This is a genomic window from Sinosporangium siamense (assembly GCF_016863435.1).
Taxonomy (GTDB): domain Bacteria; phylum Actinomycetota; class Actinomycetes; order Streptosporangiales; family Streptosporangiaceae; genus Sinosporangium; species Sinosporangium siamense.
The window spans coordinates 172,611-254,184 of sequence record NZ_BOOW01000027.1 but is presented as its reverse complement, the minus strand read 5'-3'; the positions used below and the strand labels follow the sequence as shown (position 1 = coordinate 254,184).

Annotated in this window: 71 protein-coding genes and 1 pseudogene (1 of these 72 running past the window's edge); 44 read left to right on the top strand and 28 right to left on the bottom strand. The window is 71.1% G+C overall.

Going from position 1 to position 81,574, the window contains the following annotated elements; all coding sequences use genetic code 11:
• The coding region (locus Ssi02_RS20830) for a hypothetical protein (protein WP_204027899.1) at positions 1–991 on the top strand (991 nt) is incomplete at its 5' end.
• Positions 992–1,291: 300 nt separating this feature from the next.
• Here Ssi02_RS20830 and Ssi02_RS20825 read toward each other — a convergent pair.
• Entirely contained in the window at positions 1,292–2,362 is a 1,071-nt protein-coding gene (locus Ssi02_RS20825; protein WP_373870183.1) for an FAD-dependent oxidoreductase, read from the bottom strand.
• 71 nt (positions 2,363–2,433) lie between these two features.
• Between Ssi02_RS20825 and Ssi02_RS20820 the strand changes: the two genes are divergently transcribed.
• The 5 genes from Ssi02_RS20820 (at position 2,434) to Ssi02_RS20800 (ending at position 6,553) form a co-directional block, all read left to right on the top strand.
• Positions 2,434–3,009 (top strand): TetR/AcrR family transcriptional regulator, encoded by a 576-nt coding sequence (locus tag Ssi02_RS20820; protein ID WP_204027895.1) that lies wholly within the window; start codon positions 2,434–2,436, stop codon positions 3,007–3,009.
• A gap of 292 nt (positions 3,010–3,301) precedes the next feature.
• Complete coding sequence (locus Ssi02_RS20815; protein ID WP_239129227.1) at positions 3,302–3,637, top strand: YciI family protein; 336 nt, start codon at positions 3,302–3,304, stop codon at positions 3,635–3,637.
• 473 nt (positions 3,638–4,110) lie between these two features.
• A complete protein-coding gene (locus tag Ssi02_RS20810; protein ID WP_204027892.1) occupies positions 4,111–5,364 on the top strand; it encodes an RNA polymerase sigma factor in 1,254 nt (417 codons plus the stop codon).
• A gap of 527 nt (positions 5,365–5,891) precedes the next feature.
• Positions 5,892–6,128, top strand: a complete 237-nt coding sequence (locus tag Ssi02_RS20805; RefSeq protein ID WP_204027890.1) for a hypothetical protein — start codon at positions 5,892–5,894, stop codon at positions 6,126–6,128.
• Positions 6,125–6,553: a hypothetical protein gene (locus tag Ssi02_RS20800; RefSeq protein ID WP_204027888.1), complete on the top strand. Its 429-nt coding sequence runs from the start codon at positions 6,125–6,127 to the stop codon at positions 6,551–6,553. Before Ssi02_RS20805 ends, Ssi02_RS20800 begins: the two co-directional genes overlap by 4 nt.
• Before the next feature lie 246 nt (positions 6,554–6,799).
• Here the strand turns inward: Ssi02_RS20800 and Ssi02_RS20795 are convergent, their stop codons facing one another.
• Positions 6,800–9,115 carry an ATP-binding cassette domain-containing protein gene (locus Ssi02_RS20795; protein ID WP_373870179.1) on the bottom strand — a complete coding sequence of 772 codons (2,316 nt, stop codon included), beginning with the start codon at positions 9,113–9,115 and terminating at the stop codon, positions 6,800–6,802.
• 398 nt (positions 9,116–9,513) lie between these two features.
• The gene (locus Ssi02_RS20790; protein WP_204027885.1) at positions 9,514–10,056 is read right to left on the bottom strand and encodes an AAA family ATPase; all 543 of its coding nucleotides are present in this window, start codon (positions 10,054–10,056) and stop codon (positions 9,514–9,516) included.
• 344 nt (positions 10,057–10,400) lie between these two features.
• On the opposite strand from Ssi02_RS20790, the gene Ssi02_RS20785 reads away from it, so the two are divergent.
• From Ssi02_RS20785 to Ssi02_RS20760, 6 genes are all read left to right on the top strand, one after another.
• Positions 10,401–11,237, top strand: coding sequence for an SAM-dependent methyltransferase (locus Ssi02_RS20785; RefSeq protein WP_204027884.1), 837 nt, complete (start codon positions 10,401–10,403; stop codon positions 11,235–11,237).
• A gap of 935 nt (positions 11,238–12,172) precedes the next feature.
• The gene (locus Ssi02_RS20780) at positions 12,173–13,207 is read left to right on the top strand and encodes a dipeptidase (RefSeq protein WP_204027867.1); all 1,035 of its coding nucleotides are present in this window, start codon (positions 12,173–12,175) and stop codon (positions 13,205–13,207) included.
• 31 nt (positions 13,208–13,238) lie between these two features.
• Entirely contained in the window at positions 13,239–14,861 is a 1,623-nt protein-coding gene (locus Ssi02_RS20775; RefSeq protein WP_204027857.1) for an ABC transporter substrate-binding protein, read from the top strand.
• A gap of 101 nt (positions 14,862–14,962) precedes the next feature.
• Positions 14,963–15,835: a tetratricopeptide repeat protein gene (locus Ssi02_RS20770; protein WP_204027847.1), complete on the top strand. Its 873-nt coding sequence runs from the start codon at positions 14,963–14,965 to the stop codon at positions 15,833–15,835.
• A 4-nt stretch (positions 15,836–15,839) separates the two neighbouring features.
• Entirely contained in the window at positions 15,840–16,043 is a 204-nt protein-coding gene (locus Ssi02_RS20765; protein ID WP_204027845.1) for a tautomerase family protein, read from the top strand.
• The gene (locus Ssi02_RS20760; RefSeq protein ID WP_204027843.1) at positions 16,040–17,020 is read left to right on the top strand and encodes a D-2-hydroxyacid dehydrogenase; all 981 of its coding nucleotides are present in this window, start codon (positions 16,040–16,042) and stop codon (positions 17,018–17,020) included. The genes Ssi02_RS20765 and Ssi02_RS20760 overlap by 4 nt, the downstream gene beginning before the upstream one ends.
• A 73-nt stretch (positions 17,021–17,093) precedes the next feature.
• On the opposite strand, the gene Ssi02_RS20755 is transcribed toward Ssi02_RS20760, so the two are convergent.
• The 4 genes from Ssi02_RS20755 to Ssi02_RS20740 are packed head-to-tail and all read right to left on the bottom strand — an operon-like array spanning position 17,094 to position 21,717.
• On the bottom strand, positions 17,094–19,295 hold the full coding sequence (locus tag Ssi02_RS20755; protein ID WP_204027841.1) for a thiamine pyrophosphate-dependent enzyme: 2,202 nt from the start codon (positions 19,293–19,295) through the stop codon (positions 17,094–17,096).
• Between the two features lie 47 nt (positions 19,296–19,342).
• The gene (locus tag Ssi02_RS20750) at positions 19,343–20,242 is read right to left on the bottom strand and encodes an ABC transporter permease (RefSeq protein WP_204027840.1); all 900 of its coding nucleotides are present in this window, start codon (positions 20,240–20,242) and stop codon (positions 19,343–19,345) included.
• On the bottom strand, positions 20,232–21,170 hold the full coding sequence (nikB, locus tag Ssi02_RS20745) for a nickel ABC transporter permease (protein ID WP_204027839.1): 939 nt from the start codon (positions 21,168–21,170) through the stop codon (positions 20,232–20,234). The genes Ssi02_RS20750 and nikB overlap by 11 nt, the downstream gene beginning before the upstream one ends.
• A 58-nt stretch (positions 21,171–21,228) precedes the next feature.
• Positions 21,229–21,717, bottom strand: coding sequence for an Lrp/AsnC family transcriptional regulator (locus Ssi02_RS20740; protein WP_204027838.1), 489 nt, complete (start codon positions 21,715–21,717; stop codon positions 21,229–21,231).
• 123 nt (positions 21,718–21,840) lie between these two features.
• On the opposite strand from Ssi02_RS20740, the gene Ssi02_RS20735 reads away from it, so the two are divergent.
• From Ssi02_RS20735 to Ssi02_RS20715, 5 genes are all read left to right on the top strand, one after another.
• Entirely contained in the window at positions 21,841–22,884 is a 1,044-nt protein-coding gene (locus tag Ssi02_RS20735) for an ABC transporter ATP-binding protein (protein ID WP_204027837.1), read from the top strand.
• On the top strand, positions 22,884–23,936 hold the full coding sequence (locus Ssi02_RS20730; protein WP_204027836.1) for an ABC transporter ATP-binding protein: 1,053 nt from the start codon (positions 22,884–22,886) through the stop codon (positions 23,934–23,936). Before Ssi02_RS20735 ends, Ssi02_RS20730 begins: the two co-directional genes overlap by 1 nt.
• An 8-nt stretch (positions 23,937–23,944) precedes the next feature.
• Positions 23,945–25,396, top strand: a complete 1,452-nt coding sequence (locus Ssi02_RS20725; RefSeq protein ID WP_204027830.1) for an aldehyde dehydrogenase family protein — start codon at positions 23,945–23,947, stop codon at positions 25,394–25,396.
• Positions 25,397–25,864: 468 nt separating this feature from the next.
• A complete protein-coding gene (locus tag Ssi02_RS20720) occupies positions 25,865–26,119 on the top strand; it encodes a hypothetical protein (protein WP_204027828.1) in 255 nt (84 codons plus the stop codon).
• Between the two features lie 105 nt (positions 26,120–26,224).
• Positions 26,225–26,749: a hypothetical protein gene (locus Ssi02_RS20715; protein WP_204027826.1), complete on the top strand. Its 525-nt coding sequence runs from the start codon at positions 26,225–26,227 to the stop codon at positions 26,747–26,749.
• Positions 26,750–27,466: 717 nt separating this feature from the next.
• Here the strand turns inward: Ssi02_RS20715 and Ssi02_RS20710 are convergent.
• From Ssi02_RS20710 to Ssi02_RS20675, 8 genes are all read right to left on the bottom strand, one after another.
• The gene (locus Ssi02_RS20710) at positions 27,467–27,748 is read right to left on the bottom strand and encodes an SDR family oxidoreductase (RefSeq protein ID WP_204027824.1); all 282 of its coding nucleotides are present in this window, start codon (positions 27,746–27,748) and stop codon (positions 27,467–27,469) included.
• A gap of 832 nt (positions 27,749–28,580) precedes the next feature.
• On the bottom strand, positions 28,581–29,471 hold the full coding sequence (locus Ssi02_RS20705) for a glycoside hydrolase family 19 protein (RefSeq protein WP_204027822.1): 891 nt from the start codon (positions 29,469–29,471) through the stop codon (positions 28,581–28,583).
• 354 nt (positions 29,472–29,825) lie between these two features.
• Positions 29,826–30,812, bottom strand: coding sequence for a BtrH N-terminal domain-containing protein (locus Ssi02_RS20700; RefSeq protein WP_239129214.1), 987 nt, complete (start codon positions 30,810–30,812; stop codon positions 29,826–29,828).
• A 567-nt stretch (positions 30,813–31,379) separates the two neighbouring features.
• Positions 31,380–32,270: a glycoside hydrolase family 19 protein gene (locus Ssi02_RS20695; RefSeq protein ID WP_204027820.1), complete on the bottom strand. Its 891-nt coding sequence runs from the start codon at positions 32,268–32,270 to the stop codon at positions 31,380–31,382.
• A gap of 427 nt (positions 32,271–32,697) precedes the next feature.
• Positions 32,698–33,453 (bottom strand): GNAT family N-acetyltransferase, encoded by a 756-nt coding sequence (locus tag Ssi02_RS20690; protein WP_204027817.1) that lies wholly within the window; start codon positions 33,451–33,453, stop codon positions 32,698–32,700.
• Positions 33,454–33,490: 37 nt separating this feature from the next.
• Entirely contained in the window at positions 33,491–34,540 is a 1,050-nt protein-coding gene (locus tag Ssi02_RS20685) for a hypothetical protein (RefSeq protein WP_204027815.1), read from the bottom strand.
• The gene (locus tag Ssi02_RS20680) at positions 34,537–34,869 is read right to left on the bottom strand and encodes a PadR family transcriptional regulator (RefSeq protein WP_239129213.1); all 333 of its coding nucleotides are present in this window, start codon (positions 34,867–34,869) and stop codon (positions 34,537–34,539) included. The genes Ssi02_RS20685 and Ssi02_RS20680 overlap by 4 nt, the downstream gene beginning before the upstream one ends.
• A gap of 366 nt (positions 34,870–35,235) precedes the next feature.
• On the bottom strand, positions 35,236–35,853 hold the full coding sequence (locus Ssi02_RS20675) for a TetR/AcrR family transcriptional regulator (protein WP_239129212.1): 618 nt from the start codon (positions 35,851–35,853) through the stop codon (positions 35,236–35,238).
• A 106-nt stretch (positions 35,854–35,959) separates the two neighbouring features.
• Between Ssi02_RS20675 and abc-f the strand changes: the two genes are divergently transcribed.
• Together abc-f and Ssi02_RS20665 are read left to right on the top strand one after the other, a co-directional pair.
• The gene (gene abc-f, locus Ssi02_RS20670; protein ID WP_204027813.1) at positions 35,960–37,588 is read left to right on the top strand and encodes a ribosomal protection-like ABC-F family protein; all 1,629 of its coding nucleotides are present in this window, start codon (positions 35,960–35,962) and stop codon (positions 37,586–37,588) included.
• Positions 37,589–37,663: 75 nt separating this feature from the next.
• The gene (locus tag Ssi02_RS20665) at positions 37,664–38,545 is read left to right on the top strand and encodes a Vgb family protein (protein WP_204027811.1); all 882 of its coding nucleotides are present in this window, start codon (positions 37,664–37,666) and stop codon (positions 38,543–38,545) included.
• A gap of 331 nt (positions 38,546–38,876) precedes the next feature.
• Here Ssi02_RS20665 and Ssi02_RS20660 read toward each other — a convergent pair whose 3' ends face one another.
• Positions 38,877–39,458, bottom strand: coding sequence for a TetR/AcrR family transcriptional regulator (locus Ssi02_RS20660; RefSeq protein WP_204027809.1), 582 nt, complete (start codon positions 39,456–39,458; stop codon positions 38,877–38,879).
• Positions 39,445–40,293, bottom strand: a complete 849-nt coding sequence (locus Ssi02_RS20655; protein ID WP_204027808.1) for an FAD-dependent monooxygenase — start codon at positions 40,291–40,293, stop codon at positions 39,445–39,447. The genes Ssi02_RS20660 and Ssi02_RS20655 overlap by 14 nt, the downstream gene beginning before the upstream one ends.
• A 418-nt stretch (positions 40,294–40,711) precedes the next feature.
• On the opposite strand from Ssi02_RS20655, the gene Ssi02_RS20650 reads away from it, so the two are divergent.
• The 5 genes from Ssi02_RS20650 to Ssi02_RS20630 all read left to right on the top strand — a co-directional run bounded on the left by Ssi02_RS20650 (position 40,712) and on the right by Ssi02_RS20630 (position 45,359).
• Positions 40,712–42,181 carry an MFS transporter gene (locus tag Ssi02_RS20650; RefSeq protein WP_204027806.1) on the top strand — a complete coding sequence of 490 codons (1,470 nt, stop codon included), beginning with the start codon at positions 40,712–40,714 and terminating at the stop codon, positions 42,179–42,181.
• 808 nt (positions 42,182–42,989) lie between these two features.
• Positions 42,990–43,448, top strand: coding sequence for a hypothetical protein (locus Ssi02_RS20645; RefSeq protein ID WP_204027804.1), 459 nt, complete (start codon positions 42,990–42,992; stop codon positions 43,446–43,448).
• Positions 43,442–43,831 (top strand): hypothetical protein, encoded by a 390-nt coding sequence (locus Ssi02_RS20640; protein WP_204027802.1) that lies wholly within the window; start codon positions 43,442–43,444, stop codon positions 43,829–43,831. The genes Ssi02_RS20645 and Ssi02_RS20640 overlap by 7 nt, the downstream gene beginning before the upstream one ends.
• 106 nt (positions 43,832–43,937) lie before the next feature.
• The gene (locus tag Ssi02_RS20635; protein WP_204027801.1) at positions 43,938–44,450 is read left to right on the top strand and encodes a hypothetical protein; all 513 of its coding nucleotides are present in this window, start codon (positions 43,938–43,940) and stop codon (positions 44,448–44,450) included.
• Between the two features lie 45 nt (positions 44,451–44,495).
• A complete protein-coding gene (locus tag Ssi02_RS20630; RefSeq protein ID WP_204027800.1) occupies positions 44,496–45,359 on the top strand; it encodes a DUF4097 family beta strand repeat-containing protein in 864 nt (287 codons plus the stop codon).
• 728 nt (positions 45,360–46,087) lie between these two features.
• On the opposite strand, the gene Ssi02_RS20625 is transcribed toward Ssi02_RS20630, so the two are convergent.
• Positions 46,088–46,813 carry a helix-turn-helix transcriptional regulator gene (locus Ssi02_RS20625; protein ID WP_239129211.1) on the bottom strand — a complete coding sequence of 242 codons (726 nt, stop codon included), beginning with the start codon at positions 46,811–46,813 and terminating at the stop codon, positions 46,088–46,090.
• A gap of 76 nt (positions 46,814–46,889) precedes the next feature.
• On the opposite strand from Ssi02_RS20625, the gene Ssi02_RS20620 reads away from it, so the two are divergent.
• The 3 genes and pseudogenes from Ssi02_RS20620 (at position 46,890) to Ssi02_RS20610 (ending at position 49,406) form a co-directional block, all read left to right on the top strand.
• Entirely contained in the window at positions 46,890–48,257 is a 1,368-nt protein-coding gene (locus tag Ssi02_RS20620; RefSeq protein ID WP_204027798.1) for an MFS transporter, read from the top strand.
• A 20-nt stretch (positions 48,258–48,277) separates the two neighbouring features.
• Positions 48,278–48,505: pseudogene (locus Ssi02_RS39840) on the top strand (DUF4158 domain-containing protein); the annotation flags it as partial.
• A 40-nt stretch (positions 48,506–48,545) separates the two neighbouring features.
• Positions 48,546–49,406: a LysE family translocator gene (locus Ssi02_RS20610; RefSeq protein WP_239129209.1), complete on the top strand. Its 861-nt coding sequence runs from the start codon at positions 48,546–48,548 to the stop codon at positions 49,404–49,406.
• A 243-nt stretch (positions 49,407–49,649) separates the two neighbouring features.
• Here Ssi02_RS20610 and Ssi02_RS20605 read toward each other — a convergent pair whose 3' ends face one another.
• Positions 49,650–51,068, bottom strand: coding sequence for a glycosyltransferase family 39 protein (locus Ssi02_RS20605; RefSeq protein ID WP_204027797.1), 1,419 nt, complete (start codon positions 51,066–51,068; stop codon positions 49,650–49,652).
• A 155-nt stretch (positions 51,069–51,223) separates the two neighbouring features.
• On the opposite strand from Ssi02_RS20605, the gene Ssi02_RS20600 reads away from it, so the two are divergent.
• The gene (locus tag Ssi02_RS20600; protein ID WP_204027796.1) at positions 51,224–51,721 is read left to right on the top strand and encodes a GbsR/MarR family transcriptional regulator; all 498 of its coding nucleotides are present in this window, start codon (positions 51,224–51,226) and stop codon (positions 51,719–51,721) included.
• 289 nt (positions 51,722–52,010) lie between these two features.
• Here Ssi02_RS20600 and Ssi02_RS20595 read toward each other — a convergent pair whose 3' ends face one another.
• The 3 genes from Ssi02_RS20595 to Ssi02_RS20585 all read right to left on the bottom strand — a co-directional run bounded on the left by Ssi02_RS20595 (position 52,011) and on the right by Ssi02_RS20585 (position 54,604).
• A complete protein-coding gene (locus tag Ssi02_RS20595) occupies positions 52,011–52,556 on the bottom strand; it encodes a GtrA family protein (RefSeq protein ID WP_239129207.1) in 546 nt (181 codons plus the stop codon).
• A gap of 179 nt (positions 52,557–52,735) precedes the next feature.
• Positions 52,736–53,344 (bottom strand): DJ-1/PfpI family protein, encoded by a 609-nt coding sequence (locus Ssi02_RS20590; protein ID WP_204027792.1) that lies wholly within the window; start codon positions 53,342–53,344, stop codon positions 52,736–52,738.
• 447 nt (positions 53,345–53,791) lie between these two features.
• Positions 53,792–54,604: a maleylpyruvate isomerase family mycothiol-dependent enzyme gene (locus Ssi02_RS20585; protein ID WP_204027790.1), complete on the bottom strand. Its 813-nt coding sequence runs from the start codon at positions 54,602–54,604 to the stop codon at positions 53,792–53,794.
• Positions 54,605–54,882: 278 nt separating this feature from the next.
• On the opposite strand from Ssi02_RS20585, the gene Ssi02_RS20580 reads away from it, so the two are divergent.
• Positions 54,883–56,232 (top strand): cytochrome P450, encoded by a 1,350-nt coding sequence (locus Ssi02_RS20580; RefSeq protein WP_204027788.1) that lies wholly within the window; start codon positions 54,883–54,885, stop codon positions 56,230–56,232.
• 22 nt (positions 56,233–56,254) lie between these two features.
• On the opposite strand, the gene Ssi02_RS20575 is transcribed toward Ssi02_RS20580, so the two are convergent.
• Entirely contained in the window at positions 56,255–57,718 is a 1,464-nt protein-coding gene (locus tag Ssi02_RS20575) for an MFS transporter (RefSeq protein WP_204027784.1), read from the bottom strand.
• A 189-nt stretch (positions 57,719–57,907) separates the two neighbouring features.
• A complete protein-coding gene (locus tag Ssi02_RS20570; RefSeq protein ID WP_239129205.1) occupies positions 57,908–58,936 on the bottom strand; it encodes a glycoside hydrolase family 113 protein in 1,029 nt (342 codons plus the stop codon).
• 97 nt (positions 58,937–59,033) lie between these two features.
• Between Ssi02_RS20570 and Ssi02_RS20565 the strand changes: the two genes are divergently transcribed.
• Positions 59,034–59,681, top strand: a complete 648-nt coding sequence (locus Ssi02_RS20565; protein ID WP_239129202.1) for a TetR/AcrR family transcriptional regulator — start codon at positions 59,034–59,036, stop codon at positions 59,679–59,681.
• 208 nt (positions 59,682–59,889) lie between these two features.
• Here the strand turns inward: Ssi02_RS20565 and Ssi02_RS20560 are convergent, their stop codons facing one another.
• The gene (locus tag Ssi02_RS20560) at positions 59,890–61,251 is read right to left on the bottom strand and encodes an FAD-binding oxidoreductase (RefSeq protein ID WP_204027783.1); all 1,362 of its coding nucleotides are present in this window, start codon (positions 61,249–61,251) and stop codon (positions 59,890–59,892) included.
• A gap of 57 nt (positions 61,252–61,308) precedes the next feature.
• Between Ssi02_RS20560 and Ssi02_RS20555 the strand changes: the two genes are divergently transcribed.
• The gene (locus tag Ssi02_RS20555; RefSeq protein ID WP_239129199.1) at positions 61,309–62,298 is read left to right on the top strand and encodes a helix-turn-helix transcriptional regulator; all 990 of its coding nucleotides are present in this window, start codon (positions 61,309–61,311) and stop codon (positions 62,296–62,298) included.
• A gap of 59 nt (positions 62,299–62,357) precedes the next feature.
• On the top strand, positions 62,358–62,510 hold the full coding sequence (locus tag Ssi02_RS20550; protein ID WP_204027782.1) for a hypothetical protein: 153 nt from the start codon (positions 62,358–62,360) through the stop codon (positions 62,508–62,510).
• On the opposite strand, the gene Ssi02_RS20545 is transcribed toward Ssi02_RS20550, so the two are convergent.
• Positions 62,507–63,262, bottom strand: coding sequence for a hypothetical protein (locus Ssi02_RS20545; RefSeq protein ID WP_204027781.1), 756 nt, complete (start codon positions 63,260–63,262; stop codon positions 62,507–62,509). The genes Ssi02_RS20550 and Ssi02_RS20545 overlap by 4 nt on opposite strands.
• A gap of 349 nt (positions 63,263–63,611) precedes the next feature.
• Between Ssi02_RS20545 and Ssi02_RS20540 the strand changes: the two genes are divergently transcribed.
• Genes Ssi02_RS20540 through Ssi02_RS20530 form a run of 3 tightly spaced genes read left to right on the top strand, consistent with a single transcriptional unit; the run spans position 63,612 to position 66,513 of the window.
• A complete protein-coding gene (locus tag Ssi02_RS20540) occupies positions 63,612–64,616 on the top strand; it encodes an AAA family ATPase (RefSeq protein ID WP_204027780.1) in 1,005 nt (334 codons plus the stop codon).
• Entirely contained in the window at positions 64,613–65,569 is a 957-nt protein-coding gene (locus tag Ssi02_RS20535; RefSeq protein WP_239129186.1) for a DUF58 domain-containing protein, read from the top strand. The genes Ssi02_RS20540 and Ssi02_RS20535 overlap by 4 nt, the downstream gene beginning before the upstream one ends.
• Positions 65,566–66,513: a VWA domain-containing protein gene (locus Ssi02_RS20530; protein WP_204027776.1), complete on the top strand. Its 948-nt coding sequence runs from the start codon at positions 65,566–65,568 to the stop codon at positions 66,511–66,513. Before Ssi02_RS20535 ends, Ssi02_RS20530 begins: the two co-directional genes overlap by 4 nt.
• A 186-nt stretch (positions 66,514–66,699) precedes the next feature.
• On the opposite strand, the gene Ssi02_RS20525 is transcribed toward Ssi02_RS20530, so the two are convergent.
• On the bottom strand, positions 66,700–67,302 hold the full coding sequence (locus Ssi02_RS20525) for a helix-turn-helix domain-containing protein (protein ID WP_204027774.1): 603 nt from the start codon (positions 67,300–67,302) through the stop codon (positions 66,700–66,702).
• Positions 67,303–67,526: 224 nt separating this feature from the next.
• On the opposite strand from Ssi02_RS20525, the gene Ssi02_RS20520 reads away from it, so the two are divergent.
• From Ssi02_RS20520 to Ssi02_RS20505, 4 genes are read left to right on the top strand one after another with little or no spacing between them, the layout of a single operon-like run.
• Positions 67,527–68,978: a hypothetical protein gene (locus Ssi02_RS20520; RefSeq protein ID WP_204027772.1), complete on the top strand. Its 1,452-nt coding sequence runs from the start codon at positions 67,527–67,529 to the stop codon at positions 68,976–68,978.
• Between the two features lie 9 nt (positions 68,979–68,987).
• Positions 68,988–72,347: a DEAD/DEAH box helicase gene (locus tag Ssi02_RS20515; RefSeq protein ID WP_204027769.1), complete on the top strand. Its 3,360-nt coding sequence runs from the start codon at positions 68,988–68,990 to the stop codon at positions 72,345–72,347.
• Complete coding sequence (locus Ssi02_RS20510) at positions 72,344–73,624, top strand: hypothetical protein (RefSeq protein WP_204027767.1); 1,281 nt, start codon at positions 72,344–72,346, stop codon at positions 73,622–73,624. The genes Ssi02_RS20515 and Ssi02_RS20510 overlap by 4 nt, the downstream gene beginning before the upstream one ends.
• Complete coding sequence (locus Ssi02_RS20505) at positions 73,617–75,134, top strand: phospholipase D-like domain-containing protein (RefSeq protein WP_204027765.1); 1,518 nt, start codon at positions 73,617–73,619, stop codon at positions 75,132–75,134. Before Ssi02_RS20510 ends, Ssi02_RS20505 begins: the two co-directional genes overlap by 8 nt.
• Positions 75,135–75,277: 143 nt before the next feature.
• Here the strand turns inward: Ssi02_RS20505 and Ssi02_RS20500 are convergent, their stop codons facing one another.
• Entirely contained in the window at positions 75,278–77,767 is a 2,490-nt protein-coding gene (locus tag Ssi02_RS20500; protein ID WP_204027763.1) for an ATP-binding protein, read from the bottom strand.
• 291 nt (positions 77,768–78,058) lie between these two features.
• Between Ssi02_RS20500 and Ssi02_RS20495 the strand changes: the two genes are divergently transcribed.
• The 5 genes in view from Ssi02_RS20495 to Ssi02_RS20475 are tightly spaced (at most 13 nt apart) and all read left to right on the top strand, a layout consistent with a single transcriptional unit that may run on beyond the window.
• Positions 78,059–78,511: an Hsp20/alpha crystallin family protein gene (locus Ssi02_RS20495; protein WP_204027761.1), complete on the top strand. Its 453-nt coding sequence runs from the start codon at positions 78,059–78,061 to the stop codon at positions 78,509–78,511.
• Positions 78,512–78,514: 3 nt separating this feature from the next.
• A complete protein-coding gene (locus Ssi02_RS20490; RefSeq protein WP_204027759.1) occupies positions 78,515–79,006 on the top strand; it encodes a YflT domain-containing protein in 492 nt (163 codons plus the stop codon).
• Between the two features lie 13 nt (positions 79,007–79,019).
• Positions 79,020–80,903, top strand: a complete 1,884-nt coding sequence (dnaK, locus tag Ssi02_RS20485) for a molecular chaperone DnaK (protein WP_204027757.1) — start codon at positions 79,020–79,022, stop codon at positions 80,901–80,903.
• A gap of 6 nt (positions 80,904–80,909) precedes the next feature.
• Positions 80,910–81,500 carry a nucleotide exchange factor GrpE gene (locus tag Ssi02_RS20480; protein WP_204027747.1) on the top strand — a complete coding sequence of 197 codons (591 nt, stop codon included), beginning with the start codon at positions 80,910–80,912 and terminating at the stop codon, positions 81,498–81,500.
• Positions 81,501–81,574, top strand: the 5' end (the start) of a protein-coding gene (locus Ssi02_RS20475) for a DnaJ C-terminal domain-containing protein (protein ID WP_204027745.1). Its footprint extends 850 nt past the window's final position; the window shows 74 of its 924 coding nt (coding positions 1–74); the start codon lies at positions 81,501–81,503; the stop codon falls past the right edge of the window.

Here is an 81,574-nt window from a genome sequence, read left to right as displayed (position 1 = left end):
GATCCGCCGCCGCGCGCGCGGCGCCCGCCGCCGGCGGCGCGCCGCCGTCTGGAGCGCCCTCACCGCCGCGGGGGCCGCCGCGGTTGCGGCGGCGCTGGTCCTGCCGGGCCTCGCCCTACCGGAGGAGCCGCCGCGGGACGTCCACGCCGCGGCGACCAGATCCCCCGCCCCCGGAAAGGAGCGCTTCACCGAACCCGACGGCACCGTCTACCACTGGCTGGGCCGCATCAGGGTCAACCCCCCGACCCAGCTGTCGGCGTCCATCGAGGTGCCGCTCAGCGGCAAGCCTCTGGCGGTCCGGATGCCGTGCGTCAACTACGGCAGCGCGTTGCAGCCGACAGTCACCGTGAGCGTGCCCGGCGTCGCGACCCCGTTCACGGTGGCCGGCGAGCGGGCGGGATACAGCGGCTGTGAGCACAGCACGCCTGTGGACGTCCAGCCGCTTCCGGCCACGGCCCGCACGGCGACGATCAACGTCGAGGCGTACACCGCCCACCGCCCGGTCTCGAAGAAGAAGCCCTCGCTGCTGGTGACCGTCGACGTCTACGAGTGGACACCGCCGGCGGTCGCCGCACCCGCGCCCCCACCCCCCAAGGTGCCGCGCAGCCTCCTCAGTGGGCCGGAGGGGAAGATCCTCGCCAAACAGAGCATCACCTGGCCGCAGGCACGCGAAATCACCCTCGACGTGCCCTACACCAAGAAGGTGGCCGGCCTGGTCATCGCCTGCTCCGGCGGCATCGCCCACCGCTCACGCACGGATGTCTGGGTGAACGGACGCAAGCTGCCCGACAGCTTCGACTGCAACCCTCCTCCAAAGGATGGGGGTTACCCCTTCGCCATCTTGCGTCCCGACGTGGTGGCCGGCGGCGGCAGGCTCAAGGTCCAGGTCCAGTTGCGGACCGACCGCCCCGAGTATCTGCGCCGGTCCGGCAGCATGACGGTCGCCGTCTACGGCAACCCGTTCCACCAGGCGCCCCCGCCTCCTCCCTGACGGGCTCGGCTGCGGTCCGCCCCACCTGACCTGGCCGGACCGCACCGAGCCTCACCCCGCCATCCGGCGGCGGGTGAGATCCCACCCAGGTGAAGACGCCGGGCCCGCCCCGCCCCGGCCAGGCGAGACCAGGACACCGGCCCCCTGGACCGGCCACCCGAGACACGGGCCACGCCCACAGGGCTCGCGCCGTACGGCAGACGGCCCGCGACCGCGAGGCCGGCCGCCCCCCTTATGACCGGACGCACGCTCCGCTTCGAGCCCCCCGTCCTCCGCCACCGACGTCCGGGGCCGGCACACCTAACCCCGCGCACCCGGCAACGCGCCCACCGCGCGGACCAGCCCGTCGCGCACCCGGGGATGCCGTGTGGTCACCAGCCGGTGCAGGGTGCGCGAGCCGAACGCGACCCGCTGGGCGCTGCGCCGCCGCTCGGCGTCGTAGGCGCGCAGCGCCGCCCGCAGCCCGCCCGCCCCCGCACCGGACACCGCCCTGGCCAGGGCCTCGGCGTCCAGGATCGCCGTGCACGCCCCCTGCCCCAGGTTCGGCGTCATGGCGTGCGCCGCATCCCCGACCAGCGCGACCCGCCCGCCGCTCACAAACGAGCCGAGCGCCGGGAACAGGTGCCGGATGTCGTAGCGGATCCACGTCGCCGGGTCGGTCTCGGCCAGCACCCGCGGCACGGGATCGTGCCACCCCTCGAAGCACCCGCGCAGCTCGCCGGCCTCCGTGCCGTACGGCACAGCCGCATACCAGTTGGTCCTGCCGGGCTCCATCGGCGTCATCCCGAAGAAGCGGCCGTCACCCCAGGTCTCGCCGTACACCCCGGTCTCGAACTCGGCGACGCCGATCCACGCCGCCGTCCCCACCCGCCGGGGCCGGCTGCGCCCGCCGAAGCACGCCTCCCGCACGGCGCTGCCGATGCCGTCGGCCCCCACCACCAGATCGTGGCCCTCCAGCAGCCCTCGCACATCGCCCGCGTTCTCCCCGAAGACGATCGGCACCCCGTCGAGCCTCTCCACCAGGGCGTCGATCAGATAGGGCCGGGCGATCAGCAGCTCGGGCCGCCCAGCCCTCCGCTCGATCCGCTCCAGCGGCAGCCCGGCCAGCACCCGCCCCCGCGGGGTGCGGACCTGAGCACGGCGGTAGGGCACCGCCCTGGCCGCGACCGACACCCCGAGCCGCTCCAGCGCGCTCTGGGCGGTGGGGTGCAGACCGAACGCCGTGCCGTATCTCTCCAGCTCGGCGCGGCGCTCCAGCACCGTCACGCTCCACCCGGCCCGCCGCAGCCCGGCCGCCGCGGCCAGCCCGCCCACACCCGCTCCGACGACGACCGCCTTCCCTTTCATGGTTTCCTCCCCGAAATCGACCACCACATCTGTGGTACCACGGTTGGGGTAGTGTAGGCAATCCGGCGGCGAACACAGGGGAGGAGCGGCACACGATGAACCCGGAGCGACGGGACCGGCTGCGCGACGCGGCCATCGAGATCCTCGCCGAGGCGGGCGGGCGCGGCCTCACCCACCGGGCCGTCGACGACGCCGCCGCCGTGCCGTACGGCACAGCCAAGAACTACTTCCCCACCCGCGACGCCCTCCTGCGCGCCGCCGCAGAGCGCTGCCAGGAGCTCTACCGCGCCACCGCCGCCCACGGCGCCACCCGCATCCCCGAAGACCGCGCGGCGCTCGCCGCCGCCCTGGCCGCACTGCTGCGCGACGTCACCGGCCCCGGGCGGCCCCGCCTGCTCGCCTACCAGGAGCTCCAGGCCGAGGCGGCACGCAGGCCCTGGTTGTCGGCCATCCTCGACCCGATCGCCGCGGGCGACTTCACCGCGTTCGAACAGGCCCAGCGCGCCGCCGGCCTCCCCGTCACGCCCGAGCGCGCCGCCGTCGTCACCCTGGCCCTGCACGCCGCGATCCCGCACCTGCTGGCCGCCACCCCCGCCACCCTGGCCGCCGCCGGCCTGGACGACCTCGACCGCTTCACCCTCGACCTCCTGCAGGCGGTCTATCCCGGCTAGGCCGTCCCCCTGGCCGGGGGCTGCGGCCTCGCCGGGCAGCGCTTCCGCGGGTAGGGGGAACTCGGCGCTCCTCGCGGGCGGCGCCGAGGTCGTGCTCGCCGGGCCCCCACGGGTAGGGGGAACTCCGGGTGCGGCGCGCACGGCGAATCCCCTGCCGCGAAAATTCCCGGAAAAATCTTGGAAGGCGTGTCGATGGGGCGGGAGGCCGTTCGTCGTCATCATGTAGGGCGCACCGCATATACAAGAATGAACGCTCTCTACCTGCATATATAGGAGAAAAACCGTGAAGTACATGCTTCTGATCAACGCCACCACCGACAACGGCTGCGACGAGCCCTCCATGGAGGAGTGGATCGCCTACGACAAGGAGGTCAACGACGCCGGAATCTACGTCACCGGCCACGCCCTGGCCGACCTGACCACCGCCACCAGCGTCCACCTCGCCGGCAACGGGGAACGCGTCGTCGCCACCGACGGCCCCTACGCCGAGACCCGCGAAGTCCTCGGCGGCTACTACATCCTCGACGTCCCAGACCTGGACGCGGCCATCGACTGGGCCGCCCGCTGCCCCGGCGCCCGCGGCGGCGGCCGCGTCGTGGTCCGCCCACTCGCCGACTTCGAGAACTGAGGCGAACCACGGCCGCACGGCCGACCGGCGGCGCCGCCCTTCCCCGGACGGGAAGGGCGCCGCCTCGGCCGGGGATGCGATCGAGGGGACGGGGGAGTCCCGGCCGCACCCGGCCCGCGGAAGGGGAGTCGGCCACCAGGCCGTACACCTCCTCACCCGGCCCGCGGAGGGGAGTCGGCCACTGGGCCGGTCTGTCTCCTCCCCGCAGGCGGGCGGCGGGCTTGGTTCCGAGTACGACGCGCGGGCGACCGGCCAGTCTCCTCCCCGCAGACGGCCCAGAGGTGTACGACGGCAGCCGGGGTCGCCTCCGGCACTGCGCCGACGTGGCCGGCCTCGCCCGGCGACGCCGTACAGCACCTCCGGTGCCGGGCGAGCACCCCGGAACGGCACGGCACACTGAGCCAGGCGGCCCCGCCCCCACAGGTACACCGGGCGACGCCCTACACGAACACCGACCCGCAAGGAGGACAGCGATGCACCCGCACACCGCCGCATCGGTGGAAGCCGTGTTCCGGGAGGAGCGCGGGCTGCTGCTCGCCTCGCTCGTGCGCCGGTTCGGCGACCTCGACCTCGCCGAGGAGGTCACCTCCGAAGCCCTGGAGGCCGCGCTCACCCGATGGCCCGTCGACGGGGTGCCGGCGCGGCCGGGGGCGTGGCTGCTCACGACCGCGCGGCGAAAAGCCGTGGATCGGCTGCGGCGCGACAGCGCCTACGCCGCCCGCCTTGCCATCCTCCAGGTGGACGCCGACCGCGCGGGACCCGCCGCGCCCGCCGACACCGGCGGGGGGCTGCCCGACGACCGGCTGCAGATGTTCTTCACCTGCGCCCACCCGGCCCTGCCCGCCGAGGACCGCATCGCGCTCACCCTGCGCTGCCTGGCCGGCCTCACCACCCCCGAGGTCGCCCGCGCCTTCCTCGTGCCGCCCGCGACCATGGCCCAGCGCATCGTCCGCGCCAAAAAGAAGATCCGCGAAGCCCGCATCCCCTTCCGCGTCCCCGGCCCCGACGAACTGCCCGCACGCCTGTCCGGCGTGCTCCAGGTCGTCTACTCCGTGTTCACCGAGGGCTACGCCGCCAGCTCCGGCCCCCAGCTGCAACGGCTCGACCTCGCCGAGGAGGCCCTGCGGCTGGCGCGGATCCTGCGCCGCCTGCTGCCCGCAGAACGCGAGGTCGCCGGGCTGCTCGCCCTCATGCTGCTGGTCCACGCCCGCCGCCACGCCCGCACCGGCCCAGGCGGCGACCTCGTCCTGCTGGAGGACCAGGACCGCGGCCTGTGGGACCGCGACATGATCGAGGAGGGCGCCGCCCTGGTCGTCACCGCCCTCACCGGCGGCCCGCCCGGCCCCTACGGAGTGCAGGCCGCCATCGCCGCCCTCCACGACGAGGCCGCCGACTTCGCGAGCACCGACTGGCCGCAGATCATCGCCCTCTACGACGTCCTGCTCTCCCTGGCCCCCTCACCGATCGCCGCACTCAACCGCGCCGCCGCCGTCGCCATGCGCGACGGCCCCGAAGCCGGCCTGGCCCTGCTGGACGCCCTCGCCGGCGAACCCCGCCTGCGCGGCCACCACCCCTACCAGGCCGCCCGCGCCGAATTGCTCCAGCGCCTCGGCCGCCTCCCCGAGGCCGCCGCGGCCTACCGCGAGGCCCTCGAAGTCGCCGGCACCGAACCCGAACGTGCCCACCTCCGCCGCCGCCTCCGCGAAACCGAAACCCCCGGCACCTGACGGAAGCCGACTGGGCGGCGGGGGAGCGGCCCGAAGAGATCCACGGCACCGACCTGCCGGCCACCGCGGGGCGCACCGCCGCCCTGCCGTTCTGCGCCCGCACGATCACCGCGTTGCTGTCCACCTGCCCCGGCTTGCCCCCCTTGCCGTCCGGCTGCACCAGCGAACACGACGACACCAGCTCCGAACACCGCAACGACCCGATCTGACTCCGCAACGCGTTGTACACCACCGGCCGCACCGCCTGAATAAAAAACGCGTTCCACCCCTCGTCACCGTCCCACGCATACCGCGACTCCCCGTCGTGCCCGAGGAACGTGCGCGTGCCGTAGTTCTCGTCGAAACGCTTCAGCGTCTCGTGGTCCACGGACATGCCCGCCGCACTCATGCCCGCCGCACTCGCGCCCGCGACACCCCGGCGTCGTCGCAGCGTGCGCCGCCCTCCGGACCCCGGCTCCGCCCGCAAAGCCCGTCCCGGCCCTCACAACCCCCTGACCACAACGGTATGCAATGAGTATGATGATCGTATGAACCGGATCAGCGTGGCGATGCCCGCCGACCTCGAAACCCAAGTCCGCGAACTCGCCGGCGGCAACATGTCCGCCTACATCCTGGAAGCCGTCCGCGCCCGCGTCGAACGCGACCTGAAAGTCCGCGCCTACCACGCCAGCCTCGGCGGCGCCCCCGAGATCGGCGGCACCGCGGAGGACGAAGCCGCCGTCGCCCGCATCCGCGCCTTCCTGCAGCTCCCCGAGTCCGCGTGAGCGTGCTCGGCCGCGGACTCGTCCTCGACGCCAGCACCGTGCGCCTCCACCTCGCCGGCGACGTCTACACCGCGGTCATGCTGGGCACCGCCCTCGAACACGAACGCCCCATCGTCATCCCCTCCCTCGTCGTCACCCAGGCCTACCGCGAAGCCCTCCCCGGCCGTGCCCGCAACCGCCTCATCGGCCTCACCGCCGTCGTCACCACACCCGAACCCGCCGACGAGGTCAGCCTCACCACCGCCCGCGACATCGGCACCCTGTGCCAGCTCTCCGGCATCGAAGACCTCTCGGTCGGCCACACCCTGTGGTCCGCCCTCCAGCGCCGCAGCCAGCCCGACCCCCTCTACGACTGGGCCATCGTCACCGAACACCCCGACGTGTACGGCAAAGCCGCCCCCGCCGTCCCCACAGGCTGGCGCTGACCCACCGGCCCCCGACTTTCCGTTCCGCACACGGGCAGCGGCAGCGACGAACCCGCCGCAGGCCCCCAGACCACACCGGGTGCGCCCGAGGGCCGCCGGACGACCGGCACACGGCCGTCCCAGGTGCCGCCTGCGGCACTCGGAAGGTGCCGCCCGCGACACCGGCCAACGGCGGAGGACACCCCCCCCGGGCCGTCAAACGGCGGGGAGGCCCCCGAACACCACCCGGGACGGCGCGGCAGCAGGCTAGTCCCGGCCGATGTATCTGCGCAGATGCTGAGCCGTCAGCGAGGACCCGTCCTCCACCAGCTCCGCCGGCGTGCCCGAGAACACCACCCGCCCGCCGTCGTGACCGGCACCCGGACCCATGTCCACGATCCAGTCCGCATGCGCCATCACCGCCTGATGGTGCTCGATCACGATCACCGTGTTGCCGCCGTCGACCAGGCGGTCCAGCAGCTCCAGCAACTTGTCCACATCCGCCAGGTGCAACCCCGTCGTCGGCTCGTCCAGCACATAGGTCGTGCCGGTCTTGGCCATGTTGATCGCCAGCTTCAACCGCTGGCGCTCACCGCCCGACAGCGTCGTCAGCGGCTGCCCCAGGCTCACATAACCCAGGCCCACCGCCGCCAGCCGGTCCAGGATCACCCGCGCCTGCCCCGAGGTGATGAAGCCGAGCGCCTCGGCCACCGGCATCGCCAGCACCTCGCTGATGTCCTTGCCGCGCAGCTTGTACGACAGCACCTCGGCCGTGAACCGCTTGCCCTCGCACTCCTCGCACACCGACGCCACCCCGGCCATCATCACCAGATCGGTGTAGATCAGCCCGATGCCCTTGCACTTGGGGCACGCACCCTCCGAGTTGGCGCTGAACAACCCCGGCTTCACCCCGTTGGCCTTGGCGAAGGCCGTGCGGATCGGGTCGAGCACCCCGGTGTAGGTCGCCGGGTTGCTGCGCCGCGACCCGCGGATCGGCGACTGGTCGGCCACCACCACCCCGTCGAGGCCCGCGACGTAACCGTGGATGAGCGAACTCTTCCCGGAACCCGCCACGCCCGTCACCACCGTCAGCACCCCCAGCGGGATGTCGACGTCGACACCGCGCAGGTTGTGCAGCGACGCCCCCCGCACCCGCAGATGACCCGCCGGGCGGCGCACCGACTCGCGCAGCCCCACCCGGTGGTCCAGATAGCGGCCCGTCAGCGTCTCCGACGCCCGCAGCCCCGCCAGATCGCCCTCGAAGCAGATCCGGCCGCCCGCCGCCCCCGCCCCGGGGCCGAGGTCGACCACGTGGTCGGCGATCTCGATCGTCTCCGGCTTGTGCTCCACCACCAGCACCGTGTTGCCCTTGTCGCGCAACTGCAGCAGCAACGAGTTCATCCGCTGGATGTCGTGCGGGTGCAGGCCCGCCGTCGGCTCGTCGAACACATAGGTGACGTCGGTCAGCCCCGACGTCAGATGCCGCACCATCTTGACCCGCTGCGACTCCCCGCCCGACAGCGTCGACGACTCGCGGTCCAGGCTCAGATAACCCAGCCCGATGTCCACCATCGCGTCCAGCGTCTCGCGCAGCGACTCCAGCATCGGCCCGACCGCTTCGCTCTGCACCCCGCGGACGAACTTCGCCAGATCACTGATCTGCATCGCCGAGCAGTCGGCGATGCTGCGCCCGTCGATCAGCGACGAGCGCGCCGCCTCGTTGAGCCGCGTGCCCCCGCACGCCGCGCACGGGGCGAGCTTGACCGCGCGGTCGGCGAACGCCCGCGCCCCCGGCTGCATCGACTCGCGATCCTTGCTGAGGTATTGCCGCCGGACCTTGACGACCAGCCCCTCATAGGTCATGTTGCCGGTCCCGACCTTGACCTTCACCGAGGGCTTGTGCAGGAAGTCCTCCCACTGCTCGGCGGTGAAGTCCTTCAGCTTCACATCCGGGTCGAAGAACCCCGACGCCACCATGATCTGCCAATACCACGTGCCGACGGCGAACCCCGGCACCGTCACCGCGCCCTCGTTGAGCGACAACTCCCGGTCGACGAGCTCGTCGACGTCGATCTGCGACGTCTTCCCCAGCCCCTCGCACTCGGGGCACATGCCCTCGGCCAGGTTGAAGCTGAACGCCCCCGCCGACCCCACATGCGGACTGCCCAGCCGGCTGAACAGCACCCGCAGCATCGTGTGCGCGTCGGTCGCCGTGCCCACCGTGGAGCGGGCGTTGGCCCCCATCCGCTCCTGGTCGACGATGATGGCCGTGCTGAGATTGCGCAGCGAGTCGACCTCCGGGCGCGACTGCGCCGGCATGAACCCCTGGACGAACGCCGTGTAGGTCTCGTTGATCAGCCGCCGCGACTCGGCCGCGATCGTGTCGAACACCAGCGACGACTTCCCCGACCCCGACACCCCCGTGAAGATGGTGAGCCGCCTCTTGCGGATGTCGAGGGACACACCCGTCAGGTTGTTCTCCCGCGCGCCCCGCACCTGGATGAGGTCATGGCCGTCGGCGGCGGCGTGATCCGAACCGCCCCGCTTGCCGCCCTCGTGAACAAGTCGACCGCCTGAGACCACAGGAACCACTGACCCCTTCGCCATTGCTTTCCCCGAGCCACCCATCGTGCCCGAGGCCACCGACAAAAAAAGGGGGCCGCCCACCAGCAGGGCGCCCGCCAACCCTCAGAGCCGGGGAGACACCCACCGGCCACGGCCTTCAAGTATCTCATTGAACCATCCATCTAAACTTTTCCCCGCATACCACCTCCCAACTGCGCGCACCACTATAAAACCCTCAACTCCAACGTAACCCCCGCCCACGTGGCAGGGGTGGCCGGCGGGTGCGGAGGATGTGTGTCGCGGGGTGTTCGCGTTCGGCGTCGCGGTTCACGAGGCCGGCCCCGCCGGCGCCACCCGCAAAACAAGCGGCCCGCCGGGCCGCGCCGTACGGCACAGCCCGGCGGGCCCGCCACCCCCTACCCGGCCCCCACCGCGGCCGCCACCAGCCGCGCCCGCTCACCCACCGCGGCCCGCGGCAGCTCCACCACCTCGTAGCCGTAGTCGCGATAAGCCCCAACGCACGCGTCGTACGTGCGCTCCGCCTCAGCGAAATCCTGCCGCCGCTCCCGGTCCCGCTCGTAGATCTCCCGCCACGGCGGCGCCGCGAACACCCGCCGGTTGTACCGGAACCCGCGCGCCGCGGCGTCCACATGCGCCGGCACCGCACACCCCTCAAGCCGCAGATAACCCACCACGTCCAGCACACCCCGGTCGAACAGCACCGGCCCGCCGCAGGCCGCCGCCTCCCGGTGATTGCGCAGATCGAACCCCAGCATCAACTCCGCGAACAGCTCACGGTCCCGCCACGGCACACCGCGCCCCCCGATCGCCACCTGATCGCGGATCACCGCCCGACCCGCCTCCGGCTGCACCGCGAACCCGGCACCGGCCAGCCGTTCGAGCAACGTGGACTTCCCGGCCCCCGGCCCTCCGGTGACCACATGAAAACGCTCCGACATCGGCGACAACCTCCTGCACACACCCGGAAAAAAAACACCGCCCGGCCGCACCCACAGGCACGGCCAGGAGGAGAAAGGGGAATAACGCCCGGGATCAGTCGCAGTTGCTGTCGAACCGGTTGCGCCAGACCTTCTCGGTGCGACCGCCCCAGGTCACACAGGCACCCTTGGCCGAGGCCACCACGCGATCCCGAGCGCAAAACACCCCACAACACATATCCTGCGCACCCGCCGACCACCCCTGCCACGCAAAAACGCCGGGCCACACACCCACCCCGGCATGAACCCCACAAAAAAGACTAGGTTGTCCAAGAACGCACTCCCACCACAGGAGAGATCCCCACGTGGCACGCACCTCGACCACCCGCCCCCACAGCGGACCCCCCATCGACACCACCGTGCCCCACTCGGCGCGCATCTGGAACTACTGGCTCGGCGGCAAGGACAACTACCGCGTCGACCGCCAGGCCGGCGACGCCTACGCCGCCGAATACCCCGGCATCGTCGGCATCGCCCGCCACTCCCGCGCATTCCTCACCCGCACCGTCCGCCACCTCGCCCGCGACGCCGGCATCCGGCAGTTCCTCGACGTCGGCACCGGCCTGCCCGCCGCCCGCAACACCCACGAGATCGCCCAGAGCATCGCCCCCGAGTCGCACATCGCCTACGTCGACAACGACCCCGTCGTGCTCCTGCACGCCCGCGTCCTGCTCACCAGCGACCCCCGCGGCGCCACCCACTACATCGGCGCCGACCTGCACGACCCCGGCACCATCCTGCGCCACGCCGCCGCGGCACTCGACCTCACCCGCCCGGTCGCCCTCATCCTCAGCGGCGTCACCGGCCACATCGCCGACCACGACCGGGCCCGCGCCGTCGTCGCCCACCTCATGGACGGCCTGCCCCCGGGAAGCCACCTGTCACTCAACGACGGCGTCCACGACCTCGCGACCACCGGCGGCCAGGCCCCGCCCGAGGCCTACCGGCGAGCCCAGAAGATCTACAACGCGTCCGGCGCCGTCCCCTACATCCTGCGCAGCCTCGCCCAGATCACCGCCTACTTCGACGGACTCGACCTCCTCGCCCCCGGGATCGTCTCCGTTCCCCACTGGCACCCCGACGACCCCACCGCCGACCTCCCCGTCATCGGCCAGGCCGGGGGAGTGGGCCGCAAACCCTGACGCCTTTCCTCCCGCGCATATATACGCATATATAAAGGTGCCGCCCCCGCTCCCGCACCGCCGGCGGCTGGACGCGCCGATGAAGTACGGCAAAGCATACGCCGCCGGACGCGGATCCACCCCCAAGCACACAGCCCACCCAAATGCCGGAGAACGGACAGCGGGGGAGAGGCGTCAGGACACACGCCCCAATCGGCGGCACCGGCGACGGCCGCCCGCCCGGCCACCACCGACCGGCGGCTCGGCGTACGGCGATGCCCTCACATGTGACATGACGGCGAGGTCGGCTCACACAGGCCGGGTACGGCACCGCCGGACCCGGCCGTACGCATGCTTGTCCGAACTCCGCCGGGCCCGGGAGCGAACCCGGACGCCTTCGTCAAGGCGCACACGTCCACCGGGAGCCCGTGCTGCCGCACGCATCCGCGGTGAAGGTTCAGAGGCAAGCCGATTCAACGCTACTTGACATAATGGTCATTATCGGGCGGTCTGCCGAGAGGGGGAGCGCCGGCCGGCGGGCGCGTTCCCCACCCGCCGCCGACACGGTCACCACGGCGATCCGCCCGGCGCCGCCGTACCGTCCGGATCCCGGGCGGCGTGCACACAATCGGCACCCCCGGAAACATGGCGAAGCGGAGCCGCCCCCAATCCCCCCGGCGGCAGGCCCGGCGCCGACACCCCGGGCACCCCCTCGGGCGCCCCGGGCTCCCTGAGCGCCGGCAGTGCGCGACCGCGGCGCCACGACACGGCGCGAGCCGCCGGATCGACCCGGGCAGCAGCAGGGAGCCGGACCCCCACAGGCAGCATTTCTTACGAAATTCGTCATTCCAGTCCGGTTAATCGACGAGTTCATGGGGATATATAGACACGATTGCACAGTTCTCGTAGAGTCGCCCCAACCTGCCTGACCCCAACGCACGCACCTGGAGGCGACGTTGACCGATACCCCGGCAGAAGGCGCCCCCCTCACGCCGAACGAACTGCACGCCGCCGCCACAGTGATCGACGGCAGCACCGTCATCGAACTCGGCGAAGACCACCTCGACCGGATCCGCCGCGGCGGCGTCACCGCCGTCAACCACACCGTGACCAGGCCCTACGCCGACACGGTCACCGCCCTGCGCGAGATCAACGAGTGCCGCCGCTTCCTCGACGAGCACGCCGGCGCCGCCACGCTCGCCCTGAGCGTCGCCGACATCCGCAAAGCCAAGGCCGAAGGCAAGGAGGCCGTCATCCTCGGCCCCCAGGACACCGAGATGATCGGCGTCGACCTCGACCTCCTTGGCACGTTCCACGACCTCGGCGTGCGCATCCTGCAACTCACCTACCAGCGGCAGAACCTGCTGGGCGCCGGCTGCGGCGAGAAGACCGACTCCGGGCTCACCCACCAGGGCCGCAGATTCGTCCGCGCCATGAACGACCTGGGCATCCTCGTCGACGTCTCCCACTGCGGCCAGCAAACCGGGCTCGACGCGATGGACGCCTCCGACAAACCCGTCGTGGTCACCCACTCCTTCTGCGACGCGCTCTCCCCGCACATCCGCGCCAAATCAGACGACTTCCTGCGCCGCCTCGGCGAACAGCGCGGCGTCATCGGCGTCACCACCCTGTCGGCGTTCCTCTACCACCCCGGCGAACCGCGGCGCCGCCCCGACCTCGCCCGCTTCGTCGAACACGTCTCCCGCATCGTGGACATCGCCGGAGTCGACCACGTCGCCATCGCGACCGACTACGACGAGACCCTCACCGAGGCGATGCGCGCCGAGCAGATGAAGACCAAGGAGCTCAAAAACCTCCTCGGCGACTGGCCCTGGGAGCAGCGCCGAGCGGTGGGAATGGACGACTCCTCGCAATTCCCCAACTTCACCACCGCCCTCCTCGACGGAGGTTTCACACAGAAGGAGGTCCTCAAGATCCTCGGGGGCAACTGGATGCGGGTCTTCGGGGAGACATGGAAACCCGCGCCGTGACGCCTTACCCCACCCCCCACGGAGGCATCCCATGAGAGCACGCGTTCTCTGCCACACGCTGGCGGCCGCAGCCGCCCTGACCCTCCTCGCCGCCTGCGGCACGGGCGGCGCACCGCCCTCGGCCGCCCCCGCCGCCGGCACCCCCGCCAACGACGGCCTCACCGGCAACGTCCGCCTCCAGGACGAGACCCAGCCGGCCGGCACCCCCAAATCCGGCGGCCGCCTCAGCCTCATGATCAGGCTCGACGCCGTCGAACTCGACCCGCACCGCATGTCGGAGACCTCGGCCTTCGTCATCAACGAGCAGCTCTACGACTCCCTGGTCCAGTCCTACCGGGGCGAGATCAAACCGGGGCTCGCCGAATCCTGGGAGCAGAGCGCCGACGGCACCACGCTGACCTTCAAGCTGCGCGACAACGCCTACTTCCACAGCGGCCGCAAGGTGACCGCCAAGGACGTGAAGTACTCCCTGGAACGCATCAAGGACCCCAAGACGCGGGCACCCAGGGCACGCAGCTACGAGTCCATCTCCTCGGTGGAGGCCAAAGACGACCGGACCGTCGTCATCACGCTCTCCCAGACCAACGCCGCCATCCTCACCCTGCTGTCCACCGCCGCCTCCTCCATCGTCGACCGCACGGTCGCCGAGGCCAAGGACGGGCTCAACGGCAAGGCCGACGGCGGCAGCGGACCGTTCAAACTGGCGTCACGCGTCACCGGCCAGGCCATCAAACTCGACAAGCACGACAAATACTGGGAGAAGGGCGTCCCCTACCTCGACGGGCTCGACTTCACCTTCAACCCCGACGACAACGCCCGCGCCGCCGCCATCCGCAGCGGAACCATCGACTTCCTGTGGCGGCCGGCCCCCGAGTTCATCGACGCGCTCAAGAAGGACCAGGCGCTCAAGTGGTACGGGGGCTCCGGCTCCCTGTCACTGCACCTGCGCCTCAACACCTCCAAGGCCCCCTACGACAACGTCAAGGTCCGCCAGGCCATCTACCTCGCGCTGGACCGCCAGGAGATCCTCAACGTCGCCAACTCCGGCTTCGGCACCCCGCTCAACGCCGGCTACCTGCCCCCGGACCGCTACGGCGCGGTCACCAAACCGATGTACGGCAAACCCGACATCGAAAAGGCCAAGGCACTCCTGGCCGAAGCCGGCCACCCGGATGGCTTCGACGCCAAACTGATGGTCATCGCGACCTCCGCCTTCCAAGTCCGCTCCGCCGAGGTCGAACAACAGCAACTCGCCAAAATCGGCATCAAGGTCACCATCGAATCGGTCGAGGCCACCATCGCCGACAGCAAGACCAAATCCGGCGACTTCGACATGTACCAGTCCGGCTTCGGCCTGACCTACGACCCCGACGAGCGGTTCTCCGCCAGCTTCCTCAAAGGCGGCGGCCTCAACTACGGCAACTGGAGCGACCCCGACTACGAGCAGCTGATCGTGAAGGCCCGCTCGGAGACCGACAAGGCCAAGCGCGCCGAACTGTACCAGCAGGCGGAGACCATCCTCGCCGAACGCGGACCGGTCGCGATGACGTTCCTCAACGCCGACTTCGACGTCGTCAAAAAGGACGTCATGGGCTACCAGGGCGACCCCACCCCGACCTACCGCTTCTACCGCCACCTCTGGCTCGACCGCTGAGCGAAGGAGAGGGTGCCGCCACCCGGCAAGAGCGCGCCACCGCCGCCCCGCCCTTCAGGCACCCTCCCTTCCCCACCGGCCCCGACCACCGAAAGGCAACCATGGCCTCACCGCCCCTCACCGATCGCTACATCATCGCCGCCCGCCTCAAGGGCTACCTCGGCAAGCACGGCCAAGCCGTCGAACTCCTCACCGAGGCACTGCGGCACGACCCGGGCAGCGCCCGCCTGCTCCGCTTCCGCGGCCACCGCCGCATATCGACCGGCGACTACACCGGCGCGATCGACGACCTGCGCACCGCCGCCGCACAACTCGACCAGGTCGAAGACGAATACGAGATGTACCAGCCCGAGGTCGAGAAAGACGTCGTCAGCCTCATCCTCGGCCGGCCCCAGGACGTCCGCCCGCAACACCTCACCGACACCGACGCCGCCCGCGACCCGCAGGCACTCGGCCGCTACATGACCACCCTGCACACCTCCGTCTGGTACCACCTCGGCGTCGCCTACTACCTCCTCGGCGACTTCGAGGCCTGCCTGCCCGCCTTCCGCGGCGCCGAACGCTCCGCCCGCCACCAGGAGGGCACCGTCGCCGCCCTGGACTGGCAGTACATGGCGCTGCGCCGCCTCGGCCGCACCGACGCCGCCAAAGAGGTGCTGGACCGCTTCCGCGCCATCGACGTCGTCACCGAGGACCACTACGTCGGCTACGAGAACCGCATGCGCCTCTACACCGGCGACATCACCCCCGGGCAGTTCCGCAAGACACTCGACGGCGACGACCTGCGCACCGCCACCGAAGGCTACGGCCTGGGCAACTGGCACTACTACAACGGCGACACCGCCACCGCCCGCGAGGTCTTCGACGCGGTCCTGCGGACCCGCGTCTCCCACTCCTTCGCCTACCTCGCCGTCAAAGCCGAATACTCCCGCAACCCCGACCTCGCCGCCCCGCCGGCACACCAGGAGGACTGAAACCATGGCCAACATCCGCGTCGAACTCTCCCCCCGCGACCAGGCCACCCGCGAGGCCATCATCGCCGAACTCACCGACGTCATGGTCAAGTACGGCTCACCCCGCGAAAGCACCCAGGTCATCCTGTTCGAGGTCTCACACGACCTGTGGGCCAAGGGCGGAGTCACCTACACCAAGCGCATGCAGCAGCGCGAAGGGACCGCATGACCGCCGCCCCCGCCGGGCCGCACGTACTGATCAGCGAGAACCTGGCCGGGATGCTTCCCCAGCTCACCCAGCGGTTCCCGGCCAGCCGCTTCACGCCGGTCCCCGACGAGGGGCCGCTGCGGGAGGAGTACACCGACGCCGAGGTGCTGTTCTGCAGCTCGATGGGACAGGAACTGCTCAACGGCATCCTGCGCAAAGCCGGCGGGCTGCGCTGGATGCAGGTCACCACCGCCGGCTTCGACTGGTTCGGCGGCGACGTACTCCCGCAGCGGCTCGCCGAAGGCCTCACACTCACCCGCTCCTCGCACTCCTACTGCGTGCCGATCGGCGAATACGTCGTCGGCGCCGCCCTCATGTACTCCCGCGCCTTCCCCGAACTGCGCGCGGCACAGGAACGCCGCGAATGGGTACGGCTGGTCGCCACCGACTTCATCGGCAGCACGATGCTCGTCTTCGGCACCGGATCGATCGGCCGGGAGATCGCCTGGCGCGCCAAGGCCCTCGGCGCCGCGACCGCCGGCGTCAGCCGCAGCGGCCGGCCCGCCGAGGGCTTCGACCGGGTCGTGCCCGCCGGACGCTGCCTGGACGTCCTCCCCGAGGCCGACTGGGTGGTGCTGGCGATGCCGCTCACCCCGGAGAACCACCACCTGATCCGCGCCGAGCACTTCACCGCGATGAAGGACACCGCGGTGCTGATCAACGTGGGCCGCGGCGCCCTCGTCGACGAGGACGACTTCGTCGACGCGGTCACCCGCGGCACGATCGGCGGCGCCGTACTCGACGTCTTCGAGGAGGAGCCGCTGCCCGCCGCCAGCCGGCTCTGGGCACTGCCGCGCACCCTCGTCACCCCCCACACCTCGTTCAGGGCCTCGGGCAACCTGCAGCGGCTCTGCGACGACTTCAGCGCCAACTTCGACCGCTACCTGGCCGGGCAGGCGCCGAACGGCACGATGCGCGAACCCGGCCTCGGCTACTGACACACCGGGCACGCAAACAACGGCGGGCGCCACCCCGCAAGGGCGGCGCCCGCCGGCGCGTCTCAAGCGCGCCTCACGCCGGCCCGAGAAGCCTGCGCGCACCCGCGAGCACGTCCCCCTCACCCAGCAGCACCTGATCGGCCGCCGGCCCCAGCGGCACAAAACTGTCGACACTGTTCACCCGGCCGACCGCACCCGGGAAACCACCGTCGACCAGCGCGGCCACCACCGCCTCCGACACCCCGCCACCCGCGCGGCTCTCGTCGACCACCAGCAGCCGCGGAACCCCCCAGACCGCCTTGAGCATCTCCTCGGCCGGCAGCGGCGACAACCACTGAAGATCGACCACCCGCACCCCCACGCCCTCCCCGGCCAGCACCCCGGCCACACGCAGGCTCATCGGCACACCGTTGCCGAACGTCACCATCACCAGATCCGCGCCCTCACCGACCGTGCGGACCCGCCCCAGCGGCACCTCCCCGCCGGCCCAGTCACCGGGCGCCGCATAAGGCGCCAGCCAGCCGCCGTCGCCCTCGGCATGCAGGTCACGCCGATGGTAGAGCGCGATCGGCTCCAGGAACACACACACCCGCCCCTCCTGCTCGGCCAGAGCCAGGCACTGCCGCAACAGACCCGGCGCGGACTCCGGATGAGAGGCCACCGCCACCGCCAGCCCCGGGATGTCACGCAGAACCGCCACCGAGTTGTCGTTGTGGAAGTGCCCGCCGAACCCCTTCTGATAGGCCAGCCCGGCGATCCGCACCACCATCCCGTTCTCGTACCGGCCACCCGAGAAGAACCGCAGCGACGCGGCCTCGCCCCGCAACTGGTCCTCGGCATTGTGCAGATAGGCCAGATACTGGATCTCCGGGATCGGCAGGGCACCGGTCAGCGCGGCGCCCAGAGCCGTCCCGAGGACCGTCTGCTCGTCGAGCAGCGTGTCGAACACCCGCGCCGAGCCGAAGGCCTTCCGAAGCCCCCGCGTGACACCGTAGACACCGCCCTTGCGCGCCACGTCCTCCCCGAACACCAGCGCCCGCGGCCAAGCCAGCATCGCGTCGTGCAGGGCCGCGTTGATCGACTGGGCGAGCGTCAGCGGCGGCCGCCCCTCAGGCAGGCGGCCCCCGAACGCCGCCTCCCGGCCGGCCCCCGCGCGACCGGCCGCGGCACTCACCTCCCGGCGGCGGCGCGCCGTCAGCGGAGCCACGACGGCCTGCGGGCTGTCCAGGCGCTCGACCCGGCCGCTCAGCGCCCGCGCCTCACCCATCACCCGCTCACGCATCTCCTCATAGCGGGCAAGCGTCCCGGCCGGGCTCAAAACGCCGCGGCGGGCCAGCAGCGCCGCCGCGGCCAGAATCGGATCGGCGGCGTAGTCGCCGACGATCTCACCGCGGGTGCGGTAGGCCAGCTCCGCATCCGACCCCGCGTGCCCCATGAAACGGACGGTGCGCAGATGCAGCACCGCCGGGCGCCGCCGCTCCCGCACCCGCCCCGCCGTCTCGGCCGCGGCGGCCAGCAGGTGCGCCGGCTCGGTGCCGTCCACCGGCACGTACTCCACACCGGGCAGCATCGACAGAGCCCGCCCGACCCAGCCGCGCGGCGAACGGGTGCTGATGCCGATCCCGTTGTCCTCACACACCAGCAGCAGCGGAAGCGGCAGCCCCTGATGCGCGCAGTAGCCGGCGGCGTTCAGCGCGCCGACGGCCGTGGAGTGGTTGGCCGAGGCGTCGCCGAAGCTGCACACCACCACCGAGTCGGCGGGAACCTCACCGCTCCCGAGCCCCCGCCCCAGCGCGAACGCCAGGCCGACGGCCCTCGGCAGATGCGAGGAGATCGTCGACGTCTGCGGCACGATGCTCAGCCCACGGTGGCCGAACACCTTGTGCCGCCCGCCGGAGATGGGATCCCGCGTGGACGCCGCCCCCGAATGCAGCACGTCCGCGATCGGGGTCGAGCCCGGCACCTGCCCCGCACGCGCGGCGTAGAAGGCACCGGACCGGTAGTGCAGCAGCGCCGGATCGGTCGGGCGCAACGCCAGCGCGACCGCCGCGTTGCTCTCGTGACCGCTGGAACCGATCGTGTAAAACCCCTCGCCGCGCGACTGCAGCCACCGCAGCGCGAAGTCGAGGTGCCGGCTCTGCAGCTGCGCGTCCAGATAGCGCAGCAGCAACCCGGGATCGGGATCGGGGCCGGACGCCGGCGCCTCCGGCAGGGGGCGGCCCTGCGACCACCCGGTGAGGCACCGCACCACGTGGTCGTCGATGGACTCCACCATGTCTCCTCCGTGTCTCCTGTGCGTCTCCCGCGCGTCTTGCGCCGGGCTCAGCGGCCCGCCCGCCCGCGCAGCCGCGGGTCCAGCGCGTCGCGGAACGTGTCACCCAGCAGGTTGAAACCCAGAACGGTGATCATGATGCACATCCCCGGCACCAGCGACGGCCACAGCGACAGCTCCATGAACGCCTTGCCCGACGACAGCATCGACCCCCACGACGGCTGCGGCGGCTGCACCCCGAGCCCCAGATAGCCCAGCGACGCCTCGATGAGGATCGCGTAGGCCAGGCTCGTGGTGAACTGCACCGCGATCGGCGCCACCGAGTTCGGCAGCACATACTTGAAGATGATGCGGGCGTTGCTCAGCCCGACCGCGTGAGCCGACTCGACATACGGCTCCTTGCCGACCGACAGCGCCGTGCCCCGCACGATCCGCGCGAAACTCGGCACGAACACGATCACCAGCGCCAGGACGAGGTTCTCCGTACCCGGCCCCCGGGCGGCCACCACGGCCAGCGCCAGCAACAGCGTGGGGAAGGAGAACAGCACGTCCATCACCGGAGTGATCACACCGTCCATCACACCCCGGAAATATCCCGCCAGCAGACCCAGCAGAACCCCGATGACCCCCGCACACGACACCACGATCAGGCTGACCGTCAGCGACGTCCTCGCACCGTAGAGCGCACGGCTGAGCAGGTCACGGCCGGCCTCGTCGGCCCCCAGCGGGAACACGCCGCCAGGCGGCGCCAGACGCTGAGCCGACATCGCGGTGGGATCGTAGGGCGCCAGCAGCGGGGCGAACACCGCCGCCAGCGTCATCACCACCACGATGACCACCCCGACCGCGCCGATGCGGTCCCTGACGATCACACGGAGCAGATTCCGGCCGCCGCGGCGCGCGACCGGCGGCGGCCCGGGCGCGGGCACGGGAGCGATTTCAGTGACCACTGCGAAGCCTCGGATCCAGGTAGACGTAGACGAGGTCCACGACAAGGTTGACCACGACGTAGAAGAGGGCGAGGAACAGAAGAGTGCCCTGGACCACGGGGTAGTCCCGCTGGGTGATCCCGCGGATCACCATCGTGCCAAGGCCCGGCCACGAGAAGACCTGCTCCACCACGACGGTGCCGCCGAGCAGCGCCCCCGCCTGGATGCCCAGCACCGTGACCACAGGGATCAGCGAGTTGCGCAGTGCGTGACGGGTGACGACGACGGTCTCGGCGAGCCCCTTGGCGCGGGCGGTGCGCACATAGTCCTGGTTGAGCACCTCCAGCATGCTCGACCTGGTCATGCGCATGCTGATCGCGGCCAGGCTCGCACCCAGGGTCACGGCGGGAAGGACGAGGTATTGCAGGTCGGCGAGGCTCTCTCCCGACCCCTGGGAGGGCAGCCACCCCAGGGAGACCGAGAAGACGTAGACGAGGAGGATGCCGAGCCAGAAGTTGGGGACGGACAGCCCGATCAGCGAGACCAGGCGCGACGCCGCGTCCAGAACGCCGTTGCGCCTGGTGGCGCTGATCACCCCGAACGGAATCGAGATGATCACCGACACCACCAGGGCGGAGACGGCCAGGAGCAGCGTGGCGGGGAAACGGTCCATGATCTCGTCAAGCACGGGCTGGCCGGTGCGCATCGAGGTGCCGAGATCGCCTTGGAGCAGGTTGCCGAACCAATGCAGGAACTGCTCGTGCACCGGCATGTCCAGCCCGAAGTAGCGGCGCATCTCTGCTTCGACCGCGGGATCGGCGAAATCCTCACCCATGATCGAGCTGATGACGTCTCCGGGGATCATCCGGATCACGAAAAACGAGATGATCGAGATGCCGAGTAAGACCGGCACGACCGAGACCAGGCGGATCAGCATGATGCGCAGCAACGGTCAACTCCCAGGTGCGGGGGTGGAGCAAGACCACCCGGGGTCGGATCACATGTGACTAGGGGACGGTGTCGTCTTCGTCGGTGGCGATGTCCCGGGCCCACTCGTGGACCCGTTTGGCGACGCGCAGCACCATGAGGGTCCGGCTTTCCATCAACCCGTCCAGGTTGCCCAGCCGTTCCGTCCAGAAGGTGCGCATCTCGTTGCTCGACGCGAAGTAGCCGACCGCGACGATGTCGAACTGGCCGGTCACGTGGTAGACGTAGGAGATTTCGGGCATCGCGACGAGCTGCTCGATGAGCTGCTCGGTGGCGCCGGGAACACTCTGTATCTCAAACAGCGTGTGCACGGGACGACCCATGAACGACGCGCTGGGAATCACGGCGAAGTGCAGCTGGCCTTCGGCCACGAGTCTCTCCACCCGCCGCCGCACAGACCCCTCCGACAGTCCGACCTTGGCGGCAAGCGCCACGTTGGTCTGCCGTGGATCCCGAACCAGCTCGCGGATGATGCTGCGATCCTTCTCAATCGAGCTCTTCGACGCCATGATGTCCAATCTGGAAAAGTGTCGTAATTCGGCGTTCTGGTGAGCCTAGACGACGATGATCGGATGTGCAACACTCCCAATTGACGAATAGCGACACTTTCATGGTGCACACCAGGAGGTTCGATGCCCCTGCTAGAGGTGCAGGACCTACGTACCGAGTTCCGCGCTGCGCAAGGGTCGGTCACCGCTGTCGACGGAGTGTCGTTCAGCGTCGACGCAGGCGAGATGGTGGCCTTGGTAGGGGAGTCCGGCTGCGGAAAATCCGCCACCGCTCAATCGATCATGGGACTGATCGTGCCCCCGATCGGACGGGTCACCGGAGGAAAAGTCCTCTTCGAAGGACGCGACCTGCTCACCATGAAACCCCGCGAGCTACGCGCCGTCCGGGGCAAGGGCATCGCCATGATCTTCCAAGACCCCATGACCTCACTCAACCCCGTCCTCACCATCGGCAAACAACTCACCGAATCCCTGCGCCTCCACCTCTCACTGAACGGCAGAGCCGCCCGCGCACGCGCCATCGAACTCCTGGAAATGGTGCGAATCCCCGCCCCCGAGACACGCCTCAGCTCCTACCCCCACCAGTTCTCCGGCGGCATGCGCCAGCGCGTCATGATCGCCATGGCCCTGTCCTGCCGGCCCCGCCTCATCCTCGCCGACGAGATCACCACCGCACTCGACGTCACCATCCAGGCCCAGATCCTCGACCTCCTGCGCGACCTCGCCGCCGAAACCGGCACCGCCGTACTGTTCATCACCCACGACCTCGGCGTCGTCGCCGGCATGGCCGAACGCGTCAACGTCATGTACGCCGGCCAGATCGTCGAACGCGCCACAACCGCCGAACTCTTCCACCGCCCCCAGATGCCCTACACCTGGGGACTGCTCGGCTCGGTACCCCGGCTCGACCAGGCACGCGGCGGCAAACTCCGCCCCATCGCCGGACAACCCCCCGAACTGTCCGCCATGCCCACCGGCTGCCGCTTCCAGCCCCGCTGCACACACGCCCACGACCTCTGCGCCGAATCCCCACCGGCCCTCACGGCGGCACGCGGCGACACCGGCCACGCCCAGCTGACCCGCTGCTGGGGCATGCAGGACGTACCTCGAGGCGGCTGGCTCTCCCTCGACGACCGGCACGCCGACCAGCCGAAGCAGGAGAAGTGATGTCCCACCCGACCCCGGCCGCCACCGTCGCCGCACCCGGCGACCGCCCGGCCCTTCTCCAGGTACGCGACCTCGCCGTCGACTTCAAAGTGCCGGCCAAAGGCTCCCTGCGCCCCGCCAACCTGCGCGCCGTCGCCGGCGTCGACCTCGACGCCTACCGCGGCGAGATCCTCGGAGTCGTCGGCGAATCCGGCTGCGGCAAATCCACCACCGGCCGCGCCATCCTGCAACTCCTCAAACCCAGCCAGGGCACGGTCACCTTCGACGGAGTCGAACTCACCGCACTCGGCCGCGGCCGCATGCGCGCCATGCGCCGCCGCATGCAAATGATCTTCCAGGACCCCTACGCGTCGCTGAACCCGCGCATGACCATCGGCGACCTCATCGAAGAACCCCTCCTCGTCCACTCCCGCGCGACCGCCCGCGAACGCCGCGCCAAAGCGCTCACCACCATGGACCTGGTAGGACTCAGCACACGCTGGCACGAGCGCTACCCGCACGAACTCTCCGGCGGCCAGCGCCAGCGCGTCGGCATCGCCCGCGCACTCGTCAGCGACCCCGAGTTCGTCGTCGCCGACGAACCCGTCTCCGCCCTGGACGTCTCCATCCAGGCCCAGATCGTCAACCTGCTGGAATCACTGCAGGAAGAGCTCGGCCTCACCATGATGTTCATCGCGCACGACCTAGCCGTCGTACGCCACCTCTGCGACCGCATCGCCGTCATGTACCTCGGCACCGTCGTCGAGACCGCCGGCTGCGAAGACCTCTACACCCGGCCCCGGCACCCCTACACCCAGGCACTGCTCTCAGCCGTCCCCATCCCCGACCCCCTGATCGAGACCGAGCGCCGGCGCCGCATCCTCAAAGGCGACGTCCCAAGCCCGCTCAACCCGCCCACCGGCTGCCGCTTCCGCACCCGCTGCTGGAAAGCCCAGGACATCTGCGAAACCCAGACACCGGCCCTCACCTCCGAGGCCGCGGGCCACCAAGTCGCCTGCCACTTCCCCGAACCACCCGCGCCGGAACCGGCAGCACCCCCGGCCCACACGTAAGGCCCCCCATGACCGCCCAGCCCCCGCCCGCACCCCACTACCTCAACCTCGTCGACGGCCGCTGGATCGACGGCGACCGCCGCACCGACACCAACCCCGCCCGCCCCGGCGAAGTGGTCGCCGAATACGCCCTGGCCGACCGGGCCACCGTCCAGGAGGCCGTCGACGCCGCAGGCCGCGCCCAGCCCCACTGGGCCGCCGCACCCGCCGGGCAGCGCCTGGAGATCCTGGACCGCATCGGCACAGCCATCCTCGCGCGCACCGACGAACTCGCCGTCCTCCTCTCCCGCGAGGAAGGCAAACTCCTCGGCGAGGCCCGCGCCGAGGTGACCCGCGCGGGCCAGACCTTCCGCTACTACGCCCACCAAGTGCTCCAGCCGCAAGGGGAGCTCTACTCCAGCACACGCGAACGCGCCCACGCCGAGGTACGGCGCCGCCCCCTGGGCGTCGTCGGCGTCATCACCCCGTGGAACTACCCGTGGGCCATCCCCGCGTGGAAAGTCGCCCCCGCACTCGCCTACGGCAACGCCGTCGTACTGAAACCCGCCGAACTGGTCCCCGCCTCCGCCGGCGAACTGGCCCGCGTCATCGCCGGCTCCGGACTGCCGCCGGGCGTGTTCAACCTCGTGTACGGCACCGGCCGCGTCGTCGGCGAGGAACTGCTGACCTCCGGCGGGATCGACGGCATCTCCTTCACCGGCGGCACCGACACCGGCCGGCACATCGCCCAGCGGTGCATCGCGCACGGCAACAAGCGGTTCCAGCTGGAGATGGGCGGCAAGAACCCCCTCGTGGTGCTCGACGACGCCGACCTGGAGGTCGCGGTGCGCTGCGCCCTGGACGGCAGCTTCTTCAGCACCGGGCAGCGCTGCACCGCCTCCAGCCGGCTCATCGTCCAGGCCGGCGTCCACGACCGGTTCGTGGACGCGCTCACCAAGGCCACCAAGGCCCTGCGCCCCGGCGACCCGCTCGACGAGCGCAGCCACCTCGGCCCGGTGGTCAGCGCCGACCAGCTCGCCAGGAACCTCGAATACATCGAGATCGGCCGCCGGGAGGGCGCGACCCCCGTCGCCGGGGGAGACCACGCCGCCGAGGAGGGGCACTTCATGCGGCCCACCCTGTTCGCCGGCGCCGGCAACGACATGCGGCTGGCCCGGGAGGAGATCTTCGGCCCGGTGAGCTGCGTCATCCGGGTCGACGACTTCGACGAGGCGATCGAGGTGGCCAACGACACGCCGTTCGGCCTGTCGTCCGGCATCGTCACGACGTCCCTGTCGGCTGCGGAGCGCTTCAAACAGGTGTCCCGCTCGGGCATCGTCACCGTCAACCTTCCCACCGCCGGCACCGAACTGCACCTGCCCTTCGGCGGCACCGGCGCGTCCAACCACGGACCGCGCGAACAGGGCACCTACGCCCGCGACTTCTACAGCGTGCCGGTCACCTGCTACACGGGGTGGTGAAGCACACATCCCGCTGGCCGGCCGCCGGGGCCGGCGAGCGCGGCGTTTCGCCCCTTGCGGGGCGGGGCGGACGTCCTCGCCGTCCGCCTTTCAGCGGCGCCGCCCCGGAGTGGGGTCCGCCGTGCGGCTGAGGCAACCTGCCGGGTGCGCCGGGGCCTGTGTGGCGCATCCCGTGGTTCTTCGCCCCCCAGTAGATCAACGCGGAGCTCCCTAACGATCACGTCAGGCAATGGTCATGAAGGTAAAGTTTTCGTGAGCGCGTTCTCATGTGCGACGACCACCTCGACCGGTCGTTCGCCCTGCTCAGTCCACATCTGTTCACAGCTTGCATACGGTGGTTCAGTGCTGGTCAGGCTGGCAATGGCTCTCCAATAGGCCGGGCGTGTCGCCGGGGGAGATTGATAACTTCGCGGTGCCTGAAGACGGGCGGCCCCGCCGTCCGGGGCATGACGACGCCAGGAGAATCGCATGATCACTGTGACCCCTGAGAGATTCGCCAAGCTGGAGGCACGCGTGAAGGTGCTCGAACTGTCCAAGAGGGTGACCACCCTTGAGGTCGGCCAAGCGGAGCTCGTCCAGAAGTTCACCGTCCTGGAGACAAGCCAGGCCGAGCTGTCCGAGAAGGTAACCACCTTCATCACCAAGTCGACTGAGACGCAGGAATCCATCGCCGCCCAACTCAACGACCTCACCCTGCTCGTGAAGACCGCACTCGCCCGCTAACCGGATTCCGAAAGTGGCATCGGGGTCCGCCTCCAACTCATACTCGGACCCCGCGCCCAGGACCCCCACACACAGCCAGACACTCCGCCACCCTGGAGAAACCACATGCAAGGCCCCGAAGCCTCCGCAGCTCACAACCACGAAGAGCAGCATCAAGAGATCCCGGCCGACAGGGCCGAGGTGCAGGCAGTCGGCCTCGAAACCGCGCTGACTACGCTGATGGCCCAGCTCGCGGACCTGCAAGCGGGGCAATCAGCCCTGAACGCCCAGCACGCGACCATGGCAGCGGGGCTCGCCGATCTCCGCGCCGGGCAATCCCAGTCCGCCACCCGGCAGAACAACTTCGCCGCCCAGCTCGCCTGCCTCACCAACGACCTGGCCCACCTGCGCGTGAGCCGCCCCGACCTCAGCCACCGGTTCACCGACCTCGGCGAAGACCTCGAAGACCTCCGCCTCGGCCAGTCCGCCCTCGCCGCCCAGCAGGCCACCACCGCGGCCTCCATCGCAGGCCTCAGAGCCGGACAGGCCGACGCGGCGGGCAGGATCTCCGACGTGCAAAGCGGCCAGGCGACCCTCTCCGCGCAAATCACCGACCTCACCCAACTCGTGAAAATCGCGCTCGACAGCTGACGGCGCCGTCAACCCCCCGGACACCGGCGGCACCGCCTCCACCCGCGTCCCCGTCCCGGCCTCAGGCGAACCGATCACACACGTGCCCCCGAGCTCCGCCGCCCGCTCACACATCGACGCCAACCCCACCCGCGCACGCAGGATCCGCTCCCGCGAACGCCGCAGATCCGCCGCCCCCAGCACCGCGTGCGTGACATCCGCGCCGCACGGCGCAGCCGCACGCACCAGCCGCTCCGAATAGGCGGCCGAGAACCGGCGCGGCCCCGGCGGCCCGATCAGCATCCGCCCCACCGGCCCGCCCCTCCGGCGGGTGAGCCGCCGAACCCGCGCCGGAGAACGACCCGCCGCCCCCGAAGCCGCATCACCGGCCCCACGCCCGCCCGAGAGCGCGCCCCCCAAAGCTCCGCGCCAGACAGCCTCGACAGGGGACACCTCTTCCGCCTTAAGGCATATGTCGCACACGCGCACGATCACCACATGCTTTCGGCGTACAGAGTCCGACAGGCGGGGAGCGCGTACGGCGAAGCCAGGGGAGGGGGCCATCAACCGGCTAGGCCAATTACGGGCCGATCACTCTCCGTAGCCATCCGTGGACGCGGTCGCCGCGCGAGGCCGGAACGCCGGCGCCCGGCGCGGCGGCGAGGAGCTCTTCAATGGAGTCGCGGCAGGGGAGAGGCCCGCGCAGGATGACGCGGTCCCGGCAGGGCCGCACGCCCGTCAGAGCTTGAAGCCGCCGGAGACCTCGATGTTCTGCGCGGTGATCCAGCGGCCGCCCTCGGACAGCAGGGCCGCGATCACCCGGCCGACGTCCTCAGGTTCACTGATGCGGCCGAGTGCCGTCCTGGCGGCGAGCGCGGGGATCGCCTCGGAGTGCTTTTCGAACGCCTCGTCCGCGATGCGGGTGCGGATGGAGCCGGACGCGACGGAGTTCGCCCGGATGCCGCGAACGCTGAACTCCTTCGCCATGTAGCGGGTCAGCATGACAAGCCCGCCCTTCATGATCACAGAATCTTGATCAGCGCAGCCTGCAGACCGATGCTCGCGGTCTTCTGCACGATCCTCTCGATCTCTGCTCCCGGTGCACCAAGCCGGGCGTACGGCACGGCCCGTCACCACCCGCACGACAACGCCACATCCACACACAGCACCCCTACCAGCCAAAAGAATGTCATACCGGACAGAAGCTGAATTCTGTCCGGTATAGCAATAGGTGGAAATCGGATGCTTTTCACCCCTGCGCCTCCGCCTCGAACTCGCGACTCAGCCGACTTCTCAAGTCGCCCACTCCCCGCCACGCCGCAGCGGCGAACCGCGAACAGGAAGCGAACACACGACGCCGACCGTATGGATCTTGACGAGCACGGCGGACCCCACTAAGCGATCTTGGTTGCAGTTGATCAAGACGCCGAGGAGCTCACCACTGGCACACGAACGGCGGGCGGCTGCGCGATCCCCCCGGAGCCGCGCCTTCCGCCCGCCGCACGAAAACACATCCGGCGGAAAAGCCGCGCGATTTTAAACGCGCGCCCTCCGCCGCACAACTTGAGGCATACACCCAAGTGAGCCTCGTTTAAAACCGCCCCACTCCCCCGCGGAACCGTCTCCATAAAAACGATTTCCACCGTCAGGGAACCGGCACCTCCACCGCGTATGCGGAAGAGGGCCCAGGAAACACCCGGGGCTTCATCCCTCTCCCCCGGCCGCCATTCTCAGACCTCATGAGGGCGCCGATCACAGTCGGCCGGGTTTGAAGAAGCTCGACCCGGCTCCCTCCCCGTGCAAGCGGAAGGAGAGCCGGGCCGAGTCCCGCCCGGCGGCGGGACTTCAAGTACTAGCAGCGCAGGTTGTCACCCGGGGTCACACCGAGGATCTCGGTGAACCGCAGGTAGTTCCTCACGCGGTTCTCGACCTGGCGCGGGTTGCCGCCGTTGCACTCGAGCGTGCCGTTGATGCTGCGGATGGTCTCCCCGAAACCGGGACCGCCCACCATGGCCTGGTGCGGGGTCATCGTGCCGGGGCCGTTGGAGGTCATCCAGTACCAGATGCCGGTAGCCCACGCCACCTGGGCCTCGTTCTGCACGAGGTTCGGGAAGTTGAGCAGGTCGATGTCCAGGGCGTCGCCCGCGGTCTTGTAGTTGTAGTTCCAGCTCAGCTGGATCGGACCGCGACCGTAGTAGGACGAGCGACCGGCGGGGCAGCCGAACGACTGGTTGTCGTCGCAGTAGTGCGAGTAGTTCGCCGTGTTGACCTCGACGATGTGGAACAGGCCGCCGGTCTCGTGGCTGACGTTGGCGAGGAAGGCGGCCGCCTCACGCTTCTTCGTGGTGTCGTCACCGGTGCCGGCGAACGCCGGGTAGGCGCTCAGCGCGGTGACCAGGCCCTTGTAGGTGTAGAAGGGCTTGCGGTTCGGGAACATCTGGTTGAACTGCGCCTCACTCACCACGAAGCTGCCCTCGCGGTTGTCGCAGACGCCCTTGTCGGTCCAGTTGTTCGAGATGCCGCCGGGAACGTTGTCCTTGTTCCACCACTTGGCGCGCCAGTTACGCCCGTTGTAGGACGCGATCAGGCCGCCCGCGTACGCCTTGGAGGGGTTCCACTCCTCGGCGCAGATGGGGGTCGGGGCCGGAGTGGTCGCTGAGGCGGAGGCTGTCGGAAGGATAGCCGCCACCGTGCCCGCGAGTGCCAATGCGGAGAGGGAGGTCAGGATGCGACTCTTAACCATTTCTTAACTCCTTTGTACGGCTGAGCCGTACATGAAAACGACAAAGAACCGACTCCGCTGGATGGTGACTGCGAGCGGGCCCAAATTAATGGAGATCACCACCATGAAATCGACGATAATCAATCGGAAGTCGATCTGGTGCGTCAATAGGTCTGCGGCATCGTTGTGCATAACGCACTCCCCCAAGCTCAGGAGGCCCTTGGGGCACCCCGGCCGCGCCGCTCCACGTGTCGCCCGCGACGAGGCGGCCAGGACGCCTGGAGGTGTTCGCCGAGGGGCGGCCGGCGGGTCCTGGCCGACGATGAGGGGCAGTTCCGACCGGTGAGGGTCGCCGCCGGGAGCGGCAGAGCAGAGCTACAGCCGGCGCAGCACCTGCATGGCGTCGCTCTCGATGCGCGAAAGATCGCGGAGGATGGCGGCGGCCTGCTCAAGGTGCCCCGCGTCGCCGCTCTCCCCCGCTTTCGTGATCAAGGTGGCCACGTCCGTCCACAGGGTGGCTGCCTCGGCGTACAGCTTGTGGCCGGCGCGGAGGCCGGGGTCGTCGATCAGCTGCACGCACTCGCCGAGGAAGTCCCGGTAGAGGGCGCGGAACAGGCCGCCGCCGGTGCCGGCTTTCTCCATGAGGGTGGCGGCCTGCGGCAGGTCCTGCTGCGGGTTCTGGGTGCGCCGCAGCCATGCGGGCACCTGTTTGGCGGCCTTCTCGATGCCGCGGTGGCCGAGGTTGGTGATGGGGGCGGACAGGAAGGCGCCGGCGCAGTCCCTGACGGCGGGGACGATCTGGTCCTGCCAGCGGGGCGGGTGTTCGGGCAGGGTGATGGTGAAGGATCGGTTTCTGGCGGTCATCGGGCCGCGTTCGGACCGTGCCATGGCCAAGCTCGCCCTGCTGGTGCGCACCGCTCCCCCCTGTTGGCGGGTGTCCACCAGGTGGACGTCGTGCTCGTCGTAGCCGTACATGGCGACGACGTGGCCGCCGAAGTGCACCTTGGACCGGAAATAGTCCAGGTGATAGGAGTCGAGCTGGAGTGCGACCGGCCGACCGGCGTCGATGGGGGCGGCGACGTTCTCCCACGCCTTGCGCGCCGAGGTGGTCTCCTCGACCAGCAATGTCAGCCCCAGCCTGGCGGTCAGGTTTTTGGTGAGTTCGAAAGGCTTGACGCGGCCGCCGAGAAAGGGGAACGCCATGGCCTTGCTGTCCCAGTAGATGAAGGACAGGCCCGATCCCAGCCCGAACAGCATGGGCTCGGACAGATCAAGCCCCTCGTGCCGCAGCAGCACCCCCAGCGCCGTCGTCTCGCAATGATGCAGGCCGCGGGCCTCGATGTCCTTCACGGTGGCCAACACACCGCTCCCCTCACACGCTCTGTCCTTGCTCACCCCCGCATCGCCAGGGGCAGGTATTCCAGCATGAGGCCTCCTGAGGGGGGAGAGTCCAGTCGCCCGGGCACCGCGTCTCCGGCAGCCGGATCCGTGTCCGTACTACCGCAATCACCCCCGCTCCCCCACCCGCCGCCGACTTCGAAGGAGGTTCTCCGGGCAAGGGGGGCGAAACCCAGTGAGGGAGCACAACGACAAGGGATGGCTCAGCCGTACGGCGCCCCCGGATCGCTCACGCGGGCAGCGGCAGGCCTGAAATCCCCCAGGCATGCGGCGGCGCAGAGGACAACATGCGGCACCCGCCCGGGACTCTGAAAATGAAATCCCTCCGCCTTAACCAGGACTCTCTGCATTCAAGCACGCTTAGAACCGGTTTCCCTCCCCTGCCCTGGAGAGAGGAGAGAAACCGGTCATGAGAGCGATTCACATCATGGGAGCAACGGCATCGACCGGACGGCCGAATAACCGCTTCGAAACGCGCTAACGCATGTCAGAATGCGCAGTGCCGCCCCGTCCCCTCAACCATCACGCCGGTCAGCAGTAGATGTTGTCACCCGGTGGCACACCGAGGATCTCGGTGAACCGCAGGTAGAGCCTGACGCGGTTCTCGACCTGGCGCGGGTTGGCGCCGTTGCACTCGAGCCTGCCGTTGATGCTGCGGATGGTCTCCCCGAAACCGTGCTTGCCGACCATCGCGGTGTGCGGCGTCATGGTGCCGGGGCCGTTCTGCGTCATCCAGTACCAGATGCCGGTGGCCCAGGCGACGGACGCCTCGTTCTGCACCAGGTTGGGGAAGTTGAGCAGGTCGATTTCCAGGGCATCACCTGCGGCCTTGTAGTTGTAGTTCCAGCTCAGCTGGATCGGGCCGCGGCCGTAGTAGGACGAAAGGCCCGCGGGGCAGCCGAACGGCTGCTTTTCATCGCAGTAGTGCGAGTAGTTCGCCGTGTTGACCTCGACGATGTGGAACAGGCCGCCGGTCTCGTGGCTGACGTTGGCGAGGAAGGCGGCAGCCTCCTGCTTCTTGGTGACGTCGTCCCCCGTGCCGGCGAACGCCGGGTAGGCGCTCAAGGCCGTGACGAGGCCCTTGTAGGTGTAGAAGGGCTTGCGAGACGGGAACATCTGGTTGAACTGCGCGTCGCTCACCACGAAGCTGCCCTCGCGGTTGTCGCAGGCACCCTTGTCGGTCCAGTTGCCGGAGGGGCCACCGGGCACGTTGTTCCTGTTCCACCACTTGGCGCGCCAGTTGCGCCCGTTGTGGGACGCGGTCAGGCCGCCCGCGTATGCCTTGGAGGGGTTCCACTCCTCGGCGCAGATCGGCACAGGGGCCGGGGTGGCGGTCGCCGCGGAGGCGGCGGGCAGGGCGGCCGCGAGCGTGCCCGCTACCGCCACCGCCGACAGTGACGCCAGGATACGACTTTTTAACATTTTGGTTTCTCCTTCAGGTGGCAGGCAACCACCCTTGAAACGACATCAAAGCAATCTCGGACAGCGGAGAACTGCGATCGGCCCATATGAATGGAGAACTCCGCTGCGAAATCCGACCACAATCAACAGGAAGCCGATCAGGCACGTCAATAGGCCCGCAGCAACGTTGTGCATAAGGTGTCCCCCGGTTTTAAAATCCGATTCGCAACACTCCCCCGCCCAGGCGAAAGGTGTACGGCACAGCCTCGATGCCGGCCCTGTGTCCCATAGGCGAGGCGTGCGCGAACACGGGCTGTAGCCCGGAGAGCCGGCTCGGGCTACGGCTGCGCCGTACGCGACCAGAAGCTGGTTTCCGCAATGCAGGTGCCGGACAAACGTTGTCGAGGGGCAGGCTGGAGAACGCGTCTGACGCCTTCCGCCAGGCCCGTCAGCCGTCTCGCCGGGTTCGCGCGTGAAGATGCGCGTCGTGTCTGCCGTCGGCCACACCGTCGTCCAGAGACAAAGATTTCAGCGCGGCCCTCCCCAGGAGCGTGGTGTCGTCGGTCAGGGCCCAGTGGGCCGCGGTCTCCTGCCGCCAGGTGTCACGCCACCCTTCGACCCACTCGCGGGCCTCCGCCACGGAGTCTGTGCGCCGCACATGCCGGCGCTGGATCTCCGGATCCTCGAATGCCGCCTTCACCGCAGGCGCATCCGCTGACCGCCAAGGCCGCAGGAGCACTCCGTCCGCCACCTGCAACACAGGCTGCGCGGCCGAGGCGAGAGCACCGGTACGGATAACAGGCCGACCAAGAACGGCGTATCGGCATTCTGCCGTGTTGCCGCACCGATGGACGGCGCACCGTGCAGGCCCCCTTCCGGCTTGGGAGTTGGCGGCGTTTTGCAGCAGTCCGGCGGGGTGGCTTTCGGTGTAGGTCACCGTGCGGCTTCCGCTCTGCGGTAGTGGGACGGTCAGCGTGACCGGCTGGGCGCGTAACCGTTTGGCCAGGGTCCGCAGGTCGGCTACGGCGGTGCCGCCGTCGCAGGCGCCGCCGCTGCGGTCGCACATGGTGCGCGGCATCCCGGGGAAGGCGCGGGCGCCGGGCCCCTGAAGCGGGTCGGCGCGCAGCGGCAGCACGCCCGGCAGCGGCGGGGCATACCGGTCGCAGCGGATCGGCTCGGGCCTCCCCGCATTCGGTGCCGGCACCTAAGCGTCCCCCAGCCCGTGGGCGGGGTGCGCCGGGTCAGTCGGCGGGGCGCAGCTGTGCCGGAGGCGGTGCGGGGGGCAGGGAGCGCAGGCCCACGGTGAGCATTGCCAGGCAGCACAGTGCGAGGAGCAGCGCCTGGCCGGCGGCGGTGAGGTTCATGACGTCGGCGATCTCTCCCGCCGCCCCGGGCGCGATGCGGATGGCGGCGATCAAGGCCGCGGGGGCGCTGAGCAGCGCCAGTGCCAGCGGCACCGCGGCCGAGTGCCTGCCCGTGCGGAGGCGTGCCACGGTGTGCGCGGCGGCCGCGCCGGCGAGGGCCAGGCAGGCGAGACCGGCCTCGCTCACCCACATCGCGATCCAGTGCCATCCTTCTCCGAGAGCACCGGTGGGAACGATCAGCCAGATCGCCGCACGTTCGGCCACGGCGACGGCCAGACCTGCCGCGACGGGGGCCACGGCGACGGCGGCGGGCAGGCGGGGCGGGCGCACGTCACGGTGGTAGCCCGCGGCGAAGGCCGCCACCAGCACGAACGGCACGGCCATAACAAGCAGCGGCACCGCGTCCAGCGGCAGCCGCGCGGGCGACGGCTTCCCCGGCCGGCTCAGCATGTCCGCGAGCCGGTCGGCCGCCAGGGCGACCTCCACCGCGTACGGCACGAGCCCGACCGCCGCGGCCGTCTTCGCCGCGCGGACCCGTCCTGTGGCCAGCAGGGCGAAGGCGACGGCCATCACGACTCCCGCCGCCGCCGTCGCCGGCAGCCCGGTGAGGGTGCCGTCCAGCGGCGGCCGGGTGGCCGTCCACACGCCGGTGGCCGCGTAGAAGCCGAGGCCGCCGAGCACGGCGAGCCGCACCGCCTGCCCCCAGGCGTGGTGGCGGGGGCGGGTGGTGTTGGCGCCGAGGCGTATCCGGACGGCGAGGGCGGCGACGCTGGCGATCTCGCGCCAGTGGGGCCGCGGGTTGTCCTCGTCGGCGGTGGCGTGGGCGCCGTCGAGGAAGGCCGAGACCATTTCGTCCTCGCGTTCGGCGCGGTAGGTGGCGGGGAGGAGGCGCAGGACTCGTCGGTAGCGCTGTTCGAGAAGGCTCATGCCGTACCTCCGGCGGCGTGTGCGTCGAGGCGGGCGAGTGCGCATCCGGCGTTGGCGGTGAGGCGGGCGGCCTCGGCGCGCAGGGCGGCGGCGCCGTCGTCGGTGATGCGGTAGTAGCGGCGGAGGCGGCCTTGGGCCGCCTCTTCGCGGTCGAGTTCGACGAGGTGGTCGCCGGCGAGGCGGTCGAGCACGCCGTAGAGGGTGCCGATTTTGAGGTGGACGCGGCCCTGGGACAGCTCTTCGACCTCGCGGACGATGCCGTAGCCGTGGCGGGGCTCGCCGACCAGGGCGGTCAGCACGAGGAACGCGGGTTCCGTCAAGGCGCTCATGGCTTCCACTATATATCGGGAGGCATGATATCGGGGCCGCCAGGAATGATGGGGTCCGGCGACCGGCGGCGCCCCGCCGGCTGCTCGTCGGTCCCGGCGGGACCGCGCAGGAGCGCCGCCACCTTAACGGCCGTGCCGGGAGAACTCCGCTGGGCACCGGCCCGCAAACCGGCCGGGGCGCGCGTGTGAGGCCCATGCGGCTCTGCCGTACCCGCCCACGCCGCCGGAGAGAGGTTCGATTCAGGGCGGCTCCGCCGTACCGGCCCATACCCCCGGAGAGGGGTTCGGTTCGGCGCCGCTCCGCCGTACCGGTCTCCCCCTCCGCGCGCTATGGCAGTACGGCACAGCCACCCCGCCCCCGGCGCCCTAAACGAAGGCGCCCTCCCGGGCCGCCGCGGTGGCGTAGCCGGCGGCCTGACGGGCCAGGCGATCGTCGTGCGGCGAGCGGAGCAGCACCAGCTCGTGGTAAAGCGGGGCGGTTGCGGCGACCAGCAGGCGGCGCGGGTCGCTGCCGGCGGGGATCTCCCCGCGCGCGGCGGCGCGGTGCACGACGACGGCGCAGCGCTCGTAGCGGTCGTCCCAGAAGGCGCGCAGCGCCCGCGCGGCCTGCTCGGAGCGGAAGGACGCGGCGATGAGGGCGGCACTGAGGGAGGGGTCGGCGGTGAGAGCGTCGGCGACCTCGCGGTTGAGGGCGTGCAGGTCGCCGTGGAGGGTGCCGGTGTCGGGGGGGCGCCAGCCGTCGTCGGCGGCTTCGTCGAGGGCGTCGGCGAGCAGGCCGCCGACGTCGCGCCAGCGGCGGTAGACGGTGGTGCGGTGCACCCCGGCGCGGTCGGCGACGGTGTCGACGGCGAGGGCGTCGTAGCCGTGCTCGACGAGCAGGGTGCGCACGGCGGCCAGGACGGCGCCGCGCACCTGGGCGCTGCGGCCGCCGGGGCGGCGCCGCATCTCGGCGGGGGGCGGGTTTGCGGCGGGCGAGGAGTCCATGCCATCATCTTAACGCAACAGTTGTCGCCTTAAGGAGTGCATGTCGTGTACGTGAAGAGCGTCCCCCCAGCAGCCCGGCAGCCCCAGACGCTCAAGGAGACCGCGTATGCCCACCCAGATCAGCCTGCACTCCGTCAGCAAGACCTACGGTGACCGCCCGCTGCTCGACAACGTCACCTGCGCCGTCTCCCCCGGTGAGCGCGTGGGCGTCACCGGCGAGAACGGCTCCGGCAAATCCACCCTGCTCCGCCTCCTCGCCGGCCGCGAGCACCCCGACGACGGCCACGTCACCGTCACCGCGGGCGGCGGCATCGGCTACCTCCCCCAGGACGCCCCGCTTCCGCCCCACCTGAGCGTCCGCCACCTCATCGGCGACGCCCTCGCCGACCTGCGCGCCATCGAGGCCCGCATGCGGCACCTGGAGCCGCGGCTCGCCGGCGGCGACCCGCACCTGCTCGACGAGTACGCCGACCTCGCCACCGTCTTCGAACTGCGCGGCGGCTACGAGGCCGACGCCCGCGTCGAACGCGCACTGCACGGCCTCGGCCTGGCCGGCCTCGACCACGACCGGCTCCTCGGCGGCCTGTCCGGCGGGCAGCGCGCCCGCCTGCACCTGGCCTCGGTCCTCGCCGCCTCCCCCGAGGTCCTGCTGCTCGACGAACCCACCAACCACCTCGACGACAACGCGCTCACCTGGCTCGAAGAGCACCTGCGCGGCAGGCGCGGCACCACCGTCGCCGTCTCCCACGACCGCACCTTCCTCGAACGCACCGCCACCGCGCTCATCGAGGTCGACGCCGACCGGGCCGCGCTGGTCCGCTACGGAGGCGGCTACGCCGGCTACCTCGCCGAGAAGGCGGCGGCTCGGCACCGCCGCCAGCAGGCCCACGAGCAGTGGAGGGCCGAGGTCGAGCGGCTCACCGAGGCGGCGGCCGTCACAGCCCGCCAGGTCGCGCCCGACCGCGTCATGAAGGACCGCAACAAGATGGCCTACGACCGGCACGGCGGCCGCGTGCAGCAGTCGGTCGCCGGACGGGTCCGCAACGCCGAGCAGCGGCTGCGGCGCCTGCGCCGCGACCCGGTGCCGCCCCCGGCGCCGCCACTGCGGTTCACCCCGCCCGCCGGCTCCCCCGCCCCGGACGGCATCGTGCTGGAGGCCGAGCGGGTGGCGGTCGGCGGGCGGCTGCTGCCCACCTCCCTCACCGTGCGGGCGGGTGAGCGCCTGCTCATCAGCGGCCCCAACGGCGCCGGCAAGAGCACCCTGCTGCGCGTCCTGGCCGGCGACCTTCCCCCCGGCGGCGGCGAGGTGCTGCGGCGCGGCCGCACCGCCTACCTCCCGCAGGAGGCGACCGGTGGCCGGCCGCAGGAGTCCCTGCTGGCCGCGTTCGCCCGCGGCCGCCCCGGCCCCGCCGGCGACCACGCGGGCCTGCTGCTGTCGCTGGGGCTGTTCACCCCCGAACACCTCACCGTCCGCGTCGGCCGGCTGTCCACCGGCCAGCGGCGGCGCCTGGCCCTGGCGCGCCTGTTCGGCGAACCCGCCGACCTGCTGCTGCTCGACGAGCCCACCAACCACCTGTCCCTCAGCCTCGTCGAGGAACTGGAGGCCGCCCTCTCCGCCCACCGGGGCGCCGTGGTCGTGGTGAGCCACGACCGGCTGCTGCGCCGCCGCTGGCGCGGCACCCACCTGTCGATGAGCGACGGCACGCTCGTCCGACCCCCTGTCGCCGTTCCGTGACTTCCCGGTCCGCGGCTTCCCGGTCCGCGGCCTTCCGATCTGCTGACTCTCCGACCTATGACAGGAGACCCACCCATGCCACACCACCCGTCCGTCCGGGAGTTCGCGGCCGGCGACTCCGGGGGCGGCCCGTACGGCATAGCCACAGGCCCCGACGGCGCCCTCTGGTTCACGCTGGTCCACTCGGGCCGGATCGGCCGCATGTCCCCCGACGGCCACACCACCGTCCACCCCCTGCCCGGCCCCGAGGACGGCCCCGCGGTCATCACGCCCGGGCCGGACGACGCCCTGTGGTTCACGCTGTCGCGCGGCAACGGCATCGGCCGGATGACACCCGGCGGGGACAGTGCTGTGTTCCCGGTGCCGGGCGGCGCACCGTTCGGCATCACCGCAGGCCCGGACGGGGCCATGTGGTTCACCGACACCTCCACCGGCTCGATCGGCCGCCTCACCCCCGGCGGCGACCTCACCCGGTTCCCCCTCCCCGTGCAGGGTGCCGTTCCCGCGATGATCACCTGCGGCCCGGACGGTGCCCTGTGGTTCAGCCTGAACCAGGCCGACGCGATCGGCCGCCTCACCGTCGCCGGCGAGACGACACTGCACCAGCTCCCCACCGGCGCCGCCCCCGTCGGCATCACGGCGGGAGCCGACGGCGCCCTGTGGTTCACCGAGATCGCGGCCGGGCAGATAGGCAGAATCACCGTCACCGGCGAGCTCCACGAGTTCCCCCTGCCCGACCGCACGGCCCGCCCCCACGCCATCACCGCCGACCCGGCAGCCGGATGCTGGTTCACCGAGTGGGCCGCCGGCCGCGTCGGCCACATCACCTTCGACGGCCACATCAGCGTCTACGACCTGCCGAACCCGTCCTCGGAGCCCCACGGCATCACGATCGGCCCCGACGGCGCCGTGTGGACGGCGCTGGAAACGGGCGCCATCGCCCGCCTGGCCGTCTGAGCCGCCGTGGGGTCGGTTCCCGGCGGCATCCACGGCCCTCTGGAGCGGCGCGGGCTTCCGGGATGCTCGCGGCACCGGCCGGGCCGGGGTGAGTGCCGGTGCCGGTTCTCCACTGCCGGTCGTGGACGCCGACTGCTTCGGCGGGAGTACGGCGGGGCAGTCCGGGGAGCCCGGCACCGGGGTTGGGCGAGTCCCGCGCAGCGCGGAGGACAACCGGCCGGAGGACTCCCACCAGGATCGGGTTGCCGGCGAACGGCGCGCTATGCCGTACAGGCCGCCGCCCGGCCGGCTTGGCGAAGAGGGGCGCAGCGCCGCGACCACTCAAAACGGACTATGTAGCTGTCGATGTTTGGTAGCGGGCGAGGAGAGCCCGTACGGCGGTGCGGATCGGCTCGTTTGGGGATTCGGGGACGCCGGTGGTGAGGCCGGTGAACAGGATGCCCAGCACGCTCATCTCCAAGAGCATGGCGTCGTCCTGGCCGACGTCGAGTCCGGCGGCGCGGCACTGGCGGACGATGAGATCGCTTCGGCCGTGCAGGGCGTCGGTCAGTGTGCGTCGCAGGCGGGGATTTCTGACGCTCTCCAGGTGCAGCTCGAACAGGGCCAGAGGCTCGCGCCGGCCGCCGGTCAGCATTGTGGTCATGACAGCGACCAGCGCTTCCTCCAGATCGGCGGGCGAGATCGGCCGGACGGTGTAGGAGTCCACGTGTTCGCCGAGCCGGTGAGTGATCCGCTCGATGACCCCGTTGAGCAGTGCGTCGCGGGTGCGGAAGTAGCGTGAGGTGGTGCCGGCCGGCACGGTGGCGGCGGTGTCGACGGCGCGGTGCGTCAGCCCGCGTGACCCCTGCTCGGCCAGCACGGCGATGGCCGCGTCTGCCAGGTGGTCGCGGCGCTGCGGGTTAGGCGGAGGCACGGTTTCCTTCCCTGTCGGTGTGGTCGGCCGGGCCACACCATTTCACCAGAGCCGCTTCGATGCCGGTGTGATCCCCGGCCCACGCTATGTAGCCGTCCGGACGGATCAGCGTCGCCTCGGGCCTGGTGCTCCTCAGGGGTCTGGCGTGCCGTACGCGATTGCGCCAGGCGAAGTCCGGGTTGCCCGGCTGTTCGCGCAGCCAGGCGCCGACCCGGAACCAGCCGTCACCGAAGGGGAGGGTCACCACCACGCCCTGGGTACCGACCTGGGTGATGGGTGGCGGCTCCGAGGTGGGAATGCGGACGTCGGCCAGCAGCATGGGCAGACTGTAGGTCGCGCCGGCGAAGCCCACGTCGACCAGTTCACGGACGCTGCTGTGCGCGCCGTCGGCGCCGATGGCGTACCTGGTCTCCAGCTCGGCTCCGTTCTCCAGCATCAGCCGTACGGACTCGGTGTCCTGGGTCAGGCCGACCAGGTTGGCGTTGCGGCGGATCCGTACGCCGAGTTCCACGGCGCGCCGCAGGAGGAGCTTCTCGGTGCCGTTCTGGGGCACGAGCAGCAGCATCGGATAGCGCGTGTCGAGCCGCCCGAAGTCGACCCGTGAGGCGTAGGCGGGATACACCGTTCTGAGCGGGTTGCCTGCCGCGACCAGTTCGTCGCCCATGCCTCGGGCGTCGAGCAGTTCCAGGGCTCGGGCTTGCAGGCCGAATGCCCGGGTGACGCCGGAATCGCTGCCGCGCTTGTCCACGATCGTGCAGGACACACCCGCCAGCGCGAGCTCGCAGGCGGCCATCAGCCCGGTGGGTCCGGCTCCCACGATGACGACGTCGTGCATAGGAAATCTCCGTTCGCTACGTTTGTATCGCTACATTTATAGCGCAGGACGGCAGGCCATCGCCCGCCCGAGGACTCACGCCGGCAGGCCTGGCGGTTGAAAGACCGGCCCGCCGATCCGACCTGCACCGTTGCGTACCGGCGGAGCCGATCTCGCCGCGTAGACCTCCGGTGGTCCTAAGTCCAAAGTCCCCGGCCATGCCGACCGGGCGTCCGATGCCGTGGTCCGCGGCGAGCGGCATAGTCATACCGAAGACAGCACAGAACACGCAGGGAGGGGGGCGTCGTGCACGGACCGGACGGACCGAGCCCGGGCGCCGCCCACCCCGGCGCCCTCAAGGGGTGTGCCAACAAATGTCCGCCGGTCCCGGTGCAGCCATGACAGGCCACCGAACCACATACGGACGAAAGGCACACCCATGTCAACAGCTCAGTCCCCGGCCCGCGCTCGGCGGCCGGGATGGAGCCTCACGCTGCTCGCGCTCGGGCACCTGATCATCAGTCTCGACTTCACCATCATCTATGTGGCCCTGCCCGACATCGCCGCCGATGTCGGCTTCACACCGCACACCCTGTCATGGGTGGTCACCGCGTACGCCGTCCTCTACGGAGGCTTCCTGCTGCTAGGCGGCCGGCTGTCCGACCTGATGGGACGCCGGCGGATGTTCGTGCTCGGCATGGCGCTGTACGGCGTGGCCTCCGTGCTGGGCGGCCTGGCAACAGAACCTGCGGTGCTGCTCGCCGCGCGCGCCTTGCAGGGCCTCGCCGGCGCGGTGCTGTTCCCCGCGGTGCTGGCCCTGGTCAACACCGCCTTCGCCGAGGGCAGGGAGCGCAACCGCGCGCTGACGGTCTGGGCCATGGCAGGGGCCGGCGGGCTCACCGTGGGCTCACTGGCCGGCGGAGTGCTCACCCAGGCCCTGGGCTGGCAGGCCGTGTTCTACGTCAACGTCCCGCTGGCCACCGCGGGTGCCGCCGCCGCCTTCGCCCTGCTGCCTCCCGACGGCCGCGTCACCAGAGGCAGTGTCGATGTGCCAGGAACCCTGACCGGCACCGCGGGCGTCACGCTGTTGATCTTCGCGGTCGCGCACGGCTCGGAGGTCGGCTGGGCGCGGGCCGAGGTGATCGCCGCGGCCGTTCTCGCGGCGGTCCTGCTGGCCGCGTTCCTGCGCGTCCAGGCCCGCGGCCGGACGCCGCTGATGCCGCTGCGGCTGTTCCGCAACCGCGCGCTCAGCGGAGCGGTCGTGGTCATCCTCGTCTTCGGGCTGACGATGCAGGCCGTGCCGTACTTCCTGACCCTGTACTTCCAGGACCTCCTAGGCTTCAGCGCCCTGGAGACCGGGCTGGCGTTCCTTGGCCCGACCCTGTCGATCACGGCCGGCAACTTCCTCAGCGAGCGGCTGATCCACCGCTTCGGCACCCGGAGCACGCTGATCACCGGCATCGTCCTCAACGCCGTGGGCGCCGCGCTCCTGGCCCCCGGCATGCACGCGGACGGATCCGTCCTCACCGTCCTGGCCGGGGTCGTCGTCATCGGTCTGGGCATGGGCATCACCTACGAGGCCATGTGGATCGCCGCCGGCACCGGCGTCCCGGCGGACGAACAGGGCCTGGCCTCCGGCGTGGCCTCCACCGCGCTTCAAGTGGGGACCGCCGCGGGTCTGGCGGCTCTTGCCGCCGCCGCCAACCACGGCATCGAAGGGCTGTCCGGGCAGGCCCTGCGCGCCGCCTCCGCCGAGGGAATGCGCGCCGCGGTCTACGTCCTGGGCGCCGTCATGCTGACGGCCGTCCTGGCCGCCCTCAGGCTCCCCGGTCCCCGTGCCCGGGCCGCCGCAGCCACGCCCCAGCCCGTCCCCGACCAGAACGCCGCCGACCTGCACCCCACCGGCTGACAGCATCCGGCCGCCGCCCCGCCTCACCTCGTTGCCCACGGCCCCGCAGGGCCACCCCGCCCAGCACGGGCCGGGCCGACGAGCACGGCGCGGCGGCGGCCCGCGGCCCGCCGGGGGGCTCTTCCTCGTCGCCTGCGGTCACCGTACCCGCCGGGACTTTCGCGACTCTTCCCTGCCCCCTTCGGGGATAAGCGCCCCGCTCAGCTGCCGGCCGCGGATTGAAACCGCTGCGGGAGCCGGAGGAGTTGCCGCCCGCCCGTTAAGGGTTTTCGGGGGAAAGGAAGGGGTTGAAGGCTCTCCCTGCATATCCGGCTGTGCAGGTCATTGTCCCGGCGGCGCGGGGCTGGAACCGCCGAAATGGTGAGGGCTCCTCCCGCCTCTATTCCACAGCGCGAATTCCCGTGCCCGCCGTACGGCGAAGCCGTCAAAAGCACGTCAACGCACGTCGGCGTGGTGCCGGGCATGCGCGCGGCTCCGACCGGAGGCGCCTTCGGCAGCGGTTTCAATGCTGCGGTGCGGCAGAGATCCGCTACTCTTCCGGGAATAGCTGCTGAAACCGGTCCAATCTCCGGCCAGCCGGTGAGTGTGCGGTGGGGAACTCGAGGGATACCGGAGTGCAGGGAACACGATAAGCCGTCTCATATGAACAACCTCCACGAGGTGTGAGAAAGCAGGCTGCGCGAAATCCCGCAGCACTCTCATGAACATTCAGGCGTCACGCCGGTGACGACGCGACCACGGCACACTCGCGCACCCACAAGCGCGCCGGCGCCGCGGCGGATCCACACGAGAAGGACTGGAGGTCGGTGTGCGGCGGGTGCGGTTCGTCGCCTTGGGTGTCGCGGCGGCGACAGGCTTGGTCACCGCCAATGTGGCCGCCAACCAGATACTCGAGGACGGCCAGATCAGCTGGACGTGGTTCTACCTCGCCTTCTGCTTCACGCTTCTGGTCGCGCTGATCACCGCCGCCCCGGCCGTGGCGGGCGACACCACCCCGCCGATCCCGCTGCGGGTCTACCTGCGCCAACTGCGGGCGTCGGTCGCCGACATGGAGACGATCGGTGTGGTCACGCAGGGAGAGTTCGTCCTGCGCATGCGCCAGGTGTACGTCGACGTGGTGCTCCAGCCCCGCCCCGCCCAGGAGACGGCGGGAGACAGCGGCATCGGCACGCTGCTGCGGGAGGCCGAGACGCCCGGAGAACGGCGGCCGCTGGCGTCGTTCCCCGCCTGGACGGTCCTGGCGGTGAGGCCGCCCGCGACGTGCTGAAACGACTCGGCGCCCGGCCCTGCCTCGAACGATGCGAACGCGTGGACGGCAACGGCGGGACGTCCCCGTCCCGTCCGGCCCGCACCGTACGGCAGAGCCACCGGCGTCGCCTCGTCCCTGTTGGCCAGGGCCCCGCCGCGCCGCTGCCCGTCCTCGACGAGATCGTGGACGCCGACCTGCTCGCTGCGGACGCAAGCAGGCTGGTCTTCCGGCACCCGCAACTGATCGAGACGGCTGCGCCGTACCCCGTGGTCGTCACGGCCGTTAAGCCTGGGCCAGAGCGGCCGTGCCGCCAAGAGCCGACAATGTGCCTTGGCGTGCGAGCGCGCGGCGGGGTGGGTCCGCCGGCGGCAGGTGTCCCCGGCGCGCGGCGACGGCGGTAGAGCGGGCCGCGTGATCTCGGAGGTGCGGAGACCTGCGAGTCCCCCGCCCGGCCACATGACGCCACGTCGATTTGCGGTGACGTCATGTTGATGTCATTATGGCGTCATGAAGCTTGCGCCGTACGTCGACCAACTCCGCCGTGAGCTCGCGGCGGCCGCCGAGGCCGGGGGGGAGGAAATGCGTGCCGCCGCCGAGAGGCTCGCTTCGGCGATGGAGGCGGCTGCGCGGCTGGCGCTGCTTGAGTCGCTCTCGGCCGCCGCGGACGAGATCACGCGCGAGCTCGCGCCCGGCTCGGTCGCGGTGCGGCTGCGCGGGCGCGACCCCGACTTCGTCGTCGTCACACCTCCCGCCGCCCACACCACGCCCGCCGAGCGCGCCGCCCCCGCACCACCGCCGCCGCCTCCTGCGCCCGAGGGGGACGAAGGCGCCACCGCGCGCATCTCGCTGCGCATCCCCGAGCATCTCAAGCCCCGCATCGAGGACGCCGCACGCGCCGAAGGGCTCTCGGTCAACTCCTGGCTCGTCCGGGCCGTCACCGCCGCACTCGACACCGGCGGCACGGGCCACCGCCGCGGCACTCAGAGTTCCGGGCGGAGCTACACCGGCTGGGTGCGCTAGCACCACCCGCACACCTCACCCGGAACGACCCAGAAGGGCACCGCCATGGCAACCATCGACACCCCCGAGCCGATCTCCGCCGTCGTCGACCTGCCCACCGGCAACGTGTGGATCCGCGCCGGCGACCACCACGTCACCGTCGTCGACGTCCGGCCCACCGACCACCACGACGACAACGACGTGCAGGCGGCCGAGCAGACCCGCATCGACTACGCCGACGGCAGGCTGACCGTCAAGGCCCACCGGACCAGGAAATCCCCTCTGGCGTCCCTGGCCTCCCTGTTCTTGGGGTCCGGCTCCGTCGACGTGCTGATCGAACTACCCGCCGGATCCCGCGTCCACGTCGCCACCGCCGCCGGCGACCTGCGCACCGAGGGCCCCCTCGGCGAATGCACCCTCACCGTCACCGCCGGCGACGTCCGCGTCGAGGAGACCGGCAGGCTCCGCGTCCAGGTCGGCGACGGCGACGTCACCGTGACCCGCGCCGACGGCCACACCGACGTCACCGTCGGCAACGGCGACATCCGCATCAGGGAAGTCCGCGGCCCCGTCACCGCCGGCACCACCAACGGCGACGTCACCGTCGGCACGGTCTCCGGCGACCTGCGCGCCCGCGTCGCCACCGGCGACATCACCGTCGAGCGGCCGATGGCGGGCGTCGCCGCCAAAACCGCCTACGGCGAGATCCACGTCCGCGAGATCGCGCGGGGACACTCCGTGCTGGAATCCGGCTACGGCGACCTCGACATCGGCATCCGGGAGGGCACCGCCGCCTACCTCGACATCAACTCCGGCTACGGCGACGTCCACGTCTCCCTCTCCGAATACGACGCGGCGGAGCACGCGGAGGACAGCGCGGAGATCCGCGCCTTCACCTCCTACGGCGACATCGCCGTCCACCGGGCGTGACAAAGCCCCTATCGCCGTTTTCGAGGCCTGGCACCCGGCGTCTCAACGCCTGCCCACACTCCCCTCACCCGCCGAGGGCGGCGGTGTGTCTGCTCCCGGACGGGCGGCGGGGAGCAGACACACCGCACAGCGGGCTCACCTCCACTGCGGCGCCGAATCCGCAGCTCAACGCCGGCCCCGCCGCCAAACAGGCCCAGGAGCACAACTACGCCAAACCAGGCCCAGGCGACCGAGGTTAACCCCCACCAGATCGAAACCACGCCACCATCGACACCCCGGCCAGGGCGAACGCCTCATCCTCGTCCACTCCACCACCACATCCCCGCCTTCCCCCACGAACGCCTCGCTTCCACCGCCGGCCAACACACCAATCCTGCGGCTCTGCCGTTCACCCGCCGGGCACTGTCTCCGTTGTCGCGGTCGCTGGCTGTTGAGCACGCGTTGGCATATGAGATTCAGCGAGTGGGGAGCCAGGCGCCCATGAGAAGCCGAGGTGGGTGGGCGGCCGCTTCCCGGCCCTGCCAGGTTTTACCGGTGCCGCGTCCGCTGTGCGGTGGCGCGAATCAAGGCGATGTTGGGGGAACAGCCGGGGCTGCCCCTGAGCGAGGTGGCGTCTCACCGCACTTGTGACCAGTGCTGGCGGCCCGTCGACTACTTAGTCCGTGATGGGCAAGCCGTCAGCGCGTTGCCAGGGTCTTCTCCCCGGCCTACCGCGGAGAAGACCAAAGTCAACGACTGAGCAGGTAGCGCCGGGGTGTTGTGCCGACGGTGCGGCGGAAGGCGGCCAGGAAGGCGCTCGCCGTGGCGTACCCCACGTCGTGTGCCACCCGCGACACCGGCTGCCCCTCGGCCAGCAGCGGCAGGGCGGCGCGCAACCGCACCTGCGTGCGCCAGTGGTCGAAGCTCATGCCCGTGTCGCGCACGAACAACCGCGTCAACGTCCGCCTGCTCACGCCCGCCGCGCGGGCGTGAGCCTCCAGGCTGCGCGGGTCGGCGGGGTCTGCCAGCAGGGCGGCCGCCACCACCCGGACACGCTCGTCGGTGGGCTGCGGCACGTCGATGGGCCTGGTGGGCAGCGGGTGCAGCAGGTCGGGCACCACCGCCTCGGCGCGCAGCCGCGCCTCGTCGGTGAGGTCGGGGTGGGCCAGGTACCCGATCAGCTCGGCCAGCAGGCCGTCGACGCCGACCGCGGTGGGCTCGGGCCAGTCCAGCGGGCAGCGTTCCGGCGCTAGGTACAGGCTGCACAGCACCGCGTCGCGGGTCGCACCGGTGGCATGGGTGACACCCGCAGGCAGCCACAGCGCCCTGGTGGGCGGCAGGACCCAGTACACCTCCCCCACCTTGACGCTCAGGACGCCGTGGCGAGTCCAGGCGAGTTGGTGGTGGGTGTGGCTGTGCGGGGGGATCCACTCCCCTGAGACGAGCGGGAAGTGGGCGACGATGATCGCACCCATGTCCTCCATGCGACATAGTCTGGCCTCATCGCGGATTGTGGCCAAATTCGGCAGATCATAGCGTCGTCGGGTGCCAATGATTGTGTTGTGTCTTGTCCAGTTCATGCTCGTGCTCGATGACACCGTCGTGAACGTTGCCCTGCCCAGCATCCGCGATGAGCTGGGCTTCAGCGCGTCCGCCCTGCCCTGGGTCGTCAACGCCTACTTCCTGGCCTTCGGCGGTTTGCTGCTGCTGTTCGGCTGGATGGCGGATCTGCTGGGCCGCCGTCGCGTCTTCCTCATCGGGGTGGCGCTGTTCGGGGTGGCCAGCCTGGCTTGCGGGCTCGCACAAGAGCCGTGGCAGCTCGTGATCGGGCGGTTTGTGCAGGGCGCGGGTTCTGCGATGGCTAGCCCGGCAGCGATGTCGATGATCACGTTGCTGTATCCGGGGCCGGAGGAACGGGCCAAGGCGCTGGGCATCTGGGGCGGTATCGCGGCCCTGGGCGGGACCTCGGGCCTGGTGCTGTCCGGGGCGCTGACCGACCTGCTGTCCTGGCGCGGCATCTTCCTGATCAACCTGCCTATCGTCGCCGCGGCGCTGGCGTTGCTCCCGCGCCTGGTCCCCGAGTCCCGCGCCCCCGGCCGACGCCGCCTCGGCGTTCCCGGCGCGGTCCTGGTCACCGGCACTGCGGTGTCGCTGGTGTACGGGCTGCTGCGGGCCGGAGAGACCGGCTGGAGCGATCCGATCGCCCTCGGGGCCGTCGCGTTCTCCGCCGCGTTGGCGGTGGCGTTCCTGGTGGCGGAGTCGCGGGCGGCGGCGCCGCTGGTGCCCAGATCGTTCCTGGCCTCGCGGACGCGTGCGGTCGCCAACGGCGCGACCCTGCTGTTCTCGATGGCGATGTACGCGATGTCGTTCCTGCTGATGATCCAGATCCAGACCGTTCTGGGATACAGCCCGCTCCTGGCCGGCATCGCCTACCTGCCCTATGGCGCCGGCATCCTGGCGGGCATGTGGTTGTCCTCCCGCATCTCTTTCCGGATCGGGACGCGCTGGGCGCTTCTGCTGGCGTTCCTGGTCAACATCGCCGGCCTGCTCCTGCTGTCCGGCGTGGCGGCGGGTGACTCCTACGCCGCCCACGTCCTGCCCGGGATGCTCATTCTGAGTCTGGGCAACGGGCTGAGTCTGCCCGTGATGGCGGTGGCCGCTGTCGAGGGCACCACCGAGGAGGACGCCGGTCTCGGCTCGGCCCTGTTCACCTCCGTACAGCAGGTCGGCGGTGCCGTCGGGGTAGCCGCGCTGGCCATCATGGGCTACTCGGCCGGGCTCACGGCGGGCGCGATCTGCGTGGCGCTCGGCGCTGTGATCATCGTCGTGCTACTGCCGTCGCGGGCCAGCGGCCCGCGGCAGACCGCTGGACATGGAGCCGATGGCCGAAGCAAGCCGGCAGCCGCTCCCCGGCTCTGAGCAGTCGCAGCTCCGCCTGAATCCGAAGGGAAACGTCCGCTTGGAGAGAGACCAACTCCGAACTGCCGGACGAGGCGGTCGCCTTCGTCGCCGGCCAGGTTGAGGTCCCCGTCGCCGAGCTGAGCCTGTTCGACTGGCAGGGCCGCACCGCCGAACGCCACCGGGCACAGATCCGTGCCTTCCTGGACTTCGACGAGTGCACCGTCGCCGACGCCGAGCGGTTGACCCAGTGGCTGGCCCAGCAGGTGTGCCGGCGCGAGCGATGCATAACGCGAGATGGACGCCCAGATGAGCGATCAGACCTTCGTGCCGAGCGACCAGGACGCCATATGCCAATCCGTCGAACGCATGAGCCGCATCTTCTCCGAGTGGGGCTTCCCGCCGATGGCGGCCCGCGTGCTGTCCACCATGATGGCCACGGAGGTGCAACCCCGCAAAGGTCCAGTCCCGCCGATTGGCCATGGTCCACCGGCCGTCGGCCGTCGCACGATGGGGCGCATGGTCACTACAGGCGCCCTTCTCGGCATCGCCGCCGTCTCGCTCGGCATGGTCCTCACTCCGGGCCCCAACATGATCTACCTCCTCTCCCGCTCGGTCTCCCAAGGCCGCCGTGCCGGTTTCGTGTCCCTGGCAGGGGTGGCCGCGGGCTTTGTCATCTACCTCACCGCGGCGGCGAGCGGTCTGGCCGCCGTCTTCACGCTCGTGCCCGCGCTCTACACCGCGCTCAAGGTCGCCGGTGCCGCCTACCTGCTGTGGCTCGCCTGGCAGACCGTACGGCACGGGCCCGCTCAGCCGGTCACCCGGCAGGACACGCCGCCCGCCACGCGGCGCCGGCTGTTCTCCATGGGGCTGCTCACCAGCCTGCTCAACCCCAAGATCGCCGTGCTGTACGTGACGCTGCTGCCCCAGTTCGTCGACCCGGCGCTCGGCGGCGTCGCGGCGCAGAGCGCGCTGCTCGGGCTCACCCAGATCGCCGTGGCCGTGACCGTCAACGGGTGCGTGGTGCTGGCGGCCGGGTCGGTGACGGCGTTCCTGGCGAGCAGGCCCGTGTGGGCGCGGGTGCAGCGCTATGTGATGGGCACCCTTCTGGCGGGGATGGCGGTGCACCTCGCCGCCGGCCGCGGGCGCCCCGAGGCGGTGCTGCCCTGACCCACTCCAAGCCCCGGTCGCGGGTGGCCGGGGCTTTGCCGTACTGCCCTCCATCGGCGTCTCCGGGGAGATCCGCGTCTCCCCCGAGCACCGCCAGCAGGTCCTCACCGACCTGCAGACGGCCCTGCAAGACCTGTTCACCCGCTACGGCGGCACCGAAGGCGACGCCTTCAAGCTCGCCGTCGCCTGCTACCCCAAAGGAGACCCCACACCGTGTGTTTGGGTCGGCGACCCCGCCTGACCTCAGCGCGCCTCCGCCTGCCGCTCCAGCAGCAACACGGTGACACCACGCCACCCGTGCTGCCGCCGTACGGTGAAGCCCTCGGAAAGCAGACGCGTCACCTTGGCCGCCCCCACCTCGGCCAGGCCGTAACGCGAGGGGAGATCGGTGCCGGGGCGCACCGCCCGCGAGGTCTCCTCCCGCACCAGCCACACCCGGCCCGCCGCCGGAGCGGCACCCAGCTCGCGCGGCAACTCCCCATAACGTGACAGACCCTCCCGCACCCACGGCACCGCGAACACCACCGCGTCCCCCTGCGCCCGCTCCGCCGACACCCACCCGGCGGCCGACCGGTAATCCACCTCGTGCCCGCCCGCCTCACGCAACCGCACCTGCTGCGGCCACGCCAGCGCCACCGCGATCACCACCGCCACGGCCGCCACCGGCACGCGCAGCCGCGACACGGCCCACCCGGCGAGCAGCACCAGGCCCGGCGCAGCCGCCAGCACGTAACGCGTGTTGTAGACGGGCGTCGCCACCTGCGACACCGCGAACAGCAGCAGCGGCGGCAACACCCCCCACACCACCGCACCCGCCGCGAACCCGCGCCCCAGCCCCGCCCGCGGCGACGCCCGCCACAGCAGCAGCGCCCCCAGCACGCCCACCGCGGCCACCGCCCACCCGAGCAGCAGCGCCGGCAGATGCCCGACCTCCGGCTCCGGCCGCCACGAGGTGATCGCGCTGCGCACCAGCACCAGATCACGCCATCCCGGCACGCCCAGCCACCCCACCTGCCCCACTTGGCTCGCGGATGCGACCGCCAGCGCGGCCGCGGGCAGGCAGCCCAGCCCCATCGACACCAGCAGGGGCCGCCACACCCGGGCCCGCGCCACCGCCGCCACCACCAGGTGGGCCGGCAGCACAAGCACCGCGAACAGGTGCGTGCACGGCAGCATCGCCACCGCGACTCCGTAGAGCACCCAATCCCGGCGCTCACCGCGGTCCAGCGCCCGGTGCAGTGCCCAGAACGACAGCACCGCCGCCGCGACCGCGAGCGCGTAAGGCCGGGCCTCCTGCCCGTAGCGCGACATCGACGGCAGCGCCACCAGCAGCGCCGCCGCGCACACCCCGGCCCGCACCCCGCCGAGCCTGCGCCCCAGATCGGCCAGCAGGCCGGCCGCCACCCCGACGCCGATCGCCGACGGCAGCCGCAGCCACCAGTCGGCGCCGCCGAACCACGACCACAGCAGCATCAGCAGGTAGTAAGGCACGAACACGACGTCGCGGTCGGCCAGCACCCGGCGCAGCTCCGCCAGGGACGACACGGCCTCGGCCGTGGCCAGCTCGTCGGCCCACATCGACGGAACCCACGACCACGCGGCCGCCACCGCGAATGCCAGCAGTCCGGCGCACCAACCCAGAAGAGGCGACCTCGCAGCCATCACAAGCACCGCCAGAGCCTACCCGCCGCGGCAGAACGCACGATCACCACAGGTGGGGCGCATAGGGCTTACAGTACCTTCACAAGCTTGTGAATGTTGCGTAGCAGCACTTGTGCCTACGCTTAGAGGATGCATAACGCGAGATGGACGCCCAGATGAGCGATCAGACCCCCGCCCCGCGCGACCAGGACGCCGTACGCCAGTCCGTCGAACGCATGAGCCGCATGTTCTCCGAGTGGGGCTTCCCGCCGATGGCGGCCCGCGTGCTGTTCACCATGATGGCCGCAGAGGAAGACGCTCTGACCGCCGCCGAACTGGGTGAACGCATCGGTGTGAGTCCTGCCGCCATCTCCGGCGCCGTCCGTTACCTGACACACGTCAACCTGCTGATTCGCGAACCGGTGCCGGGGTCACGCCGTGACCGCTACCGGATGCCGGACGACGCTTGGTATGAGGCGACGTTGGCGAAGATGACGCTCTTCGACCAGGTGGCCGAGGCGGCGAAGGACGCGGTCGAGGCGGTGGGCGGCCCCGACACGAACGCGGGGGCCCACCTGGGGCGCATGCAGGAGTATTTTGCTTTCCTCCAGGCGCAGATGTTTGATCTTGTGGCCAAGTGGCGTGATCACCAGGCCACTGCCTTTACAAAGTAGATTTATGTTAATTCAAGGCCGGACTCGGCATCCGAGCTCCACAGGCCGCCCCAGGGAGGCGGGCCACGCACTGCCGGTCTCCCCCCGTCCCTGGTTGGTTCCCTCGCTCCCCCGCCGCGCAGTCCCCACCCCTCTCAGGAACACTCCCCCTTACCCTTTTTCTGACCGCCCCCGGTGAGAGTCCGTGTCCGCCGGCTTACGGGACTTTTGTTCACTCTCCATCCAAGGAGGGGCTCGGCAGCGGCATGAAGCAGGCCAGCCACCGAGACGGCTTCTGCATTCGCCGCCGTCAAGCCGCCTTGTCCGTGGAATAGGGAGCGGGAGCCAGTCGCACGCTGCCGGACCGGGCCTTCTCATCCGGGAAGACCCACTTTCTGAGCGCCCAGAAGCGGAAGACCATGGCGATCAGTGTGCCGATGATCTGCGCGCTCACGAAGTCGGCGATCTCCTGGGTCAGGAGGCTCACATCCGGGGTCTCCAGCCGGAACACGTATCGGGAGATCCACAGCGGCGCGGAGCTGAGCACCAGACCGACGCCACTGACCAGGAAGAACAGCGCCGCCTCGTGACGGCGCTCGCGGCCTCCCCTGGTCCGGAACGACCATTCGCGGTTCAACACGTAGGACACGATCGTCGCCACGAGCACCGCGATGATTTTCGCGGTCACCGGCTTCGGTTCCAAAACGGTGAGCTTCAGCCCGTAGAACACCGTGTTGTCCACTAAGAACGCGGTTCCACCCACCACCGCGAACTTCAGCAGTTCGCGGTGCTTCAGCGCAAGGGCGTGCAGCGGTCCCGGCAATCTTGCGAGTATCGCGTTTGCTATTCGGAGCACCCTCGATCTTCCCACCAGCCGAACACCCTGGTGACAAGATTCACGGACATGGCTTGTACGGCTGGAGCCGCACCTGACGACAAAGCCTGTGTGATCATGAGCTTTGATTCGGGATCGGGCGAGAGGTCGCCGGCGGGCACTTGATCCGGGGCGAGCGCTGAAGGGGACTTTGAGTCGCGTCAGCTGCGCGTGAGTTCTCCGGTGTGGATGGCGCGCATGGCGCGCTCGACGGTCTCGTCCTTCTCACCGACCGGAGCGACGTAGTCGAGGACTCCACGCGCTGCGTCCTCTCCAAGAATTCGGGTGATCACCCATGCCGCGAGATACTGGGACGCCAAGCAACCGCCCGCCGTGGCGATGTTCCCCTCCGCGTGGAAGGGCGCATCCAGCACGCTGATGCCGCGGGCTTCGACAAAGGGCCGGGTCATCGTGTCGGTGCAAGCCGGCATGTCACCCAGCAGCCCGAGGTGTGCCAGCACGAGAGCGCCGGAGCACTGCGCACCGACCAGCTGTCGCGAAGGATCGAGCGGCAGCATGGACAGCAGCCGGCTGTCGGCGACCACGTCACGAGCCTTCACCCCGCTGCCGATCAGCACGGCGTCGGCCTCGGTCACGAACTCGAATGAGCGCTGTCCCGTTACCTCGACGCCGTTCATCGACTTGACCACCGGCGTCGGCGTCGTGATAAATGCTTCCAAGCCCTCCCTGCGGCATCGGTTGATTATTGCCGAGGCGATGAAGCTGTCGAGCTCGTTGAATCCGTCGAAGGTAACCACCGCTACCTGCATCACAACCCCTTCCAGCGCGACATGGCGTTTTCGGTTCGTCCAGCGTCGCGGTGCGCAGCTATTTGATCCGCGATTTCCCGGTTCCTGCGGCGTCCGTTGCGGGCACGGCCATTAACAGCCCACTCCGATATTACCGTCATCCGTATCGAGAATGCGTTCGTGAATGCGCCGCAGACCCCGTCGGCGTGCTACTGGACTCTGCCCACCTGGAGAGTAGGCGACACCGCTCCGCCCCGACACCCGGCAGCGGCCCGGATTAGGTTCAGCGCCTTGACCCCGATGTCCTGGCCGACTCGGTGAGGTGCCGGGCAGGACGGCTGCTCCCCCATTGAACCGACGCCGCGCCGTCCCTCCCGACGTCATGGTGCAGTCCGTCCCTCCCGACGTCATAGTGCGGTCCGTACGGACCGACGTCATGTTGCAGTCCGTACGGAAAATCGGCGCCGGTCAGGCGATGACCGCGAGGAGGGTTGTCATGGCGGCGGTGAGTTCGGGGTCGCCGCTCGGCTGGGAGCGGTCGCGGGCCTGCTCGACGGTGATGCCCCGGGTGGCGAGCCGCCAGAAGGTGTCCTGGTCCATCGTGACGCGGGCCTGCGGCTCGGGCACCGGCGCCGCCAGGCGCCACCGGCCCTCCTGCCAGGCCGCGCCCCACCGGCCGCCCGCGGTCCCGAGCACCTCCAGTTCGGCCACCGTACCCTCGGGCCGGTCGTGCCCGCTCAGGCTCTGCGGGAGAGCTCGCGCGAAAACGTTCAGCACCGGCGCCATAAGCTCGGGCTCGGTCGCCCCCGGCCGGGCGACGGCGTCGCGGATCTGCTGCTGATGCACCCAGAACTCGGTGTATTCGCGGGCGATGTCCAGCCAGGCGGGGCTGGCGACGTCCGTGGCGGCCCACGACACGTCCAGGTCGGCGGGCGCCTCCAGCTCACGGGCGGCCCAGACGGCGTCGAGCTGCGGCCCCAGGTGCTCCAGCAACTCGACGATCAGCTCGGGGCTGATCTGACGCGTCGCCTGGACGAACTCGCCGTTGACCCGCGCCAGATAGCGGGGCAGCGTCTCGCCCTCGGCGAAGCGTGCCCCCGCGTGCTTGTCGCGGCTTCCCGAGATGCGCCGCAGATAGTCGTTGAGGACATGACCGGCGATGTCGTGCACATCCCATCCCGGGCAGACCGTCGGCCTGGCCCAGTCCTGCGGACTCAGGTCGCGCAGCAACTCAAGCAGAGCACACCGCTCGCCCGGGAACAACGGACGCACATCAATCACAGAACCAAAGATCCCCATGAACCAACCCTAGCGGGGGTCCTCGGCAGCAATCGGTGAATATCCGACGAAGCCCTCTCTGACCTGCGTTAACACGAAGCGCCCTGGTGCGGGCCGGTGAGAGGGACACCCGGCTGAGGCCGCTCTGCCGTACGGCGAAGCCTTCCCGACGATCGATCGAGCAGAGCACGCGGTAAGCCCCCGGACGACCGGAGGCTTACCGGCCGGGCTGACAGGGCATCATGACCGGGCATCGTCGTGTCCTGACAGGAGACTCAAGCGTGAGGGTTCCCGACACGATCCCCCAGGCTCCAGGAGGCGTTCCGCTGCTGGGGCACACTCTTCCGGTGTTGCGCGATCCGTTCGCGTTTCTCACCTCCCTGCCCGCGGGTGCGGATCTGGTCAGGGTTCGCATCGGTCCCGTCCAGGCGATCCTGGTCTGCGACCCGGAGCTGACCTGGCAGGTCCTGCACGACGACCGGACCTTCGACAAGGGAGGCCCGATCGCCGATCGTGCGCGGGAGGTGCTCGGGAACGGGGTGGCCACCTGCCCTCACAGTGAGCACCGGCGGCAGCGCAGGCTGATCCAACCGGCGTTCGGTCAGGCCCGATTACCGGGCTATGCCCGGATCATGGCCGAGCAGATCAACGCCATGACCGGGTCGTGGCATGACGGCCGGGTGCTGGATGTGATGGCGGAGATGTCGGCGCTCACCGCGCGGACGGTGACCGCGGCGCTGCTGTCCAGCGCGCTGCCGCCCCAGGTCATCCGCGACTCCGCCGACGACGTCGGCACCCTGTTTCAGGGGATCTACCACCGGATGCTCGCCCCGGCTCTGCTGAACCGGCTGCCCACCCGCGGCAACCGGCGGTATATGCGGGCCAGTGACCGCCTGCGTGCGACCTTCGGCGCCGTCATCGCCGACCGCCGGGGCGACAGCGCCGACCGCGGCGACCTGTTGTCCGCGCTGCTGATCGCCTCCCGGGAGGAGGACTCCGCGCGGGGGCGCGGGCTGAGCGACACCGAGCTTGTCGACCAGGCCCTCACCTTTCTGCTGGCCGGAGTCGAGAGCACCGCCGCGCTGCTCTCCTGGACCTTGCACGTGCTGGCCCTGCATCCGGACGTCGAGGCCGGTCTGCATTCGGAGGTCGACGCGGTTCTGGACGGTGCGCCCGCCGAGTTCGAGCACCTGCCCCGGCTGGCGCTCACGCATCGTGTCATCCGGGAGACCTTGCGGCTGTATCCGCCCGGGTGGCTGCTCACCCGCAAGGCGACCGCGGATGTACGGCTGGGCGGGCATCTGGTGCGGGCCGGTACCAACGTGTTCTACAGTCCCTTTCTCGTTCAGCGGAGCGGCGGCCTCTATCCGGACCCCGAGCGCTTCGACCCCGGCCGATGGGACGACACACAACGGGACCCTCCGCCGCGTAACGCGTTCATCGCCTTCAGCGGCGGTGCTCGCCAGTGCATCGGGGACCGCTTCAGCGGTGTGGAGGCGGCTCTGGCGCTGGCCACCGTCACCGCCCGGTGGCGCCTGGAGCACCTGCCGGGTCAGCGTGTCACCCTCGCCAAGACCACCACTCTTCGCCCGCACGGGTTGTTCATGCGGACGACCGCCCGCACACCCTGACTCCGCTCGGTGTGCCCGGCCGTCACGTGTGGGCGGCGCCGGCGCGCTTGGGCAGCAGGAACATGAGCGCGGCCGCGGCGAGGTAGCAGGCGACCTGCCAGGGCAGGATCGCGGTGAAGGCTTCGCCGTAGGCGACGAGGCCGGTGGCTCCGTCGGCGGAGAGGTTTTCCAGCCGGGTGAAGAACACCACCCCGAGCACGGCGACACCGAGTGCGTTGCCGACTTGGCCGACGGTGGTGAGGACACCGCCGGCGGCACCGGCGTCCTTGGCGGGGACTCCGGCCAGGACGACGTTGACCAGGGACGGGGCGGTGAGCCCAAGGCCCAGGCCGCCCACGAACAGCGGCGCGGCCAGTGCCCAGTATGTGGGTTCGGCGCCGTCGCGGACGATGAGGAGCAGGGCGATCTGGGACGCGGCCAGGACCAGCGCGCCCGACACCAGGAGGGCGCGGTGGGCGAACTGGACACCGATGCCGGAGGTGATGATCGAGCCGATGGCGTAGGGCAGGATCACCAGACCGGTGTCAAGCGCGCTGCGACCGGTGCCCAGTTGCAGATAGAGCGACAGCAGGAGGAAGAAGGAGCCGAGAGCTCCGAAAAACAGCAGTGAAGCGGACAGTCCGCCGGCGAAGGCTCGCACCCGGAGGAGGGCGGGGTCGAGGATCGGCTGGCCGCCGCGTGCGACGAGGCGCCGTTCCCTGACGAGGAACAGGGCCACCGCCGGCACCGAGAGCGCCAGGATGAGGAAGCTCCACCAGGGCCAGCCCCAGTCACGGCCCTGCATGAGAGGCAGGAGCAGGAGCACCACGGCGGCGGAGGCGAGGACCGCGCCAGGCAGGTCCAGGCGGGTGTTGCCCGGCACGCGTGACTCGGGCATGTAGCGGGCTCCCACGATCAGCCCGATGATCGCGATCGGGACGTTCACCCAGAAGATCGCCCGCCAGCCCAGACCGAACAGGTCGGCTTCGACCAGGAGTCCGCCGAGCAGCGGTCCGGCCACCGAGGCCACACCGAGCACGGCACCGTAGGCGCCGAACGCCTTCGCGCGTACGCCGGGCTCGAACGAGGCGCGGATGATGCCGAACACCTGCGGGATCATCAGTCCGGCGGCCAGGCCTTGCGCGATCCGCATGCCGATCAGCACACCGGAGTTCGGCGCCAGCCCGCAGCCGGCGGAGGCCAGCATGAACGCCGCCAGCCCGAGGAGGAACACGCGGCGGCGTCCGAACTGGTCGCCGATGCGGCCCCCGGTGATGAGGCCGGCTCCGGCGGCGAGGGTGTATCCGGCCATCATCCACTGCAGTGCGGACTCGCCGGCGTTCAGCTCCTCGGCGATCGCGGGGGCCGCCACGCTGACGATCGTGGCGTCGAGGAGCTCCATGAAGTCCGCGATGAGGATCACGGCCAGTACGACGAACGCGATGCGCCCGTACAGGAGGGCGGGAGCCGCCGCGCCGCCGCTCTGGGGGCGGGTGGATGTGGTCATGCTGCGCTGTACTCCTTGATCGGAGAGCAATGGGGCCAATATGACTGCGCCACACAGTGACTGCGTCACGCAGTCAACTTACCATGTTCGCTGCGTGACGCAGCAATATTGGATGGGCGGGAACGGCCCCGCGCAGCTCCGCCGCCGCAATCCAGATCCACCTCGTGGGGCCTGGGCTACGGCAGGCGGTCAGCCGCCGCGGTAGTGGTCGGCAACCGCGGCGAAGGCGGCCTTGGGCTCCCAGGGGAGGCCGGGATAGATGGTGCCGTGGCCGTCTTCGAGGACCTTGACGATGCCGAGGCTGGCCAGGTCGAGGTCGTCGCGGGGGTCGCCGTCAGGGCGGTGGGGCAGGTTGTAGAGCGCGAAGAGGAACACAAAAGCGCTGTCGACGCCCTCGCTGTCGAAGATCTCCAGCAGCTCGCTCAGGTATGCCGCCTGGCCGGCCTCGTCACGCTCGTATTCCCCGTTCAGCCGGAGTGCCTCACCGGTGACTTCGTCGGTTTCGAGGACTTCCATGCTGCGGGGCGCGTTGTCACCCGCGCCGCGCCAGGTGGCGGTGCCAAAACCGGTCATGGCGACCGGTTTGGGCTGGGCGACGAGGCTGCGCACGGCCTCTCGGAAGATGCCGGCGACCTCGGCGGACCGGATGAGTTCGAAGGTCGTGAAGTCGAACAGGTCCCAGTCGACGCCTTCGAACTGGATGGCGGCGTAGGTGACCTTGCCGTGGAAGCGCTCGCGGACCACCGCCACGGCTTCGCGGAGGAAGGAGTTGAGGCGGGTGCCGGCCGCGGCGATCCTCTCGGGCCGGCGGGCCGGGTCGCCTAGCAGCCAGCCGAGTCGCTCGTCGGTGTTGTCGCCTTCGAGGAAACCACGGTTCATGACGCTCAGCTCTACGCCTGTGACGAACACGACCTCGGCTCCCTGCGCCCGGAGCCGCTCCGCCCGCGTCGCGCAGTCGGCGAGCAGGGTGAGGATCTCGCCGGTCGTCTGCTCCAGCGGGTAGGGGGAGAACCAGATCTCCAGTCCGAGCTCGGCGGCGTAGCGGGCGGCGAGCTCCAGGCGGTCCGGGTCGCCGCCGGTGATGTGGACGGCGTTGCAGTGGAGATCGTCGCGGATGATGGTCAGCTCCTTTTTGACCACATCAGGGGTGAAGTGCTGCCGGGAGTCGCTTCCGTTGCGGAGGAAGCCGGTGTCGTAGCAGATGCCCTTGGCTCGCATGGGTCTGAACCTCTCTGTCGGAGGCCTTTGAGCATAGGAACAAATATTGCGTGCACGCAAGTTTGCGCACACGCACTAAAGTTGGGACACTGCAAGCGTGACGACAAGGCGAACCGGGCTGCGCGAGCAGAAGAAGCAGGCCACACGAGTGGCACTGCGCGAGGCGGCACTGCGGCTGGCTCTCCAGCACGGCCCCGACAACGTCCGCGTCGACGACATCGCGGAGGCCGCCGGCGTCTCGCCGAGGACCTACAACAACTACTTCTCCAGTCGTGAACAGGCGATCGTCGCCGCCGTCACCGCCGAACGGGAATCACGGGTCGCCGCGGCGCTGGCAGCCAGGCCCGCCCGCACCCGTCTCGCCGACGCCCTGACCGAAGCGATCCTGGAGCAGTACACCGAACCGCGTGACCACGAGGCACTGCTGCTGATCACCACCAGCCCCACGCTGCGTGAGGCGTTCCTGGACGCCGCCGCAGCGGTCGAACACCCCCTCGCCGCCGCGATCGACCAGCGCCTCGGCGACACCGGCACGCCCGTCGCCCGCGTGCTCGCGGCGAGTGTGGCCGCCGCGGTCCGGGTCGCACTCCAGCAGTGGCTCCAACCGCCGGCCGCACCCCTCACAGCCGGCGGGCTTGTCGTGCCGTCCGGCTCGCTACCCGATCTGCTCCGCTCCGCGCTCGCCGCCCTCGCACCCGCGCTCGACGCCGCCGAAGAGCAGGCGCAACAGCGCCCGCGCCGGTGAATCCGCTTGCTTGGCGGCTCCGCCGCGGCAGGCGGGTCCGGCGTGCGGAAGCCCTCGGTGTCCGGCATGACATGCAGCTCGCGACGCCTGGATAGCCGAGATGCTGCTACTGCCACCGCCTTTACAAAGTAGACTCAGGTATTCCGCGGTGTCGGCGCCCTGTGACCGGGTCAGCTTCCCCCCGCGCGGGCCTGAGCGCGCCGGCCCGCTACAGGGCGGGCGGGATGCGGTGGTTGGCCTGGAGCAGCCCGTGCGGATCGTGCTCGGCCTTCAGCTTGACGAGCCGGTCGTAGTCCCCCGGCGCGAACGCCGAGCGGATCTCGTCCCCGCCGAGCGCGCCGAAGCTGAAGTTGAGCGAACGTCCGAGCGCCTCCCCGGCGAACGGCGCGAGCGCGTCGCGATGCGTCTCCCCCACCTTCTCCTCTTCCCCCGACTCGACCGGCGACAGGGTCGTCACCGCATACGCCGCGCCGCGGTGGCCGACCGCGTTCGCGACGTGAGGCTCACGCGCGAGGGCACCGCCGAGGTGGCGGAGGCCCACCACCGTCATCACCGGCGCCGAAGGCCCCGCCGCCTTCGTCAGATCGGCCAGCGCCTGCGGACGAAGGTCGCTCACCAGGAGGTTCCGCGACCGGTAGGCATGGGGCCGGTCCGGCTCGTCGAACACCTTGCCCGACTCGGCATAGGGCAGGTCGCGCAGCGTGTCGAGCAGGACCGGCCCGAGCGAGCGCAGCGGCTCCACCAGGTCCCGCCCCTCCTCGGCCGGGCCCGCGTAGCAGACGTGGATCTGGGCGACATGGCGGCCCCGCAGCGGCGCGGGCAGCACCGGCAGGTCCGGGTACGGCAGAGCCGTCACCCCCGACGTCATCCCCTCCGGCACATCCGCCGTCCAGCGGCGCCAGCCGTCCAGCACGTCCGGGACCCGCCCGGCGTCGAAGAACAGGGTCCCGCCGTAGATCCGCGCGACCGGGAACAGGTCGATCTCCATGCCGGTGACCACGCCGAAGTCGCCGCCCCCGCCGCGCAGCGCCCAGAACAGATCGGGCTCCGCCGCCGCGGTGACCTCACGGAGGCGCCCGTCGAGGGTGACCACGTCGAGGCGGCGCACGTGGTCGGCGGCGAAGCCGAACCGCCGGGCCAGCAGTCCCACCCCGCCGCCAAGCGTGTAGGGGACCGCTCCCAGCCCGGGGAAACTGCCCGACAGCGGGGCCATGCCGTACGGCGCAGCCGCCTCGACGACGTGCCGCCAGGTCGCGCCGGCCTCGACCCACGCGGTGCGGGCCCGCGGGTCGACGCGGACGGCGGACATGCGGCGCGTGCTGATCAGCATGCCCGTGCCGGGGGCGGCGTGGCCGTGGCCGGCGGCCTGCACGGCCAGCGGTGTCCGGGTCTCGGCGGCGAACTCGACCGCCGAGCGCACGTCCCCGGCTCCGGTCGCGGCCACGATCACTGCGGGCCGGTGGGGGTCGAGGAGCTGGAAGCCGGTGCGCTCCCCGTCGTATTCCTTGTCGCCCGGCGCGTACACGGGACCGTGCGAGCGTGCGGCGAGTCGCTGTGACTTGTCGTTCATGCGACTCACGCTAGAAGCCCTTGTGGACACATCTTGTCCACAAGGCATCCTGGTTTCGTGAGCAACGAATGGGGATCGGCCCGCCGGGACATGCCGGGGCGCCTGCTGCGGCTGCTGTCGCTGCTGCAGAGCCGGCGTGAATGGTCGGGCGCCGACCTCGCCGACCGGCTCCAGGTCAGCGGACGCACCGTGCGCCGCGACATCGACCGGCTTCGCGCGCTGGACTATCCGGTGGAGAGCACGACGGGCACCGCGGGCGGCTACCGGCTGGCGGCCGGCCGGAACCTGCCGCCGCTGCTGCTGGACGACGAGGAGGCGATCGCGGTCGCGATCGGGCTGGTGACGGGGGCGGGCGGCGGCGTCGCCGGGATCGGGGAGAGCTCGATGCGGGCGCTGGCAAAACTGGAGCGTGTCCTGCCGGCCCGGCTGCGCCCCAGGCTGGCGGCCCTCGGCGGCGCGGCGGCCGCCGTGCCCGTGCACGGCGCACCGCGTGCCGACCCCGCTGTGCTGGCCGCGCTCGCCTCCTGCTGCCACGAACGCCAGGTGCTGACCTTCGACTACCCGGGCCGCGCCGGCGGAGGCGGCGGCCGCCGCGTCGAGCCGGACAGCCTGGTCACGGTCATGGGCCGGTGGTATCTGATTGCCTATGTCCCCGACCGGGCGGACTGGCGCATCTTCCGCGCCGACCGGATCGGCGACCCGATGCCCGTGCCCGGTGCCCACTTCCCTCCGCGCGCGTTGCCTGCGCCGGATCCGGTCGCCTATCTCATGCGGTCGTTCGCCCTCGCGACCTACCGCCACACCGCCCGGCTGGAGGTCGGGCTCGGGGCCGACGCGGTGAGGTCGCGGCTGTTCGCCACCGTTCCTGGCCGGATCGAACCGCGGGGCCCGGACGCCTGCACCGTCCACCTGAGCGCGGAGTCCATCGAGCTGATGACCCAATATGTCGCCGCCATCGCGGCACTCGACCCCCCCGTCACCCTGACGCACGCCTCGGAGGAGGTCAAGACCGCCCTCCGCACACTCCGCGAATGGCTACCGGAATGACGCGATCCGCGAGCGTACGGCTCGGCCAGGGGTGGCCCGGCTCCATGCCGTGAGCGGAGGTGTCCCGGCTCCGGCAGGCGGTGAACGACACCTCGCCGGGCCTGGTGTGCGACGACCCGCTGCAGGTGCTGGACGACGTGCCGGCGATCGAGTTGAGCGGTCCTGCCGGCGAACGGCTTGAAGCCGTCCTGGCCGCGCTCCCCCGGCGCTAGATGGGGGCGCCCTCGCCGTCGTCCGGGGACGGGGCCGGGGTGCCGGTGCCCGTCTCGCCCGGGCTGGGGGTCGGTGTCGGCTCCTCCGGAGTCGGGGTGGGCGGGATCGGCGGGGGCGTCGGCACGAACGTCGCGGGGGGCAGGGGGCGGCGGTCGGGCCCGACCTGCTCGTCGGGGCTGAACAGGACCAGCACCACCGCCGCCAGCAGCGCCAGAAGGCCCGCCAGGACGCAGGCCGCGGCGAGCACGGCGCGGCGGGTCTCGGTCAGGGGCGGCCTCGGCGGCGGGGGCGGGGGCACGGCGGGTGAGCGGTCGGGCAGCCAGTAGGGCACGAAGTCGGGGCCGTGCGCCGCGCCGATGAGGGTGCCGCTCACCATCACCGGCTCCAGAAACCACTCGGCGCCGGGCCGGCCGGGCACGTAGGGCACGGCCACCCACGGCGCCCGCCCGCCCGACATCGCGAGCACGCGCGGCGCTCCCTGCGGCCGGGCCCGCACGGCGCGTGCCCACAGTCGCCGCACTCCCCCGGCCTGCCCGGCGGAGGCCTCGCCGATCGCGGTGAGGAACCGCTCGCGGGCGGCGGGGTCGAGGGCGGCGCCGCGGGTGAGCACGGCGACCGACACGGGGCGCCCGTCGGGGGCGTGCCCCAGGTAGACGTGCCCCGCCTGCTCCATCCTCAGGCGGGACTGCAGGACGAAGGGCCCGAGCCTGGGCGGATCACCGTAGTGCAGCGGACTTGCCACGTGTGTCATGAAAGCACACCCTGACTGCCGCCGACGTGACCGCCGCGTCCCCCGCCCGCCGCTCCGGGCCGGACAACCGCTCCCCGGCCGGGGGAGAGGCACCGCCGCGGGGCGCCGGCACGTCGCGCCTTGGGAGGACGCCGCGCAGGCTCCGCCGTAGCGCTGCACCTCCGGGACAGGCAGCGCCGGCTCCGCAGCTCCGGGGGCAGGCCGGGCGGGCTGCGCCGTACCCTCCGCATCCGGCCTCTCCCCCAAAAACCCTCCCGCCGAAACCCCTGGGCCGAAATTGCGCGACACCGCGGCGTGCCGCGACTGCTCCCCCACCTGTAAGTGGGGTTCTGCACGCTTTAATGGGGTGATGAGCGTCGCCGAGGAAGTGCCCAGCGAAACCGAAGCCGATTTGCTGCGCCGCGCCATGGCGGAGGTGCGGGGCGTCATCGTGGGCCAGGACCACCTGGTCGAGCGGCTGGTCGTCGCCCTGCTGGCACGCGGGCACTGCCTGCTCGAAGGCACGCCGGGCGTGGGCAAGACCCTCGCGGCGCAGACCCTCGCCACGGTCGTCGGCGGCAGTTTCGCGCGCATCCAGTTCACGCCCGATCTGGTGCCGAGCGACATCGTCGGCACCCGCGTCTACCATCCCTCGAGCGAGAGTTTCGGCGTCGAACTCGGGCCGGTGTTCGTCAACTTCCTGCTGGCCGACGAGATCAACCGGGCCCCGGCCAAGGTGCAGTCGGCGCTGCTGGAGGTGATGGCGGAGCGGCAGGTCACGCTGGCGGGGCAGACGCATCCGCTGCCGCGGCCGTTCGTGGTGCTGGCCACGCAGAACCCGGTGGAGTCCGAGGGCGTCTACCCGCTGCCCGAGGTGCAGCGCGACCGGTTCCTGTTCAAGGTGCGGGTGCGGCATCCGAGCGCGCAGGAGGAGCTGTCCATCCTGCACCGCATGAGCGTCACCCCGCCCGCCCCCTCCCCCGTGCTCGATCCGGAGCGGCTGCTCGTGCTGCAGGAGGCCGCCGAGCGGGTGTCGGTGCACCAGTTGGTCGCCGACTACGTCGTGCGGCTGGTGATGGCGACCCGCGCCCCGCACGAGTACGGCCTGCCGGAGTTGTCGGACACGATCGAGGTGGGCGTCAGCCCCCGCGCCACGCTGGGGCTGGTGGCCGCCGGGCGGGCGCTGGCGCTGCTGCGGGGCCGCGACTACCTGCTGCCCGACGACGTGCGCGACGTGGCGATCGACGTGATGGCGCACCGGCTGATGCTGACGTTCGACGCGATCGCCGACGGCGTCGCCCCCGAGGACGTCGTGGGCGACATCCTGCTCGCGGTGCCCCCGCCCGTGGTGGTGTGGAACCAGGGCCGCTCGTGACCCCGTTCCCGGCCGCCGAGCAGGTGCTTCGGCGCCTCGAACTCACCGTGACGCGCCGCCTTTCCGGCCTGCTGCACGGCGCCCACCAGGGGCTGCTGCCCGGTCCCGGCAGTGAGTACGGCGACAGCCGCCTTTACGTGCCCGGCGAGGACGACGTGCGGCGCATGGACTGGCCGGTCACCGCGCGGACCGGCACGCCGCACGTGCGCGACCTGGTGGCCGACCGCGAGCTGGAGACGTGGGTGCTGGCCGATCTGTCGGCCAGCATGGACTTCGGCACCGAGGGTCTCGACAAGCGGGCGCTGGCGGTGGCCGCGGTGGCGGCGGTGGGGTTCCTGGCGGGACGCACCGGCGACCGGTTCGGGGCGTGTGTGCTGACCGGGGCGCACGTGCACCGGATGCAGGCGCGGTCGGGGCGGCAGGCGCTTTACGGGCTGCTGCACTCGCTGATGGACGCTCCGCGGGCCGGTGCCGTACCCGGCGCGCCGGCGCTGGGCGAGGCGGTCGAGGTGCTGGGGACGGTGCGGCGCAACCGGGGGCTGCGGGTGGTGGTGTCGGACTTCATCGATCCCGAGCCGGTGCTCGACCCGGAGGCGCCCCGTCCGTGGGAGCGTGCGGTGCGGCGCCTGACCGCCCGGCACGACGTGCTGGCGATCGAGGTCGTCGATCCGCGTGAGCTGGACCTGCCGCCGGGGGGCCTGGTGGTGCTGACCGATCCCGAGACGGGCCGCACCCGCGAGGTGCGGCTGACGCGGCGGCTCAGCGAGAAATACGCCGAGGCCGCCGCCCTTCAGCGCAGGTGCACCGCCACCGCGCTGCGCCGCGCGGGCGCGGCGCACCTGGTGCTGCGCACCGACAGGGACTGGGTGGCCGACGTCGCCCAGTTCGTGCTGCGGCGGCGCCGCACGGCGCGCTCGGCGCACCGGTTCCCGAGGTCAGGAGCAGGCAGGTGACGTTTCTCTCGCCCGGTTGGTTGTGGCTCGGGCTGCTGCTCGCGGTGGTGGTCGCCGCCTATGTGGCGGCGCAGTTCGCCCGGCGGCGCTATGCGATGCGGTTCACCAATCTGCCGCTGCTCACGCTGGTGGCGCCGCCAGGTCCCGACTGGCGGCGGCACGTCGCGCCGCTGCTGTTCCTGGTGATGATGGCGCTGCTGGTGGTGGCCGCGGCGCGGCCGGCCGACTCGGTGCGGGTGCCGCGCGACCGGGCCACGATCATGGTGGCGGTCGACATCTCGTTGTCGATGGAGGCCGACGACGTGGAGCCGAGCCGCCTGGTGGCGGCCAAGGAGGCGGCGCAGCGGTTCGTGCGCGACCTGCCGGAGCGGTTCAACGTGGGGCTGGTGTCGTTCGCGCGGTCGGCGTCGGTCGTGGTGTCGCCGACGACCGATCACATGGCGGTGGTGACCGCCGTGGGCAATCTCGCGACGCGGCCGGGCACGGCGATCGGCGAGGCGGTGTTCAGCTCGCTGGACCCGATCCGGTCGTTCGACCAGCAGGCGGCGAGCGACCCGCCGCCGGCGGCGGTGGTGCTGCTGTCGGACGGCGACAACACCTCGGGGCGTTCCATCAGCGAGGCCGTGGAGGCGGCGACGCGGGCCAAGGTGCCGGTCTCGACGATCGCGTACGGCACGCAGGAGGGCACCGTGATGATCGACGGCCGCCCGGTGACCGTGCCGGTGAACAAGGCGACGCTGCGCACGCTGTCGGAGGGCACCGGCGGGCGCGCCTACGAGGCCGAGTCGGGCACGCAGCTTCGCGAGGTGTATGAGCAGATCGGCACCTCGCTCGGTTATCGCACGGTCCACCAGGAGGTCAGCCAGTGGTTCACGATCGGCGCTCTGGCCGTGGGGCTGCTGGTGGCGGCGTCGGGCCTGCTGTTCGGCACACGCCTGCCGTAGGGGGAGCATCCTCGACGGCATGGAGGTCCTCATCCACTCCCGGGCACACCCCAGCCCGGCCCACCGCTCCTGACCACACGAAGGTTCACGCGCCCGCCGGACGACCTGCCCCCCGTCCGGCGCGCAGGCGCCACCGGGCTCGGGTACGGCGAAGGCCCCGGTTGGCCCCGGTGCGGAGGGGCGGGTTCAGTCTCCTGAGCGGCGGGTGGTCGGGCGGGCGCGGACGTGCATGCGTTCGCCCTGGGGGCCGAAGAGGCTGAGGAACTCCACCGGGCGGTCGCCGGGGTTGGCGAAGCCGTGGGGGGTGCGGGTGTCGAACTCGGCGGCCTCGCCGGCGGTCAGGACGAGGTCGTGGTCGGCCAGGGCCAGCCACAGCTTGCCCGAGAGCACGTAAAGCCATTCGTAGCCCTCGTGGGTGGACTGCTGGGGCCGTGCGTCCGGGGTGTCGCGGACGGGGATGATCTGCTTGTAGGCGCGCATGCCGCCGAGGTAGTGGGTCAGCGGCACATAGGTCTGGCCGTGGCGGGTGAAGGGGCGCGGGTTCACGCGGGGATCGCCGGTGGCGGGAGCGCCGACGAGTTCGTCGAGCTGCACTCCGTAGGCCTTGGCGAGGGGCAGCAGAAGCTCCAGCGTCGGCCGCCTGCCGCCCGACTCAAGGCGGGACAGGGTGCTGAGCGAGATCCCGGTCGCCTCGCTGAGCTGGGCCAGCGTGGTGCCGCGGGCGCGGCGCAGCGCCCGCAGGCGGGGTCCTACGGCGGTCAGCACCTCGGCCATGTCGTCGTCAGCCATCCGTCCATTTGCCGTCACGGCAACGCGGTTTGTCAAGTTGGCTCTGCCGTACGCCACCCGGCCAGATCACCTCAGACCCGGAAATATCGAGTTAATTCATGTCAATTGGAATATTTCATTGCCTTATTGGCACAAATGACAGGCCGACCTAATTCCCGTTTTTCTGGCATTTGAATTGTTAGGATCGTGCGGGTCTTGATCCATCGGACCTGGGAGCTGCTGTGGTGTCCTTCGAAGACAGGGCCGCCCGGCTCCAGCGCATCGAGCGGGGCCAGGAGACCTACGGCGAAGGTGACGCGAAGTCCCAGGCGCTCGCCTTCTACCTGGACCACATGCTCGACGAGGTGGTCGCGCGGGTCGTGAAGGGCGGCGCCAGGCGTGTGCGCGAGCCGGTGGAACTGCTGATCAGCCTGTCCGGCTTCTCCCCGCTCACCACGATCATCGCCTTCAAGGCACTCAACCCCCGCCGCCTCCTGGTCGTGTCGTCCGAGACCGCCGCGGACAGCATCGACGTGATCGCCGGCTGCCTCGTGGGCCCGGGCGGGCTCCGGCCGCGCGACTTCACGCACCGCTCCTGCGTGCCCACGGACCCGCTCGGCATCTACCGCATCCTCAAGGAGGAGCTCGGCCGGGCGCACCCGGTCGGCGGGGCCCGGCCGTACGCGATCATCGACATCACCGGCGGCCGGAAGGTCATGAGCGCCGCGGCGGCCCTCGCGGCCTGGCAGCTGGGCCTGGACCTGTGTTACATCGACAGCGAGTACGACGCCGTGCGGCACCGCCCCGTCCCGGGCTCGGACCGGCTGCTTCTGCTGGACAACCCGACCACGCTGTTCGGGGAGCAGCGGATGGCCGGGGCGCTCGAGGCGTTCGCCGGCGGCGCCTTCGAGAGTGCGCGGCAGCGATACGACGAGTTGTGCGAGAGCCTCGCCGCGCCGGGCCGGGCGCGGCTCATGCGGGCGCTGTCGGACCTGTATCGCGCCTGGTGCGACCTCGACCTTGAGCGGCTGCCGGGATGCATCGAGGCGGTGGCGTCGGTGCTGGAGCACGAGTCCTACCAGGTCGGCGCGGAGACCTCGGAGCGAGTCTCGCGCCAGCTCGGCTTCCTGCGCCGGATCGCGGCGGGCGAGCGGGACAGTCTCCTGGTCTGCTATTTCGTGCTGAGCGAGCACTATCGCGAACTCGGGCGGCACGACTTCGCCGCGCTGCTGTCGTATCGCACCATCGAGGGGTGCCTGGCGGGACGGCTGGAGTCGCTCGCGGCGGGGTTCGCCTGCGACCGGCCGGACTACACGCTGCTCACCGGCGACGTGCCGGCGCTGGAGGAGCGGTACGACGAGATCCAGCGCTCCCTCGGCCGGACCGGATCGGTGAACACGCTTCCTCCGGTCATCGGGTTGATGAGCGCGGCGGTGCTGCTCGTCGCGCTGGGGGACCGGCTTCCCGCCAAGGCGGGGATCGGCGATCACAAGGCGCTGTCCCACCTCAACTCCCTGGTCACGGCGCGCAACAAGTCGATCCTGGCGCACGGCGACCGTCCGGTGAGCCCGAAGGACAGCGCGACCCTCGGAGAGAAGGCGAAGATCGCGCTGCGGGCGGCCTGGGCGCTGCGGGGCACCGGCGAGGACGTCATCCGGCTCTGCGACGACCTGCGGTTCGTCCGCACGGACCGGTGAGGCGTCGACGTGCTCGGGCTCGCCGTACTGCTTGTGGGGATCCCGCTCCTGTGGCTCATCGACTACAGGCGCGAGGTCCTGATCACGTTGAACGCCCCCGAGGGGGCGATCCGGCTGCCTCTCACATTCCGGGCGGGGTTACCGGACAAGCTCGCCGATATCGGCACCGATCTCCGGGAGGTCGAAGCGGAGCTGGAGGCGGGCTTCGTCAGTGACAGGCGCGGGCAGGGTGACTACTTCTGCCTGAGCGGGCAACGCTTCGACGTCTTCGTCAGGAGCGAGCCCGAGGAGGGCAGCGGAGAGCCGCTGGCGGTCGTGACCTCGGTGAAGAGGCGGAGGCGTCCGTTGAACGCGAGGTTCACGGTCAACGCCGCGGTGAGCTTCCACACGCCGCGGGAGGGGCGCCAGTGCGACATCGACGCCGTGCACGAGGAGGTGGGCGAGCGTCTGCGCGCCGCCCGCCGCGCCCACGACCTCGCCGAGTCGGGCCTTGGCTCGCCGGACGACCGGATCGTGGAGAAGAACCGGCTGCACGCCCAGGTCCGCCGGCATTACTCCGCCCTGCTGATGATGATCGATCTGCTGTCGGAACGGCTCAAGCACGAGGGGACGGTGAGCGTCGCGGGCGTGGTGCTCGCCGCGTCGCCGCTGTATCCGCCTGGGACGTTCCCGGTCCGCCTGCACGGTCCCGGCGAGCCCGGTCCGAATGAGCAGGGTCCGAATGAGCAGGGTCCGGACAAGCGCAGTCCGGACGAACACGCTCCGGACGAGCCCTTCGGCGCCGGCACGCCGGTCGTCGTGGCGGCCGGCCGGGAGTCGGCGAAGGTGCAGGTCCAGGCGGTCGACGGAGACGTCCTCCATCTGGGTCAGGCCGACCGGCTCGGCCTGGTCCCCGGCGACCGGGTGAGTGTTTCGAGCAGCGCGCGCTTCGGCCTCGCCCCGCACTCCTACGCACTCAAACGGCTTCTGCAGGAGGAGGTGGCGGGCAACTGGGAGGTGCTGGCGCGGATGCTCAGCGCGCCCTCGACGCTCCCCCCGCTGCCCTCGCCCCGCCCGCCCGCGGCGTTCTTCGACTCCGGTCTGAACCGCGAGCAGCGAGAGGCTGTGACGGGGGCGGTGTCCAGTCCGCACGCCTTCTTCATCCAGGGGCCGCCGGGGACCGGCAAGACCACGGTGATCACCGAGATCGTCCGGCAGCTGGTGACCCGGGGCGAGCGTGTGCTGCTGCTCGCTCCGATGCACGTCGCGGTCGACGAGGTACTGCGGCGCCTCCGTGACGTCGACGGCGTGTTCCCGCTGCGCCTCGCGTGGGACGACAGCCGGGTGCGGCCGGAGCTCCGCAGGTTCACCAAGTCGGCGATCGCCGGTGAGATCGCGCGCAGGGCGCGCCGCCCGGAGACCTCCGGCGTGGCCGGCTGGCGCGCCGAGGCGGCCGGCCTCGCCGAGGAGCGTTCCCGGATCGAGGCATACCTCGCCGCCGTGCGCGCGCAGGCCGACGCCGGCGCACGGCGCGACCGGGTGCTCCGCGACGGCGAACGCCACCGCGCCGGGCACCGCGCCGCCGTGGCGGAGGCCGGGCGTGAGATCTCCCTGGCCGCCGGCGCGGAACGGGCCGCCGCCGGACGGCTCGCCCGGGCCTCCCGGCTCGAACACGCCTCTGGCGAGGCGGTGGCGCGGCTCGAAAACGGCGCCACGGTCTGGACGGTGCTGCTGGCGAGCATCGGCATGGGTGCCCTCGGCCGTGCGCGCCGGGAGCACCGGGCGGCCCAGCGCGACGTGGAAGCCGCCAGCCGCGAGCACAAGGGCGCGGCGGCGGCGGGTGCCCGGTGGCGGGCCCGGCTCGACGCCCTCCACGCCGGGCACGCCAAGCAGGAGCGCCGCGAGCGCAAGGCACAGGCGCGAGTCGCACGCCGCACCGAGGAGACCGCACACGCGCGGGCCCTGCTCCCCGACCCCGATCTGGCGCACGCCGGCGAGGCGCACCTTGCCGCGCGGGTCCGGTCGATCAAGGACCGGGAATGGCGCCTGGACCGCTACGCCCACCTGGAGCGACGCTGGTTCCACCTCACCGGCCTGGACCGGGCGGCGGGTCGGGACGAGGAACAGGGGCTCATCGACAGCCTGGCCGGGCAGCTGGCCGTGTCGGCCAATCTCGTCTGCTGCACCACGGTCGGGTTCGGCGGCGACAGGGACCTGCGCGGCGAGGAATACGACACGCTCATCGTCGACGAGGCCAGCCGGGTCGTCGACAGCGAGTTCCTCATCGGGGCCAAGCAGGCCCGCCGCTGGATCCTGGTCGGCGACGAAAAGCAGCTCCCGCCGTACGTGGAGGCGAAGAACGAGCACTTCCTGCACGCGCTGAGCGCCCTGCACATGACGGAGCGGGGCGCCGCCCCCGACCTGCGCGCCGCGGTCGACACGCTGGGGAAGCTGTGGCTGGAGGAGGAGGAACTGCACCGCTTCCGCGGCGAGTCCGTCACGGGGATCGCCGAGGGCCTCCACCGCGAGCACTGGCGGGCGGTATACCGCGAGAAGTTCGCCGAGGGGCGCCGCCGGCTTCAGGACCGGGGGGCCGACGGCGACCGCGAGTTGCTCGGCGCCATACGCACCCACCTCGTGCGCAGCCTGTTCGAGCGGTGCGTCGCCGAGGGCCCGCCGTCCCTGCGGCAGGAGCTGATCGAGCAGCGCAGGATGATCGATCCGATCGCCGCGCTGATCAGGGAGCCGGTGTACGACGGGCGCTATCGCAGCGCCCCGGCGGACGAGCTGGCGGCCTCGGGGGTGACGGAGCTCGTCACCGGCCAGACGTTCCGCCGTCCGCTCACGTTCCTTGACACCTCCGGCCATCCCCGGGCCGGTGACGAGCTTGTGGGGACGGGGTTCGTCAACGTGCTCGAAGCCGACCTGGTCGCCGCTGCCTGCCGGATCTGGGAGCACGAGCTGCGGGCCCGCGAGGAGAAGAACGTGACGGTCAGCGTGCTGACCTTCTATTCCGCCCAGGCACGCGCGATCAAGGAGCGGCTGGAGCGACAGGGGGACTTCCAGGTCCTGAGATTCGAGGTGATCGACGCGATCGACAGGATTCAGGGCCAGCAGAGTGATCTGGTCGTCATCAGCTTCTGCCGTACCCGGCGCGGCGGGGGCCGGGAGCTGTCGAACTTCGCGCTGTGGCTGCAGGACGTCCGCCGGCTCAACGTCGCCTGCAGCAGGGCGCGCCGCGGGATCACGCTGATCGGCCACCTCAACACCCTCACCCGGCTGCGCGGCGTGCCCGAGGCGGAGCGGTTCTACGCGAACATGGCCGGGCTCTTCGCCCCCGGCAATCCGCATGCCCTGCTGCTCAAGCAGCTGGAGGTGAATCCCACGTGAAGCTGGTGCGGATCAGCCCCACGCCGCTTCCCGGCGGCGGGGTCGCCGCCGTGCGCGAGGCGCTCCTGCCCATGCTGCACTGGCGCAACGTGCCGGTGCTGCGCAGGCAGTCGCGGGAGCTGACGTCGCTGGAGCGGTTCGTCCTGGAGATGGGGCTGACGTTCGGCACGGTCGAGCCCGCCGACTTCGCAGCGGTGACGTCGCTGCCGCCCGCCGTGCTCGCGGGGGCCGCGTGGCGCCTGGTCGCCGACGGGGTGCTGGCCTGCGACGGGAGCGGCTACCGGGTCGATCCGGAGCGGGCGGCGACCGTCCTGCGGCAGCGGACCGCCGACCGCCCGGTGCCCTCCACGGCCGACTTCGTCCTGCTGCCCCGCACCGGCGAGCTGTTCGTCGTCCCCTCGGAGCAGAACAGCTGGCTGCGCGACCTCGAACGCAAGCAGGTGATCGCGGACCTGCGTGCTCCGGTGCCGTCCGAGCTCAGGGCGTACACCAGGGCGGAGTATCTCGGCATGCGTGTGCGTGAGGGCACGGCGGGCGGGCGGGGCTCGGACATCGCCGACGTCCCGATCCCCGAGCACGGCGACGTCCCGCTCATCGAACCCCTGAGGGGTGAGCGGGGGCGGCCGGATCTGCCCGGGGTGTGCCCCGTCTACCGCTGCCGCGCGATCGTCCGGGAGGAGCCGGGCTCCGGCCTCGCCGCGGACGTCACCGTCACCGGGACCGCCCGCCGCTCCGGCAAGAACGGTGAGAGGGCCGAGGTGAGCTTCACCTTGGCCGGGAGCTTCGCCCTGGTCAGGGTCGACGGCCTGCTCGGCGGATGGCTGGAGATCGCCGGCCGCCTGGAGGACCCGGCGCTCCAGCGCGCCCTGGGCGAGGAGCTCGGTCTGCCGGGGGCCCCGGCGCTGCGGCGGCGCGGTTACGCCGCCTGGGAGGTCCTCGTGAACGGCGAAGCCGCCCGCGCGCTCTGCCGCAAGGGCAGGACGCTGAGCGACGTGACGGGATTCGCCGTGCAGGCCGAGGAAGCCGCGGTGGAGGTCTCGTGCCGGTTCTTCCCAGTCGACGACGAGGCCCGGCTGCTGTTCGCCCGTGACGACGTCGTCGCGGCGGTGATGGCGGCGCCCGACCCCGCGAAGGCGCTGAGGCAGGCCGCCGCGGAGGCCGGCCGCCGCTACGGGGCCGCACTCACCGAGGAGTCCATACGCGAGCGGATTTGGGCACTCGGCCACTACGCGCTCACCTACGAGCTGCGCCGAGGTAGGGACTTCGCCTATGACTGACCGGATCGACCTCGGCGCGCTCACCTTCGACGACGGGTTCTTCCTCGTGCGGGACGCCGGCCGGTCCCACGGCGCGTATTCGCCCGGCGACCCGCCGCCGGGCGGTTACCGGCACGTCTTCACCTACACGGGGTCGCGCACGAGCATCAAGGACGCCGCTCTGGAGATGATCCGCGAGGCGCGCGACAAGGTGTTCGTCGCCAGTTTCCTCCTCGGTGAGAACGACCTGCTGCGCGCCCTGTACGCCGCGGCCGAGCGCCTGCGTGGCGGCGTCTACATCGTCTCGGAGCTGAGCGAGCAGAGTCTGCGCCGCCGCCTGGCCGAGCTGGAGGAGACGCGCGACCCGGACGACGCCGCCCGCGTCCAGCGCAAACACTTCGCCGAACTGACCCGGCGGGGCATCGCCGTACGGGGGCACCCCGATTGCCATGCGAAGTTCGTCGTGGTGGACGACCGGGTCGCGCTGATCTCCAGCGCCAATCTGGACACGAACGGGCTCAACAAGATCGGGGAGAACGGGGTGGTCGTCCGCGAACCGGCGGAGGTCGACAGGATCGCCCGGTTCTTCGTGCGGTTGTGGCACGCCAGCTCCTACGAGATGCCGCCGGGGTCGGCGACCTACTCGGTCCAGAAGGTGGAGCCGGCGCCGAGCCCGTGCCGGGTGCCGAGTCCCGGGGAGCCGCCGGCGCCGGGTGTGATCTGGACTCACGGCGACGAGCGGTTCATCCTGTCCCACCTGCGCGACGTGATCGGCGAGGCACGCGGCAACCTGCTGCTGGCGACGTTCTCGCTGAACGGGCTCGTCGATCACCCGGACCTGCTTCTCGGGCCGCTGGAACGCGCGATGTCCAGGCGGCGGCTGCGGGTCGATCTGCTGTGCCGGGGCCGCAACAACATGGCCGCCCACCGGGCCGACGCCACGGCGCTCGCCGACCTCGGAGTGCATGTGCACGCCGACTCGCTCAACCACGCCAAGGGCGTCGTCGCCGACGGGGTGAGGGGCGCGTTGTTCTCGGCGAACTTCGACGCCGCCCACGGCCTGCTCGACGGCGTGGAGACCGGGGTGCGGCTGGACGGCGAGGCCGCGCTGGCGGAGGCCGTCCGCTACTTCACCCATGCGATCGACCAGGCCGACCTCTCCTTCGCCCGGCGTCCGGCGCAGAGGGAGATGGACCGCCGGCTGGCCGCCGGATGGCGCAGGCCGTGGCCTTTGAAGCAGGAGCTTCACGTCGGCTGCGAGGACGAGGTGTGGCTCGCGTTCCGCGCTCAGGCCGCGCGGCCTCCGGTGCTCTACACGCAGGAGAGGGAGGGGAGCTTTCTCCTGTACGCGGGTGAGTCGGTGTGGGAGTTGTTCGGCACCGGCGACCGGGGGCGTTGGTGGTTGGCCCCCGCGCCCGGGGAGTCCACGCCGGGGGCGCGTGCGCTGCTGGACGGCTGGTTGTCCCGGCCGCGCGAGACCGCCGCCGGGATCCGGCGGGGTCTCTGCCCGGCCGTCCTGACACGCAGGTGAACGGGCCTGGCTGTGCCGTACCGCCTGTCCTTGCGGGGTACGGCGGTGACTGTTGCCCGCTTTGTCGAATATGCGATTGGTTGATGGCGCTTTAGGCAAACGGGATTGGTTCGTTGCCCGGCTCGTTTGGCGCGTGAGGGGCGTCATCCCTGCTCGGTCGGGCGGTGGTGCTCCTCCACCGCCAGGCGGGCCAGGTCGACACGTGAGTCGATGTCCAGTTTGCGGAAGATCTGCCGCAGGTGGAACGCCACCGTGTGCACGCTGATGTACATCTGGTCGGCCACCTGCCGGTTGGTCAGGCCGCGGGCGACCAGATGGGCGACGAGCCGCTGGGTGGCGGTCAGGCCGTCCCAGCCCAGGGCCGAGGGGCGGCCCCGGGTCCAGTGGCGGTGCCGTACCCCGAGCCGGCGCAGCCGCCGCCGCGTCCGGGCGGCGTCGCGGACGGCGCCGGTCGCCTCGTAGCCGAGGAGGGCGTCGTCGAGGGCGCCGACCGCGCCGTCCCGGTCTCCCCGCCGGGCGAGGAGGGCGCCGAGGTCCTCCCGGGCGGAGGCGCGGGCGTGCTCGTCGGGGTATTGCGCGGCGGCGCCGGTCAGGGCGGAGGCGTCGCCGGTCAGCAGGCCCCGGGTGTGCGCGGCGGCTGCCAGGAGCAGAGGGTGTCCGGGGTTGTCGCGGGCGAGGCGGTCGGTGGCGGCGGCGACGGTCTCGGCCCGGTGGTGGTCGCCGGCGCCGAGGGCGTGCCGGACCAGCCAGGCGGCGGCGGTGGGTTCCACGACGAGGGGGGACGGCAGCCGGTCGAGTGCGGAGCACAGGTCGCAGGTCAGGGTGGCGGCTCTGCGGCGGTTACCGAGGGCCTCGGCCGCCTGAGCGGCGATCAGCAGGCAGCGTGCTCGGCCGTGGGTGGCGGCGTGGTCCGGCAGGGGGGTGTGGCCGACGGTGTCGGTGCAGGCGGCGGCGGTCTGCGGGTCGCCTCGGCGGAGCGCCGCCGCGCCGAGGACCGCGGCGCCGAGCGAGGTGAACAGGCGTGCGCCCGAGGCGTCGGCGGCGGCCAGGGCCGTCTCGGCCGCGGTCACCGCGTCGGCGGGGCGGTGGCGGGCCAGGTCGAGCCGGGCGGAGAGCACGGCGGGGCCCGCGGCCCACGCCTGATTCTCCGGCCTGTCCACCTCCTCACGGGCGGTGCGCAGCACGGTCTCTGCCTCGTCGAGACGGTGGAGGTCGAGCAGCATCGAGGCCAGGTTGAGCCGGGGGTGGAGACTGCGGGCCTCCTGTGTGCCCTCATCGGCGCGGCTTACGGCCTCCCGGGCCGTGCGCAGCCCCTCGTCGAGGTGGCCGGTGTCCCATCGCGCGGCCGACAGGAGCACGAGGCCCGCGACCGGCGTGGCACCGTCTCCGTCGGGAAGCCCCTCGGCCGGCTCCCCCGCCCGCGCCCCATCACCGGGTGCCCCGGGCGGGGGGTGAAGGGGGGCCGCTTCCGCGGCGGGCCCGGCCCGGCCGTGCGGGAGCCCGCCAGTCTGGTGGTGCGGGTCCGCCTGTCCGGCGGTGCCGCCCCACTCGTGCGAGGCCGCCTCCCCGGCAAGACCGCCGCCGGGCGGGTCGTAGGGGGAGGCCGCTTCCTTGGCTGGGCCGTACCGGCCGGGTGGGGGCCCGCAGATCTGGTGGTGCAGGGCCTGCCGCACCGGCACGGGCATGACCTCCAAGACTGCACGGCGGACCAGGTCGTGCCGGAAGACCAGGCCGCCGCCGCCCGTGGTGAGCAGGCCGGCGTCCATAGCCTCGTCCAGGGCGGGCAGAAGCGCCGCCGGGGTCCCGCCGAGCGCCCCGGCCACGTCCTCGGGTGAGAACGGTGCCCCCAGCACCGCGGCGATCTCCGCCACTCCCCGCGCCTGGCCGCTAAGCCGGTCCAGGCGCCGCGCCACCAGGGTAAGGAGTCGCCTGGGCAGCCGTTCCGCGACAAGGTGCGCCGCACCGCCCGCGACACGCACCCCCCGCTCCTCGCGCAGCCCGGTCACGAGTTCGGTCAGCAGGAGCGGGTTGCCGCAGGCCCCGGCGGCCAGTTTCAGCAGGTCGAGGCCGGGCGGCGCGGGCAGCAGGTCGGCGGTCAGGCCGGCCGCGGCGCCCGGCGGCAGCGGACGGAGCTCCAGCCGCACCGCGCCCTCCGCCTCCAGCGTCGCGAACAGGCGTTCGGCACCGGGTGACCGGCCCGTGGTGCCGCGCGCGAGCAGCCACACCACGGGGTACGGCGTAAGCCGGGCCCGCAGGGTCCGCACCGCCGTCAAGGTCGCGGGACCGGCCCACTGCAGATCGTCCAGGGCCACCACGAGGGGACGGCGCGCGGCGAGGGCCTCGGCCCGGGTGCGCAGCCGTTCGACCAGCGTGAGGTCGGTTTCGGCAGGGGTGGGCGGCGGCTCGCCGAGCGCGGTGAACAGCGGCGCCATCGGGACAAGCTCCCCCAGCTCCTCGGCCTGCCCGGCGGCGACGGCGAACCCCTGCCCGGCGGCCTTGGCGGCGGCCTCGGCGAGGATTCTGCTCTTGCCGGCGCCGGTCTCCCCGTCGAGGAGGAGCGCCCCGCCCCGGCCCGATCTCGCGGCGCGCAGCAGACCGAGGACTGTCCGCCACTCATGGTCACGCCCACGCATGCGACCCCTTTCCCACCGATCGGTCGCCGCCCATCCCGAACACTGTCCGTCACGAAGGGGTTACCTCTATCGTAGGCGCGGCCTCCCCACATCCCCCACCTGGGTAGCCGCACCTGCACCTCCCCAGCCTCAGCAGTCCGATCCGGGGGGGAGGACTACCCAGATTGAGGATGTAAGGATGGATATCCGAAGCAAGCCTCGATAGGGAGGGCCTTTCGTTTCCCGGCACCCGGCCAGGGCGCCGGGCGACCGGGGCCGCATCCGACCGGACCCATCGAGGGGGTTTTCGCGATGCCCATGCTTCAGAACCGCCGGGGTACACAGGGGTCGTACCGCCTCTCCCCGATACGCGAGTTCGAGGACGTCTACGATCACCTCGGCCGCCTGATGACCTCGGCTCTCGGCGAGGCCGCCGTCGGTGAGATGCCGTGGTCGCCGCTCGGGGACATCTCCGAGACCGAGGACTCCTACGTGATCGAGGTCGATCTTCCCGGCATGTCCAAGGAGCAGATCGACGTGCAGGTGAACGACCGCGAAATCTCGGTTTCCGGCGAGGTCATGGAGAAGGAGCACGGCCGCCGGCACCACAAGACACGCCGTACGGGCCGCTTCGAGTATCGCGTCGTCATGCCCGGCGACATCGACCCCACCCGGGTGGCCGCGCAATACGACAACGGCGTGCTCACGATCAACGTGCCCAAGGCGGAGGTCACCAAGCCGCGCCACATCGAGATCTCGGGATGAGCCATGGCCCTACCCGCGTCCGCGTCCGGTTCCCCGGCGGCGGGGTACACGCCGGTGGCCGTCTACACCGACTACCTGCGCGCGCAGAAGGCGGTTGACTACCTCTCCGACAACCACTTCCCGGTGGACAGGACGGCCATCGTCGGCAGTGGTCTCAAACTCATGGAGAAGGTCCTCGGGCGCATGACCCCCGCCAAGGCCCTTGGCAGGGGCGCCATCGCGGGCGCCTGGTTCGGCCTGCTCATCGGGCTGTTCCTGGCGATCTTCTCGACCCGGGCCGGCACGGCGGGGATCGTGATCCTCTGGGGCCTGATCTGGGGTCTGATCGCCGGGGCGCTGTTCGGTGTGGTGTCGCACCTGCTGACCAAGGGGCAGCGGGACTTCGTCGCGGTCAGCCAGGTGGTCGCCGACAGATACGAGGTGCTCGTCGATCCCGAGCACGCCGAACGCGCACGGGAGATGCTGCAGGCCGGCGGGGTCTCCGGCGGCATGTGAACAGGAGGCTCTCATGGCCAAGGCAGTGGGAATCGACCTTGGGACGACGAACTCGGTGATCGCCGCCGTGGAGGGCGGGCAGCCCGACGTCATCCCCAACGCCGAGGGGTCGCGTACGACCCCGTCGGTGGTGGCGTTCACCGAGCAGGGCGAGCGGCTGGTCGGCCAGCTGGCCAGGCGGCAGGCCATCCTCAATCCCAAGGGCACGATCTACTCGGCCAAACGCTTCGTCGGCCGCCGCTACGACGAGGTGACCAGCGAGATGGCGGCGGTGTCGTTCGACGTGGTGCCGGGGCCGAACGGCGAGGCCCGCTTCGAGATCCGCGGCAAGCAGTACACCCCCGAGGAAATCTCCGCCCTGGTGATCCGCAAGCTCGTCGACGACGCCGGGCGGCACCTCGGCGAGCGGATCACCGAGGCCGTGATCACCGTGCCCGCCTACTTCAACGACGCCCAGCGCCACGCGACCAAGGACGCAGGGCGCATCGCCGGGCTTGAGGTGCTGCGCATCATCAACGAGCCGACCGCCGCCGCCCTCGCCTACGGCCTCGACAAGAAGACCAACGAGACGGTGCTGGTGTTCGACCTCGGCGGCGGGACCTTCGACGTGAGCATCCTGAACATCGGCGACGGGGTCGTCGAGGTGCGTTCGACCGCCGGCGACACCCACCTGGGCGGCGACGACTTCGACCGGCGCATCGTCGACCACCTGGCCGACGAGTTCCAGCGGCAGGAGGGCATCGACCTGCGGCGCGATCCGCAGGCGCTGCAACGGCTGTTCGAGGCGGCCGAGAAGGCCAAGGTGGAGTTGTCGTCGGTCACCCAGACGACGATCAGCCTGCCGTTCGTCACCGCCGACGCCAACGGTCCCAAACATCTCAACACGACCCTGATGCGGTCCACGTTCGAGCAGATCACCGCCGATCTGGTGGAGCGGTGCCTGGGACCGGTCAAGCAGGCGATGTCCGACGCCAAGCTCACCGCCGACGACATCGACGAGGTGATCCTGGTGGGCGGCTCCACCCGGATCCCCGCCGTGCAGAACCTCGTGCGCCGCCTCACCGGAGGCAAGGACCCCAACATGTCGGTCAACCCCGACGAGGTGGTCGCGATCGGCGCCGCCGTCCAGGCCGCCGTGATCAAGGGCGAGGTGAAGGACGTCCTGCTGCTCGACGTCACGCCGCTGTCGCTGGGCGTGGAGACGCTGGGCGGGGTGATGACCAAGGTCCTCGAGCGCAACACGACCATCCCGGCCCGCCGTACCGAGACCTTCAGCACCGCCGAGGACAACCAGAGCTCCGTCGACGTCGTCGTGCTGCAGGGCGAACGCGAGCGGGCCGCCGACAACCGCGTGCTCGGGAGGTTCCGGCTGGAGAACATCCGCCCGGCGGCGCGGGGTGTGCCGCAGGTCGAGGTCACCTTCGACATCGACGCCAACGGCATCCTCAACGTCTCGGCCAGGGACAAGGAGACCGGCGGCGAGCAGCGCATCACGATCAGCGAGAGCTCGACGCTGCAGAAGGACGAGGTCGAGCGGATGATCGCGGACGCCGAGCGGCACCGCGGCGAGGACACGCGGCTGCGCGAGCTGGTGAACGCCCGCAACGAGCTGGACTCGGTCGCCTACCAGGTCGACCGGCGGCTCGGCGAGCTCGGCTCGGCGGTGGCGGCACACGACAGGGCACGCGCCGAGATGCTGGTCGCCGACGCCCGGCAGGCCGTGAAGGAGGAGGCTCCGCTGGACCGGCTGCGTTCGCTGACCTCGGAGTTGCAGCAGGTGTTCCACGGACTGGCCGCCACCGCTCCGGGCGGGCCGCCGCCGGGCGGGGCGGGTGAGGACGGCGAGCGTCCGGGAGGCGACGACGTGATCGACGCCGAGTTCACCGAGCCCGAGTGACCTGCCATGTCCGAGCACGATCCGGCGTCCGCCCCGCCCGGCCGGCCCCATCCTGAGCGGGCAGGTCCCGATCAGGATGGGTTTGAGCAGACGGGGGCAGGGCGGGGCGGGCCCGAACAGGCCGCGCCGGAAGGGCGGCCTGACCGGGCCGAGGAGCTGGAAGCGCTGGTGGCACGCCTTGAGCAGCGTGTGGCCGAGCTCGAGGACCAGTGGCTGCGTGCCCTCGCCGAGCTCGACAACATGCGCAAACGGGCGGCCAGGGAGGCCGAGTGGGAGCGGGCGCGGATGTTCAGGGAGTGGCTGCCCGTGCTCGACCACCTCGACCTGGCGCTCCAGCACGCCGAAGCCGAGCCCGCCTCGCTCGCCGAAGGGGTGAGCGCGGTGCGCGACCAGGCGCTCGCCCTGCTTGAGAGGTACGGCTACGCCCGCCAGGACGACGCCGGGGCCGGCTTCGACCCGGCCCGGCACGAGGCGGTCGGCGCGGTCCCGGCGGCCGATGTCCCGTCGGGGACGGTCGTCGGGGTGGTGCGCCCCGGCTACGGCGAGGGCGACCACCAGCTTCGGCCCGCGGCCGTGATCGTGTCGAAGGCGGACTAGATGGCCGATCAACGCGACTTCTACGAGGCGCTCGGTGTCTCCAGGACGGCGAGCGAGGAGGAGATCCAGCGCGC

Bases quoted from the DNA above. Each gene is read 5' to 3' on its own strand.
- Ssi02_RS20815 (WP_239129227.1), top strand. From the start codon at position 3,302: ATGCTTCTGATCAACGCCACCACCGACAACGGCTGCGACGAGCCCTCC.
- Ssi02_RS20775 (WP_204027857.1), top strand. From the start codon at position 13,239: ATGAGAGCACGCGTTCTCTGCCACACGCTGGCGGCCGCAGCCGCCCTG.
- Ssi02_RS20505 (WP_204027765.1), top strand. From the start codon at position 73,617: ATGACTGACCGGATCGACCTCGGCGCGCTCACCTTCGACGACGGGTTC.
- Ssi02_RS20770 (WP_204027847.1), top strand. From the start codon at position 14,963: ATGGCCTCACCGCCCCTCACCGATCGCTACATCATCGCCGCCCGCCTC.
- Ssi02_RS20605 (WP_204027797.1), bottom strand. From the start codon at position 51,068: ATGGCTGCGAGGTCGCCTCTTCTGGGTTGGTGCGCCGGACTGCTGGCA.
- Ssi02_RS20545 (WP_204027781.1), bottom strand. From the start codon at position 63,262: ATGACACACGTGGCAAGTCCGCTGCACTACGGTGATCCGCCCAGGCTC.
- Ssi02_RS20610 (WP_239129209.1), top strand. From the start codon at position 48,546: ATGAGCGATCAGACCTTCGTGCCGAGCGACCAGGACGCCATATGCCAA.
- Ssi02_RS20705 (WP_204027822.1), bottom strand. From the start codon at position 29,471: ATGGTTAAGAGTCGCATCCTGACCTCCCTCTCCGCATTGGCACTCGCG.
- Ssi02_RS20655 (WP_204027808.1), bottom strand. From the start codon at position 40,293: ATGCACGACGTCGTCATCGTGGGAGCCGGACCCACCGGGCTGATGGCC.
- Ssi02_RS20760 (WP_204027843.1), top strand. From the start codon at position 16,040: ATGACCGCCGCCCCCGCCGGGCCGCACGTACTGATCAGCGAGAACCTG.
- Ssi02_RS20525 (WP_204027774.1), bottom strand. From the start codon at position 67,302: ATGGCTGACGACGACATGGCCGAGGTGCTGACCGCCGTAGGACCCCGC.
- dnaK (WP_204027757.1), top strand. From the start codon at position 79,020: ATGGCCAAGGCAGTGGGAATCGACCTTGGGACGACGAACTCGGTGATC.
- Ssi02_RS20730 (WP_204027836.1), top strand. From the start codon at position 22,884: ATGTCCCACCCGACCCCGGCCGCCACCGTCGCCGCACCCGGCGACCGC.
- Ssi02_RS20715 (WP_204027826.1), top strand. From the start codon at position 26,225: ATGCAAGGCCCCGAAGCCTCCGCAGCTCACAACCACGAAGAGCAGCAT.
- Ssi02_RS20790 (WP_204027885.1), bottom strand. From the start codon at position 10,056: ATGTCGGAGCGTTTTCATGTGGTCACCGGAGGGCCGGGGGCCGGGAAG.
- Ssi02_RS20735 (WP_204027837.1), top strand. From the start codon at position 21,841: ATGCCCCTGCTAGAGGTGCAGGACCTACGTACCGAGTTCCGCGCTGCG.
- Ssi02_RS20810 (WP_204027892.1), top strand. From the start codon at position 4,111: ATGCACCCGCACACCGCCGCATCGGTGGAAGCCGTGTTCCGGGAGGAG.
- Ssi02_RS20665 (WP_204027811.1), top strand. From the start codon at position 37,664: ATGCCACACCACCCGTCCGTCCGGGAGTTCGCGGCCGGCGACTCCGGG.
- Ssi02_RS20495 (WP_204027761.1), top strand. From the start codon at position 78,059: ATGCCCATGCTTCAGAACCGCCGGGGTACACAGGGGTCGTACCGCCTC.
- Ssi02_RS20560 (WP_204027783.1), bottom strand. From the start codon at position 61,251: ATGAACGACAAGTCACAGCGACTCGCCGCACGCTCGCACGGTCCCGTG.
- Ssi02_RS20600 (WP_204027796.1), top strand. From the start codon at position 51,224: ATGAGCGATCAGACCCCCGCCCCGCGCGACCAGGACGCCGTACGCCAG.
- Ssi02_RS20675 (WP_239129212.1), bottom strand. From the start codon at position 35,853: ATGGACTCCTCGCCCGCCGCAAACCCGCCCCCCGCCGAGATGCGGCGC.
- Ssi02_RS20740 (WP_204027838.1), bottom strand. From the start codon at position 21,717: ATGGCGTCGAAGAGCTCGATTGAGAAGGATCGCAGCATCATCCGCGAG.
- Ssi02_RS20755 (WP_204027841.1), bottom strand. From the start codon at position 19,295: ATGGTGGAGTCCATCGACGACCACGTGGTGCGGTGCCTCACCGGGTGG.
- Ssi02_RS20620 (WP_204027798.1), top strand. From the start codon at position 46,890: ATGATTGTGTTGTGTCTTGTCCAGTTCATGCTCGTGCTCGATGACACC.
- Ssi02_RS20805 (WP_204027890.1), top strand. From the start codon at position 5,892: ATGAACCGGATCAGCGTGGCGATGCCCGCCGACCTCGAAACCCAAGTC.
- Ssi02_RS20575 (WP_204027784.1), bottom strand. From the start codon at position 57,718: ATGACCACATCCACCCGCCCCCAGAGCGGCGGCGCGGCGGCTCCCGCC.
- Ssi02_RS20630 (WP_204027800.1), top strand. From the start codon at position 44,496: ATGGCAACCATCGACACCCCCGAGCCGATCTCCGCCGTCGTCGACCTG.
- Ssi02_RS20820 (WP_204027895.1), top strand. From the start codon at position 2,434: ATGAACCCGGAGCGACGGGACCGGCTGCGCGACGCGGCCATCGAGATC.
- Ssi02_RS20710 (WP_204027824.1), bottom strand. From the start codon at position 27,748: ATGAAGGGCGGGCTTGTCATGCTGACCCGCTACATGGCGAAGGAGTTC.
- Ssi02_RS20625 (WP_239129211.1), bottom strand. From the start codon at position 46,813: ATGGGTGCGATCATCGTCGCCCACTTCCCGCTCGTCTCAGGGGAGTGG.
- Ssi02_RS20570 (WP_239129205.1), bottom strand. From the start codon at position 58,936: ATGCGAGCCAAGGGCATCTGCTACGACACCGGCTTCCTCCGCAACGGA.
- Ssi02_RS20685 (WP_204027815.1), bottom strand. From the start codon at position 34,540: ATGAGCCTTCTCGAACAGCGCTACCGACGAGTCCTGCGCCTCCTCCCC.
- Ssi02_RS20650 (WP_204027806.1), top strand. From the start codon at position 40,712: ATGTCAACAGCTCAGTCCCCGGCCCGCGCTCGGCGGCCGGGATGGAGC.
- Ssi02_RS20635 (WP_204027801.1), top strand. From the start codon at position 43,938: ATGAAGCTTGCGCCGTACGTCGACCAACTCCGCCGTGAGCTCGCGGCG.
- Ssi02_RS20590 (WP_204027792.1), bottom strand. From the start codon at position 53,344: ATGCAGGTAGCGGTGGTTACCTTCGACGGATTCAACGAGCTCGACAGC.
- Ssi02_RS20720 (WP_204027828.1), top strand. From the start codon at position 25,865: ATGATCACTGTGACCCCTGAGAGATTCGCCAAGCTGGAGGCACGCGTG.
- Ssi02_RS20725 (WP_204027830.1), top strand. From the start codon at position 23,945: ATGACCGCCCAGCCCCCGCCCGCACCCCACTACCTCAACCTCGTCGAC.
- Ssi02_RS20695 (WP_204027820.1), bottom strand. From the start codon at position 32,270: ATGTTAAAAAGTCGTATCCTGGCGTCACTGTCGGCGGTGGCGGTAGCG.
- Ssi02_RS20500 (WP_204027763.1), bottom strand. From the start codon at position 77,767: ATGCGTGGGCGTGACCATGAGTGGCGGACAGTCCTCGGTCTGCTGCGC.
- Ssi02_RS20480 (WP_204027747.1), top strand. From the start codon at position 80,910: ATGTCCGAGCACGATCCGGCGTCCGCCCCGCCCGGCCGGCCCCATCCT.
- abc-f (WP_204027813.1), top strand. From the start codon at position 35,960: ATGCCCACCCAGATCAGCCTGCACTCCGTCAGCAAGACCTACGGTGAC.
- Ssi02_RS20765 (WP_204027845.1), top strand. From the start codon at position 15,840: ATGGCCAACATCCGCGTCGAACTCTCCCCCCGCGACCAGGCCACCCGC.
- Ssi02_RS20680 (WP_239129213.1), bottom strand. From the start codon at position 34,869: ATGAGCGCCTTGACGGAACCCGCGTTCCTCGTGCTGACCGCCCTGGTC.
- Ssi02_RS20490 (WP_204027759.1), top strand. From the start codon at position 78,515: ATGGCCCTACCCGCGTCCGCGTCCGGTTCCCCGGCGGCGGGGTACACG.
- Ssi02_RS20540 (WP_204027780.1), top strand. From the start codon at position 63,612: ATGAGCGTCGCCGAGGAAGTGCCCAGCGAAACCGAAGCCGATTTGCTG.